Here is a 115,343-nt window from a genome sequence, read left to right as displayed (position 1 = left end):
GTTTTGCACTTTCTGGATCGTGTACCACATTCAGCTCGCGATTAAAGAGCATTGTGGAACGGTCTTTGAGATCATAATCAGACCATGGTAAATTGCTTGTGACTGGCATACTGTTATGTGCAAAATTAATCCAGGCGGTCTGCATCTGCTCTGCTAGATTATACGTATCTTCATCTATTTCTAATCCAAGATGTGCAAATAGAGGTAGATTGTTAAATGCAAATGCAATTTCAGCACCATGTGTAGCTGTTCCTAACAACGGATGACCGGGTTGACACCAATCAAATCGATACATCCATACAGGAGCATGCCCAACCTGTGCTTCTGCATATTGTAAAGCCGAACGCCAGAAGAACAAATCAGTCATCAGATCCGCATGACCTCTTACTGTTAACGGATATTGCTTCGCTAATCCGTGAGTATCTTCTCCGAGCAATGCTTGGACAATATTCACAATTTGACTTTCACTCATTAACTGAGTCGGTTGATTGAAAAATAATGTCCCTTCTTCCAAGTTAGTACCAATAATCAAAGGAATATGTTTGGCAGAGCCATCTTTGATCGCTTGTACAGGTTCAACCGGTAATGTATGTGGATGAATCGTTGGTTGGAACAACAACGCCCATGTATCATTATCCAGCGTTTGGCTAACACGATTACCTGCTTGCAATATCTCTTCTGTTGAAGCGGTATACAATTTGGATAAATCTTGTTCGCCTACACCAAGTGCTTGTACAAATCCGTCTGCAATTTGTCTGCTAACTTCAGCTGGCATTGCTTGGGAGGCTCCACTTTGCATAATAGCGCTTTGGAATAACCCTTTAGCTGCTGGCATCGCTAATAAAGACGCAATACTCATCGCGCCTGCTGATTCGCCGAACACCGTTACTCGTTCAGGATCGCCACCAAAGGCTTCAATATTATTTTTGACCCATTCTAATGCTGCAATCTGATCCAGTAAGCCTACATTAGCATGATAATCATCACCATATGATGACAAATTCAAAAATCCAAACGGCCCTAATCTATAGTTAATCGTAATCACAATCATATCTCCATTGACTGCAAGCGATGTTCCGTCATATAAAGGAATACTGCCTGCACCTGTTACAAAAGAACCACCATGAATCCAGACCATCACCGGTCGTTTTTGAGTGGATTTATCAGAAGCCCATATATTCAAATACAGACAATCTTCTGATTGTACAGGAGGTTCACTTCCAGAACCAAACATACTCGCTCCCTCGTATACTGGCTGAGGAGCAATCGGACCAAAATGCAATGCTTCTTTGACACCTTGCCATGGTTGCGGCGGTCTTGGAGCTTGAAAACGCAGTTCTCCAACAGGTGGTTCTGCAAAAGGAACCCCTTTCCAGATCACTGCTCCATGTTCACGTATACCTTGTATTTCTCCGTATTGTGTATGAATTTGTGTCGTTTCCATCTTTGTCTCATCCTCTCTAATACGCTACAACAACAATCGATCCAATGGTCATTTATACATAATGACTATCTTTAGTATAGTACACTTCTTCTATGTATATAAACATACGCCCTCTTTTTGAAGATAAGAGCGCGTATGTTTACCAAAATTACACGTATATATCTACATGATCATATCCAACTACAATGTATTCTGCTCTCGCTTCGCTAAAATAACAGCATTATCCAGACGACTGGAAGACAGTGATTCGACACGTGCTTCTGGAAAAGCAGCAGAAGCCAGACCACTGAGCACTTGACCCGGTGGCATTTCAAGAAATAAACGAGCACCCAGTTCGTAAAATAAAGTCGTTACTTCATGCCAGCGTACAGGATACGCAATATTTAATGACAAATCTTCGATAATACCGTCTGCTGTACGAATAGCTCGTCCTTTGTAATTGCCTGCATAAGGAATCTTAGGTCGAGACACTTCCATCTTGCTCAACGCTATAGCTAATTGATCAGAGACTGAAGATAACAAAGGACAATGGGAAGGCACACTGACATTGAGTCGTTTGGCAGTATGCGCACCATTACTTTTGCAAGTCGTTAACAACTGATCAATCGCTTCCCATTGACCAGCTACTGTAATCTGTGTTGGTGCATTTAGATTAGCGATATATACGGGATGTTCATCTGAATGAATAGCCAAGCGAATCTGTTCTACCTGACGCGCAGTCATTCCTGTAATAACGCCCATTCCATACCCTTGTGGATAAGCTTGCATCATCAATTGTCCACGTAAACGGGTTAAATGCAGAGCATCTTGAAATGAAAGTGAACCGGCAACCACTGCCGCAGCAAAAGCACCTGCACTATGACCTGCAACAAGATCAGGAAAAACACCTTCTGCTGCCAAAGCTCTAGACACCGCTACTCCTGCAATACATAGAGACATCTGTACATGATCTGTTGTCTGTAATGCTTCTTCACTATCCAGTTGTTGGATCGATAATTGCAGTATTTCTTCTGCTTCTGTCAGTGTCTGCTTGATAACAGAATGATCAGGTAATTCATGCAACATTCCGGGACGCTGTGAACCTTGCCCTGGAAAAAGCATCACTACACTCATCTGGCATCGCTCCTTTCTCTTATCATGTCTATGCTAGACGTGGATTCCACGGATCTTTCACCAGTACAGGCCCTTGTAGTGTACGCATCAACACACGGTCAGTAGCAGGCTTTGCCCATTCACTAAGAGCGATTGCTCCATAAGGTGTCTCGATCTGCACATCGACACGCACAGGCAGATCAAGCGTCTGTTGCCAGAATTGCTCTGCGCTAACTCGATCAATAGATTGAGAACAGCGTAGTAAAATATCCAGATCGCTAGTCATCGTTAATGTAGGATGTCCTGTAGCCAATTCAAATCCAGCACTGCCTGTCGGTCCCCAGATCATCTGGTTGTTATTCCAATATGAATACAGTTGCTTTAATGCTTGCAACGCTGGCGTACTGTTCCAGCGATCATTGTCAGATGCAGTCTGTAGATTCGAATCGAGCTGTGATGCTATCAATTGCTCTGGTGTTACTTTTTGTACAATTAGCGATGCAGGAATATTTAATGCTTGTCGTAAATGACGCTCTTGACCACGCACCCCAACAGCAATCTGTCCTTCTAATGCAGGAGCGCGCCGCACGACCACCCACGGTGTCTGCTGTAAAGACACATGCACCCATGACGGTACATCCTGTAACTCTTCTGCTTCTGTCCAGTGCGGATGCAATTGGAGCAGATCATGAGGAGCTGTAATTAATCCCATTGTTCTGCGAGTAACTGTCTTACTTTGATCGAAGAAGCTCTACCTGTAGCCGCTGTTGCACTGGTTAGACGGTTACTGAGATCGCGAGAACCTTGACGTGCATCTGTGATCGCTGTCATCAGATACTGATGGATACGTTCGATATCTTCTGATTGTGGTTGATCGGCTTTGATACCTTCAATCAATTGATCTAGCGCCCCCAATTTGGCAAAGGAACGAATATCATATGCTGCACCTGGCACTTTGGTTGCTGCTTCATTTAGTTGATCGATAGAGCGACGGGTAATACGTGCCGCAGACTGTTTGGACATAACCTGTACAGTTACTTTTTCATCATCTAACGCAAGTAATCGATTCGCTTGCATACCATGTGCTAGAAATGCTCCAGAGATCGCATTTCCTACAATTAGAGCGATCACAGGATGACCGGCCAGACGTGCACTAGCATAAGCATCTACCGCTGATCCGCATGATAAATGAATACCTAACACTTCTTCGCGGTACCCATAGGCTTGACTGGGTACATCAACTATCGCTACAATAGCACGCTTTTCTCCGTCTTGGTCTGCTTCAATAGCTTCACGAATATAACGGGCAATATTCCAACCTTCTTCTAGTCCAATCTCTCCTTGGCGAGCTCGGACAAAGCGCGCATTAGGATTTGGAACAACCGAGATATAACGTACCGATTGACCTTCTAACGAGGTATCGGCACACAATACAGAAGCAATGCCTTGTTGGTCTGATGCGGATCGACCAGACAACGCTTCGAACCATGTCCGTCCTCTAGTGATCGGTGCTTCACTACTATTGACTTGAACTTGCTCTGCTCTCGCTTGCTGTTGTTGAAGAGCCTCTTGATCTACCACACCGGATTTCCATGATTCACGAATAGACGATGGTACAATCAATGTATCAGCATCTACTGCTGCTAGTAATTCCAGATAACGATCCACTTGAGCTGTACGAGTCACTTCTTTTATCCCTTGACGGAATACCTCATGAATCGCTTGATTGATTTCTTGTACATCATCATTTACAAGTGCATCAGCGAATCCAGCACCTACCCGTTGTTCACCGCCTACCATCGACCAGATTCGGGAACGATCGGAAGCATCCATTTCTTGAATCCCTGCTTCTTGCTCAATGACTTCTGAACCATTCAATTGTAAGCGACCTTGACGGGTCATAATCAAATGACTGGATAATCCTGCCGCGCAGATCGACATCCCACCATAACAGCCAATCATACCAGAGATAACGCTAACGACCGGGGTGTATGGACGAAGTGCCATAATAGCTGCACCAATCTCGGCAATAGCGAGCAGACCATAATTTCCTTCTTGTAGTCGTACTCCACCTGTTTCCAGCAATAATACCGGACGTGTTTTGATCCCTTTTTGATGGTCAAGCAGTACTTGCTCTAATGCACCTGAGATTTTGGCTCCACAGACTTCCCCTATACCTCCACCTTGAAAAGCACCTTCTAAAGCAATCGCTACCGCAGGTTCTCCATCAATCGTTCCTCTACCTACAATGACACCATCATCACTTTGTGCCACTATTCCTTGTAACGGTAAATGAGGTGAAGTGATTCGATCAAAAGGACCGATCAATTCACGAAAGCTACCTTGGTCCAATACAGCTTGCGCCCGTTCCCGTCCAGATAATTCGATAAAGCTTGCATTAGCGATCTCTATCGGTTGAGTATTATTGTTCATCACGAAGCACCTCCATGGCTTGAGTTAACCGCAAATTAACAACACCTGGTGTAGCGCCAAAATCATTGATCTCGATCTTAACCGCATAAGAATAAAGTTTGAAAAAACGATCAAATACTGCACGCCAGATCTCTTCAAATCCATTAGCACTTGTATTGATCTGAATATAAGCTTGATTGTCTGTTGAAGGTTCGATCAATAGTTCCAAATCTCCTGAACCTGCTACACCAATATGAGCGCGCTGGGTCAACAATTGCTGAGCTGGATATTGCAGATGAATAATTTGCATTACATACGACCTCCTGTCGTTTTTGAAAAGGATTCGGTATACGACATATGTGTAATACCTGTAAGTATAGAATCAATATATAAAGTAGCTGCAAGCAGATCAGCACTACCACCGGGTGAAAAATGATGCTTCACCATCCACTGGTCGAATGCTAATAGCGCTTGCCAGCCTTTATTAGTACATGTTCCACCTTGCGCCAAAATCGCTGACGCACGCTCCTGTGTCTGCACAAGTGCCTGCTTCCCTCCACGATATAAAATGCAGGTGTCTGGCAACACAGCGATAATCGAAAGTAAACTATCTAAACGGGCAGAACATTCAGCGATCCCATGCTGACGAGCTTGTTGCAACGCTGGCAGACCGATATCGATCACATGCGGAAATCCACGCTCTGCTTCGTCTTTTGCTCCACCTGCTCCGTATTGACGCTTCACATGGGTTCCATGCGAACCACTATTAGGTGCGTAACGATCGGTATAGCGAGCGATAGTTGCTGCTATATCAGCGATTTGTGTAGCAGAGATAGTATCTAATGATGATACATCTGCTGATGAATGATCTGATTCAGCGATCCACAGTGAAGTCGCACCTGTTAACAATCCTAGTGCCCAGATAGCACCCCGATGGGTATTCACACCTTTGGTCACTTCTAACATATGTTGCTCACCTTGACGTCCGATCCAAGCCAGTTGTTCACGTAATGATTGATTAGCGCTATTACCATACGATGATTGAGCCATCTGAATAAATGTAGAGCGCAATGATTCTGCTGAATTATACATTAACTCTATATTCATATCTTGATGTGAACCATTATGATGTAGATCGACAAGCCCGGGCTTAGGTGTCAATGAAGCTTCGTCTTTCAGAGCAGTGACAGCAAGTTCACCTAACCACATTGCATAATAATCGGCTTCTGCTTTTCGCTGGCTTGGTATAGATATAGATGGGAAAATATCAAGAGTGCTCATATTACCAGCTCCGGAATTTGGATGGTGGTTCATATAGTCCATCTGACCAGTCTACAAGTTCTTCTATACTTTTAGCAGCTAACAATGAACGCTTCGCATCCGTACGACGGATATCCAAATCTTCTGGAAAAGCGATCAATCCATCCTGACGCAACTTCTCATTCAGATCGGTATCATGACGTTGTCCCAAAGGTGTGACCCCTGCGATTGCTGCCAAAGCTGTGCGACGTTCTTCGATATTTTGTGCTTTGTATAGATAAGCGATTCCTTCTTCTGTAACGACATGGGTCACATCATCTCCATAGATCATCACTGGAGCGAGCGGTAGACCTGCATCATGACCGACTTGAATTGCATCTAGAGAATCGACAAATGTCGGTTGATCTCCTGATTGAAATGTTTCGACCATTTGCACAACTAATTTACGTCCACGCACAATCGGTTCTTTATCTGTAATCATATTCAGCCAAGCTTCTGTATCATGACGGCGACCACGAGCATCACTACCCATATTCGGTGCACCACCAAAACCGCTTAACCGACCCGAGGTGACTGTCGATGAATTACCATCTGGATCGATTTGTAGACTGGCTCCAATAAACATATCTGCGGCATACTGTCCGGCTACTTGTCCCATAGCTCGATTAGATCGAATCGTACCATCATGTCCGGTGAAAAAGACATCCGGGCGAGCGGCTGTATATTTTTCCATTCCTACTTCGCCACCAAAGCAATGGACACTTTCCACCCAACCGCTTTCGATAGCTGGAATCAATGTAGGATGCGGATTAAGCACCCAATTTTTGCAAATCTTGCCCCGTAATCCAAGCGATTCTCCATACGTAGGTAATAATAGTTCAATAGCGGCTGTATTGAATCCAATCCCATGATTCAGCGATTGCACTTGATGACGTTCATAGATCCCGCGAATCGCCATCATCCCCATTAAAATATGCGTTTCTTTGATATGACGAGGATCACGAGTAAATAAAGCTTCCAATTGATACGGTTGATCGGCTTCGACAATCACATCAATCCATGAAGCTGGCACATCGACACGTGGTAATTCGTCTACAATTTCATTGACCTGTACAATTACAATCCCATCACGGAAAGCAGCGGCTTCAATAATCGTTGGCGTTTCCTCGGTATTGGCTCCTGTATAGAGATTTCCTTGACGATCCGCTTTGTCTGCGGCAACCAGTGCAATATTAGGAGTCAGATCAACAAACATTCGACCATACAATTCTAGATACGTATGAATCGAACCGATACTTAGTGTCTGATCTTCCACCATTTGTGCAATCCGCAGACTTTGAGGCCCTGCATAAGAAAAATCGAGTTTGCTCGCAATATTTTTCTCGAAAATATCTAAATGTTCAGGTCGAGATACACTGGACATAATCATATGCAGATTGTTCACTACTTGCGGATTCACATTGGATAATGCTTGAGATAAGAAGCTTGCTTGCTTCTGATTGTTACCTTCTAAAGCTACTCGATCACCGCTAACCAATAGTACTTCCAGTGCATCTACAATATGATCTGTAGGCAAAATCACACCGTTTAACATCGAGCGAACTTTTTCCATACGACGTTTTTTTTCATCACGACGGGTCGTCCAAATACGCGGTGTTCCAGTTTTCAACTTGCTGATGTGGGTTGACATGATACTCCTCCTTGATGTTTGATTAACTGAGATTGGATGGTGTTCTGAATGGAACTGCTTCACTTAAAATATTTTTGCAAAGTGGCAAAACTTCAACATATGACCCATGCTGCGGAAGAACTTCATATCGCTCAACCTGCACTGAGTAAATCGATTAAAATGCTCGAAACCGAACTCGGTGTTTCTTTATTTGACCGTACAGGACGTTATATTACACTCAACGAATATGGAAAAACATTTCTCAAACATGTGGAAAAGGCACTACAATCGCTGGAAGATGCTACCCGCGAAGTTCATGATCTGGCGACAGGTACTGTAGGCTATATTAAGCTTGCTTTTCCTGTTGGCTCACATATCGTACCGAATCTAATCACAGCTTTTCGTGAACAATATCCTGATATTCATTTTCAATTGCTTCAGCATTACGAAGAAAATGTCAAACCTGAATTCGATCTATGCATCTCTTCGTTGCCGCTAAATTATGAACATATGCAAAGTATTCCACTGGTAACAGAACAGATATTTCTAGCTGTACCCAAAGGTCATGCTCTAGCAGATCGCCCTAATATTGCTCTGTCTGAAGCCGCTCACGAACATTTTATCGGGCTTCGTCATGGACATAGCTTGCGTGAGACGACCGATGATTATTGTCATATGGCTGGCTTTAAGCCTAAGCATATTTTTGAAAGTGACGATCCTGCTACAGTGCGCGGACTGATTCGAGCTGGACAAGGTGTTGCTTTTATTCCGGCTGTCTCGTGGGAAGGATCGACAGGACCGGATATTTCGCTTATTCCTATCCATAAACCTGTCTGTCAGCGCACGATTGGTATCTCATGGCGTGGAGATCATTATTTGTCTCGTGCTGCACTCGTATTTCGTGAATTTACGATTGAATTTTTTGCCAATGCTTCTGATCCTACTACATTGTCTTGAGTAGTCGTCTGCTGTGATGTCGGTAGGGATGATTTGCGAAATAAAGCCATTATTTTTTTGCAAATCCATTCTACGATATACACGATAGTAAAGGAGAAAAAAGCAGTTATTCCAAAAGTCATCAACAGATTCAGACCTAAAGGAATCTCACTAAAATAATCTCCTATCAAAGCCACTGTAAGTTGAAGCGCAAAATAACTGGCGAGATACGCACGAAAGGCATATTTAGCGATAAATTTAAAGTGCTTTAACGATTTGGAGCCTGTGTTGATTAACGATACAGTGAATCCATACACGATAATAATCAATGTAATATTGAATAGCACCATCGACCATTTCAAATAACTGGCATCTAGTAAATTTAGCGTATCCAGTCCGAATGAAAACAATTCATGATTGACCATTATAAATAGTAATGCACCAACAGGTAATGCCCACCAGCGAATGCGTTCTACTAATGCACGCCATTGCTGATTGTACGTAGAAGCAATCACACCGAGTACTGCATAAATGCCAAACATAAACAACAATCGATCCCACTGAACCCAGCCGGGATGTTCTTGATTATGGAACGCATAAATAGAGTACCATGCAATCAACCCTGCATAGATGATTACGGTAATGATCATTACCCCAATCGTATTCTTTTTATTTTTTAGTAAAAAGAATACCAATCCTGTAAGCAATGGCAACAACAGATGAATCTGAAACATCATAATCGTATACCAGAGCTGTGGTGCGGCACCGCCGAGTAAAATACCTTTAACAACACTCCAGATCGTTGAATAATGACCTGCATTAAAAGCAATCATATAAACGGCTGTCCAGGCAAGATAAGGCCCTATAATCTCTTTCGTTTTGTGCCATACATAATGAGAATAATGGGTGTCTCTTAACTTCGCCAGATCAAACGCAATCGCAAAAATAAACATAGGTGCTGAAAATTTAACCAGATCGTATAATATGCCAATTTCTATCTTTTGGGCTGTACTATGGTAATGAAGTAACATAACATTTAACATCAATTGCCATATTACAGCACTTACCGCTAACGTCTTCATGATCTCCGGCTCAGTCGCTCCACTTACACGCACAGCAGGAGATGTGGATGACATACTCAAAATGACACCTCCAGTGACCAGCCACAATGTATTGCACATGGCTTAACGGTTCTTTTTGAATAAAATCCTTACGATGAATATGTATCATCAAGCGCTTGAAATCTCATATTCAATTCCCTTACATTTATAATAGTAGAACAGCTATACGGCTATGTATAATACAGAACGAGTTATCAGCTTATAACCTATTTGGTATAGAACAAGACGTACAAATCATGTTTCAAATCAGGAGGATATTATGATAAGACCCGCTACACCTACAGATGCACCTGTTGTTTTAGAATTAATGTATACCGCTATTGGTGATATCGCCCATGCTTTTACAGGGACAAATAACAAAGAACAATCTCTACTTGCTCTTCGTCCATTGTTTGAGCAAACCGGCAATCGAATCAGTTATGAAAATATATTTGTAGAAGAACGTGAAGATCAAGTGATTGGCTTTGTGCTTGCTTATCATGGCAGTCAGATTGCTTCTCTCGATGCGCCCCTTATCGAACGTGTTCGACAACGTGGACAAGATCCATCAGCTATTATTCCTGAAGCCCGGGAAGACGAATATTATCTCGATTCACTTGCTGTCGATGCGGCTTATCAAGGACAAGGGATCGGAACAGTATTAATCCATGCTTTTGAACAGCAAGCACAGCAATTAGGACATCACAAAGTAATGTTGATTGTTGATAAAGAAAATCCCAAAGCGAGAAAATTATATGAACGGCTAGGCTATACCGAAGATGGTCAGATCACTGTGAATGGACATGAATTTTACCGGATGATTAAGATAGTTTAGCTATTGTTTGAACATGTACTCCGATGTTTAACCATGTATTAAAGGCTAATTATGTTAAATAATTGAAATTAATAGCTTGGTTAACATGCATAGGAGGATCATCATGGAAAACAAAAAAGCTAGAGAATCTGTTATTTATCAGATTTATCCGCCTAGTTTTATGGATAGCAACAACGATGGTTGGGGAGATCTCAATGGGATTGCTTCGCGGATTACTTATCTTCATCAACTGGGCATTGATACGATCTGGCTCGGCCCTATTTACGATTCGCCGATGATCGATAATGGCTATGATATCAGAGATTATTATCAGATTGATCCCAAATATGGCACGATGGAACAATTCGAATCTCTACTTGATCAGTTACATGATATAGATATGAAGCTAATTATGGATCTGGTCATTAATCATACTTCAGACGAACATCCATGGTTTCAACAATCCAAAAGTGCGAAAGACAATCCTTATCGGGATTACTATATATGGCGACCTGCCAAAAGCGATGGCACTGAACCGAACAACTGGCGTTCTTTTCAAAGTGAATCGGCTTGGACGTATGATGAGCAGACTGACGAGTATTATCTACATCTATTTGACCGCAAACAACCTGATCTGAACTGGGAACATCCACCATTACGGCAGGAAGTCTACAAAATGATACGCTGGTGGCTAGATAAAGGGATTGATGGTTTTCGTCTGGATGCGATCAATATGATCTCCAAGCATCCTGATCTTCCTGATGCTTCAGAAGACGATCCACATCCAATCGGACAAAAATTTTATAAAAATGGTCCTCGTATTCATGAGTTTTTGCAAGAGTTACATCGAGAAGCGTTTGCTCATTATCCACATATTTTGACGATAGGAGAAGCGCCTTCATTAACGATGGAACAAGTGTTGGAATATACGTTGCCTGAACGTAAAGAGTTAAATATGGTACTGGCAATGGATATGATGCGTATTGGTAAAGACCCTCATGATCCCTGGGATTCAGCCGATTGGTCGGTATTACAGTTAAAAGAATCGGTATCCAAATGGTATGAACATGTTTTTGCCCGTGGAGAATATGGTGTGTACTTGAGTACCCATGATCATCCACGTATGATTCCTGATGTGATCGGGCATAATGAACATAATATGACAGCTGCCAAATTAGTAGGCACATTTCTCCATCTTATTCCCGGTGTACCACTAGTGTATCAAGGTGAAGAATTGGGGCTACGTAATACTACTTACGATCGAATTGAAGATTATCGGGATCAAGGAACAATTCATTATTATAACGAAGCGATACAAAAAGGTAAGTCTTCGCAAGAAGTGTTATCTGGTATTCATAAGCGCAGTCGTGATGGTTCACGTTCGCCTATGCCGTGGGATGGAAATCGTGAGAATTTTGGCTTTAGCTCATCTGCCACTACCACACCCTGGATTCCTTTTCCAGCTAAAGAGAATCTAACCCACTTGAGTGTGACTGAACAAGAAGAACAGCGCGGCTCTGTACTTTCGTATTACCGTCATCTGATTGCGATGCGTAAGCAGTTCCCGATTATGTCGCATGGTTCGTTTACGATGTTATTAAAAGATCATCCAGAAGTGTTTGCTTTTATAAGAGAATGGCAAGGACAACGATGGTTAATTTTACTGAATTTTGCTGATATAGAAGCCGAGATTGATTGGACACAGGAATATAGAGTCTTTCCTACTTCGATGGTCAAAATTCTCGGCAATTATCCTCATAATGCTCACCCTCCTCATCTGGAAGAAGAACATCATATTGATGATCTGCAATATTTGCGCCCTTATGAAGTATTAATTTATCGAATGTAATTCCGCCGCTCCAATCAACACCTATCATCGAATAAATGAATCTAATGTTCAAAAAGACCTTTTTCTTCTGCACAATCAAGCAGATTAGAAAAAGGTCTTTTTAATAAAAATCTGTAATTTTCAGCTTTTTTAAATGTATAAATAATGTTGTATTTATTTATACATTTAATGTTTTGGACATTTGATAGTCTGTAATCTGATAGCCTGCTTTTTCGTATACATGGAGCGCTTTAAGATTATGACCGAATACATGCAGTCCTATTTTGACTGCTCCTTCTTGTTTTGCGACCTGATCAAGTGCTTGCATCGTTGCTTGACCATATCCTTTGCCTTGATGTGCTTCATAGATCAAAATATCGTATAAAAAGGCTTGCTTCCCTGCTGGAGCATCACTGATATGTAACCAGATATATCCGATAATCTGCTCACTCGCTACCTCAACAATATGATAAATATAAGCTCCCGGTGTATCTTTTCCCTGAGGCAAATATTTGGCAAAACTTTCTTGGGCTAATCGCTGTGCATCGGCAGCATCCCATGTACCTGCCAATACTTTTTCAGCAGCATAATCCGCTGCCGATTGATCGCGAAAAGCTTCATATTGCTCCTGATTCATCAATACTAATTCAATCATACAATAGCCTCTTTCTTTTTGCGGTTTTTAAAAATAAGATTAATGATCAACGTAATTACAAACGAACAGGTAAGACTTCCCAACATAGCGATAGCAAAACCTGCGATATGATTCGATGAGAATGGAGCGGCAAATGCTGGAACATACGCAATCCCACGTACATTCAGTACACCAACTAACAATCCACCTAACCCAGCAGATACAATCGCTCCTCCAAATACCCATTTACTTGCAAACATAAACGGATAAGCCGCTTCTACAAATGTTCCAAAGCCAATATTAATTAGAAATCCGGGTGCGGCTACAGCGGCTGCGCCTTTATCTTGTGGAGCAATAATATTGGCAAGTGTAATCCCGGCAGACACCATCACCAAGCCTGTCATATCGACAGCTCCCAAAAAGCTGTTACCGCTTCGTTCCATTTCTAACAATACGATTGGCAAAATAGCAGCATGGTAGACTCCACCCAAAATAGCAGGCCAGATTAACAATCCAGCAATTAGACCAGCAAGTGCACTATTGGCGGCTACCAGTGTTTCTAATAAATATCGTATCCCTTCACCAGCTTGAGCGGCAAGAGGTGCGATAAAAAAGTATACCACTAACCCGGCTACAAGACCCGATACTCCACCTGCTACTATATTAACGGTTGTGGCAGGAAATCGCCATTCGACACATTTACGAAATAAATAATTGGCTAACAATCCAGCTCCGATCCCGCCAATCAATCCGCCAATAATACCACCATTCACAGACAATACCCCGGCTACAATCCCAGCTACGATCGATACTTCATCTAATTCAGCCACTTGCTTGGCGGCAACCACTGCAATAATAACAGGCAATGCCGCAATCATAATATCAAATACTTTACTCAAAGCAGTCAATCCGGGGATCTGACTTGCCGCTAGAATCAACGCCATCGCTATAAATCCCGGTAGTGATGCCAGCATAATCCCTCGAATATTAATACGTGAAAATCCTGTACCTTGCTGTATCCCTTGCCCGCTGGAAGCTTTGCCGATCACCGGACGGTACGACAGACCCCAATACTTGCTCAAAGAAGTAACAAAAGAAACTGCACGCGTACGGTTCGTTGTTCCTGTTGTACCGGACGTAGAGATCACTTTCAGTCCTTTGGTTGCGGCTGCCGCCATCGATGTTCCACCTGTACCTGTAACGGGCAGTTGAGCAGTTGCCGCCGCTTCAATCGCTAATCGGTTCGCTCCACCAGGGCTTGCACTCATCAAAATCACACCATCAACTTCACCACTAGCGATCATCGCAGCTAATCGCTCATCTTGGGCTACAGCCGCTTGATTGATTTCTTCTAACGTGCCCTCCACACTAATCACCGGACGTTGTTCTTCTTCGTTCCATATGTATAAAGAAGCAGGGGTGGATTCTTTGATATGATCCATAGATGTTTGCGCAGCAATAAATTGGATACCTGCACAATGAAGCTCTGCTGCCTCTAATTGTATCAGTAATTCTTGTAGTAACCCTTCTGGATTTTTGCCACCAAGACTATATAAATTGCCTCCGCTACTCCCTAAGATAATAATATTTTTCATACGATCCTCCCCTGTCTATGTGTTCGATTCTAATTACTATACCTTTTTAACGATTCTGTGGTAAAGCGATAACTCATTAACCCGATATACTTAACCGGAAGTAACCTATTGTAAACGAAAAAAAGATTACTGCTAATATACACAGTAATCTTTTTTCAGTAAATATCTATGTTGTTTGCTTATTCATTATTTCTACTATTATCAATGATTACAGATCATCGCTATCTTTTTTGTCGATAGGTGTGTATTTATCCAACATTTTTTGCTGGAAATCAGCGATATCTTCATAATCTTCTTCAAATTTACGAGATATGCGAATATAGATCGGCAATAGCTCGCGGTAAATGGCAACATGTTCTTTGTATGGTTTGTGCTCATACGTTGTACCGATCATTTTAGACACTTCATCTAAAGAATCGATCCGTTTAAGAGCATACAATCCAAGTACTGCCGCACCCAGACAAGAACTTTCGATACTTTCAGGAACGACTACTGTCTGATCGAAAATATCAGCCATCATCTGACGCCACAATTCAGAACGTGCAAATCCGCCTGTCGCATGAATTTTTTTCGGTACACCGATTTGCTCTTCTACTGCTAACATTACTGTATACAAATTGAACAAAACGCCTTCCAGTGCCGCGCGAATCATATGTTCTTTTTTATGATTCAATGCAAGTCCGAAGAATGAACCTCTTGCATCTGGATTCCATAATGGAGCGCGTTCCCCTGATAGATACGGATGGAATAGTAGTCCATCTGCGCCAGGATGTACTTTTTCAGCGATACGAGTCAGTACATCATACGCACTAAGTCCAAGACGCTTCGCTGTTTCTACTTCAGAAGCGGCGAATTCATCACGAATCCAGCGGAAAATAATACCACCATTATTTACAGGCCCACCGACGACCCATTTATCTTCAGTAAGTGCATAACAGAAAAAGCGTCCTTTAGGATCAGTCACCGGCTTATCCGTTACTGTACGAATCGCTCCACTGGTTCCGATCGTTACTGCTACAACACCCGGTTCTATCGCATTCACACCTAGATTCGAAAGTACTCCATCACTTGCTCCGAGTACAAATGGAGTGCTTTCGATCAGACCCATTTCAGTCGCATATGTCGCATGTAATCCATGCATCACATGTGTTGTAGGTACTAATGTAGATAGATGATCACGCGTAATACCTGCTGTTTCTAGCGCTTCTTGATCCCAATCGAGTTCCTTCAAGTTCATCAAGCCTGTCGCAGAAGCCATCGAATGGTCAGCAACATACTCCCCGAACAATTTTAGGAAAATATATTCTTTAATCGAAATGTATTTGTACGCTGCATTGGCAATTTCTTTGCGATCATGTGTAATCCACATAATTTTGGTCAATGGAGACATCGGGTGAATCGGTGTCCCTGTGCGCATATAAATCTCATGCCCTTTTTTCTCTTTTTGCAATTGACGAGAATATGCTGCACTCCGATTATCCGCCCATGTCATACACTGGGTAATCGGCTTGCCTTCTTTATCCACAACTAACATACTGTGCATCGCTGAGCTGAAAGATACAAATAGAATATCTTCCGGTGCTACACTGCTTTTGTCCATCGTTTGTCTTACAGAATCAATCACTGCACGGAACAATTGATCTGGATCTTGTTCAGCAATGGAAGGTACAGGTGTATGCAAAGGATATTCTGCTCCACCTTGTGCTACAATTTTGCCATCTTCTTCAAATAATACAGCTTTGGTACTGGTTGTTCCGATGTCTACACCGATCATATATTTTGCCGTGCTCATGATCTAACCTACTTTCGCTCTAATTTCCAGAACTTCTTTTCTTATTTAGACTACTACATTCAGTAGTAAAATTAAACCAAACGCTACTAGAGACAATAAGGTCTCCATCACTGTCCATGATTTCAGTGTCTGTGGAACCGTCATATTAAAGAATTCTTTGACCATCCAGAAACCTGCATCATTCACATGAGAAAGAATCAATGAACCTGCACCTGTTGCCAGTACAACCAGCTCAATATTCGCTCCCGGTGTCAAAGCCAGTACAGGCGCAACAATACCTGCTGCGGTTGTCATCGCTACTGTAGCTGATCCTGTCGAGACACGAATCAACGCAGCAACCAGATAAGCAAATACAATCACATTTACATGGGCTGATGTAGCCACTGCGGCGATCGCATCACCGACACCACTATCAATCAATACCTGTTTGAATGCTCCGCCACCACCGATAATCAAAATAATCGAAGCTGTTGGCGCCAGACAATCTCCTGCAAATTTGGAGACTTGTTCTTTGGTGAATCCTTGTGCAAATCCAAGAGAGAAAAAGGCAAACACAGTCGCAATAAACATCGCTACAATCTCATTACCAACAAATCGCAAAAATACACTTATACCATGAGTGCTTTGCGGATCTGCAATTTCAGCGATAGATCCTGCTAACATCAGAATAACGGGCATCAGAATCGTCAACATCGTAATACCGAATCCCGGCAACGGTTTGTCTGGACGATCTAATTTATTATTCGTTGTAAATTGCTCTGCCAATCCTTCAGGCGGATGCACGATGATTCGTTTCCCAATAAATGAACCGAATAACGGCCCAGCTACTATCGCTGTAGGAATCCCTACAATCAACGCATAAATAATCGTTTTACCAATACTAGCTCCAAAAGCATCAATAGCAATCATAGGTGCAGGATGCGGAGGCAACAGTCCATGTACAGTCGATAGACCTGCCAGCATCGGAATCCCGACACGCAATAGCGAAATATTCGTTTTGCGAATGACGGTAAATAAAATAGGAATCAGCAAAATAATACCGACTTCAAAAAAGACCGGCATCCCTACAATAATCCCTACAATCAGCATCGCCCAGGGAATATTTTTCTCCCCGAATCGATTGACCATCGTCGTGGCAATCTGTTCCGCACCACCCGATTCAGCCATCATTTTACCAAGCATGGTACCCAGACCAATAACGATCGCTATCGAACCCAGTGTCCCACCTAGACCACTTTGTACCGATTTGACCACGTCTAGTGGCTCCATCCCGATAATCAATCCCAAAAACAAGGATGCCATGAGCAGAACGACAAATGGATTCCATTTGTACTTCGCAATCATGACAATCAAAATAACAATAGCAACAAGAGCCCATACCAATAGTGTGGTTTCATGGCTCAAACCAAAAATGGAATACATTCATTTTCCTCCTTTTTCTGCTTATGTACATCTTTTCCCAAATAAACCCCTTCTATTATTACCCCAAATTAAAGATTTTTCAAACGATAATGTCATTTTAATTATTTCATGCTCATTTGTGACCGTTTACATTTTCTGAGAATACAGAAAAGAGATAGACTGAGCATACCTTTGCAGATAACACGTATACAACGCAAAAAAAGCTGTTAGCACTTCATCGTTAGATGTGTACTAACAGCTTTTTTGTATTTATGAACGAGGACGTGAAGAAGCAGATTCAGCTGTAAAAAAATGGTGTGAAAGACCGTCACTGAGCCCCCGCCAACTAGCGAGCAATGCCGAACATTTCATATGCTTTAACAGCGTACGCAAAATAAGTGTACCTGCTACAATAATGTCTGCACGATCTTTACCGAGATCAAATTGATTAACACGTTCTTCCAGACTAAGCGTTGCTAGCGCTTCTGCATAAAAGAAAATCGTATCGGGATCAATGCGATAAGGATCACTAGCTGGTTTGGATTGACGTTTTCGTTCTCGCTCCATTCTTGCCAGAGCACGAATCCCTCCACCCAGACCGATTAAAGGCAAATCAGGGTGCATTGCTGTCCAGGGATAATCTGCTAATTGCTGATTGATTTTCTGTTCCAACTGCGCTGTTGATTGTTCGCTCCAATGGTCTGTTCCACCATTTTGCATCGTCATATTCACCGCCCCGCAAGGCAATGATGTACTTTGTATTAATTGATTATTTTTGAAATATGAAATCTCTGTACTGCCGCCACCAATATCAACAATAAATCCTTCTGTGACATAAGCTGGCATCGAGCGCATCACACCCAAAAATCCAAAATAAGCTTCTTCTTCACCTGATAATATCTGAACTTTGATATCTGTATGGCTTTCCCAACATGCAATAATATCTTTGGTATTGGTTGATTGTCTGACTGCGGCTGTAGCTACAGCGCGAATCTGACCTGTATGATTGGTTGCACAAATATGCTTAAACTTCTGGAGGATAGGAATAACCGTTCGGATATCTTCCTCAATCATGCTGCCATTCTCATCCCTGCGTACACCGAGTCGAACCGTTTCTTTGGCTTTGTGTATCATACGACAGGTTCCATCTGCACCTGCTTCATAAATGATCAGACGGATTGAGTTTGAACCAATATCAATGACTCCGAGTCGATTCCGGTTTTCGCTCATCGTATATTCGCCATGAACGCGTCCGCTATTCCATTAATCGCCATTAACGAGTTCCTCCTTCTATCTATTTTAGGTGCTGGCTATTCCACATTCTTAACCTCTGTATACATATTTGACTTTGCAACCATCTTGTTCATTTGACACCAGATCTATATTGTCAAATGTTTAGTTGGTTATGATTTTATCAGGAACGGTCTCTCATTTCCATAATTACTCTGTAGAAACCCTATTTATTATCAAAAATAACAACAAATAGCCACTCTTTGTTTATAAAGAAGTAGCTATTTGGAGTCATTATATAACAGGTTCTATTTCAAATTGCGGATCCCCGCTTTTAATTAATACTTTGATCGCGTCTTGATTGGTATTTACGAAAATATAACGATCGGTATCGACATCTTTGGCTTGCCAGTCTTTCAGACGGATAATAAAGCCTACACTGGTCTCCTCAGGGGCTACAATAATTTTGGCAACCGCTCTGCCTTCTTCGATCCGTTCAAAATCCACCTGTCTGTGACCTAAAATCGGCCCCCATACCCACAGATTCCAACCTTTGTAATCTTGATTCGGACGCTCGTATTCCACTTCAATACTGCGAGGAATATAAGGTAACACTTCTACCAACCACTGTGCAGTCGCTTTGCCACAAGAAGCAGTAATCTTCGCTGTACCCGGACGAATACCACGTACCAATCCATCTTTGTTAACACGAATAATTCGTTTGTCGCTGGAATCCCAATATACTTTCGGGCGAGCAATAGGACGACTGTATTGATCTAGCACTTCCGCTTTTAACGGAATGCGTTTGCCACCATACACCTGATGTTCTCCATGTAAATGAATCATATGTGGCACCAAAGTTTCTACATGTAACAAAAGCGTACTTTTCACACTGCCACAAGAAGCACAGATTGTACTGTCTCCTTCGTGTAGAGCAATAATCTGTCCATTTTCACGAACGATAATATTTTGCTCATTGGAAGAACGGAACACTACAGCTTCTGCTTCAAAAATACGTCCCCGTTGATCGCGTGGAGTTACTTTGAGTTGTAACTTTTCACCTGGCTCCATAATACTTGGCGTATAATCCCACTCCAAGCTAGCTGCTACTGGAATATATTGATCTTCTTCATCGTACAATACCATCATAGATAGCTGTGGTACGATCACCTCTTGACCGACTACACTTGCTAATGGATGAATACCGGCTTGGTTCTCATTAACAACGATTTGCCATGGACTGACCGATGCTGGCAAAGATACGGTCTGATCATGAGTACTGGCGTTATAAATGACTATAATTCGGTTCCATTTATCACCATGCGCATATTCTCCCAGTTGAAACGCAACCACTTGCTTATCACTACGCAATACTTTTAAATGTTTTTCGACATCTTCTCGTTGATCCATACGAAAAGCAGGATGAGAGCGCCTTAACTGAATTAGACCTTGATAGTAATCAAACACCGGACGGAAACGATGTTTATTTTCCCAGCGTAATCCATTGATCACATCAGGGCTACGATAACTGTTATGATCGCCAAATTTGGTACGTAACATTTCATCACCAGCATGGATAAATGGAATCCCCTGACTGGTTAATACAATACCATTAGCTAATAAAGAACGACGAACCCAATCATTCGATAATACATGTTCAGGATCGATATATTTGTAAGGCTCTGCGGCTTGTACTGCTTCTTCTACACTGCTTCCATCGGCTAATTGACCGTTATCCATATGCAGGAATGAAAGGGCATCATCTTGCCCGTAAGTGCGTACAAGCTTGTCCCATAGATTCAAATTATCATGAGCTGTCACATAGTTGACTGTTTCACTAGGATGATCGGTAAAGTCTCCGATAGCGCCATAAATGCCTTTGACAACATCGCCTTCTACGCCAAATGATCCTGTAGCAAATCCCTGAGTATCCCCATCGCTATCGCCTTTGATCGCTTCACGGAAATTATCATTAAATACAGCAAATCCTTTACCACGTTGAGAGCCTTTCAATGTCTGTTGTGGAAGAAGCGACCAACCACCTGTCCACGGCTCTCCATAGATCAATATACAAGGGTCTACATCACGACGTAGCTCTTGTGTCAATTGAGTAACTGTATCTGTATCGATCAAGCCCATCAAGTCAAAGCGGAATCCATCCAGATGATATTCATTCGCCCAGTAACGTAGTGAGTCTTTGATATATTTGCGTACCATTGGACGCTCTGTTGCAATCTCGTTACCAACACCAGAACCATTGGTTAATTGACCTTTTTCATCAGTGCGGTAGAAATATCCAGGAACCAAACGATCAAAAGGTCCATCATCTACAGAATACGTATGGTTATATACCACATCCATGACTACACGCAGACCTTGGGCATGCAATGCTTGGATCAGACGTTTAAATTCACGAATACGTGATGTTGGATCTGTAGGATCGGTCGCATAAGCACCTTCAGGCACATTATAATGCTGTGGATCATAACCCCAATTGTATTTGATTTGAGTAGACTCAGGATCTTGTACTTTTAATTCATTGACTGTATGAAAATCAGCAATCGGCAATAAATGAACGTGAGTCACACCCAGTTCTTTAAGATGATCGATACCGATAGAATTGCCATGTTCATCTTGCAGACCTTTTTCAGTAAAAGCAAGATATTGACCTTTATGCTTCATACGCGAAGATTCATCAATAGAGAAATCACGTACATGCAATTCGTAGATCACCGCATCAGTAACACTGGACATACGAGGTTTGATATCATTTTCCCATCCTTCAGGATTGGTTGTCTGTAGATCTACAATAGCCGTACGTTGCCCGTTCGGAGACACTGCACGAGCATAAGGATCAACAGCGTATTGAACAGAACCGTCAGCAAATGTAGCACGGTACATATAATATTGACCTGCAAGATCGCCGTATTGCACACATTGCCATACGCCGCCTTCTTCTGCTTTCATTTTATGAGCTTCACCTGTTGTATGATCATGTACAAGACCATCTTCATCATACACACCCATATCTGTATATAACATTAGATCCATTTGAATTGCATCAGGTGCCCAAAGTTTGAATATACTTTGCTGAGGCGTATAGTGCAGTCCAAGATCATCTATATCGTAAAAGTAGTCAGCCGCTACGTCTAAGTTTCGAATTAAGGAATGATTCATTTTATCTAACATTATATTCACCACCATATTTTAGGTTAACAATGAGCATCAATGCTCATCTTCACTTCATACCATCAAGCTTTACTAACAAGTCTAGTATTTATTTACAAATGCTTATAATAATAGTATCGGAAATTTTGTCGAATTGTTGAAGGTTTGATGGAACTTTAGTCCTATGTCATGGGGGTTTTTGTAATATTCAAAACGTGCAATCGTTGGCACAAATATTTAATGAATATCATACCGACTATTATTATTTATCCGATTAGCGATTGTATAGTTGGAAAAGCGGAGGTTGTATTGCATATCGTGTGTTTATTATTTACCTCAATAACTTGCTTTTGAATACAAAAAAGGATAACAATTCCTAAACCCTATCTCTGCTACATATGATAATACCATGATAGCAGTCTCAACAATGCACTTGTTAAAACTGCTACTACATCGATATGTTCAACCACTTTAGCGCAGCAAACTATTATTGAGCTGTCAAAATAATCGGGCCATCTGCTGTAATCGCTATAGTATGTTCATACTGAGCAGACCATCCTCCATCGGCTGTGCGTGCTGTCCAGCCATCAGCATCAATCGTCATCCGATAAGTGCTTTCATTAATCATCGGTTCAATCGTAAATACCATACCTTCTTTTAGACGTGTACCTTTGCCCGGTTTGCCTGTATGGGTAAAGTTAGGTTCTTCATGAAGATCACGTCCGATGCCATGACCCAATAGATCACGTACCACATGGAATCCATTGCTTTCGGCATGATGTTGTAGCGGAGCCATCGCATCTCCTAGACGATTGCCTACGATAGCATGTTCTATTCCGATATAAAGACATTCTTTGGTAATACGCATTAGCTTTTCAGCTTCTGGCGAAATGTTACCGACTGCATAACACCATGCAGAATCGCCTAGCCAACCATTATATTCAGCAACGATATCGATTTTGGCAATATCGCCTTCTTGTAAAGGCGTACGATTTGGAAAGCCATGAGCGATTACATCATTAACCGATGCACAAGTCTCATATTCAAACCCATTATATCCATTGGTGAATTGTTTACCACCTAATTTGGTAATATGCTTTTTGACAAATTCATTAATTTCCATCGTTGTAATTCCCGGTTGAATCAGCTTGGCAATTTCACGATGACAATCTGCTACGATCTGACTAGCTGTTTTCATTTCTTCTATTTCTTGAGGTGATTTCAGTATGATCATTGATCGGCTTCCTTTCCACAAGCTATTTCCTTTGGGCATCTGCCCCAAATACATATTATCTCTACATAACTGATATAGTTCCTCATACATATTACCGTCAACTGTATATTTGAGCAACCTACCGAGCGGATCATATCACGATAGCAGTCAGTTGTTGTTTGCTGAAATAGACCAAAACACCTGATAATCATTAGACGCATTATCAGGTGTTAGGTTGCATCTATACAGTTAATGTTTTAACCTCTGTTACTTGGCTTCTATACGTTTGCCTACAATCGCCAAATGACGTTCTACATCATCCAAAATAGCAACACGAGGCAAGTGTCCCCAATCTTCAAATCCAAATTTACGCAACAAATTCAGACTTGGATCATTATGAGCAAAAACAAAACCAAGCAGCGTATGTATATGCATTGCTGGAGCTTGCTCAATCGCATAAGAGACTAATTTGCTACCGATGCCTTTTCCTTGATAATCGTTGTGTACATATACACTTAGCTCTACCGTACCGTTATAAGCAGGTCGTCCATAAAAAGTCTGTAAACTTGCCCAACCTGCAATCTGTCCATCTTGCCACAGCACCCACAATGGACGACGATCAGGAACATGTTCATCGAACCACGCTTGTCGGCTTTCCACTGTTACAGGTTCTGTATCCGCAGTAGCCAACCTTGCAGGAATAGAAGAATTGTAGATATCGACAATAGCAGGTAAATCTTCTTGTCTAGCTATTTCTATCGTGTAAGGTAAATGTTGATCACTCATTTAATCTGCCTCCTTGTATAAAAACAAATGTAAAGATCAGCGTGATTGACGAAAGATTACGTGATGGATTAACGAACAAATGTGTTTTTGACACGTACAGAACGCATAAAGTAGAAAATCCAAGCAACCAGCGTAGCAATACCAAAAATGCTACTAATTGTTGGTGATATACCTACCTTTGGAATCAACAACAATGTCACAACGCTTACAGCGATTTGGAATAAGCAGTATGCAATCATAACACGTGGCAAGAATTTTTTACGTTTATAAAAGAACACTAGATTAGTAATCATCCACAGAAACGAAATAATAGATAAGACAATTCCCATAATCATCACCAACATAAAGTTGTTGCCATAAACAGAAAATACACTATTAGTCATACCAGGTACTACCGCATCAAACTGCCCTGGATTATTATGCATCCAGATTAAAAATATGTAACTAGGAATAGTAAACATAAAAGCAATAAGTACATAATACATATACACTTGAAAACAAGCTAACCAGCCGCCTAATCCTTGCAAAGGTGGTTGCATATACGGCGGGTATGGTGGCATTCCTCCATATTGCTGTTGAGGTGGAGCTTGATACGGATTCTGCTGAACGTCATTAGGATTCGGCGGATATTCGTTACTCATTCGGTATCATCATCCTTTCTTTTTTTGTTCTGATTATAACAAATATCAGATGATTCTATTGTACCAGTAGATGATAGATCATGTAAGACAGATCGCATAACAGATTACAACGATTAGACCTGATACTGTCTTTGACCGAAATTACTTTCTTATTGCTCTTGTAAGCCCACCTGCTCTTGACTCCATTCCCAGAAACGAAGCGCTTCTGCATCATCCAGTGCTTTGGGCTTGAGCTTATGGATCTTTTGGCGATAATAATACAGTCCTGAATGTTGAGCTACAGAAGAATCATCTACAAGGAAAATAGCCGTTTCTGCGCCTTGCTCGGGTGTCTGGAAAAAAGGAAGATACGCTACTCCAGCTAAAATGCGCTTACCAAATCCGGTATCCCGATCTACTCCAATATTAGTCGCTACTGCTCCAGGATGCAGACAATTGATCGTTACCTGAGTATCTTTTAACTTTTCCGCCATAACACGTGTAAAAAAGATATTCGCGATTTTGGATTGAGCGTATGACTTGATGACTGTATATCCGTTGTGTAAATGAGGATCATCCCAATGAATTTTACCAATCTTATATGCCCCTGAACTAACAACAACGATTCGTCCTTGAGGAGAAGCTTTAAGTGCATCTAACAGCAAATGAGTCAGCAAAAAATGACCGAGATGATTAACCCCGATACTCATTTCAAATCCATCTTCTGTTTCTTGACGCTTCAAATTAACAACCCCTGCATTGTTAAGTAAAACATCCAACCGATCGTATTTCTGATTAAATTGTTCTGCAAATTCCCGAATATGTTGCAGTGACCCTAGATCACATTTCATCAGTGTAATCTGATCAGAACCGCTTTTTTCACGTGCTTCTTGTAATGCTTTTTGTCCACGTTCTTCATTGCGACAGCCCATAATAACTTCATAGCCACGCTTGGCTAATTCTATAGTAGAAGCAAGTCCCATGCCGGAATTGGCACCTGTAATCAATACACGTTTTGTATTCATGATGTTCCTCCTGTAAGTGATTCTTTTCTTGTTAATAAACCAGTCCATCTATTTCTACGCATCTGCTAATTAGTAATAACGTCGAATCGTGGAAATGACATACCAAAAAACTGTAACTACACCTCATTGCCTACTCTGTCTGAGCAGAATAGAACAAGACGTAAATTACAGTTTTTTTGGTATCTAGCATTTTTTGTTACCTATCATTATAGAATCGTTTTGATAAATATTTCGTTATTGCTGATCATTTACTTGTTTATGCAACAAGTGATTTACTGCTTTAATTTGGCATAAGCTTCTTCGTATTCTTTGATCAATTGATCACCACCGGCAGTACGCCAGCTTGTAATCGCTTGTTGCCAGCCAGCATCATCTAACTCACCCATAATGTATTTGGTCTGTGCATCACTAATCATCTGATCTAGCTCTTGTCCGCGCTCTGTATAGATATCAGATACGAGATTGTACGCAGGATTGGAGATAGCATATTTGCGATCATCTTTTGATAATTTTACTCCTTTGGTTCCAAGTTCGGTATCGACCAATTCAGTTACATGATAACCTTCAATATTTAGCAAATTATCACGATAAGGCTTCACATCTCGTTGATATCCATCGAAATCGATAAATTCTGTTTTGCCGTCTGCTGTTTTTTTGTAATGTTTGCCTTCGATTCCGCGCAATTGCAATGTACTTGTAGGCTCGTCCATCAGTTTATCAAGTGTACCTAATAATTCTTTGAGTTGTGCTTCGTCTTGGACGGTCGCTTTGGGGAAAGCTAGAAAACCAAAGTTACCGGGTTCACCTGCAATACGAATCCCTTCTGGCCCGACAAATGGAGAAATATCAACCACTCCATCCGGTACAGCCGCTGTTAATAATTGTTGTGTACTTTTTCCATTGGTTGCTACGCCATTTAGTTTCATACCGATTCTACCGGATGCCATCATTTTATCGGCTTCTGTAGAATCCAGTGAAGGGAAGTCAGCATTGATTAATTTTTCAGCATAAAGACGATGCATCATTTGTAACACTTCTGTATATTGTGGTGTTATAAATTCAGGCGTGAATTTCCCATTATCATCTACTCCCCAGCGATTAACGCCACCCAGACTGACTGCAATACGAGTCAGAGGAGCTTGAGAACCTTCAGTATATGTTTTGAATAATGGAAAAGCATACGTATCGTTTTTGCCATTACCGTCAGGATCTTTAGTCGCTATCGCTTTGGCGGCGTTGTACCAATCATCTATACTTTTGGGCACTCCTAATTTCAATGTATCAAACCAGTCTTTGCGGTATACGATAGCAGCCCGCCCTATATCGCGGAAATTCGGAACGCCGTACAATTTACCATCGACCGTGATATTGCTGTAATACTCAGGATCTTGAGCCGCTAGATTCGGATAGTCTTTAAGATAAGGGCCAATTTCCCAAAATTGATCTGAACGAATCGCACCCACTGTTGTTGGAATATAATTCAGACGCATAATATGAGGCAAATTGCCTGAAGCGATCATCACATTGACTTTATCGTTAAACGCAGAGCTGGGAATCCATTGAATATCCAAATCTTTGCCGATATGCTTTTCCAGTCCTGTCTCTACATCATTTCCAGTTTTGGGAATATCGCCGACTTGCATGAGTGAAATACGTACGGTTGAAGAATCCGCTGTTGCCGCTCCTGAATCGCTGTTCCCACAACCTGTTAATCCCAAAGCCAATACAGCAGTAAGTGTCCAACAAGCAGTTTGTTTAACCACAAATTTCATTATTATTTCCTCCCGATCATTATGGTATGAACATGGTTATTTGCTTTGCTTTTGTTGTTGCTGTTCTTTGTAGGAGCTTGCGTATTCTTGCATCACTTTGTCGCCGCCGGATGTTTTCCATAGTTCCACTTGTTGTTGCCAGCCGTTTTCGTCGATTTTGCCCATAATATATTTGGTTTGTGCATCGTTAATCATTTGATCGAGATCGCCACCACGTTCTTCATATGTTGGTGAGTACAACGTCAATGCTGGATTCGGAATAGCATACTGTGTAATTTCTTTTGCCATCGCTACTCCTTTTTCGCCAATTTTGGTATCTTTTTGCGCAGGCACATTATATCCTTCTACCAGTGGCAGATTATCACGATAAGGCTTTACTTCACGTTGAAAAGCAGCAAAATCGGTCATTTCTACCCGTCCATCCTCTAACTTTTTATAATGCTTTCCATCGACTCCACGCAATAACAGCGTAGACATTTCAGGGTCCATTAATTTATCCAAAAAAGACAACAGCGCTTTGAGGTCTTCTTCTGTAGGCACAGAGACTTTGGGAAATACCAGAATACCTGCATTACCGGATTGAGCAGGTACACGATAACCGTCCGGCCCTTCTAATTTGGCAAGATCGACTTCGGCATCAGGTACATTTTCTTGTAAACGTTCAAGCTGACTTTTGGCGGTCTGTGCCACAGCGATCTTCATACCGGTTAGACCAGAATCGAATTTCTTATCTGCTTCGGTAGAATCAAATACTGCAAAATCTTGATTGATCAATTGCTCATCATATAAACGCTTAAGTAGATCCATTACACCTTTATATTCAGTGGTCATAAATTCTGGGGTAAACGAACCATCATCTTCCACTTTCCACTTATTCGGTGCTCCTAGACTAACAGCCAGACGTGTTGTAAATGAATACTCGCCTTCGTTATATTTTTTGAACAACATCATGCCATACGTATCTTTTTTCCCATTTCCATCAGGGTCATTTAATGTTAACGCTTTCACATCGTTGTACCAGTCTTCTGTACTTTTCGGTACATCTAGCTTGAGCTTTTTAAACCAATCCGAACGGTAGAGCAATGTCGCACGTGCAATATCGGAAAAGCGAGGTACGCCATAGATTTTGCCATCGACTTTAACATTATCGTAAAATACATCTGCTTGTGCCGCTAAGTTGGGATAATCTTTGAGGTAAGGGCCGATTTCCCAGAACACATCGTTACGCATCGCATTGGTGACAGCAGGTGTGTAATTCACTTTTAAAATATCAGGCATATCTCCTGAAGCGATCATGACATTGATTTTGTCATCATATGCCGAGTTCGGTATCCATTGAACGTCTAATTTTTTGCCAGTGTATTTCTCGATTTGCGTTTGAATCGGGTTGCCTGCGGATGGAATATCGCCGACTTGAGAAATCGCCATCGTGATCGTATCATCGACCGATGCTCCTTGAGATCCTTTGCTTCCACATGCACTCAGTACAGTAGATGTTGCTAATACAAGGCACATTAAAACTGCTGTTTGCTTTTTCATAAATAATTATCTCCTTTCGTTGAAGGGGGTTGTGGAGGGCTGCGGGGGAGATGGTTCTTGCAGTCGCTGGTAAGACAGGGATATCTTGATTTGACCGCTGGCGGTCGATATCCCAGTCTTAAAGGCGACTTTCAGAATCCATCTCCCCCTCCGCCTAGCACAATTGGGTGGGTAGTGGCAGAAAAGATGTAAAGATATAAAGATTTTTAAGATCGTTTTAAGGGATTTGAGTTTTGAGTCTTTGAAAATTAGGGATTAGGGACTTGAGTTTTAAAGTTTTAAAGTTTTAAATATTTAAGGATTTAATGGTTTAATGATTTTGAAAAATGGTTTTTGTGTGAGTTGAGATGGTTGTTTTTGGCATGTAATGTAGGTGTTATTGGGTTTGGTAATGATTTTTTGGTGCAACACTTGTTGTAGGTCGTTAGTGTAATAGTTAGTGATGGACATGTATGGGTGTGATGTTTGGTTATTGAATTAAATGATGAGAATAAGGATTTGGTTCATTTTACTTATTTAAGTTATTTTAAATTACGTTATTAAGTTCTTATGGATTATGGATAGAATTTAGCCTTTGACTGATCCTAGAAGTGCGCCTTTGGCGAAATGTTTTTGTAGGAATGGGTAGACCATTAGTATAGGCAATGTTGAGAATACGATAACTGCCATTCGGATGGTTAGTGGCTGGATATCGGCTTCTTCGATGCTGGTGTCTCCGATTCGGCTTTGAGCTAGAATAACAATTTCGCGTAGCCACACTTGTACAGGCCATTTGTCGCTATCGTTAATGTACAGAATAGCACTAAAGAAGCTATTCCAGTGAGCTACCGAGTAGAACAATGCGAATGTTGCCATTGCTGGTAGAGATAACGGTAGCACGATACGGAAAAGGATTGAGACATCGTTACATCCATCGATTTTGGCGGCATCTTCCAGTCCGTCAGGAATTTGTTGGAAAAAGTTTTTGAGTACAATCAAGTTAAAAGCACTGATCGCACCTGGAATCATTAGCGACCATAACGTATCGGTCAAATGAAGAGAATTCACAACAAAGTACGTCGGAATCATACCTCCACTAAATAACATGGTGAATAATACACCGAGCATAATGTACTTTCTGCCTCGCAAATAAGGACGTGATAACGGATACGCCATCAATGTGGTCAGCAGTAAATTGATAAATGTGCCGAGCACTGTAATATAGATCGATACCCATAAGCTATTCAGTAGTGTAGATGTAGAGAAAATATAGCGATAGGCAGCAAGTGAGAATTCTTTCGGAAAAAGAATAAATCCTCCTTTGGCGACTTCTGCCGGACTGGTAAATGATACAGCAGTGATATAGATAAAAGGCAATACCGTTACAATCCCTAACAATAACAACAAGGTATGATTGGTATAATCAAATAGCCGATTTCCTAATGTACGATCTTGTTTCATAATGTTGTCTCCTTCCGAACGATAGATAACTTTAGAATGCATAACATCGTTTGCAAAAGATTGTTTATACCATTTGATTTTTTTCTACAAAGAATAGATAAATCAATAAATACCTTCTTCTCCACATTTTTTCGCTAACTGATTCGCTCCGACAACTAACAGCAAGCCAATCACTGATTTGAACAATCCAACAGCAGCACTATAGCTATACTGCGCTTGCGTCATTCCTTTTACATAGACATACGTATCAAAGACTTCACCCACATCCCGATTTGTGGAAGTCAACATTAAGAAAATTTGTTCGAATCCGGTATCCAAAAAAGTACCCAGACGCAAAATAAGTAAAATGATGATGGTACTGCGGATAGCTGGCAAAGTAATATGCCATAACTGTCTCCAGCGGCTTGCTCCATCCATTCGTGCAGCTTCATACAATTGAGTATCTACACCTGACAACGCCGCTAGAAAAATAATCGTTCCCCAACCGACTTCTTTCCAGATCGATTGCGAAATAATCATCGTACGGAACCAGCCCGGCTCAAGTAAAAACGCTATTTTTTGACCGGTTATCGCAAAGATCAATTCGTTTAAAATTCCGCCTTCTGTCGTAAAGATCATATAAAATACACCGACAACAACAACCCATGAGACAAAATGTGGTACATAGATTAATGTTTGTACAAAACGTTTAAATCGTTCTGTCACGACTTCATTTAACATCAACGATACAATAATAGGTAAAGGGAAAAAGAAAATAATATTGTATAACGCCAGAATCAATGTATTGCGAAATAACATCCAAAACTGCGGTTCACTGAAAAAGCGTTCAAAGTGCTTGAATCCTACCCAGTTACTTTCCCATATTCCGCGGTACGGAACATAATCTTGAAATGCCATCACAATGCCGTACATCGGTACATACTTGAATATGACAAAATAAATAATCCCGGGTAACAACATAATGTATAACCAACGATTTTTGTAAAATTCCCTCCATGACATATTCGCTTGGCTTTCTTTTGTACGTATACGTGTAGATGATTTGACTGATTTGGCTTCCATCCTTCACCCTCCTTGAAAGCGTTAACATTTGTATAGGTTTATTGTCGCTTCCAGAAGGATAACAGGCTATCATCCAATTTTAGCTTTATATGTAAAAAAAGAAGCTAATCCTTGCTGTATCAGGGTTTTAGCTTCTTTTTTTCGAGAAAGAATAACCTTTTTTCAACCTCTATATATGCTAGATTCAACTATAATATTCTTATATTAACTTCCGGCTGCGATGTTCTTCTCGATATTTACCAGGTGTAGTGCCGACGATTTTGCGGAAAATACGAATAAATGCAGTCGTGTTACTATAGCTTAATTTTTCTGCAATATCGGCAATTCGCCAATCTGTCGTTTCTAACCACTTCTTCGCCTGATTCATTCGATATTCAGCTACATAATCACTGAACTTAATCCCTGTTTCTTTTTTGAATACACGACTCAAATACACGGGATGGAAATTAAGCTGTTCTGCACACATTTCTAATGACAAATCTTGCTCATACCGCTGATGAATCATCTGGATCATCTGATCGGCGATATTCATATATTGTGATTCTGCCTGACTTTGCAAAAACTGCTGTAACGGCTCAAATAACGAGTGTGTAAACCACTGCCTGATTTCTTCTACCGTCTGCAATTCTAGCAATTTATGAAGCGATGCTTTTTTGCCTAATACACTATTTACAGTTCCACCTTTTTGTTGCACAATCTCATAGACACGAGCTGCTAATTGAGTCAGCAACACCGGATAATCGCGAAAATGAATTTCTTTTTCCATCACATGAGTAATATACTCATCAAAGTAAAGAGGTGTCTGCTCGTAATCGCCATTTTGGAGCGATTGAATCACCCGATCTTCTAACTGCTTGAGCTGAGTATACACAGCCACTTCCATAGAAGTACTATGATCGATATCTTCAAAATGGATAATTAATTTGTTCCCCAGACTCATTCGTTGCTTGAGCGCTTCTAACCCTTCTCCATACGCATCAGGAGCACCTTGATAATGTTCAAAAGGACGACTAATCCCGATACTCACCGATAACGACAAATAGTCTTGAACCTGTGTACGCACCCGTTCTGCTTGAGCATGATACCATAAGGTCGCATCTTCATTGTCTACAGGTTCTACCAGAATACTGACTTGAGATTGTTCTATCAATACAGGGCTAAATCGATGCTCTGCCGAAATCAATTCAGACACCATATTATTAATAGCAAATAGAAGCAGTTCACGATCCGTCTCTTCATAACGTGTTCCTTGCACTGTATCAATCTGTAACACCAATACCGCCATAGAATGCACAGGTTCAGGAAATCCATAGATTTGACGACGACGTTCAAATTCATTAGCTGGAATCTGTCCGCTAATCAGCTTGATGACCGATAATTCACGTAACTGCGGGATTTGCTCTCGAATCTGCTCTTCAAGCTCTTTTCCTGTTAAGCGCATCCGCTCTACTTGTTCACCAATATACGCAAATTCATCTTGTCGCTTCACAGACTTTTTGTCATATCCAGTGAATGAATTGCTTTTGCCAAATGGAAACCGTAGCTGCCTGATCGTTGTAGACGATTGCTCTGCGTTCAGTCCTGCCTGATAATCTGCTGAATCTCCTGCTCCCAACAACTGCATTAATTTGGAGACAGGGGAATACATACGCCGACTGCTAAGAAAAGCTAACAAAGCCGTTAATAACAACATCGCTACACAGACACTAATTGTCAAAATCGCTATTTTTCGTGTCTGGGACGTAATTTGTCCTATTGATACCACAGATACATACACCCATCCATTTAATGTGGACGAAGAATAAGTTACGCCTACTTCTTTGCCTTCACTTTTCCAATTAAAAAATCCTTGTCGTTCCCCTTGTTCCACATGTTTAAACACTTCATTCTGCAAGCCTGGATATTGCGTATTCTGACCACTATCTAGAAATTCTTGTTGATATTGATCAAATACATAGATTTGTCCAAGACGAGTACTGCTGGTGACCCAGTTATCAATCTCATCATTAGCAATATCTAAAACTAACAGTCCACGTGGCTCACCAGTTGAAGGCAATAATGGAATTTTGAACACCATACTGACTACTTTGGTTTTCTTTTCGGAAGAGATCGAGGTTAATTCATTTTCAGTCATCATATCTATATTTGACGTATATCCGTTATTAGCGATAGAAGTATCTGTTACCCAGAACATACTATTTCGATTGTGTCGATAAGAGCGAAGCACAGCTTGATCGTCTGCATCAGACACCTGGCTAAATGATGTTCCCGATACCACCCAATTGTGTTCAAAGTTAATTAACCGTATTTGATCCAGCGATGTAATCGTTTGCAAATTATTAAAGCCTGTTGTTAAATTTCGTATCCTTTCAAAGTCTCCTGATTGTAACGGCTGTTTCATCGTTTCAGTCACTAATGGAGAATTAACATATTGCACTGCCGATAACTGTAACGTTTTGAGCACTTGATCTACACGTAATTGAGTCTCATTTAATAACTGTGCATTCCCATCCTGTACTTTTTGTTCCACATCACCGGCTGCTAATGTATACGAAAATATTCCGATAACCAGTACAGGTAACGAGCCCAATATCACCATAATCAAAAATAAACGATATAGATATTTTGACAACAATCTCCCCTCCAGATGTAGTCATCCCTATATAGAAGTGCAGTGCACATTTCGTACAAGATGGTACTATTGAATCTATGTAAAAAAATTCTATTTCTGCTTTATTTAATCATTCTATCGTATTATGCAGATTCCTCCAACCTAAAATTATAAAACATCCATACATACCAAAAAAGACTGATCGCCTGCTAGGCTTTCAGTCTTAATCTTGTTACAATACAAATAACTAGATGATTTCTACTTATTTTGTATGTATTCACTTTTTTTAGAACTTAGTCTTGTGCATGTTCAGCATATGCTTCTGCACTTAATAGACTGGATAAAGCTTCATCCAGATTACCACTAACTTTCACTTCTACCATCCAGCCACGTCCGTAAGGATCAGAGTTCACCAGTTCAGGTTCTGTTTCTAATTCAGGATTGAAATTAGTAATTGTTCCTGTAACCGGGCTAAAAAGATCAGATACGGTTTTAACCGATTCAATCGTACCAATTACAGCTTCAGAAGCAACTTCTGCACCTGATTGTGGCAATTCAACAAACACGATATCTCCTAGCTGATGTTGAGCAAAATCAGTAATCCCGATACGAACAGTATCATCACTAATGCGTTCTACCCATTCATGTTCTGCACTGTACAGCAATTGATCTTTAATCTCACTCATTGTTCATTCCTCCGGTTCATGGTTGTAATGTCTTCATGCACACAAGCGTATAGCAAGGCAGATTATACTGTCAATACTCTTGACATTGCTTTTTGAATCAAGTATTAATATAATATACATACATTCATTGCTGTTTCAATACTTAATGTTCGGAAATACATAACATCATATGTAGCGAATGAAAGTACAGGGAGAGACTGTTCAGAATCATGACAGCGCCGAAGGAGTAAGCCAGTAATGGTGAATCTCTCAGGTAAAAGGGACCTGTACCGGACGCAGCTCTGGAGAGAATTGGCATTATTCGGTCACCGACGATATCCGAATGATTACGCCCAATCACCCAAGGGGAAACTTGTTGCTTCTGACGTATTTAGAAGTGCAAGGTAACTCTCAGGTATCAAGGACAGGGAGAAAAAGAAATAGTTCAGGTATACGACCTGCTTATTTCCTTTTCTCTCTGTCTTTTTTTGTTGAGCTTTTAAGGTGTTTTGACCTTTTGTCTATTTCGCAACATATTGATAATCTTACTTTTTCGCCACAATACTAATTTGATGAGGTGACGATGATGACAACAGAATTGAAACGTACGCCTATTTTCCCTCTTTATGCTCAATCCGGTTCACCACGTTGTATCGACTTTGGCGGTTGGGAATTGCCTGTTCAATTTACAGGAATTCAAAAAGAACATGAAGCTGTACGTGAACAAGCAGGGTTATTCGATGTTTCTCATATGGGTGAAGTGATCATTTCAGGTGAAGGTTCACTTGCTTATCTACAGCAATTATTAACTAACGATGCTTCTCGTCTGCAAGATGGTCAAGCTCAATACACACTGATGTGCTATCCAACAGGCGGTGTAGTCGATGATCTACTTGTATACCGTCTAGGCGAAGAACATTACATGCTTGTGATCAATGCTTCGAATATTGATAAAGATATCGATTGGATGAAGCAGTCTTTACCTGCTCATGTCACACTTGAAAATATTTCAGAACAAACAGCATTAATTGCTCTGCAAGGTCCTCAAGCGGTTGCTATTTTACAAGCGGCTACGCAAAGCGATCGTTATGCTGAACTAGCAGGATTTTCTTTTATCGACAAAGCTGAAATCTTTGGTGTTCATGCTCTAATTTCTCGTACAGGTTACACCGGTGAAGATGGATATGAATTGTATGTATCTGCTACAGATGCTCCGGTGATCTGGGAACAACTGCTACAAGTTGGAGAACCACTTGGCTTGATCCCTTGTGGACTTGGCGCGCGTGATACGCTTCGCTTTGAAGCTCGCCTGCCACTGTATGGTCAAGAACTGTCCGCAGATATTTCTCCGCTGGAAGCTGGACTTGGTTACTTTGTCAAATTAGACAAAGAAAACTTTACAGGTAAAGATGCTCTAGTGTCGCAAAAAGAAAAAGGATTAGCTCGTAAATTGGTTGGAGTCGAAATGATTGATCGTGGTATTCCTCGTCCTCACTATCCTGTATATCGGGATGGTCGACAAATCGGCGAAGTGACTACAGGAACTCAATCTCCTACACTCAAGCGTAACCTTGGACTTGCTTTAATTGAAGCTGATAGTGCTGCTCTAGGAACACCGATAGAACTTGAGATTCGCGGTAAAATGCTCAAAGCTGAAGTAATCAAAGCTCCTTTCTACAAACGAGCATCTGCTGTCACTAAATAAAATCACAAGGCGACTGATATGTTGCCCCAAAGGAGTCTACCTTTATGAAATCGCATCGTTATATTCCCATGACACCACAGAATGAAGCTGAAATGTTAGAGGTGGTGGGCGCTTCTTCGATAGAGGATTTATTTACAGATATTCCGGCATCCCTTCGTTATCAAGGTACAATGCCGATGTCTGAAATGCTAGATGAGTATACACTTACTCGTCATATGTCCAGTCTTGCGGGTCAAAATGCAGATACAGATCGGTATACCAGTTTTCTTGGTGCAGGTTTATATGATCACCATTTGCCTTCTGTGATCAATCATGTGATTTCTCGCTCTGAATTTTATACAGCTTATACTCCATATCAACCAGAGATCAGTCAGGGTGAATTACAAGCGATTTTTGAATTTCAATCTTATATTTGTGAATTAACAGGAATGGCTGTTGCCAATGCAAGTATGTACGATGGTGCAACTGCTCTGGCTGAAGCGGCTTCTCTTGCAGCATCTGCTACAGGACGCAAAAAGATTATTGCTCTTTCGACGATTCATCCCGAGTCCCGCGGTGTTGTACGCAGTTATGCTCGTGGCTTGAATCTGGATGTAGTGGAAGTTCCTTATGGAGATGGAGTTACCGATATTCAAGTTCTTGCTGAAGCGATCGATGAACAGACAGCTGTAGTGCTTGTTCAATCCCCTAACTTTTTTGGCGGTATTGAAGCGATTCAAGCAGCGGCTGATCTAGCGCATGCCAAAGGTGCTTTGCTAGTAGTAAGTACGAATCCAATTTCACTTGGACTACTTGAATCTCCTGGTAAGCTTGGAGCTGATATCGTTGTTGGTGATGCACAGCCACTCGGAATCTCGATGTCATTAGGTGGGCCTACTTGTGGATTCTTCGCTGTTGCTCAACCGTTAATGCGCCGTATGCCAGGACGCATTGTTGGACAGACCAAAGATATCGATGGTAAACGTGGTTTTGTATTAACATTGCAGACTCGTGAGCAACATATCCGTCGTGACAAAGCCACATCAAATATTTGTTCTAATCAAGCATTGCTTGCACTGTGTGCATCGGTGTATCTATCTGTGATGGGTAGACAAGGTATGGTAGATGTCGCTGATCTGAATTTGCAAAAAGCACATTATGCTGCGCAAACACTATCTGCGATTCCTAATGTAACATTAGCGTTCCAATCTCCTTTTTTCAATGAGTTCGTGCTTGCTTTACCAGAAGGCACTTCGGTCGCTGATATCAATACTCAATTGTTAGCAAAAGGCATGATTGGTGGTTATGATCTAAGCTTGTCTTACCCTGAATTGTCCGGTCATATCTTATTCGCAGTCACAGAGAAACGTACCAAAGCAGAGATAGATCTATTGGCAACTGAACTGGAGGCAATCCTATGACAAACGAAACTGTAGTCCATGAGACCGTTACTTCTGTACAAGGCGCTGTTGTTACTGAAAAAGCTTTGATTTTTGAATTGAGTCAACCGGGTCGAATCGGTTATTCTTTACCAGAGTGTGATGTTCCTCGGATCGACGTATCTCAATTGATTCCGCAGGAAATGCTTCGTCAAGAAGAACCTGCTTTACCTGAAGTATATGAAGTCGATGTGATTCGTCATTATACCGAATTGTCCCGTCGTAACTTTGGCATCGATAACGGATTCTATCCACTGGGTTCTTGTACGATGAAATACAATCCTAAAGTGAATGAAGATGTAGCGCGATATGCTGGATTTGCCAAAATTCATCCGTATCAACCAGAACAAAGTATTCAAGGTGCACTGGAACTGATGCATACTTTGCAAAAAGACCTTGCTGCTCTAACAGGTATGGATGCTGTGACTCTACAACCTGCTGCTGGTGCTCATGGAGAATGGACAGGTCTGATGATGATTCGTGCGTATCATGAAAAACGTGGCGAACACCGTACCAAAGTGATCGTGCCTGATTCTTCGCATGGTACGAATCCTGCGAGCGCAACAGTCGCTGGATTCCAGACGATTACGATTCCTTCGACTCCAGAAGGTTTGGTCGATCTCGATGCACTTCGTGCTGCTGTTGGATCAGATACCGCTGCTCTCATGCTGACGAACCCGAATACACTCGGTCTTTTTGAAAAGCAAATCAGTGAAGTGGCTCAGATCGTCCATGAAGCTGGTGGATTACTGTATTATGATGGTGCCAATTCTAATGCGATTATGGGAATTACTCGTCCAGGTGATATGGGCTTCGATGTGGTTCATTTGAATTTACACAAAACAATGAGTACACCGCATGGTGGCGGAGGTCCTGGTGCAGGTCCTGTCGGGGTGAAAAGCAGATTGCTTCCTTTCTTACCTGAACCTGTAGTCGAAAAATTAGAAGATGGTACATTTACTCTTCGTAGCGGTTCGCCTGATTCGATCGGTCGTGTCAAAGCATACTATGGTAACTTTGGTATTCTAGTACGTGCGTATACGTATATTCGTAGCTATGGCCCAGAAGGTCTACGTAGAGTATCTGAATGTGCTGTGCTGAATGCGAACTATATGATGCACCGTCTTAAAGATCATTATGAAATGCCTTATACAAGCGTATGTAAGCATGAATTCGTGATGTCGGGTAAAGGGCTCAAACAGTACGGTATTCGTACACTGGATGTTGCCAAACGATTACTAGATTTCGGGTACCATCCACCTACTGTCTACTTCCCGCTGAATGTGGAAGAATGTATTATGATCGAACCTACCGAGACCGAAAGTAAAGAAACACTGGATGCTTTTATCGATACGATGATTCAGATCGCTGGCGAAGCGAAAGACAATCCAGAATTGCTACTGAATGCTCCTTATGGCACAGCAGTCAGACGTTTGGATGAAACGACAGCAGCTCGTAAACCAGTGTTGAACTGTGCTTGTAACTAAATAGCAACATACCAATCATCCCACCGACTTTTTATTTTGATCAAGTCGGTGGGATGATTTTTTTATAAGATGACTGATAATTGATATACTTGCTTTTTCTGGCTTGATTAACGATCTATAAAAGTCTCTATTCATCTATTATTTGAATCTATCAACTAATCATTTATACTTTAAAGCGATCGACCATAACATTTAATTCTTTAATATTTTCAGTGAGTAATCCTATATTGTCTGTTACCTGTTGTGACATTTTGATTTGATTTTCTACACTGGCAAGTACTTCCTGTGAACCAGCTGCTGTTTCTTCTGTAGTAGTGGAAGCCGATTGAATAAAGTCGATAATATGCTCTTTGTTGATATTCAATTGGGTGGTCATATCCTTCATGCCTACAATAAGACTGTTCATTTCTTGAATTGATTGACCAATTTCTATAAAAGCACCGCTTGTATTTTCAACACTTTGTGATTGGTCATTTAAAGCATTCTGCGAAGCATCCATCACTTCTTTGGTTAGCGTAGTAGAAGAAATAATACGATTCAAAATATCTTGTATTTGAGTAGTTGCTTCTTTCGACTGATCTGATAATTTGCCAACTTCAGAAGCTACCACAGCAAATCCTTTACCATGTTCCCCTGCCCGAGCGGCCTCTATAGAAGCATTAAGTGCTAATAATCCTGTCTGTTTAGAAATCTCTTGAATAAGAACAGACATTTTAACAATACCATTCACTTCTGTAATCAAATGATTTAAATTGACAGAGACTTGATCGGACAAGCTTGCAAATGATTGCATATGATTTTGTAGATAGATCACTGCTTGTTCACCAGATTGCTGACGTTGACCAATCAATGTACTTAGTTTTTCCAGATGCTGTGCATGTTGGTCTGTATGTTCAATCACAGTAGCTATTTTACGAATAGAAATAGTTCCTTGTTCAATTTCATCGTACTGACTTGCTGTAGCTTTGGTAATCGATTGTATAGCATAATCAATCTCTTTAGAAACGGTCATGTTATCAATAGATGTATCATATACATTTTTGGTATGAACAGAGGTTGCTGCTGCTGTCTGTTGTACTTGAGCTATAATAGACTGTATTTTTTCGATAAATTGGTTAAATGAATTCGCTACTCGTCCAAATTCATCTTCACTTTTAACGACTAAACGTTGAGTGAGATCACCCTGTCCTTCGCTAATCGTAGACATCATTTTTTCTAATGTGCGTAATGTTTCAAATTGTCGATAGACAATCCAGTAAATACATATTAAAAGCAGTATCATACTTATTGTTACTACAACAAGTGTAACGTTACGGATCGTATGCAATACATTTTCAGAAGTAATTAAAACTAGAATCTGTCCATTCGATAATGTAGTTGCCAAAAGATTGGCGGCTTCGTTCTTATATGTTGTATCTTGGAGTACCCACTCTTTACTGTCTTGATTTGCTTTTACAAATGTTTGCAACGTCGTTGTGCCAATATAATCAGTATCAGTCGCATATACAGGTGATGTGTCTTTATTTAAAATTGCTGAAAACAGAAGTTCATTGCCTAATTGTTGATGGAGTTCTTTTAGATACGGTTCTATTCCTTCATCAGGATTGTTACTTGCTAGTTCTGCTCCAATTCGGATAATCTTTGCCATAGCAATACCTTGAGTATCTGTTTCATCGTGAACTTGTAGAAAAATATAATACACCATAGAACAAATAATAGTACCAACAACCAACATGATAGGTAAAATAATTTTAAATTGAACAGAGAGCGTTTTAAATTTCTTTTTCTGGTTCATTGTCATTTTCTTTTTCCCCTATCGTAATCAGTTATAAATATAGATGTAGATATAACAGTTACTTCGGAAGTTAGCGGAAATCTAATTAACTTTTTTTATTTTGTTTACAATTATTCTGTGGTATTAAAAATAATAAAAACAAAAAAAGCTGATTTCTCTATAAAGAGAAACCAGCTAAAAGTAAATGTTGGGAAAACCATTTGTTCAAACGAAAGTTATTTAGCTATGCAAAAATTACTTTGTTTGAACGGATTTGTGCTTATAATGCCAAGCACGTAACGGAAGAAAACATTAAGCGTGGATTGCTTGTACGAGTTCAACCACTTGCTCAGCTGTTTGCATATCCAAAGCTTTAGCAGCTAATTCTTGCATGTCTGCTTTAGACAATTTAGCTAATTGGCTACGTGCTGGAAGAATAGAGCTTGCGCTCATACTGAACTCATCCAGACCTAGACCCAGTAGCAATGGAATTGCTGTAGCGTCGCCAGCCATTTCACCACACATGCCTGTCCATTTACCTTCTTTGTGAGCTGCATCGATAACCATTTTAACCAAACGCAAGATAGAAGGATTGTATGGTTGATACAGGTAAGATACCCGTTCATTCATACGATCTGCTGCCATTGTGTATTGGATCAAATCGTTTGTACCGATACTGAAGAAGTCCACTTCTTTAGCAAATTGGTCAGCAAGTACTGCTGTAGAAGGAATTTCAACCATGATGCCAAGTTGGATGTTCTCAGAAACAGCAACACCTTCAGCAACCAGTTTTTCTTTTTCTTCTAACAATACTGCTTTTGCTTCGCGGAATTCCATCAATGTTGCGATCATCGGGAACATAATACGTAGGTCACCATATACACTTGCTCTAAGCAATGCACGTAGTTGAGTACGGAAAATGTCTTGACGATCTAGACAAAGACGAATTGCACGGAATCCCAGGAATGGATTCATTTCTTTTGGAAGAACAAGGTAAGGTAGTTCTTTGTCGCCACCAATATCTAGTGTACGAACAACAACTGGTTTACCCGCCATTTTTTCCAAAACCGTTTTGTACGCATTGAATTGCACATCTTCAGAAGGCAATTCATCGCGACCCATGTATAAGAATTCTGTACGGTATAGACCTACGCCTTCGCCGCCATTATCCAATACACCAGCCACATCGTTTGGCGTACCAATATTAGCAGCCAATTCAACATGTACACCATCTTTGGAAACTGTTACTTCATCACGCAATTTGCGCCATTCAGTAACTTGAGCTTCATACGCTGCGCCTTTAGCACGGTACTCAGCAAGAGTTGCTTCATCAGGGTTAACGATAACATTACCTTCAAGACCATCAACGATAACGATATCCCCATTTTGAATAACTTCCATTACTTCTTTTGTACCGACTACTGCTGGAATTTCCAACGAGCGAGCCATAATCGCGGAGTGAGAAGTACGTCCGCCAATATTTGTAGTGAAGCCTTTAACAAAATTACGATCCAATTGAGCTGTATCCGAAGGAGTCAAATCTTCTGCAATAATAACTACTTCTTCACGAATCTCAGCAGGACTTTGGAAGTTTACACCCATCAAGTGATTCAAGATACGCTTGCTTACATCTCTCATATCAGCAGCGCGTTCTTGAAGATAAGTGCTCTTCATATTTTCAAACATGGTTACGAATTGAGCAGCAACTTCATTTAGTGCGAACTCAGCATTAACCATTTCCATAGAAATTTTATCTTTTACAGGGCTGATTAATTCAGGATCGTTCAGAATCAACAAATGTGATTCGAAAATCTCTGCTTTTTTAGCGCCCATTTCTTGTAACGTACGTTCTTTGATCGCCTCAAGTTCAGTTTTGGAAATTTCCAGCGCTGACTCAAGTTTAGCCAATTCCGCATCTGTATCGCTAATCGAGCGTTTGGTAATCTCGTATTCAGGATGTTCTAGACGGAATGCTTTGGCAATGGCGATGCCCGAAGACGCCGCGATTCCCAAAATATTAGCCATTGATTTCGCCTAGCCCTTCATTCACCATAACGTCAGTCAAAGCTTTCAATGCTGCATCTTCTTCTGCACCTTGTGTAGAAAGAACGATAACGTCACCTTGCTCAAGACCTAGAGACAATACTCCAAGGATTGATTTCAAAGTTACTTTTTTACCTTTAGCTTCTGCAAAAGATTCTGTAGAAGCAAATTTGTTAGCAGCTGTTACCAATGCTGTTGCTGGGCGTGCGTGGATACCATCTTCGTCAACGATTTTGAATGTTTTTTCCATTATAAAATTCACTCGCTTTCTTCATCATAGTAGGATAGTAAAAATAAATCATAACTAACTAATAACTAGATCATCCCTTATATTGTACAGCATTATAAAGCATGATGCACGTCTCAAAACAATTATTTTCGACTTTTTTCAGCAATCGCTAACATTATTCAGCAATATCCTGCAAATTCATGGTGTTTTTAGAAAAAATAAATCATTTTCTAAGTCTTGCTTACAATGCAGCTTAATAACAAAACTATAAGCATTTTGTAAGTTAAAGACGATAAGGATAGATTATTGCTGTAGCAAACATCGTGTTGACCCTTATTGCACTTTAACTTACAAGTACGTATAGTTTGTTATTTTATATTCTTTTGAGATTCATTGCAAAAGTCGAAATGAATAACATTACTTGATTGTAACGATATTGCCTTCTCCTGTTTTCACATTACCTGTTTTGTGCAATGTTACTGTAGCACCTTCTGGTAAGTTAGAGAAAATGATCGGAGTGATGATCGATGGTGCATTAGCTTTTACATACTCCAGATCCACTTCAAGGATTGGTTGTCCAGCCATAACATCATCGCCTTCTGCAACCAATACAGTGAAACCTTGACCTTTCAATTTAACTGTATTTACGCCTACATGCACAAGAATTTCTTTACCGGCTTCAGACATAATACCGATCGCATGTTTACTAGGGAATACGTTAAATACTTTACCATTAACCGGTGAAGAGATCGTTCCGTTTGTTGGTAATACAGCGAATCCATCACCTGTCATTTTTTGTGAAAATACAGGATCTGGTACTTCACTAATATCCATCAATTCACCATCAGCAGGAGCTACGATTACTTCTTCTGCCAAAATGTTTACTTGATTCTCTGCTGTTCCTTCTGCTGGAACAGAGTCTACTGTAACTGGTGTTGGGCGTGGAGTACGTCCTGCAATAATATCTTGCATTTGTGATTTGATCGTATCAGAACGTGTTCCGAAAATCGCCTGCACATTATTACCCACTTCTAGGACACCGGAAGCGCCTAAAGATTTCAAACGATCTTTATTTACATTTTTAGGTTCTTTAACTTGAATACGTAGACGAGTAATACAAGCATCTAGACTTGAAATATTTTCTTGTCCACCAAATGCTTCAAGAATATTATGTGGCAATTCGTCTTTGCTATTACCACCACTACCTACTTCACTATCATCACCTGCCGGCGTATCTTCACGACCTGGTGTTTTCAAGTTGAATTTGCGGATTGCAAAACGGAATCCGAAGTAGTAGATAACTGCTAGTACTAGACCGACGATGATAACATCCCACCATGCAGTACGGTTAGGAATAACGCCGAACAGGATAAAGTCAATCAGACCACCTGAGAAGGTCATACCAATTTTAACGCCTAGAATTTGCATAGTCATGAAAGAAAGACCAGCGAAGATTGCATGAATACCGAACAATACTGGTGCTACGAACAAGAATGAGAATTCAAGCGGTTCAGTAATACCTGTTAAGAAAGAAGTCAATGCTGCGGAACCCATAATACCTGCAACGTATTTTTTGTGTTGTGGTTTGGATTCATGGTAGATCGCAAGTGCAGCAGCTGGAAGACCGAACATCATGAACGGGAATTTACCAGTCATAAATGTACCTGCTGTAAATGGAACACCATCACGAAGTTGCGCCATAAAGATTTTTTGGTCACCACGTACATATTGTCCTGCTTTATTTACATATTCACCAAATTCATACCAGAATGGTGAGTAGAAAATGTGATGTAGACCAAAAGGAATCAATGAACGTTCAATCACACCGAAAATAAATGCAGTTAATGTTGGGTTCGATTCAACCATACTGTGAGAAACAGTGTTCAAGAATGATTGGATTGGAGGCCATACAAGAACCATTACCAGACCCAAAATCAACGAAGTAATAGCTGTCATAATTGGTACAAAACGTTTACCTGCAAAGAATCCAAGATATGAAGGCAATTCAATACGGAAGAAACGTTTATACATCGTTGCGGCTAGAATACCGACGATAATACCGCCGAATACGCCTGTTTGTAAGGTAGGAATACCAAGTACAGAAGCTACTGAGAAGTCACCTTTACCGACCATATCAGCTGTAACGCCCATAACTGTACCCATGGTTACGTTCATGATCAGATAACCGATAATGGCTGCGAGCCCGGCTACCCCTTCTCCTCCTGCAAGACCGACGGCTACCCCGACGGCAAAGAGTAGAGATAAGTTATCAAAAACAATTTGTCCGGAGTTCATCATTACTGTTGCAGTAATTTGAACCCAGTGTGCATTTAATGCAGGAATATACTGCAAAAAGTCAGGGTTAACCAGCATGTTACCAAAACCAAGCAACAAACCTGCTGCTGGCAAGATTGCCACTGGAAGCATCAATGCTCTACCTACTTTTTGCAAAACGCCAAACAGACGTCTAAACAATACCGCCACTTCCCCTCGAATAGTATAAATAGTATATTGTTGCTTCAACAAATTAAAGCGGAAAGCCACAAAAAAAGGCACGAGTGAACAACGCATCTGATAGGATAAGGATCTCGGTACATAAGGATAGACTACCCCTGTGTGCTTACAGCCTTACATCAAATACTTTGTTAACTCATGCCTGATCGAATCAGTAACACGTTAAAAAATCCGCTATTCATTTGTTGATTACGTTCTGAATTATAGCACCCACTTTTTAAATCTGCAAGCCTTTTCAATAAAAAAGGTTAAATGAATTTTGAATCTATTCTTGCGTACTTTCCTCTTCTTCTTCACGCTTCTCGACAAACCGTTGTAAATGCATGGTCAGGTAGCTTACTTCTGCTTTATAGACCGGTCGGCGTAATCGTTTTTCCATCATCTTTGTTAGTTTCCATGATAACGAATACACTTCGGGATATTCCATTTTGAGCATTTCTTCTAAGCGATGAGTAGCGGCTACTTTCTCACCTCTACGGATACGTTCGATTGCAAATCGCAAATGAGTAAGCAACCGCGAGTAATCCAGCGTATCTCCTGTAATCGAAATTTTGAGACTATCTTCGATAACTTTAACCATATCAGCAATCAGACGAGAATCGGCTTTGATCGCTGTGATATGTTGATCGGTTAGTGCACTATAAATATGCAGTGCTACAAAACCAATCTCATCTTCTTCTAAAGCTACACCTAGCTTATCATGAATTATTTCTAACGCATGAGCAGCTAATTTATATTCTAACGGATACATTTCTCGCGTCTCATATAGAAAAGGATTCTGAATCGTCATCCCTTGCTCAGCACGCTTAATTGCAAATGCAATATGATCGGTTAAAGCAATATGAATATGTTCATTCAGTGGAGTCTTACTTTCAGAATTAATATAATAAATAATTTCGTTAATGACTTCGATAATACGCTCGTCGATCTGAACCGCGAGTTGCTTGTATTGTTCCTGTTCTTGCTCATTGGTTAAAATAAACATCTTCTCGACAACATCCAAAGGAATCACATCACGCGCTTTACGGTTAAAGCCGATTCCTTTACCGATCACCACAACTTCTTCATACTGAGGATGATCAGCAATAATAACGTTATTATTCAGCACTTTAGCCACAAGTAGGCTGCTCACATTTGCACCCCTTTTACGATCACCTTCATCCCGTAAAGTTACCAAAAATTCACCATCTAGTCAATACAATCTACTCGTTAGTTATGTATACAAACAAGACGACAAATCCTTGATGAATAAGGATTTGTCGTCTCTGCATCATTGAAAGCAAGTTTGCTTTATAGCATGATTGTTACATATAAATCTTCCATTATCGTTCTTGTTCACTGGAAATTCCGATTCCTGTGGATGTTGTTGCACGATCTTGATCGTGTGAGCTTTGGGTTGGAAGTGCCAATATAGCTTCAGGACGGGCTGTCTGTTGGGTATGGTTATTTGCATTTACGCCAGCCGTAGTGTTAGAAGTACTAGGTTGAGCTTGCTGAGATTTGCCACCTGCAAATCCTTTAATTAATTCTTCTATATCGAGTCCCGATACACTTTTCAGCATTTCTGGAGCGGTCGCCATCAGTTCTGTCACATAGTTACTAACTCTTGTTGCTCCGCCGCCTTCGCCTTTACCTGTATCAACAACTGTTAATTTATCAATCGCACTGATTGGTTCTGCAATTTTACCTGCTAATTCAGGTAGCATTTTGGCAACTAGATCAAGTATAGCGGCTTGTCCATAATTTTCGAATGCTTCTGCTAATTTCTGCTTCGCTTCGGCTTCGGCGAGACCGCGTAGACGAATCACTTCAGCTTCAGCTGTACCTTTAGCACGTTCAGCATCGGCTTCCGCTTGTCCGGCTAGACGTTGTTGTTCCGCAGACGCTTTGGCTTCTGTTTCTATCGAATATTGATGAGCTTCTGCTTGACGCATTTTACGAGCTTTTTCCGCTTCGGCTGCTTGTTCCACCGAGAAACGATCGGCTTCAGCTTTTTTCTTCACTTCTGCATCATAGTATTTCTCACGTACTGTAATTTCTCGTTCTTGTAGATCTATTTCACGCTCTTTACGAACCAATTCGATCTTCATTTGCTCTTCCATCATAATTTGTTTGGCTTTGGCTTCTTGAATATGATAGGCCTGATCGGCTTCGGCTCTTGCAGTATCTTGATCTTTTTTAAATGAAGCTACTTTTAATTCTTTTTCTTTGGAAGCTTCAGCTATATTGGTATCTCTAAGCAATTCTGCTTTTTGCCCGGCTTCTTCTGCCAGTGCTTTCTGCACCCTAGAATCTCGAACAGCTTCGGCTTCAGCGATTTCTGCATCTCTTTTCACTGCGGCGATTCGAGGTTTACCAAGCGACTCCAGATATCCATGCTTATCGCGTATATCTTTAATTGTAAAGGAGACGATTTGTAGACCCATCTTTTTTAGATCACGAGCAGCGACACTTTGTACTTCTTGCGCAAATCGATCACGATTCCGATACACTTCTTCTACGGTCATCGAACCCATAATCGAACGCAGATGTCCTTCTAATACTTCTTGGGCTTCAGCTTGTAACGCTTGAATGGGCTTACCCATAAATTGTTCTGCTGCTGTAGCCACATCTTCTACAGAACTACCGATTTTGATAATAGCTACTCCATCGGCAAGTACAGGAACGCCTTGCTCAGTATAGACTTCAGGCGTTGTTACATCCAGTTTGTGCGATAACAACGATAGAAATTCAGACTTTTGGAACACAGGTAAAATAAATGCACCACCACCGCGTACAATCTTAATTTTGCGCCCTGCTCCATCATCTGAGATATTACGGCTTCCCAGAAAAGAACCGGTGACCACCATTGCTTCGTCTGTACTTACTGTTTTGTACCTTGCCCAGAATGTAATACCAAGTACGATCAATACTACAATCACAATCGCAGGTACAACAATCATTTCGTTCAAAAATGCCATAATCCTCGCCCCTTTTGGTTTGATATAGGCTTGCTTTGCCAAAAAGCTGTTATACTGCTCTCACACTATTATTCCTTATAATGAATCTTCTAAAAGCGATATACCTAATGTTCCTTCTTTTTCTTCTACGATCACTACCCGCATACCGGCGGCAATAGCACAACGATCGAAACTGTATGCAATATGTAACGTGTTGCCACCTGTAAGCTTAATCATGACCTCACCGTATCCCACTTGAGGAATCGGGATAGTCACTTCTCCTATACGACCAATCATTTCTTGAATCGAATAACTTGTCGATACTTCACTATGTTCCATTGGTTTGACATAGACAAAAAATACAAACATTCCTCCGACAACAGCAATCAAAAGTGCAAGCAGTATAACAGCGAAAGGAGCGAAAGAACTGTAACGTATTAACATGATTCCTGCTCCACCGAACAACGTAACAGCCGCCGCTAAAATAACAGGCTTAAACAGGTCAAATCCAGGCAGATCTATACCGCCTAACACATCACCAAGCAAGTCACCGAATAACAGACTGAACAATGCGTACAAAGCACCGGTGATCAAGCAAATCCAAAATAGCGTTTCCATTTCTGTTCGCTCCTTTCTTTGATTTGACGGAAAAAGGCGATATTCAGCCCTTTTCCACCATTTTTTGGCGTTATACCTATATTTACGTATTGTTGGTAAGGAAAGTTTCAATTTTTTGCGATATAGACAAAAAAAGCTGTTTATTCCTTATCATGACTGACAGGAATAAACAGCTCGAACATGTATGATTGTATTAATAAACGAAGAAATTATAGAGACATGCTATAGATTTTACGCACATCTTCTGCTTCTAGCTTGTTAAAGTTACCAAATGCGCCAAATTTCATCGCTTTGTCTACCATTACATCGATTTGGCTATCATCGATTTCATAATCTGCTAGACGGCTAGGTGCATCGATTGAAGTCCAGAAGTCGCGCAATGCTTGGATACCTTCATTTGCTACTTCTTCATCGCTTTTACCTGTTGGATCTACATTGAATACATTCACTGCTAATTTAGCAAAACGAGCAGGATTCACTTGCAAGTTGTGTTGCATCCAGTTCGGGAACAAGATCGCTAGTCCACCACCATGAGGGATATCATAGACAGCAGATACAGCATGCTCAATATTATGAGTCGCCCAGTCTCCGTTGTAACCCATATTCACTACACCATTCAATGCCATTGTACCTGCGTACATAATTGTTGAACGTAATTCAAAGTTTTGTAGGTCATTGATCAATTTAGGGCCAGCATCAATAACTCCACGTAGAATCGATTCACAGAATCCATCTTGAATATCTGTATTTTTTTCAGCATGGAAATAGTGTTCCAGTACATGAGACATCATATCTACGATACCATAGACTGTTTGATCTTTTGGTAAAGAATATGTGTTTTCTGGATCAAGAATAGAGAATGCTGGGAATGAATACGCACTACCCCAACCTAATTTTTCTTGTGTTTCTGTATTTGTAATTACAGAACCGCTGTTCATTTCTGAACCTGTTGCTGCCATTGTTAATACAGTACCTAGTGGCAATGCATCTGTAGGAGTTGCTTTGCGTTGTGCAAAATCCCACATGTCGCCATCATATTTTGCACCTACAGCAATTGCTTTGGCACAATCCAGTACGCTACCGCCACCAACAGCAAGAATTAGATCAATATTGTTGGATTTGCACAAGTCTACACCTTTGTGTACTGTGCTCAAACGTGGATTCGGTTCTACACCAGCAAGTTCAGTTACATTAGCTCCTGCTTCGTTCAAATAACCGATCACTTTGTCATATAGACCTGCACGTTTGATACTACCGCCACCATATACAAGCAATACGTTTTTACCGTAGTTACCTACTTCTCTTTTCAACTTTTCCAGTTGACCTTTACCAAAAATAAGACGGGTTGGATTATAAAATTCAAATGAATTCATTCAAAATGCCTCCTTGGGATATAACGATTAGTAGATAAAGTTATCCTTCTCTACATATATAAAAACACATCTAACACCTAAACTGTAGGATCACTGTTGTAATAAGTTATAAGTAAGTTACCGTTCCTCAGCCCTTTACAATTATATACCTTATACACATAAAAACAAAGTTTTCCGATCAAACTGCTTTTAACATCAATTTGAAACAATTATATTTATCGAAACCATAAAAAAATCTACTACCTCTTATCATTACCCAGAGATAGTAGATTGACTAGCATATAATTTAACTTTTTAGCACATAATTCATGCGAGTAATAAAACGACGGAACGCTTTGCGTCCTTCATCATTGCGTTTGTATACACCTGCATGCTCTAAAATCTCAGCAAATTTCGTACCGACTTCATCTTGAATCGTTAAAGTCGCTTGATCGTGATCCAGCTCTGTACCATATGCTTCTACCAGATGTTCAATCCATAACAAATGTATGGCTAATGGATGGTCAGGTTGTTGTCTGATCATTTCCAATAAAGCGATATCTCCTGTCAAAATAGAAGCAATCTGATCCAATTCTTCTTTCAATCGACCTGGTAAAATCGCTAAACCCATCACTTCAATCAATCCGATATTCTCCCGCTTCAAATGGTGCATCTCAGGATGAGGATGGAAAATACCATCTGGATATTGTTCATTGGTGCGGTTATTACGCAGTACAAGATCAATCTCATATTGTCCATCACGACGACGAACAATCGGAGTGACTGTATTGTGACGAACCTGTTCTCCATTTTGGATCGTTGATGCTAGAATATCCACTTCAGCGTCACTATATTGTTTCCACGCTTCATAGATATCATTAGCTGAATTCAACAATAAAGAAGAATTGTTCGCACGTAGACGCACTACAGACATCGGCCAGTTGACCAATTCTAAAGTAATATCATCATGAACAGTATGACCATACACTTCTTCTACTGTTGCTTGTTCGATCGGGAATGTATGTCGTCCACCCTGAAAATGATCATGTGTTAGAATCGAACCGCCTACGATCGGCAAATCTGCATTAGAGCCGAGGAAATAATGCGGGAATTCATCGACAAAATCGAGCAAACGACGGAATGTATCTTTTGTTAACTTCATCGGTACATGATCATGATGCAGTACGATACAATGTTCGTTGTAATACACATAAGGTGAATACTGGAACAACCATGATTCTCCATTCAATTGTAGCGGAATCACGCGTAAATTTTGTCTGGCTGGATGATTGATACGTCCGGCATAACCTACATTTTCGCGACACAACTGACATTTTGGATATGATGGTGGAGGCATTAATTTCGCCAAAGCAATTTCGGCTGACGTTTTCTCAGGCTTAGATAGATTGATCGTCATTTCCATTTCACCGTAGGAAGTTGGTTGTTTCCAATATACATTTTTGGAGACACGATCCATCCGAATATAGTTAGAATTGATCGACAATTGATAAAATTCACTTGTTGCCGATTCAATGCCTTCACGATCTAATGTATCGAAAAAATCACCTGTTACTTCAGATGGACGAGCCATCAATAGTCCCATAATTTCTGCGTCCATCAGATCACGGTACGTATCTGTATTTTCAGCTAGTAAGCCGATACTATACGCATAATCGATCAACGTATCTAACATGACTTGAGGTTCTGCTGCTGCTTGTCCTTGAGCGACCATATGAATAGCAGGTACATCTGGATTATAAGGCTCATCGAAATGGAATTGTTTTAACAATAGATTCCGTCCGTAATCGATATCTGCTCCTTTAATCAATCCTTTATCAAATGCGAACTTAATCAGTTCATCTATCGCAAGTAATGCACTGTTTTGTTCTGTTGTACGTTCTACTGGATTACTCATGATCACCATATCCTTGTGGATGAGATTCGTGCCATTGCCATGCACCACTGATAATATCTTCTAATTGATTATAAGAAGGTTTCCAACCTAGTACAGAGCGTGCTTTTTCTGAAGAAGCTACTAATACTGCTGGATCACCACTACGACGTGCTTCAAATTTCACAGGAATATCGCGTCCAGTCACTTTGACTGCTGTCTCAATCACTTGTTTAACCGAGAATCCCTGACCATTACCTAGATTGAATATATTGCTTGCACCATCATTGTTCAAATACTCTACCGATTTGATATGAGCATCTGCTAGATCACTTACATGGATATAATCACGTACACATGTGCCATCTTCTGTTGGATAATCTTCACCGAATACCGAGATAAATTCGCGTTGACCTAGCGCTGTCTGTAGTACCAAAGGAACCAAATGAGATTCTGGACGATGATCTTCTCCAATTTTGCCACTGATATGTGCACCTGCGGCATTGAAGTAACGCAATGCTACATAACGAATACCATGTACTTTATCGAACCAATTCATCATGCGTTCCATCATTAACTTGGTTTCACCGTACACGTTAGCTGGTTCTGTACGATCGCTTTCTTCAATAGGTACTTTTTCCGGTTCGCCATACGTTGCCGCTGTTGAAGAAAATACGATTTTTTTCACGCCTGCTTGTTGCATCGCATCCAGTAGACACATGGCTCCGTAGACATTGTTATCATAATATTTGAAAGGATTCTGCATACTTTCGCCTACCAATGAGCTAGCTGCAAAGTGAATGACTGCTGTAATTTCATTTTCTGCAAAAATACGTGCTAGCAATTCTTTATCACGTAGATCACCTTCATACAATGTACCACCTAACAGTGCTTCACGGTGCCCTGTTAATAAATTATCAATTACCACTACTTCTTCTCCACGCTCTAATAAATCTGCTACCGTATGTGATCCGATATAACCGGCTCCACCTGTTACTAATATTGCCATTTCATTCGCCTCCTAATAGTAGTATATCCGCTGATGTCTAGTGTAACGCTCTTTTGTGAAGAGCATATAAACAACAGATTTGCACAATACATCGATTTGAGAAAAGCTGATACTGATCTATATGTAGATCATAATGAGCAGTATCGATGTGACCTTATGTCTTTAATGACTAATTATGATTATACTGAATAAATATACATTTTGCGCGGTTATATCCAATAAAAGATACTCTTTTCGCCTTTATTTGCTTTAAATAATATGTTTTTGAATCTTTGGCTTGAACTAAGTATACTATATGAATATCATAAGATGTAATGAATAGATGTGTGATCTATATGGACAAATGTGACTTCGGCTGTGGAATAGTAAAAAGGAGTGCTTTGTAATGGCAACCGCCAAAACGTATCAAGTTTCACCTAATCCTATTTTTCATGATCAAGGAGCTTTATATGTATTGTTTGCTGGCGAAAGTCAGACTGCTCCTGATCATCGACTGGGTCCCAAAATATATGATTATTATTTGCTTCACTATATCGAAAGTGGTCATGGACAATTTATTACTGAAGAACGAACGTATCATCTTTCTAAAGGCGATCTATTTTTGATTCATCCGGGTCAACTGGTTAGTTATATTTCAGATCAAGAGCAACCGTGGCATTATCGCTGGCTTGCTTTTGCCGGACAACATGCGACTCCTTTAGTAGAACAGGTAGGATTCACTCTACATGCTCCGATTGCTCGTTCTGGTGATCAAGAACGAATCGGTGCTTATTTGGAACAATTGCTTGTATCATTTGCCAGTCAAAAAGAAAGCTCTGATCTGGCTGCACTGGGATATCTTCATCTTATTTTGGCAGAGGTCAGTGACTTGATGATGCAACAGTCTGTACTTCCTGGCACGCAATCAATGACCCGTCGTATCGTTAAGCAAATGATTCATTATATGTCCAGTCAATATGCTCATCCTGTATCGATTGAAGATATGTGCAATAGTCTCGGTTATAATCGGGCGTATATGTCTCGCATTTTCAAAAAAGAAACAGGCATGACACCTGTAACCTATCTGCTCAAATTACGAATCGATAAAGCTCGCCAATTATTGCGAGAACGTCCAGAGTTATCTACCCAACAGATTGCGGCATCGGTAGGTTTGACAGATGCTCTTTATTTTTCCAAACAGTTTAAACGATTTTATCAAGTGTCCCCTACTGGATATCGAGCTTCTGTTCATCAATACAAACATCAATAACCTAGATAGACGTAGATATGCTCGTGATAGTGATCATAGATATACAGAGACTATCATAACCGGGAGGAGACCATAAGATATGAATAAAAAAGAACAAGTACTGACTGATTTTCGAGACTTATTTAGTAAACTGGTCTGGCTAAATAAGCTTAAAATGGAAAGTACTCTTCATGATTATAAGCCTTCTGAAGTACACTGTATCGAATATATTGGTAACCATGCCGATGCAAATGTCACTAAGATGGCAGAATCTATGTATATGACCAGAGGAGCCATCAGTAAAATCACTAAAAAGCTAATCGACAAACAACTGATCGAAAGCTATCAGAAACCAGATAATAAAAAAGAAATTTATTTCAAACTTACAGCGCAAGGAAGTCAAATCAAACAAGCGCATGATCAATTACATCAAGAATTTGAAGAACGAGATCAAGTCGTATTTGAACAAGTCACCGATGAACAATTTGATCATATGCTTCAATTTATACAACGATACAGTGACCATTTAGATGATGAAATTAAAAAGCTAGATTATAGTCAAAAGTCTGAATAAACAGATACAGTATCAAAATATAAGATCTATCCGAGACAACAACTCTTCTATGAAGAGCAAGTTGTCTTTTTTCTATTTTTATTTTTGTTGACAAGGAAACAAAATAATAATATTATAAATTTGTTTCCTAGGAATCAATATAAAATCATAAGGAGAGATGACTATTGGCTACATCTCATCATGCACAACCTATCGAACCATCTGTAAATAAACATGCTTTACGCTTTGGACTGATTTCTGTATTTCTGTGCGGGCTTGGATTCAGTATTATAACGCCTGTCGTGCCTTTTTTAGTTCAACCGTATGTCCATTCTTCAGCAGAACAAGCGATTATGGTGACACTGTTGATGTCTGTATATGCTCTTTGTGTGTTTCTGGCTGCGCCTGTACTTGGAGCGTTAAGTGATAAATACGGTCGTCGCCCTATTCTGTTATTATGTCTTTTCGGTTCAGCTATCGGATATTTGATTTTTGGTATTGGTGGAGCGTTATGGGTACTGTTTGTAGGGCGAATTATCGAAGGGATCACAGGAGGAAGTATCAGTACGATCTTTGCTTATTTTGCAGACATTATACCTTCACAACAACGAACCAAATATTTTGGATGGTTAGGTGCGATTGTAGGTGTAGCGACTATCATCGGCCCCACATTAGGTGGATTACTCGCTAAATTTGATTATGCATTCCCTTTATACTTTGGAGCTGTTATCACGTTGTTAAATATGTTGTATGGATTCTTTTTTATGCCAGAAAGTCTTGCACAGCAACATCGACAACCAGAGATCACGCTACAAAAGTTAAATCCTTTTTCTCAACTTGCTAGTCTGCTTTCGACGAAATACTTGAGTCGATTATTGATATCTGCTTTTTTACTCTGGATTCCAAATGGATCTTTGCAAGCAATTTTCTCTCAATTGACGATAGATACATTTCAGTGGAAACCGGTATTGATCGGACTGATGTTTTCGATACTTGGTATTCAAGATATTATTTCTCAAGGTCTGATTATGCCCCAACTGTTGAAAAAATACACTGATCAACAAATCGTTACATTTGGTATGATCGCCGAAATTATTGGTTATGGACTGATTGCATTATCAATTGGATTCACATATTATCCTCTTTTTATCGCAGGGCTGTTTGTATTTGGCTGTGGTGATTCTATCTTCGGACCTGCATTTAACGGAATGCTTTCCAAATCTGTCGATGCAAGTGAACAAGGGAGAATTCAAGGAGGAAGTCAATCGATCCAAGCTTTGGCTAGAATGATCGGTCCACTTATTGGAGGTCAATTGTATATTTTACTCGGTCATGCTGCTCCTGCTTGGTTAGGAATTATACTGATTGTATTAGCTATCATGGTTCTGCATAAAGGAGTAAAGACTGTACAGCAAAAAGGCTTTGGAACGTAACTACGTTCTAAAGCCTTTTTAACTTAAAAATGAAAAATAATTATATTATTCTGTTATTCAAACTTCCACTCTACCTTACTTATTTTCGTCTGCTTGCAAAATCGAATCAATACGATCCAATTCAGCTTGAGTAAAATCAAGATTGTTTAGTGCAGCTACATTTTCTTCAATCTGAGAAACACGACTTGCACCGATAAGAGCAGACGTTAATTTGCCTCCACGTAATGCCCATGCTAATGCTAATTGAGCTAGACTTTGCCCACGCTCTGAAGCCACTTCATTGAGAGCTTGTGCTTTGCGAATACTTTCCGGTGTAATCGAATCTTCACTTAAAAAGACAGACGAACCGGCTGCTCGTGAATCTTCAGGTACACCGTTCAGATATTTGCTCGTTAACAATCCTTGTGCTAGCGGACAGAACGCAATACTTCCTGTACCTGTTTCTTCCAACACATCTTGCAAACCATCTTCGATCCAACGATTAACCATAGAATAATTAGGCTGATGAATAGTCAATGGTGTACCTAATTGTTTTAAAATAGAAGCCGCTTCTCGTGTCTGTTCTGCGGAATAACTAGAGATTCCTGCATACAAAGCTTTACCCGAACGTACAGCATAATCTAATGCCATCATCGTTTCTTCTAAAGGAGTCTCTGGATCAAAACGATGAGAGTAGAAAATATCAACATAATCTAGTTTCATCCGTTTAAGACTTTGATCTAGACTGGATAATAAGTTTTTGCGAGAACCCCATTCTCCATAAGGGCCTGGCCACATATAATAACCGGCTTTAGTCGAAATAATCATCTCATCCCGATAAGCCGCAAGGTCTTGCTTCAATACTTGTCCAAATGTTTCTTCTGCCGAACCAGCAGGAGGGCCGTAGTTATTCGCTAGATCAAAATGCGTAATTCCTATATCAAAAGAACGCGTGATCATTTCACGACTGTTCTCATAGACGTTAATTCCGCCAAAATTATGCCACAATCCTAACGAAATCGCTGGTAATTTTAATCCCGAACGACCGCTACGATTGTATTTCATCTCTTCATAACGCTTTTCTGAAGCTACATAGACCACAATAACCCCTACCCTTCTTCAAGCAAAATAGATATATTCACATCTTCCAAATCATAGCGTAAGCGTTACCATTATGCAAATAAATTCATTTCGCTAAACTTATATTAGAGGCGATGTTGTACTTGCTCCATTACACTGCCCATTGGATCGGTAATCAACAAATCAGCATGACGATCATGACCTGTCGGTGAAGCATTCAGTAATACTGTATGTTGACCGCGGAAATAAGAAACCAATCCTGCTGCTGGATACACAGTTAGTGAAGTACCCCCAATTAACAATAAATCCGCTTGAGATAATACCGCCACTGTCTGCTCTAATACAGCTTGATCTAATGATTCTCCGTATAATACAACATCCGGTCTGATTACTCCTTGATCAATAGGACAACGCGGCACTCCTGATTGAGCCAAAACATCTTCTAATGTATATTGTCGCTTACATGTTGTGCAGTAATTACGATGAATAGAACCATGCAATTCCAACACTTTTTGATTACCTGCCATCTGGTGCAGACCGTCTATATTTTGCGTAATAATAGATAATAATTTGCCTTGCTTTTCTAACAAAGCTAATACATGATGTACCGGATTAGGCTTGGCTTGTGGATGGATTAATTTACTACGATAAAATTCAAAAAATAACTCTGTTTCTTTTTCAAAAAAAGAACGGCTTAACATTTCTTCAGGCGAATATCCTCTTTTGCCATTTTCACTATACAATCCTTGTGCCGAGCGAAAATCAGGGATACCACTTTCTGTCGATGTACCTGCTCCACCGAAAAAGACAATTTTCTTTGATTGTTGTATCCATTCTGTTAATTGTTCTATGTTATCCATTATTGTATGCTCCTCTCTATTTCCTTTTATCTATTTGTTGTCATGATTTATTACTTGATTATACTAAGCTGATCATAATGCATAATAATGATATGAGCATCTGGCAGTTCTGTATACGCTGATTGTTCAGAGGAACTGATACCGATACAACAAGGTACACACGCATTCTGCCCCATCTGCATATCTGCATTACTATCGCCGATCATTACTGTCTGAGTCGGTGAAATACCCAAACGTTCACATGCTGTATAGACCAGATCAGGTGCTGGCTTGCTTTGTTGTACTTGATCACTGCCGATAATATGTTCAAAATAATTTTCCAACCCACTCCAACGAAGATGCTTTACCGCTTCAGAAGTCCAATCTGCGGTAATCACTGCAAGTGGAAGCTGTACTGCGCGACATTGTTCTAGAAATGGAAGCAGTCCGGGCAATGGTTGCACCGGACGTTCCTTTTCAATATGTTCTATAGCGATATCACTGAATCGACGAATCTGAGCTATCGCTTGATCCCATGGTGTACCTGTAGCATATAACTGCCATGCTAGTATCGCGGTAGATTCTTCGACAGAAGCCATCGCGAGCGGGCCACAACGGTCATAATCGATCAGATGACCTTCCTGATTATAGCGAGTACCAAATACATGCTCTCGATCTCCTGTAAAAGTATGACCACTTGCTTGCAAATGATTCTCGATCTGGGTCAACATACGTTCAGCCCATGATCCCCATAACTGCATAAAATCAAGCAATGTGCCATCTTTATCAAATAAAAGAGCATCGCAATCCACTTGTTGTGTTCCAATTTGCAAACGTACCATTGGCATTTACCCCTTTAGCTACAGGTATCTAGAACGTTTTATCGAAATTATTACTTTTTGGTGGCAGATTTTGAAGTGGTCGGAATTTCTTTCATCCAGCCAAGAATAGTATTTACCGTCTGCTTACGTTGCTCGTCTGCATCAATTTGAGCAGGAAGATCATCTTTTTGCTCTCCATAGCTACCGAATTGAGCATGATTACCACCTTCAATACTATAATAAACCGTTTGTTGCGGTAAAAAAGCACGTGCCGCTTCATACGTATCTTTTTTGAGTAATCCATCGTTAGAAGCAGTAATTGATAGTACAGGAATATCTGTTTTTTGCAGATTTCCTTTTTGCTCTGGATAAGAAGCTAGGAAAAATACACCGGCTATATGATCCAGATGCGCTGCTGCATAACGAGCTGCAAAAACGCCACCCAATGAATGACCACCAATAACAAATTTTTCATCAGGATGGCGATCAATCACAGCTTGCGCTGCATCGGTTTTGAAAAAAGCAAAATTAAACGGCAATTTCATAATGTATACCGTATGCCCACTTTTAGCTAGATCATGAGCGAACACACTATACGCTTCTGGCTTGACTCTTGCACCCGGATAAAAAATAATGCTATTTCCTTTAGGTTTGGCATTGCTAAATGATATCCATTCTTCTGTATCTTGCACTGCAATCTTGTCAGTTCCAGAGACTAAAGCTTGCTCAGCCTGACTTGTTGGCGTATACGGGGTAAATACATACCATGCCGCCGCTCCTGCTGCAAGAATAAGCACAATAAGAATAACGAGTAGAATTTTACCGATCTTTCCAGCTCGACTGCGCTTACGTGTACTACCATAACTTCCAAATTGATTACGATTCTTTCTAAACATAAATCTGTGAGTCCCCTTCCACATTCATCCTAGCGCTATATAAAGCAACAGCCCGTTTCCTTCGCAGGACAACAGGCTGCTTCTTATGTGATTATATCATGTTAGGGAATCATTGTTTATTTTTAAATAGTCTATCATTTATGCACACGTCTGCATTTCTTATCAAGACTAAACCTTTATTGCTGCTTAGCCTGATAGAAAGCTTCCATGTATTGTTCTGCTTTTTGGCGTACCAGACTGTAATCACCTGTTTTGAGTGCTTCTGTCGTTAGATCTGAACCGATCCCTACAGCGACAGCTCCTGCTTTGACCCATTCTCCTAGATTAGCTAAGGATACACCACCGGTAGGCATAATATTCGCTTGAGGCATCGGTCCTTTTAACGTTTTGATAATAGATGGATCATACAGGTTGCCCGGGAATAATTTGACGATATCGACACCAAGTTCAAGCGCATGTTGGATACCTTCAAGCGTAGTCACCCCTGGTAATACAGGCACACGATATAAGTTGCAGATTTTGACCGTTTCAGGATTCAATGAAGGCCCAACAACAAATTCTGCTCCTGCCATAATTGCAGCGCGTGCTGTCTGTGGTTCTAATACTGTTCCTGCTCCGATAATCGCAAAGTTTTCTGATGCATCTGCTTTCCAGCTATACATGCGACTTAATTTTTCGATGGCTTTTAATGCGCCAGGCACTGTCATTGTAATCTCAATAATTTTGATTCCACCAGCAATCGCTTGTTCTGCCATGGTAAAAACTTGATCTGCTGAATCTCCACGTAGCACAGCTACAACGCCGTTATCGACTATTTTTTGAATTAGTTGTAATTTTTTCATCGGTATATGCTCCTTTAGTTTGTAAGTTTAGCGTTCAATATGAACTTTGTTGTTCAGCTTCGCTTCTACCTGCTCATGAGTCGGTAATGCTTCCCAATCGCCTACAGCTTGGATCACCATAGAACCATTTAGATTACCGAGACGTACAGCTTCAGTCACTTCATACCCGCGTAACAATCCAACGATAAATCCAGCGCAGAATCCATCTCCTGCTCCTACAGTATCTAATACACGTTCTGCTTTGAAATACGGCACTTCTAACTTCTGCCCTTGATCCAACACATAGGTCAAATTAGGTCCGCCTTTGACAATACAGACTGCTGATAATGCATTCAGACGTTCAAAAATCTGTGTTTCATCTTCAGTTTCATACAATAAACTTAGTTCATCCAAACCTGGTAAAAAATAATCACATTGCTCGGCTAAACGCAATAATACAGGACGCGCTTGTTCGATACTCCATAATTTGAGACGCAAATTGGGATCGAAACAGACTTTGACACCTGCATGTCTAGCAATCTCTATCGCTTTCTCTACAGTTGCCAGCCCGGATTCACTAATAGCTGCTGTGATTCCTGTAACATGTAATATTTTAGCTTGACTGATATACTCTGCGTCCAGATCATCTGGAGTCATCCGACTTGCTGCTGAATGTTTGCGATAATAATGAACCGAAGCATGACCGGATACATTTTCTCGTAACATCAACCCTGTCTGTTCTCCTTCTGCTAGCATTGAGCGAGACACATCTACGCCTTCACCACGAATTGCTTTTTGGATCATACGCCCTAACGGATCAGCGCCAAGACGACCGAACCAACCGACTGTATGCCCTAAGCGAGCAATACCAATCGCTAGATTACTTTCAGCACCGCCAAATGATTTGTGTAGATTGGCAGCGTACTCCAGACCACGAGAGTCATCCGCAGTCATCAACCCCATAGACTCACCGAAAGTGACCACTTCCGGGTAAGTATGCTGATTGTTCATTGTTAAGCCTCCTGAGTGCATCGAATATCATGCGTAATATGTAGCTGGTCATATTTACCATTGTCGCAACCGCTTTCTTTGTTGTCAATGACATAGCTTCATCATATATACACAATTTTAACGATAGATACCGTTTTCAATTGTGAATTAAATCACAATATTAAAAAGTTTTTTGTTTTATTTTTAAAGTAACTTATAAATACTACTGAACACACTCTATGTAAGATCACTATGGCGACTGGATAGATCATATATATTTAGGAGGAACAACAGATGAATTCGTCAATAAGAACCCATACCTCTACATTAAATACTATAGGAGAAACGTATTTTTTAAATATACGATTTTTGTTAATTGTATGTGTAGTGGCAGGCAATTTATTAGAGCCACTTATTCAGCAGTCTGTCTGGGCACATACTATCTTTTTATGGATTTTCTCATTTCATATGCCTTTGTTTGTATTGGTAACCGGTTATTTTGCTCGCTTCAATCTACAGGGACCTGCAGGTAGCAAAGTATTACGTCATATTGCTCTTCAATATATATTATTTCAAAGTATCTATTCTCTACTCGATTATACTATTTTTCGTGTTCCTCATATTACTCATTCTTTTTTTGCTCCTTATTTGTTGCTATGGTTTTTGGCAGGTCATATCGTATGGCGTTTGTTGCTCATTTCGCTACGCACTTTTACATTCAAGCAACAACTTATCATCTCTCTAGCACTTGGATTAGGTGTAGGATTACTTCCTGTAGACGGTGTGTGGCTTGCTTTATCACGAACGTTGATTTATTTTCCTTTCTTTATTGTAGGCTATCATATGAATGTAGATAAAATGATGAGTTTCTTCTATAGTTACCGACACTGGATAGCCGTTTTTTCTTTTGCTTTATTAAGCCTAGTGTTTTATATGAATCTTCCGCTTTCGCTTGGATGGTTTTATGGAAATCAGACTTTTGTGCAATTAGGTGTAAATGCAGGTAATGGACTTTTCTATCGGATGTGTATGTACATTCTTCAATGTATCGCTTCGATTGGTTTTCTAGCTATTGTGCCTCTGTATGCGCATTATATAACTGAATTAGGCAGACGAACATTATATGTGTTTTTGTTACATGGTCTTTTAGTCAGAGCTATCGAAACGACAGGAATCTTGCATCATCTGAATACACCTGTAGAAATCATAATCCTTTTGATCTTTGCTGTGCTGGTGGCTGTAGTATTAGCTCAACCGCAGGTCAAATACTGGACTTCAAAATTGGTGGAACCTTCTATTCCTCAACCGTTCTACTCTATGATTCATTATGTTCAAAGACATACTTTATTTCAAAAATAATAACGGTCTATAACAGGGAAAATAAGGATGATTTTCTAACGTAATCTTATATTTTTTTCCAACTCATTCCTAATTTTTCGTTTCACTATAAATGAGACGGGTAAGTAACGGATAAGTATACATGGCGTTCCATGCTTACACTTATATGAATAAGGAGTGATTTGGTGATGGCACAGAATAACAACAACGGCAAAATGAGCCGTGAAGAAGCAGGTCGTATGGGTGGCCAGGCAACCTCCAAAAAACATAACAAACAATTTTATCAACAGATCGGCAAAAAAGGCGGAGAAGCTACTTCTGAGTCTCATGACAAAGAATTTTATCAAGAAATTGGTAAAAAAGGTGGCGAAGCTACTTCCGAATCTCACGACAAAGACTTTTATAGAGAAATAGGTAAAAAAGGCGGCAGTCGTTAATACCATAAAAAGCAGACTTTTCCATTAATGGTGGAATGTCTGCTTTTTTTTCGCATTTCTTTTGCATTTTATTTTGTTTTACTACAGATTTAATATATATTCGCTAGAAAAAAGCTAACACATATGATAGACTCTATAGAAAACTTCCGCGTAATTCGTATCTGTATACTACATTATGCAAGACTTTTTTAGCTTTTACCTTTGGCGTTACAACGCGCTAAAGCTTAAAAGCTTACTATTATATATTTGGGGGGAAATCGACACCATGGTAGTCAACAAGGGCAAAAAAATGCGTTCCGATATGATCAAAAAAGGGTTCGATCGTGCACCACATCGTAGCTTACTTCGTGCCGCTGGCGTTAAAGAAGAAGATTTTGGTAAACCGTTTATCGCGGTATGTAACTCTTATATTGATATCGTACCCGGTCATGTACATTTGCAAGAGTTCGGTAAAATCGTTAAAGAAGCGATCCGTGAAGCAGGCGGCGTTCCGTTTGAATTTAACACCATCGGCGTAGATGATGGTATCGCAATGGGACACATTGGTATGCGTTATTCATTACCAAGTCGTGAAATTATTGCTGATTCACTTGAAACTGTTGTTGCAGCTCACTGGTTTGATGGCATGGTTTGTATTCCAAACTGTGACAAAATAACACCAGGTATGATGATGGGTGCTCTTCGCGTAAACATCCCTACGATGTTTGTTAGCGGTGGACCGATGAAAGCTGGTAAAGACAAAAATGGTCGCTCGATTTCCCTAACATCTGTATTTGAAGGTGTAGGTGCTTATCAAGCTGGTAAGATTGATGATGCAAGTCTACTTGAATTAGAACAATTTGGTTGTCCAACTTGTGGATCTTGTTCAGGAATGTTCACAGCGAACTCGATGAACTGTCTAGCAGAAGCAATGGGTATTGCTTTGCCAGGTAACGGAACTATCCTTGCAGTCTCTGAAGATCGTCGTGATTTTGTTCGTAAATCAGCTACACAATTAATGGAATTGATCAAATTAGACCTTAAACCTCGTGATATCGTAACAAAAGAAGCTTTGGATAATGCTTTTGCTTTGGATATGGCGATGGGTGGTTCTACAAATACAGTTCTTCATACATTGGCACTTGCTCAAGAAGCAGGTATCGATTATCCGATCGAACGTATCAATGAAGTCGCTAACCGCGTACCTCACTTAGCAAAATTAGCTCCAGCTTCTGACTGGCATATCGAAGATGTGCACTTGGCAGGTGGCGTAAGTGCTGTATTGAATGAATTGCTTAAAAAACCAGGCGCTCTACATCCAGATTGTATTACAGTTACAGGTAAAACAATTCGTGAAAATGTAGAAGGTCAAGAAATTCAAAATACAGAAGTTATCCACAAAATTGATAATCCTCACTCTGAGCGTGGCGGTCTAGCCGTATTGTTCGGTAATCTGGCTCCTCAAGGTGCAATTATCAAAGTTGGAGCAGTTGATGCTTCTGTTGGTGGATACCATAAAGGCCCTGCTATCTGCTTCGATTCACAAGATGATGCTCTATACGGTATTGCTAACGGTCATGTTAAAGAAGGTCATGTCGTTGTTATCCGTTATGAAGGTCCTAAAGGTGGCCCTGGTATGCCGGAGATGCTTGCTCCTACTTCTCAAATCGTAGGTATGGGTCTTGGTGCCAAAGTCGGTCTAATCACCGATGGACGCTTCTCAGGAGCTTCTCGTGGTATCAGTATCGGTCATATTTCTCCAGAAGCAGCTGAAGGCGGTCCTATCGCTTTTGTTAATGACGGAGATATTATTGAACTGGATCTGAACGAACGCAAAATCGAACTTCATATCAGTGAAGAAGAATTTGCGGAACGTCGTAAAGGTTGGGTTGAATTTGAACCTAAAGTAAAAACAGGATATCTAGCTCGTTATTCCAAACTTGTAACGAATGCAAGTATGGGCGGAGTTATGAAAATATAGTCTTCTCTCCTTTCTATTATTCAATAGAAAATGATGCACCACTCAAAAGGAACTGTCCTCAGGGGCAGTTCCTTTTTCTGTTGACGTAGATGAAGTCCACTTATAAAATGCTTGTATACTCTGTTAGAAAAGGAGATTTAGTCTGCTTATGCTTCCTTTATACAAAAAATATTGGCGTACTGCTTTTGATATCGGGATTGTCATTTTGACGGTATATCTAGTGTTATTGCTTGCTAGCAAGCTTTATCATATTGCAGCGCCTATCTTTTTATCTTTTATTATTTTTGCTTTAATCGAACCTTTTGCTATGTTTTTAAATCGTCGTGGATTGCCCAAAATGGTCTGTTCAGCAATAGCCGTTCTCACCTTTGTATTATTTCTACTCGGTGCTTTATTTGGAGCAGGATTAATCTTTATTTCTCAATCTGCTCAGATTGCTGATAACTTACCTGAATACGCTAGAATTGTGCAAGGTCATTTTACAAGGCTGACTACACTAATGCATCAAGAGTTAAATACATTACCAGATAATGTTACACAACGGATCAATGAATATTTTGCTATCTTTACAGGGAATCTAGCGATCTGGGGCAAAGCGGCTTTTAATTATGTATTAGGCTGGCTTAGTTCATTTTCTACCTTTATCGCTAACTTTGCTGTAGGTATTATTTTAGCTTTCTTTTTAAGTGCTGAAATTAATCTCTGGCGACGTGTCGCTACCGAACGCACACCGAATACGCTCAAAAAAGCTTATTTCTTTTTGAAAGAACATGTTTTCTATGCGATTGGAGCTTATCTCAAAGCACAATTGATAATGGTGATGATCACTTTTGTATTGGTGTACATAGGATTGCTGATTTTAGGAGTGAATAATGCTTTTTCAATCTCGTTACTCAGTGCAGCATTTGATATTTTGCCCTTACTCGGTATTCCGGTCATTTTTATTCCATGGATTGTGTATCTTTTTGTAGTTGGTGAGACAGGGCTTGCTATCGGATTGATCGTTTTACTGGTCGTGGTGATGTTAACTCGTCAATTGCTTGAACCCAAAATCACAGGTAATTCGATTGGCATTTCCTCTGCTTACTTGATGTTGTCTGCAATGATTATTTCATTATCAATTTTTGGTGTGGTTGGATTGGTGTTATCGCCTATTTTAATTATTTTGTTAAAAGAATTATGGTTACAAGGATATCTACAACGCTGGATTCGACTTCCAAAAGAAGAATTTGAACCGATTACCGAAGATGTCCCTCCTCCACCTGTACAATAGCTATTCATTCAGCAGGCTTGGTGAGTGTAAATGGTGATAACGATATGGTATAGGTATAGATAGCAAAAAGCCGAAAAACCTTTATATACAAAGGTCTTTCGGCTTTTGTTATACATGCTGTAGATAAAATAATGACGTGATAGATACATCTGTACTCACATAAGCGAGTGTATCTATATTACGTTCTTTTGTCTGACTCGTTATTTAATGGTGTATCATTTTCCGCTGTTTGTGATTGGTCGATATCAACAGGTGTAGACGAATCAGATTCTTCGGCTTGTGCAGTCTGTTCTTCAACAACATCCTCTGGAGAATCTGAAGATACCTCAGAAGAATGAGTCTCTTCTTCATCTACTGTAAAGCGAGAAATGGTTTCTTTCAGATCAAGCGATACATTTTCCAATTGACCGGATAGTTGAACAAGCTGCCCACTAACATTGTGTTGTTCATTGCTCAGTGAAGCTACTTCTTGTGAAGTGGCAGAAGACTGTTCTGCTACCGCACTCACATTACTCATCGCTTCAGACATCGTATTCTGTACTTGACTCAGATCATTGATCGAAGCTGTTACAGAGTTTAACTTCGTTACAAAAGCAGACATCTGACCTTGTACTGATTCGAAAATAGTTGTTGTGTCTTTAACGGCTTCAGTTTGTTGCTTGAATAACGGATACGCGTTATTCAGAACTTTAATCGTTTCTTCCATTTCTTGCTGAATATTAGTTGTGATTTTACCAACCATAAGAATAGATTCGCGCGATTGTTCTGCTAGTTTTCGTACTTCATCAGCAACCACCATAAATCCTTTACCAGCGGCTCCAGCACGAGCGGCTTCAATCGTTGCATTGAGTGATAAAATATTGGTTTGTTTCGTAATATTCTGCATGACATCAAGCACTTGTTGTACAGATGAAGTACTTTGTTGCAATGAGTCAATACGAGCACCTAACGAACGAATCATATCTTCTGTCGTTTGTGTACGGGTTAGCAATTTCTCCATATGCTGTACACCTGTCTCACTTGCTTGTTCTACATCATGCGCAGAAGCACCCATTTCATTGTTAGCACTGATCACTTTATTCATTTGACCCATAATGCCATCAGCAAGTTCTGTACCCCGTTCTGCTTCTAAAGCAAGGCTACCTGCACCATTTGCAATTTCTTCTGTCGCTACTGCTATTTCTTTGGCTGATGTAGCAGTCTGCTTAGACGCATTACTCAATATTGTTGCAGTACCCAGTACTTCTTGAGCAGATTGATTGGTCTGTTTTACAAGGTTCGTAATATTTTCCATCATTTCATTAAAAGCGGCACCTAATTGTCCAATCTCATCTTCAGACTTATGAGTCGTACGCACATTCAATTTACCTTGTGCACCTTTGCGCATCAATTGTTGTAGATTTTGTAATGGCTTCGCAATAATACGAATAATAAAGATACCGATCAATATAGCAAATACAGCGTCAATCACTGCAAAAATTAATGTCATATTCAAAATAGGTTTGGCACTAGACACCAGTTCATTAATCGGTACAGTTCCTACCAATTTCCAATCTGAATTTTGAAGTGTACTATAAGCGATTAGAATAGGTGATTGGCCATCGCTATTTTCAACTCGACCGCTTTTCTCTGTCAATTGAGGTAAAAAGCTATAGTTGGATGGCTTGGAAATGTCTGCACTATTCGTCGATGCAATCACTGTATTCGTAGCACCACCAATAAGATCAACACGACCACCTGTACCCATATTCACATTAGCAATCTGATCTTCAATCAGCTTACTGTTCGCACTAATCACGAATACAAATGAATCGGAAGAATTCGTCGTACGTACAGCTCGTGCAAATAAAAAGTTTTTAACAGTGCCTTGCATCTCCATCGTAGGAACCCATTGCATTACACCATTGCCACTTTCTAATTCTTTGTACCATGCTGTATTACGCACATCCTCAGCTGCTGGAATTTGTACACCGGCTCCAACTACATTTACATTTTTGTTCATAGGTACGATATAGATCGAATCAATCGCATCTAATGAATTTAACTGATTTTGTAAATTACTTGTAATCGCATTAACAGCTTGGAATTTATCAAAATCATCTATACCGGGTTTGGATAAGTTGATTAACTCTTCTTGCATATTAGGATCAAAAAAGATTTGAGTCGATGAATTAACCAATTGTCCCAAAATAACATCTAATTTTTCACCTGTTTGAATAATCGTTTGTTCATTACCAACTGCTGCATTTTCTTTAATAATGCTTTTGGCAGTTAAATACGAGAATGTGCCTAATGATACAACAAGCAACATAATGGCGATAAAAAAGATAAGGAATAATTTAATCCCTACCGATTTAGCTGGATGTAAGCCACGCCAGCGCTGAGCAGGTACAGATGGATCATTGGATGGATTGTCTTTGTTTGTGGAAAAGGTTAGTCTTTTGGGAATTTGCGCCCACTTCGGAAATGCACGCGCCGTTTTGACGGTAGGAGAGGGAAAAGAAGAATCGGTTGTATCCGTTTTCTTTTGTTGTGTAAACCATTTTTTCTGAGCTGTTTCTTTCGCCTTTTTCGATAAACCTGTACGTTCACGTTTGAGTTGCTTTTTTTGCTCTTTTTCAAGCTTCTTGGTGTCTGGAAGTGTTATTTTGCTTTTTGTTTTGCCTTTTTTCTGCAATAACCCCATAATCTTCACCGCCGTTTTAGATTTCGTGTGCATACAGGTTTTTTTATGTAATTCGACTGGTTTATCCCTGTTTCACCTTAATAAACGAAACAAAAAATAAGCATCGAAAATGCTCTTGATTCCATTATCGGTTATAAAACAGGAAATTTGAACCCCTTTTCGCAAAAAAATAAGGTCTATTATACTATGACGTATAATAGACCTTATTACATAATATGATTGTAAACTATCTAGCTTATGATACAGAATCATGAACTATGATTAGACAGTTACTGTTGCTTTTACAGCTTGTTTGGCTTGTTTAGTGTTATTTTTGCGCATCATATCAAAATAACGAACAGGATGATCTACTTTCATTTTCACTTTTTGTAAAGGGTGACGGGCAGCATCTAATTCATTGCCTGCCTCATCCCATAATTGACCGACTGTTTGTTTGAAGAACATTTGATTCGGTCCAAAAAATTCAATTTGTTGTCCTGGTTTGAAATGATTACGTTGTTGCACAGTAGCGATCCCTGTAGCTTCATCATACTCCAATACCAATCCTGCAAAATCATAAGGAACTGCTTTTTCTTCTGCTTCGTAAATATGATCTTCATGATCAGGTGTATCATAGAAAAATCCAGTATTTAGCGGGCGATTAGCTGCTTTGTTAATATCTTCAAGCCATTCTGGCTTTAATACATAGTTCTCGGGATCAGCCATATAAGAGTCGATCGCTTGACGATACGCATTAACCACAGTCGCTACATAGTGAATAGATTTCATACGACCTTCGATTTTGAAGCTATCTACGCCGACTTCAATCAGACTAGGAATATGCTCTAACATACACAAATCTTTAGAACCCATGGAGAACGCAGAATCTTGTTCTTCGTATAAAGGCTTTTGATTCACGCCCAGACTAAACTGTTGCAACATCTGTTGGTCTGCTGCATCTTCTTCGGATACCCATTCTTGTTCTGAACGAGCATCTTCAAAAAGATCATATTTCCAACGACAGGACTGACAGCATCCCCCGCGATTAGAATCACGATCTGTAAAATGGTTCGATAATACACAACGTCCAGAGAAAGAAGAACACATTGCTCCATGAATAAACGCTTCGATTTCAACATCAACATGTTTTTTGATCTCCGCGATCTCCGCAAAGCTTGTTTCCCGTCCCAATACCACTCGTGGCAATCCTTCTTCTTTCCAGAATTTCACCGCTTGCCAGTTCAATGTGGATTGCTGAGTACTCAAATGCACTTCCAGACCCGGTGCACAACGAAGAGCGGTTTCAATAATCGCAGGATCGGCTACAATCACTGCAGAGATACCGACTTCTTCTAATTTACATAAATATTCTTCCAGACCTGCTATATCTTCATCATGAGCATAAATATTTGTAGCTACAAATACTTTAGCACCATAAAGATTAGCAAACTCTACTCCTTCGCGCATTTCTTCAAAGCTGAAGTTATCTGCATTTGAACGAAGACCGTATTTTTGTCCACCAATATAGACTGCATCTGCCCCATAATGAATAGCAAATTTCAGTTTTTCCAAATTACCAGCCGGTGCTAACAATTCAGGTTTGGCAAGACGATGACGTTTACCATAATACTTTGGTTTTTCCGTTGTTGACATGGAAAGCCCCCCTTTTTCAATCATTCCATTCTTACCTTTATCAAAATACTTGTTCTTTATAAAAGAATCCAAATGACAATTCACGTTCAGGATCTTGCATACGGCGAATCTCATCCATCCATGATTCATCAAATTCATACTGTTCTGGATCTTGAGCATACTGATCAATCGCTTGACGGAACATCCGGACTGCTGTTTCGTTATACGCGGTTGATTTGAGAATGCCTTCGATTTTAAAACTTTGAACGCCAGCTTCCATTAACAAATGCAAATCTTCCAGAATACATACATCTTCTGAACTCATGATATGCGTTCCATTGTTATCTTCATAGATAGGAAATTTCTCATCACGACGCTCAGCTTCGATCAAAAACAGTCCACGTTGCAGACCCAAATCATCACCATCAACCGGTCGACCTTGATGCTGCATATAACTACCTACTAGACGTCTTTTGGAATGATAAATATTGGTCATACCATGTACTTGTACTTGAGCTTCTACTTCTAGTGTATCAATCATGCCTGTAATCTCATCCATATTGAGCTCACGTGCTAGCACAGCACGTGTAGCGCCTTTACGACCCCAGTAGTTCGCTGTAGTCGCATTGGTAGAAGTCATCTCTGCATTCCAGTGCAAAGCGATCTCAGGCGCATACTCACGGGCTAGACCTACTATCGCCGGATCACCAAATTCGATCCCGTCGACTTGTAACTTTGCCATCTGCTTCATATAATCCGGTAAACCTTCTAATAAGTCATTTGTCATTAAATTATTAACCGCTACATAAATACGCTTGCCATGTTCATGCGCATAATCTACTGCTTGTGCAATATCTTCTACTTTGAACTCCCCAGACAACCGCATACCATAACGTTCTTCACCGATCAAAAAAGCATCGGCTCCCGCTTCTGCTAAACGATACAATTCTTCGAGTGAAGATGCTGTAACTAACAGTTCAGGTTTTTTGTTCATCTTGAAGCCACCTCCCACACAGCCTTATTTGGCTGTATTCTTGCTTGTTTCTATATTTTTGAGATGTTCTTGATACGTTTTGGCGAATAAATGACCGCCTGTACCGTCTTTTTTCGTAACATAATACAGATATTCTGAAGCTTCAGGTGCCAGTGCTGCTTTGATCGCATCCAGACCTGGATTAGCGATTGGCCCCGGTGGTAAACCTTCATGTAAGTACGTGTTGTAAGGACTATCTATTTTAAGATCTGAGTATAACAGTCGATCTTTTTGCTTGCCTAGGGCATATTGCACAGTTGCATCAATTTGAAGCTTCATCTTTTGTTTGAGACGATTATCGATGACACCTGCGACCTGCGCTCTTTCTGCTGGAACTACAACTTCACGCTCCACTAGAGAAGCTTCTGTCAACAGTTGGTGAACCGTGAGATTACGTTCTTTTAGTTGAGCATCCAGATTATCAATTGAGCGTAGCTTGGTGCGAGTCGCTAACAACATATTAGCAATAATATCGGATTCTGTACTTTCAATCGGTAGATCATACGTTGCCGGGAACAAATAACCTTCTAGTGGATGCAGAATACCATCACCTGTTGGCACTTTAAGTTCTTGAGCGAGTTTTAAAGAAGAAGGATCATCTACTAATTTCATAAAAGCATCGCGATCTACATATCCAGCCTCACTTAATTTATCGGCAATCTGAGTTACTGTATACCCTTCAGGAATCGTAAATTTCATCGTTTTGGGCACAACAACTTCTGCATTATCTAACTTTGAAATAATCTGATCATACGTTAAACCTGGCGTGAATTCATAATCACCTGCTTTGAATTCACTGCCTTCGCTTTTCATTTTCAAATACACTTTAAAAGCGAACGCATTTTTGATTAATCCATTTTGAGCTAATTCATCAGCTACTGTAGCTGTGCTTGTACCTTGCTTTAACGTATATGGTACTACTTGATCCGATGCTGCTGTAGGTTTCATAGCATTCCACCCATAGCCAATACCGGCTGCAATCACAATCAGAACAATCAATATAATCCATATCCCTGTCCTACCTCGTCTGCGCAATGAATATAACAGCTCCTTTTACAGCCAAAAAGAGCGGAAAGATCCCGCTCTTTTTGGAAGATAATTGTGCATATTGTACTGCATCCGTGATTAATCTTCAAACGGTAATGTCAGTTCGTCATATAGCTCGGCTACATCTTCCCATTCATCATCATCATCAATAGTCACAAGTTCAGGTTGTCCATCCGCAGCATCGATAATTTTTAAAATCTCGACTTCGTCTTCAGGAATACCATTATCTTTTTGCAAGACTGCATAAGTCCCTGTGTCTATCTGAAATTCACTGACAATACGATAAACAGTCACTTCGTTCTGTTCATCCGTTAGTTCAATCAACAGACCATAAGCTTCCAGCAATCTTGACGTAAACTTGACGTTACTCGCAGAAAGATCAGTCATAGGTTTATTCACCATCCAATTCAGCAACTAAAGTATTGAATGTTTCTTCAACGATCTGCCATTCCTCTTCATTTTCGATAATGAAAAGTTTGAGATCTTCGCCTTCTTCTTCATATCGAAACGCATATACTTCGTCAGTATCGTCCTCTGTGGATTCCATAGGCACGACCATCATATATTTGGCGTCCGAACCATCAACCTCGAATTTCATGATGACTTCAAACTCTTCCTCATTACCTTCATCATCAGGAATATAAATAATTTCTGGTTCTTCCTCAAGCAAATTTTGATCTTTAGCCATATTTACCACCCTCACCTTTTACTTTTGGCATCCAAGTAATTTTGTAAAATCAAGCTTGCAGCCATTTTATCAACCACTTGCTTGCGTTTCTTGCGACTTACATCTGCTTCAATAAGCGTACGCTCGGCTGAGACAGTGGTAAGCCTTTCATCCCATAGGTGAACAGGTAGCTGCACAGATTCTTTGAGACTTTCAGCGAATTCCATACTTAGTTGACCACGGGGACCGACGCTTCCGTTCATATTCTTAGGTAATCCAACCACGATCTCTGTCACTTCAAGCTCACGTATAAGCTCGACGATACGCGCATCCACATCTTTGGTACGCTTGCGATCAATGACTTCTACCCCTTGAGCGGTCCAGCCAAAAGCGTCGCTGATTGCAACGCCAATTTTTCGATCCCCATAATCTAACCCTAATATTCTCATTTCTTTACGCTCCGTCTCTACCGATGACTGGCCAGGTAGGATCGGACCAGTTCTTCTATTAATTCATCCCGCTCTTTTTTACCGATCAAACTTCTAGCATTTTTATGCCGGGGAATGTAAGCGGGGTCCCCTGAGATTAAATATCCAACCATTTGATTGATCGGGTTGTATTCCTTCTCAACCAGTGCATCGTATACAGTGAGAAGTATTTCCTGAGAAGAGGTTTCGTGCTCGTCACCCTTCACATTAAATTTAACTGTTTTATCCATGGAGTCCACTCGCTGACACCTCGCTTTTTGGAAAAAGTGTATACTTGTACACTTCCTCAAAATGGAATCCCTTGCTATTCATGCTGATTCTTTTTCATCATAACACAACAAGGGATATACAAGGAATATTTACGTTAAAACAATTCAAAAAGTTACAAAATTGTTTCAACTTTTTGAATCTAACACGCTATTCCTTATTTTTTTATACCCATTATCTGTTCCTAATATCATTAAATCGAAGCGACATGTTGCTTCGCTGCTGCAAGAGCTTCTGTTAATTTGGAAGCATCTTTACCACCAGCTTGCGCCATATCAGGACGACCACCACCACCGCCACCACAGATAGCAGCGACTTCTTTCACCAATTTACCTGCATGTAGTCCGCGTTCAATACCAGACTTCGGAACAACAACAACAAAGTTTACTTTGTCGTCTTGAGCTGCACCTAGAACAAGCACGGCTTCAGGCAACTTGCCTTTTAATTCATCTGCTAGACCACGCAAAGCATCCATACTTGGAACATTAACAGAGACAGCTAACAGTTGAGTAGAACCTACAGTTTCGACTTGATCTGTTAATTGACCTGCTTCAATCAAGCTTAATTTGCTTTGCAGTGATTCATTCTCACGACCTAGATCGCGTAGTTGTTGGTTAAGTGATTCGATACGTTTAGGAACATCATGTACGTTTGATTTCAATTGTACCGCAGCTTGCTTCAAAATATCCAATTGGCTATCTAAGAACATGTATGCTAGACGTCCAGTAACGGCTTCGATACGGCGTACACCCGAACCAATACCACTTTCAGATACCAATTTGAACAATCCGATACGTGCTGTATTGTCAACATGACAACCACCACATAATTCAATACTGTAATCACCGATTTGGACTACACGTACAATATCACCATATTTTTCACCAAATAGTGCCATAGCGCCCATTGCTTTCGCTTCGTCGATTCCTTTGTACTCGATCTCTACATCTAGACCTTTCCAGATTTCCTGATTCACACGACGCTCGATATCTGCAAGTTCTTCCGGTGTAATACTACCGAAGTGAGAAAAGTCAAAACGCAAACGCTCTGCTTCAACCAGTGAACCTGCTTGATTAACATGTGTACCTAATACATCTTTAAGCGCTTGATGCAATAAGTGAGTCGCTGTATGGTTTTTGATAATATCGTTACGGTTTGGTGCATCTACTTCTGCTGTTACGACATCACCGATATGAAGTTCACCCGAACTTACAGTAACGATATGCACAAATTGTCCGCGTGGAGCTTTGAACAATCCTTCGACAGAAGCTTCAACCGTATCATTGCTCAAACGACCTACGTCACTGATCTGACCGCCACTTTCTGCATAGAAAGGAGTTACATCCAGAATCACCTGACATTGTTGCCCTTCGCCTACACGATCTACCGATGCTTCTTCTTGAATCAAAGCGACTACAGTAGCTTGTACTGTTAATTGCTCATAACCGATAAATTCACTTTTGCCTTCAAAATCAGACAATACACCGCCTTGAACTTTCATACTGCCGCTATCTTGACGAGCAGCACGAGCGCGATCACGTTGCTCTTGCATAGCTGCATCAAAGCCTTCACGGTCTACAGTTAGTCCATTTTCTGCTGCATAATCTTCTGTTAAGTCAAACGGGAAACCATACGTATCATATAATTTGAACGCTTCTGCACCACTGATTGCTGTTTGTCCATTTTGCTTCGCTTGTGTACTCAGATCAGCCAAAATATTCAAACCATCGGATAAAGTCTCATGGAAACGCTCTTCTTCTGTACGAATAATTTTCTCGATAAATTCACGTTTGGATACCACTTCTGGATAGTAGACACCCATAATCTCGCCTACGATACCTGTTAAGCTGAATAAGAACGGTTTATCCAGACCGATCACTTTACCGTAACGTACAGCACGACGTAGCAAACGACGAATAACATAACCGCGTCCTTCATTGGAAGGCAATACACCGTCAGCCGCTGCAAAAGCAACAGTACGAATATGGTCAGCAATAACTTTCAATGCTACATCAGTTTCTTCGTTTTGTTTGTAAGTTACGCCTGCAATTTGAGCAGCTTGTTGAATAATCGGTTGGAACAAGTCAGTGTCAAAGTTAGAATCCACTTCTTGCAAAATCGAAGCAAAACGTTCTAAACCTGCACCTGTATCTATATTTTTGTTCGGTAGCGGTGTGTAGCTACCATCTTTGTTATGATTAAATTGAGAAAATACCAGGTTCCATACTTCTAAGAAACGTTCGTTTTCTCCACCTGGATACATTTCTGGATCATTTGGATCAAGAGCACCGTAAGCATCTCCACGATCATAGAAGATCTCACTACAAGGTCCACAAGGGCCTTCGCCGATATCCCAGAAGTTTTCTTCCAGACGAATAATACGTTCAGCCGGTAGACCGATTTTCTCGTTCCACAATTTGAAAGCTTCTTCATCTTCTGGATAGACTGTAACTGATAAACGTTCTGGATCAAATCCGATCCATTCTTTTCCTGTCAAAAATTCCCACGCCCAAGTGATCGCTTCTTCTTTGAAATAATCACCGATCGAGAAGTTTCCTAACATTTCAAAAAAGGTATGGTGACGACGTGTTTTACCTACGTTTTCAATATCGTTGGTACGAATACATTTTTGTGAATTAGTGATACGTGGATTTTCAGGTTTTTCGCGTCCATCAAAATACGCTTTCAGTGGAGCCATACCCGCATTAATCCATAATAGAGATGGGTCATTATGAGGTACCAGTGGAGCACTTGGCTCTACGTTGTGTCCTTTGCTTTCAAAAAAAGCGAGCCATTTGGAACGAATTTCACTTGCTTTCATAAGTAATGAGCCTCCTCAGAATAGTTAAACATCTATTTCTTGTTGATCCAGTGTGATCTATCCAACCTGTATCTACTGACAAGTCGGTAAAAAAAAAGCGCCCTGCGCAAAATCAGGGGCGGTGTTCTGGTGTGTATCTAACATTAGTCCCTGCAACCGCTCTTTTATTGTGTATAGGTTTTGTGAATCAAGTGACAAACAACCGCTTAATACGTCCAATAATATCTATGTAGGGTTCGGTCATCACTTCAATTACCTGTGTAACAAAAGATGTATGCCTGGATCTCCTCTATTTCGGGTCATGGATCGTCCATATTCCGAAATTTCACGGTTCTTTAACAACTATATCAGTATATCTAGCGCCCATACGTCTGTCAATCGCATCGGTCATGCTTAAAAGCCCCGACTTCTATCGCCACCTCTACAGATGTGCAATACAAGACGGGGTTTTTAAAATAGCGCTGATACACGTAGTATGTATAAGATAAGAATTGTACCGCGCTGTCAAAACAGCCGATATTCGCCACTCTATACATCGTTCATGTTTATAAAAAGGCTCAAGCTTGTGTATACATAGCTACTGGTTCTTCGACAAACAAATCATCTAATGAACTTAGTGTGCCGTCTTCTTCGACTTGATATACAGACATTTTGCCACCATTTACTGTTAGCTCGATAAAACAACCCCAGCAATAAAATTGATGGGAACCAATTTTACCAATATCTTTTGAATTACAATTTGGACATTTCATTCAGCGCTCACCCTATCCGTCTCCAAGTTTAATGACATTCCTCTAGTCGTTCATTACTTTCGATCGGCACCATAATCGCGCTTTCACCAAAAGCAACTTGTCCGCTTACCGGAAGCCACTTTCTTCCACCTATCATATCCGAGATAAAGCCATCACTGATTTCAATCCCGGTAATGCTTTTACCCAACTCGTGGTCAAAATAAACATCAGAGACATACCCTAACATTGCTCCATCACTGGTCAGAAGTGGCATATCTTTAATTTTGTTTTGACCGATCAAAAATGTATGTTTAATATCGTCAGCCGCGATCTGGCGGACTGCCTGTTGATTACGGATCATAATAGCGTCTTCTCCATAGGACACAATATCTTCCCACAGTATGGTACGCACTTGTAATGAGAAAAAGCTTTTACCTTCCAGTTCAAAACCTTGAACAGACCAGTCTTCGCTTAATATAAAGTCGTGAATTTTACCAAGTTGCTTGCCATCTTCAATATCAAATACAGCAAGTCCAATCATTCCCTGCATCTTCATAACGCTCAGGACCTCCTCATCGCATAGATTGCGCAGGAAGAAAATCATTTCTTTCTTGCCCGGCTGTTGGCGTCATATGATCATCTTCCCTCCCTTATTATTCACCACACAGGGGAGCCCTAATTTCTACTACGTATGCGCTTTAAAATAGTTGCAATTTTTTGTGTTACATATGCTATTTCTTCCCTAGTATTACCCATCCCAAAGCTAAAGCGAATCGCGGAATTCAATAGATTTTCAGGAATTTTCATTGCTTGAAGAACATGTGACAATTCTAACGAACCTGAAGTGCATGCAGACCCACTTGCAGCTGCGATATGTTCCATATCCAAATTCATTAACATCGTTTCACTTTTCACACCGGGAAAGCTAATATTCAGAATATGAGGCAAGGATTGATCGATAGGTGTATTGACTGCATACCCTTCTGATCCTATTTCTTGTTCTAGACATTCCAGCATATACGTACGCAACGAATGAAGATGCTCTATACGCTCTGGTAATCCTTCTACTGCTAGTTCTACCGCTTGACCAAAACCGGCAATACCCGCTAAATTTTCAGTACCTGCACGACGTTTGCGTTCTTGCAGTCCTCCATAAAGAACAGGTTCTACTTTGACACCATGACGAATATAAAGAGCACCGATCCCTTGAGGACCATTGATTTTGTGAGAGGAAAAGCTAATCAAATCAACAGGCAATTCATGACAGTTCAAATCAATAGCACCTAATGCTTGCACAGCATCGGTATGAAAAATAATGTCTTTAGAACGTGCCAGCTGTCCTATTGCTGCAATCGGCTGAATCGTACCGACTTCATTGTTGCCAAACATAATACTAATCAATATCGTTTCTGGACGGATCGCCGCTTCTACGTCTTCAATATGAACCAATCCATGTTGATCGACAGGCAGATAAGTCACTTCATATCCACGACTTTCCAGAGCTTCACACGCATGAAGTACCGCATGATGTTCAATTTGTGAAGTGATAATATGATTGCCTTTATGACGTAATGATTCAGCAATACCGAATAAAGCCAAATTATCACTCTCAGTTCCTCCTGCTGTAAAAACAAGCTCATCAGGGCGGCATCCTAACCGTTTAGCCATTTGATCTCTTGCTCCACTGACTACTTTTTTCGCAGAGCGACCAAAAGCATGCACACTTGAAGCATTACCGTGAGTATCTGTCATTACTTTTAACATCTGTTCAGCGACTTGTGGATGAATCGGTGTAGAAGCCGCATGATCTAAATAAATAGCTTTCATCATGTATTCACCTTTCTGTATAAGAAAATAAAATATACATACAAAGACAACAAAAAACGGAAGGGAGCAGCAATATACCTGCGGGTTCCCCTCCGTCTTGTGGTCTACATCGAATTTAGATATAAAACATATAATTGTCTTCTTGACCTTGCTCACGATACGTGATCAAGTCTTTGAGCGTCGTTGAATCAATCACTTGTGCGATTGCGTCACGAATCTGCATCCATAAATGACGCTTCGCTGCTACATCTTCATCGGTAAAATCAACCACTGAGATTGGACCTTCAAGTACGCGGATCACTTCACCTGCTGTGATCGTTTCCGGTTCACGAGACAAAATATAACCGCCATACGCACCACGGATACTTTTTACTAATCCGGCATTACGAAGTGGAGCGATCAATTGCTCCAAATAATGTTCAGAAAGTTGATTTTTTTCAGCGATACTTTTGAGTGATGTCGGGCCTTCACCAAAACGGGAAGACAATTCCATCATAATCGTTAGACCGTAACGTCCTTTAGTTGATATCTTCATATAGGGCACCTCACTTAAATTTGGCAAAAACAATGATAAATCGTTGATTTATTGAACAACCTCAATTATTATTAATAGTTGCACGTATCGTAAAATTCCGATAATTCACTGTATTCCGATCATTCTTGTTACCTATCGTAACATATATACAGGCTTTATGGGAAATTATTCGTGCCTTTTACAACGTTATGTTACAAGAAAATGGTACAATGAATTATTGCTGTCGGTTAGATATACCTTTTACAGATGAATTCTTATTATTGTGCACTTCCTATTAATCATTTCGCAAATAATAGAATCATCTCATCTTATATAAAGTGGTGAGTACAAATGGAAAAAGCAAAAGCAGACACTCGTGTCGTTGTCGGTATGTCCGGCGGAGTCGATTCCTCAGTAACGGCGTTGCTACTCAAGCAACAAGGTTATGATGTAATCGGAATTTTTATGAAAAACTGGGATGATACCGATGAGTTCGGTCATTGCACAGCAGAAGAAGATTCAGAAGATGTACGCCGGGTCTGTGAACAGATCGGGATTCCTTACTATACCGTCAATTTTGAAAAAGAATATTTTGATAAAGTGTTCACGTATTTCTTAGATGAATACAAACGTGGACGTACACCGAATCCAGACGTGATGTGTAACCGTGAGATCAAGTTTGGTGAATTTTTAAATAAAGCGATGGATCTAGGTGCTGATTATGTAGCTACAGGTCATTATGCACGTGTCGTTGAAAAAGACGGCGTGTTCCAATTACTACGTGGTATCGATAATGGCAAAGATCAAACGTATTTCTTAAATGCATTGAATCAAAAGCAATTATCCAAAACGATGTTCCCGATCGGTCATTTACCAAAACCAGAAGTTCGCCGTATTGCAGAAGAAGCGGGTCTATATACAGCGAAGAAAAAAGATAGCACAGGCGTATGCTTTATCGGTGAACGTAATTTCCGCGAATTTTTAAGTGGATATTTGCCTGCCAAATCTGGCAAAATGGTTGATATTGCAACAGGTGAAGTAAAAGGTGATCATGATGGATTGATGTATTACACGCTTGGACAACGTCAAGGATTGGGTATTGGCGGTTCAGGAAATGGTAATCCATGGTTTGTTGCTGACAAAGATTTGGAACAAAATATTCTGTATGTTGTACAAGGTGATCAACATCCAAGTCTATACTCTACTGGTCTTGTCGCATCTGTAATGAACTGGATTGATGGTTCAGAGCATGCACCGGGTACTACACTGCATTGTGTAGCCAAATTCCGTTATCGCCAACCGGATCAAGGAGTTACATTAACATGGCAAGCAGACGGTAATGTCCATGTACAGTTCGATGAGCCACAAAAAGCTATCACTCCAGGACAAGCTGTTGTTTTTTATGATGGTGAACTTTGTCTTGGTGGCGGTACGATTGATGTCGTGGAAAAAGTAGCTTACGAAGCAGTAGTATAATCGCTCATTATAGTATCGGCTCAAACTACTAGTAGTATTTTATGTAATAGTACAGGTTCAAGAGTACAGTACTCGATAGATATGATCATAAATAAGTATTACAAAAAAGAGTTACTGATGATTGTCATCGGTAACTCTTTTTTGATTGGGTATTTTAGATTTTCGAGATGATTAGAAATACGTATTTCCAACCCATAATCCAAGCCATGCACAGCCGATACCTAATATATATGAAGCACCGATATAACTCCAAAACAGACGATACTTTCGCTTGAGATGTAATTCAATATTTTCTAATTTGAATGTTGAGAAAGTAGTATAACTACCCATAAAACCAGTTCCAATTAACAATTGAAAGTGACTATTCAACCCTGAAGCGAATAATAATCCTAGCAAAAAAGAACCGCTAACATTAATACATAATGTCGCTAAAGGAAATTGCATCGGCCACTTCGTTTTCATCCAATTGGATAACAATAAGCGAGCCAGAACGCCAAATACAGCTCCTACCGATACCAACAGCATATTAATGAGCATGACGGTTCCTCCTTTTGTTCAGCCACTGTTCACTAACATAGAATCCGAAGCGTGAAGATAACAATCCACCTATAAGACTAGCGCCAATATAAAGTACTGCTGTGCCATACCAGTGTTTTTCGATCAGTTGGATACTTTCCAGACTGAATGTTGAAAAGGTAGTAAATGAACCTACAAATCCTGTACCAAGCGCTGTAATAATCGTTTTGGAGATATAAGGAAGTTCCGCTAAGTACTTCATCACGATAGCTAATAGAAAACATCCAACAATATTAATAATCAATGTCGCTAGCGGAAAGCCAGAGCTGACAATCCACACTCCTGTTAGATAACGACATAATGCTCCTAACACGCCAAATAGAGCTACCCAGACATAATACATATTCATAATCCCCTTCCCTGTCCATAAAAATAACTCCTACTCGAACAACACACAGTAATCCTGTGATTGCACAAGTAGGAGTCATTAGCTGAAACCAGCAGTCAATGGCGAACTCCATCGCCGATTTAATTGATTTCAATATAACGTATGCCTATTGGTTTGTAAAGATTGGCATATTACAACCCTCTACGGCGCTCTTGATTCAGCTTGATTTTCGATTCATTACCTTGCTCTGTCGCTTGATAAAATACTTTACGAGACAGCCCTTTTGGCAGATATTCTTGTTTAACAAAATGATTCGGGAAGTTATGAGGATACTTGTATCCTTCATGCCCTAACTGAGCAGCCCCTTTGTAATGAGTATCTCGTAAATGCAGTGGAACTTCAGCAGACTTGATCTCATCTATCGCTGACATCGCGCTGGAGATCGCTGTATAGACTGCATTAGACTTCGGACTTTCTACAGCAAACAAAATCGCTTGTGCAATATTTAGCTTCGCTTCAGGCCAACCGTTCGTACGATAAGCATCCAGCGCCCCTAACGACTGAATCATCGCTTGTGGATTAGCCAGACCGATATCTTCACTACTAGCGGCAATTAAGCGTCGTAGAAATGTCATCGGGTCCATCCCTAACTTTTCAACTGCATACAAGAACCAGAATAAAGCGGCATCACTGGAACCCCGTATACTTTTGTGAAAAGCAGACAACACATCATATTGAGTCGATTCATCTGCTCGGACAATCGGACGACGAATCGATTCTTCTGCCACCTCCAAAGTCACATGAATATTGCCTTCTGCGTCTGGAGGAGTAGTCACAGCGGCAAGCTCTAATGCATTAAGAGCACGCCGAATATCTCCATTTGCCATCGAAGCAATATGTTGTAGTGCTTCTTCATCCACCTGTAATTGCATAAATCCAAGTCCACGTTCAGCATCGCTTAATGCACGTTTCATCGCAATCATGGAATGCTCTTGATTCAGTGGTTCTAATTGAAACAAAGTCGATCGGCTCATTAATGCGCCATTCACATAGTGAAAAGGATTCTCGGTAGTTGCTCCAATAAAAATAATCGTTCCTTTTTCTACTGCTGGTAATAGAGCATCCTGACGAGAACTATTAAAACGATGTACCTCATCTAAAAAAAGAATCGTTTTCGTTCCATATAGCGACTTATTGGTCTGTGCACGCTCGATCACTTCACGAACTTCTTTAACCGTCGCTTCAACTGCATTCAATCGTACAAATTCAGCTTGCGTATGCTTGGAAATAATATGAGCTAATGTGGTCTTACCACAACCCGGTGGCCCATATAGCAAAATAGACGATACTTGATCGGCTTCAATCGCACGACGTAACAATTTACCTTGACCTACAATCTGTTCTTGCCCTATATATTCATCGAGTGACTGTGGACGCATCCGGTCAGCAAGTACACCCATACTATTCGATCCAGCATCCTGACCACCATCATAAGAAAATAAGTCCATACGTTCACATCCTATCTATAATCCATCATTTGTACTGTCACATTTATAGTGACTGTAATCACCTATATCATGATCATTCCGGTATATATTAAAAGCAGATCCACATCGATCATATTATTGCTTTATTTTATTAACCCAAAGGAGACCTATATTATGCAAACTATTTCATTAGATACAGTCATACCTCAACAAGACAAAAAAATAACTTCGATCTACAATACCGAAGCCCGTCAAATCGTTCATCTGCAATTAAGTGCAGCGCAAGAAATTCCTACTCATAAAAGCCCTAAACAAGTATTCATTATTGTCAAAAGTGGAAAGGTTGTATTTACCGTATCCGATCAAGAAATCACACTATCTCCTAATGAAGTGTTAGTGATGGAACCGGATGAATACCATTCACTTAAAGCACTTGAAGATACATCGATTTTAGTTATCAAATCTTAAATCATACTAAAACCCGTCTCTTTATTTTAACATTATTTTGCACAAAAAGCAGAAAAGAGAGTTCTTCTACAGATCAACTGTACAGAGAACTCTCTTTTTCTGTATTCTTTTTATTCTGTATCGCTCGTAATATACTCAGGGATCTGCTGTCCGTGCATAATCCATAATTCATGCAATGCACGCGTACAACCAACATATAATAACTTGGCATCCCATGCATCATTACGATAATGGTCGGTATCCACATCACTGACAATAACAGCATCAAATTCTAACCCTTTGGATAAATATACAGGTAAAATCGAATGCCCACCTTGATAAGCGGCTTTACCTCCATCAATTAAATGAATCTCTATCCCTTGCTCGGTTAGTTGTTGATGTAATTCAATAGCTTCATGTAATGTTCGTGTCAAAATGGCTGTAGTCCGGTAATCTTTAGTCTGCAATTGTTGCCAGTTCGTGCGGATTGTCTCCAGACGTGTATCTGTTGAACAAGGAATCATCCGCACAGGATCGCCACTACGGAATACAGGCACAGCTGTAATTCCATTTTGTACACCTTTTTCCAAAATGATATTTGCAAATTCGATAATTTCCATCGTCGAACGATAACTTCGAGTCAGCGGGAAATAATCAGTCTGTTCTGGAATAAATAAATCACTGATCTCTTCCCATTGATGTACTCCGCGATAAGCATGAATCCCTTGCGATAGATCACCTAATATCGTAAATGAACTACCACGTACATAAAGATCAAGCAAAGCGACATGAAAAGGAGAAAAATCTTGTGCTTCATCCATAACCACATGGTCAAATCGGTGTTCTGCTTCCATCTCATGAAGTAACGTATGGATATAGACTAGAGCAGGCAGATCATCTTCACGAATACGATCTTTTTTTAATTCAGTAGATACCTGTTTTAGCACGTCTGCCGGGATTTGTTCCCAGATCGGTTGAAGTGCTTCAGCATGATTACCACTTTTGATCGCTTTAAATAACTGTTTATATAATGATAATGGCTCGTATTTAGGCCATTTATTTAAGTATGCTTTTTCTCGTTGAGCTGCTTTTTTCTTGCGTTCTTTGCGAATTGCTTCTGAAGGTGCTACTTTAAGCTGCATTTCTATCCAGCGATGAACACGTGCCATTACCCGTTCTTTGCGCTTCGCTAATGGATAATGTTTGTATTCGTTATTGAACCATTCCAGTATCTCTTGCTGTGACAAAACAGCATCATCCCACGGATTGAAATCAAGCTCAGGTACAGCCGTCTGTTCCAATACGTTCACATACTCACGAATCAACTGCATAAAAGCAAGTGATCCTTTGTAACGTGAAGGAGTGTGATCTGTAACAGCCGGACGATCTGTATTTTCAAACCAGTATTCATACGTCTCTGATTGAGGTACCAGACGAATATCACTTTCCAGAATCTGTTGTGCCCAATCACTAAATGTACTCTGCTGAATATCGCCTACACCCAGTTCTGGTAACACTTCCGAAATATAATCTAAAAACATATGGTTGGGTGCAAAAATAATCATTTTATCGGCGGATACTTGCTCTTGATATTGATACAGTAAAAAAGCTAATCGGTGCAAAGCAACCGTTGTTTTTCCACTACCTGCGACGCCTTGAATCACCAGTGCTGTATTTTTAGCAGCACGGATAATCCGATCTTGCTCGGCTTGAATCGTAGATACAATATCGCGTAGTTTGTTATCTTTGTTTTCGCCCAGACGGTACACTAGAAATTCATCGGTGACTGCGGGTTCTGTACTTTCACGATCATACGTATCTGCTAGACGTTCTAACATGCGTTGATGAATAACAATATTACGCTTAAGATAGACCAATCCTTGAATCAATCCTTCTGGTGCTTCATACACTGCTGCTTCTTCTCCGCCTGTAAATGAGTAAAACAAACTTGCTACAGGTGCTCGCCAATCAATTACTAACGGCTGATCCTCTACCTCAGACTTGCCAACACCGATCTTACCAATATACAGAGGTTGGCGTGTTCCTTCTTCTCCTTCTGCAAAATCCAGACGACCAAAATATGGTGCTTGTGCGCTTTTCGAAAGAGATTGACGTTGCTGTTCACGACCGGATTCCAAAATCTGTTCGGTAAAATCATGCCCCGTATAGACAGGAATCTGGCTTAAACGCTCTAGTTGTTCATCAATCTCAACAACTGTTTGTTGCAACTTGTCTTGCTCTTCTTGATAGGCACTTTGAAAGTTGTCCTCCAATTTCAGTTACCTCCTAAGAAATCTACTTATGATCTCTTTGTTAAACACGCAAAAAAACAAAACGCAGACGTAACAGTAAAAGGTACACTTCTCATGATCACTTTTTGCAAAGCGAATATGATGTCATGTGTACTATTTTCAGGTCAGTCTGCGCTTATGTTTATAGTTTTGCCATTAACAAAGGATTTTTAATATACCACAAGCATTTTGAAAAAACTAGTTCTTTTTTGAAGGACATCATTGAAATATAGTGGTTGAGTATGGGGAGTATTGGGCATCATCCGCTTCAGAAAAGGCTTTGTTCTTGCCGTCGCTGGTGAAATGAAATCCCTTGATTAGACTGCATAGCAGTCGGGATTCCACTTCAAAGGCGACTTTCAGAACAATGCCATTTCTTACGCTATGTTGGTACTTGGATTCTTTAAAAAAAGAGTTAGATTGCTTCAATAAAGGATTATTAAATAAACAGTTTTAATACTTATGATTGAACAAATACTTTAGACAATTAAGACTGAAATGTATATGTACAGTATGACTGAAGTAGTTTTTTGATTCCATTTGAATGATAAGGCATGAGTGTATTGGCTGTTTGCAAATCGACCCATTTCAGTTCTGATATTTCTTCTGGATGTTTAATTTCACATGCTCCGTATAAAATATTTGCTTTAAAGGTTATAAATAAAGCGTGCTGGTCTTTTTCCTGAAAGAAAGCTTCATTTATTGCTAACACATGTTCAACTATAATCGTTAGTCCTGTCTCCTCTTGCACTTCTCGGACAACAGCTTGTTCTAATGTTTCACCGATTTCTACAGCACCGCCAGGAAGTCACCAATCCGATCCTTTATTATTTACCATCAATAGTTGCTCTTGATCTTTATCATAAATAAGAGCATAGACTACATCTACTCTTTGCATGTTATTTTCCTCACTCACTCTCTTTCTTTCAGATGCAAGAATTTAAAATCTTACTTTTTTATATCAGTTACCAATGGCTAATGCCGATCATTCTTAAAAAGAACTACAAGAAAAGAGCATGTATCTTTTAAAAGATAACATGCTCTTTATTGGGAAAAGCCATTTAGAAATTCGTATTAAAGTTCGATACCGTTTTTTTCGAGCAGTTCACGAACAGTGACACTGACCATAATTAGTCCTGCTACAGGAGGAACGAAAGCGTTACTTGCTGGTGGTTGTTTGGCTTTGCGAATCTCCGGTGCATTTTCAGGTACAATTTTATCGGTAATATCTTGACGTGGTTTCATCGGTTTTTCGGTAGAAAAGACTACTTTCACGCCTTTTTTGATTCCTTCTTGACGCAATTTGGTACGGACAATGCGTGCAATCGGGTCCATTTTAGTTTGTGAAATATCTGCGACCTGAAATTGACTAGGGTCCATCTTATTAGCAGCACCCATGCTCGAAATCACCGGAATATTGCGTTCCAAGCATTGTTTAATCAAATGGATTTTGTAAATGATGGTATCAGACGCATCAATCACATAATCAAGATCATATTTAAATAATTCTTCATACGTTTCTTCGGTATAAAACATGTTAAGTGCTATTGCTTCACATTCTGGATTGATCAATTTCACACGATCAACCATAAGATCAGCTTTCTTTTGTCCAACAGTAGTCGTTAGCGCATGAATTTGACGATTGATATTAGTGATATCGACTGTATCTTTATCGATCAAAATAATGCGTCCAACCCCTGTACGTGCTAGAGCTTCGACAGCGATTGAACCGACTCCACCGATCCCAAGAACGGCAACGGTACTGTTTTTCATCACTTCCATACCTTCTGAACCGAAAGCAAGTTCTGTACGTGAGAATTGATTTAACATCGATGTTCACTCCTTTCTTTATAAATGAGAAACTGCAACTATAATCATCATTTGTTACAAACGAGTTTAGTTGTTTTCTTGTTTTTTATCGTCGCCTGGTTTTTTAGCAAGCTTGATATGCAATTGTTGTAATTGAGAAACGTCAACTTGAGACGGTGCATCCATCAATAAGTCAGTTGCATTGGCTGTTTTCGGGAATGCGATCGTTTCACGCAAGTTTGTACGTCCTGCAAGCAACATCACTAGACGGTCAAATCCGAAAGCAATACCGCCGTGTGGAGGTGTTCCGTATTCAAATGCATCCATCAAGTAACCGAATTTATCACGAGATTCTTCTTCTGGAAGACCCAACGCTGCGAACATTTTTTCTTGTACATCACGTTTGTAGATACGCATCGAACCGCCGCCTACTTCGTAACCATTCAATACGATATCGTAAGCTTGAGCACGAATTTGACCTGGATCGGTATCGAATAAATGTACATCTTCTTCACGAGGGCGTGTGAACGGATGGTGTTCTGCTACATAACGTTTTGCATCTTCATCGTAACCAAGTAATGGGAAGTCTACAACCCATACAAATTTGAATGCTTTATCATCGATTAGACCTAGATCGCGTCCAATTTTCAGACGTAAAGCGCCCAATACATCTGCAACTACTTTTTTGGTGTCAGCTGAGAATAACAATAAGTCGCCATCTTCTGCGCCTACAGCTGTTTTGATTTGCTCTAATTCTTGCTCATTGAAGAACTTAACGATAGGTCCTTTAAGCTCGCCTTCTTTGACTTGAATCCAAGCTAGACCTTTAGCGCCATAACGTGCTGCATACGGCTCTAAGCTATCGATTTCTTTACGAGTCCATGTCCCACAGCCTTTAGCGTTTAAGCATTTCACTTCTCCACCTTTTTCAATCACAGAAGCAAATACTTTAACACCACTAGCTGCTACAATATCACTTACATTGACCAATTCTAAGCCAAAGCGAAGATCTGGTTTATCTGAACCGTATTTGTCCATTGCATCTGCATGTGTAATGCGTTGGAATGGTGTAGGAATATCTACATTCACGGTTTCTTTAAATAATTTCACCATTAATTGTTCCATCATATCAAGCAAGTTGTCTTGAGTTAAGAACGAAGTCTCGATATCAACCTGTGTAAATTCAGGCTGACGGTCTGAACGCAAATCTTCATCACGGAAACAACGCGCGATCTGGTAGTAACGTTCAAGTCCACTCACCATCAATAATTGTTTGAAAATCTGTGGTGATTGTGGCAATGCGAAAAATTCGCCTGCATGAACACGACTTGGTACAAGATAATCACGTGCACCTTCTGGTGAACTCTTCGTCAAAATTGGTGTTTCTACATCAATAAACCCTTCGCCATCCAAGAAGTCACGGAAAACTTTAGCTGCTTTGGAACGCAACATCAATGTTTTTTGCATTTCAGGGCGACGCAAGTCCAAGTAACGATATTTCAAACGAACTGATTCGTCCACTTCAATACCATCTTCGATAAAGAATGGAGGCGTTTTGGCTGCATTCAATACTTCGATTTCGGTAATACGTACTTCAATTTCACCTGTAGGCAAGTTTTTGTTAATTGTCTCATCATCACGTAGTACCACTTCACCTTTAACCGCTAATACATATTCGCTACGAACACGATCTGCGATTTGTAAAGCATCGCCAGAGTATGCAGGGTTGAATACAACTTGTACAATCCCTGTACGGTCACGTAGATCGATAAATAGTACGCCACCTAAGTCACGACGAGTTTGTACCCAGCCGTTCAACGTAATCGTTTCGCCAATGTTGGCAGTTGTTAATTGTCCACAGTTATGAGTCCTTAACATAAGTTATTCATTCTCCTTTAAATTGAGTTGATCGTTTTTCGCTATTGCAGCGATACAGTGTTGCTTAGTCAGATATAGCTATTTATTTCAAGTGATCTGCTAACTCGTCCATTTTGACAGTTTGCTGTTCACCAGTATCCATACGTTTCAATGCAATTTCACCACGTAACAATTCATCATCACCCAAGATCGCTGTATAGCGGGCTTTGAAGCGATCGGCTGATTTCATTTGAGCTTTCATTTTACGTCCTAGATAATCGCGTTCTGCGGAGAAACCTAGTTTACGTAATTTGAATAATTGTTTGACCACTTCAACTTCTGCCGCTTCCCCTAAGGCAAGCAAATATACATCAAGTGGTTGAACACCTGGAACTTCTACTTCTTGATCTTCCAGTAACAATTGCAGACGTTCCATTCCGATACCAAAGCCGATACCCGGTTGATCCGGTCCGCCGACTTCTGATACTAATTTGGTATAACGTCCACCGCCACCAACCGTATCAATAGCACCGATTCCTTGCGCTTTGTATTCAAAAGCAGTGTGTGCGTAGTAATCTAAGCCACGTACAAGACGAGGGTTGATCGTATACTCTACATCCATAATTTCCAAATACTCTTTGACTTTAGCAAAATAAACAGTACTTTCTTCATCCAGACTATCTAAAATCGAAGGTGCATCTACAAATTTGTCATGATCGATTTTGCAATCTAATACACGCATCGGGTTACGTTCCATCCGAGTCTGACAATCTTTACACAATGTGTCGCGCATCGGGCGCAAGAATCCAAGTAATGTCTCGTTATAGTTGGCACGTGTCTCTGCTGTACCTACAGAATTCACTTCAACCGTAACCCCTTTTAATCCTAATTCTCTAAAAAATTCTAATCCCAAAGCAATCACTTCTGCATCAATCGCTGGATCAACAGAACCAAAAGCTTCGATACCGAACTGGTGAAATTGACGATAACGCCCTGCTTGTGGACGCTCATAACGGAACATAGGGCCCATATAATATAATTTGCTGACATCAGGCTCGCCATACAATTTATTTTCAGCATAAGCACGTACAACGCCAGCTGTCCCTTCAGGACGTAGCGTCATACTTCTGCCACCTTTATCTTCAAACGTATACATTTCTTTTTGTACCACATCGGTTGTTTCCCCTACACCACGTTGGAACAATTCTGTAGATTCGAATAATGGAGTACGGATCTCACGATAGTTATATCGTCTACATAGATCGCGTGCTTGTTGTTCGATATACTGCCATTTTTCTACTTTACCTGGTAAAAAATCTTGCGTACCTGTTGGTTTTTGAAAAGCCATGACTGATTCCTCCTTGATTCAAGTGATTCCTTATCCTGTTCATAAATGACACAAAAAAATCCCACGCCTCTGTTTATTATAAACAGGGACGAGGGATTGGATTATTCCATTCACCCGTGGTACCACCCACATTTCGAATACAATCTTCTATCTCAAACGATAACTGTCTGATCTAGAGTACAACCATTGCACTCGCTTCATTAGCGGTTAACGCCCGCTGACTACGCATGAGGTTACTTGGATTCCAAAAGGATTAGTTATACTGCAAATATGAATTTACAGCTCCTATCTCACTTTTCTATCTTTCACATCATGTTCTCGGGGAGGTCTTTTCACAAAGGAATACAGGGAATTCTTCCAGCCACGGAATTCCTCTCTTTATCGATCATCGATACTGTATCGGTCTAAGCTACTTTTCCCGTCTACAAATTCGTATATTTAAAGATTACTTTAATCAACATAATCTTATATTCAATCGTTCCAACTTTCATCTACTATGACATTTGCAAAGCTCATAGTCAGAATCATGTTATATTTAACGATTGTAATGAACCACTGCACTAAAGTCAACACTTTCACTTAATAAAAATATACTGTGCAAGTACAGTATATCGCTATAGACAAAAAAATAACCTACAGCAACGGGCTGTAGGCCAACATAGTATGTTAAAAAGGGGGTCATAGGTACATTATAGATGGTGATTGTTAAGAGAAGATGTTTCCTATATTACAGTTTCATTACAATAGGTAAACTTTTATCATAAAAATCAATAAAAAAGGTGTTACAAATGGAGAAACTCCACCTGTAACACCGATTATTTCATCTATTTGTTACTAAAATAACAATTAATCTAACACTTCTACAAATGCATTATTTGTACGTAATGCTTGTACCACGTGCTCTACATCGGCTTCCATCACAGAAGCAGATAATACATATTTAAGATCATCATAGTCTTTTTCTGTCGCATTGCTTGCACTGTATGCTGCATCATTGTCACTGTCGCTACGAGGAGAATCTTCACCCTCAAGACGATCTTCACGATTTTCAATGATAGCCGTTGGAGCAACAATACCGCCTGGACCTGCTCCAGATGGAGCTCCTGCTGTACCTACAGCACCGCCTGTATTTGTAGCAATCGGAACGAGTGGTACTAATACTTTACCACTTTGACTAATTTGGTGTGGCAATCGTCCCACCTCAAGTTGTTTTACATTGAACGTTTGCAGAGCTGTTCTAGCACCCTCTGCTTGATCTTCTGTTTGAAAATAAGCTTGAATATGTTTAGTCATTGTCATTACCTCCTTGCTGTATTTTAAATACGTATTACAGACATACTATTTAAGAAAAAGAAATCTTTTCGTGGTGCGTTACACTTACAATGCTTTTAATATTTCACGTACAAACGCAGGCTCGTCTTTTGGCGTACGAGAAGTGATAAAATTACCATCTACAATCGCTTCACCATCTTCAAACGTTGCTCCTGCATTGACCATATCGTCTTTTAACGGAGGGAATGAAGTGATCGTACGTCCTTTAAGCAAATTAGCACTTGCCAGAATTTGTGGACCGTGGCAAATCGCTGCGATTGGTTTTTTCGCTGTATTTACTTCAGTAACAAATTTCAAAATGTCTTGATCCAAACGCAAGCCTTCCGGTGAAGAACCACCAGGGATTACAACTGCATCATAATCCGCAGCATTAACTTCACTGATTGCTTTTTCGATCGTGTATTCCTCTTTACCGTTTTTACCTTTCACCGTTTCTCCTTTTTGGAGACCGATGATATCTGCATCATGACCTGCTTTTTTTAGCTCGTCATAAGGTACCTGCATTTCGGAATCTTCAAATTGGTCTGCTAATAAGAACGCTACTTTACTCATGGGAATTGTTCTCCTTTCGTGTTGCTATCTAGTTAATCAATACAGTATAGTACTGTAATTGTTCTCGCTTTCTTATTACCCTGTTCTCCTGTTCTTCTACCACAATCAGCTCTTGAATTGATAAATAAATAACAAAAAGGACAATCTTTTGTCTCAAAGATTGCCCTTTTGATCTTGTTAATATTATATTTTTGATCACGATCATCTACATGTCAACGTATTAATTTTTAGCACCAGGGCTATCAATAATCAATGTTACCGGTCCCCAATTGGTCAGAGATACATCCATATCTGCGCCAAATATTCCTGTTTCTACACCTACGCCTAGACTGCGTAAAGCCTCGTTAAACGCTTCATAGATAGGCGTAGCGACTTCAGGACGTGCAGCATCACTGAACCCCGGGCGCTTTCCTTTGCGGCAATCTCCATATAACGTAAACTGGGATACCGATAATACTTCACCACCGATATCCTGTAGACCTAGATTCATTTTACCTTGCTCATCTTCAAAAATACGAATGCCTGCTACTTTGCCTGCAAGATACTTCGCATCTTCGATCGTATCCGTATGAGTAACACCGACCAATACCATTAATCCTTTACCAATCTGCCCAACAATTTCTTCATTTACAGTGACAGAAGCATGTTTGCAACGTTGAACCACTACTCTCATAAATTCAAATCCTGCCTTTCTATGTAGAAAAGAAGCTAAACATTCCAGTAAAGGAGATTAGCTTCTTTTCAATTTGTATCATCATGTGTTGGTTTTACTGCATAATCCGATGAACGGTATATACATCTTGGATTCGTTTGATTTTATCAACAACCGATTGCAAATGATCGGTATTGCGAATCAGAATCGTCATATGAATCATTGCCATTTTATTTTTGTCTGAACGTCCAGACACAGCTGAAATATTGGTTTTATTTTCAGCTACTGTCTGCAACACTTCATTTAGCAATCCACGGCGATCATGACCGGTAATTTCAATATCAACACTGTAGTTCGATTCGACTGCATTTTCCCAGCCGACTTCGATAATACGTGCTGCTTCACTGTTATCACTGACATCAGGCACATTCGTACAATCGCTACGGTGAATCGAGACACCCCGTCCGCGTGTAACATAACCGACAATATCATCACCTGGAACTGGATTACAACATCGAGCAAAACGAACTAATAGATTATCAATACCTTTAACGCTCACGCCATTGGTTGGACGTGGACGTTTTTCTTCCGGTGCTGTTTTGACTTCTTTAACCTGTTCACTCAATTCAATAATTGCAGATTCTTCTTGTTCTTTACGCAATTTTTCAGTTAAACGTGTACAGACTTGAGCTGCTGTAATGCCGCCAAATCCTATAGCAGATAACATATCTTCGCTATCATGAAAAGCAAACTTTTTACCGACTTCGACTAATTTATCATCGGTTAACCAGACAGAAGGCTCCAGATTCAGGCGTTTGATTTCACGTTCTAATGCATCGCGACCTTTTTCTACATTCTCTTCACGTTTTTCTTTTTTGAACCATTGCTTAATTTTGCTACGTGCATGAGAAGACTGTGCAATTTTGAGCCAATCCTGACTTGGACCATATGAATGTTTAGAAGTCAAAATTTCAATAATATCGCCTGTTTTCAAACGGTGATCGAGCGGTACAATACGACCGTTGACTTTAGCACCAATCGTTCGATTCCCCACTTCGGTATGAATACGGTAAGCAAAATCTAGCGGTACTGAACCGATTGGTAATTCAATGACCTCGCCTTTTGGTGTAAATACAAACACTAGATCAGAGAAAAAGTCCATTTTAAGGGATTCTACAAATTCAGAAGCATCTTTCGCTTCATGCTGTAATTCGAGAATTTCTTTGAAAAAAGGAACTTTATTTTCGATCGTACCTGTTGTGCCTTCTTTGTATGCCCAGTGAGCCGCAATACCAAATTCAGCGGTGCGGTGCATATCCCATGTACGAATCTGTACTTCTGTAGGTTCACCATTTGGCCCTACAACCGTAGTATGCAAAGACTGATACATATTTGTTTTAGGCATCGCGATATAGTCTTTAAATCGACCTGGCATCGGCTTCCATAAGGTATGAATAATACCAAGTGTTGCATAACAATCTTTAATATTATCTACGATAATACGGATCGCCAGCAGATCATAGATTTCATTAAACTGTTTATTTTTGATCGTCATTTTTTGATACACACTATAGATATGTTTCGGTCTACCGGAAAGGTCAGCTTCTACACCCATCTCTGATAGCTTTTCATTAATACGACCGATAACATTATCGATATATTGTTCACGTTCAGCACGTTTTTTGTGCATCAAATTAGCAATACGATAGTATTGTTGTGGATTCAAGTAACGAAGTGCAATATCTTCCATTTCCCATTTAATCGCCGAAATACCCAGACGATGAGCAACAGGACAGAAAATTTCAAGCGTTTCGTACGCAATCCGGCGTTGGCTTTCTTCGGATTGGTATTTGAGCGTACGCATATTATGCAGACGGTCAGCTAGCTTGATTACAATTACGCGGATATCTTGCGCCATTGCGATAAACATTTTACGGTAATTCTCATTTTGCTGTTCTTCTTTGGAGCGGAATTTAATTCGTTCTAGCTTGGTTAGACCATCAACCAGCATGGCACAATTATCGCCAAACCGGGTACGAATTTCATCAAGGGATACGGTGGTATCTTCAACAACATCATGCAGAAGTGCGGCGATAATGGAGATCGTATCCATTTCCATGCCAACAACAATATCTGCAACCGCCAAAGGATGCAAAATATAAGGTTCTCCTGACTTCCGCACCTGGCCGTGATGGGCTTGATCAGCAAACTCATAGGCTTCCCGTATGCGGTGAAGATCCTTTTCTTTAATGTAGGCGGACGCCTTTTCAAGTAATCGCTCTATGCCCATAGAATCGTTGTCGTATCCTTTCTATTTATAAATAAACATTGTGAGTTCCTTTAAAAAAACAAAGAATGTCACCTGTTTTCACATCTTTTTTAAAATTTTCAGTAGTTGTCAAAAATACATATCAAAATGGAACCTGCCCATATCTGTGTGGCATCAGGTTCCGAAAAGGGGATTTCCTATAATTATGCCTCTTGCACGTATCCGCGTCAACCATTCTGGATGAATGGTTTATGAAGATTATCAAGCTTTTCTGAAAAACGTTATTGAAAAAAACATCCAAACTCATTAAGCTATTAAAGATATGCGTTCTGGTTGTGAGTCAGACAGTTGTTTCATGATTGAAGTAGTGCCATTTGATACAGAGGAGTGAATAGCGTGCAGCGTGAAATTCAAGTGAATGAGAAACTGCCTTTATTTCAGGGATTGCTGTTAAGCTTACAGCATCTTTTTGCTATGTTCGGAAGTACTGTTCTTGTTCCTAATCTATTCCATGTTGATCCAGGTATGATTTTATTGATGAATGGTATAGGAACCCTGCTTTACATTTGGATCTGTCGGGGCAAAATTCCGGCTTATCTCGGTTCTAGTTTTGCTTTTATCGCTCCAGTTACCCTTGTTTTGACCAAATACGGATTTGATGAGAATGGATATTCTCTAGCTTTAGGTGCTTTTATTATAACAGGAGTTATCTTTGCACTGGTCGCTCTTATTGTAAAATATGCAGGTACACGCTGGTTAGATATTGTATTCCCACCAGCAGCGATGGGCGCTATTGTGGCTCTAATCGGACTTGAACTGATTCCAGTTGCTGCACAAATGGCTGGATTTATAGCTCCTTCAGGTACAGATGCTAGTACATGGGCTCCTGATATGAAAGTCATTACGTTATCGCTGATTACACTGGGAGTTACCCTTCTAGGTGCAGTAACGTTTCGTGGATTTCCCAAAATCATACATATTCTAATTGGTATTTCTGTTGGTTATGGACTCGCTTTTCCGATGGGATTAGTCGATACCACCAAAATTCATGAAGCAAGCTTTATCCAATTACCACAGGTTGTGACACCTTCATTTAACTGGTCTGTTATTTTGACTATTATTCCAGTGGCATTAGTTGTTATTGTAGAACATGTAGGTCACTTGCTAGTCACCAGTAATATCGTTGGCAAAAATTTATCCAAAGATCCAGGGCTACATCGTTCCTTATTAGGTAATGGTATTTCTACGATCTTATCCGGGTTTGTCGGTTCTACACCGAATACTACTTATGGTGAAAATATCGGTGTTATGGCGTTGACGAAAGTGTACTCTATTTATGTGATTGCAGGTGCAGCGTTATTTGCTATCGTATTATCATTCTCAGGCACATTTACAGGAGCAATCTCTGCTATTCCTCAACCGGTTATGGGCGGTGTTTCTCTACTGCTATTTGGAGTTATTGCTGCGTCTGGTCTACGTATTCTAGTCGAGCAAAAAGTCGATTATTCCAAAGCGCAAAACATGCTACTTACTACTATGGTACTGATCACAGGTCTAAGTGGGGCGACTTTAAAATTTGGCTCTGTAGAGTTAAAAGGTATGGCACTTGCTACGATTGTAGGTATTGTACTGAGTTTGTTTTTCCGTTTGTTACATGTAACCGGATTATCGAATGATAAAGACGATCCATCTTTGCCAGCCAAAAATCCAGATTGATAGATTAATATATTCATCTTCACTACTTTAAAATAAAAAGACTACCTTTAGCGTACAAAGTAATTGTACAAAGGTAGTCTTTTTTATTGAATGTTATGCCTTGTTTCTTTTTAGAAATAGCGTTGTATTTTCTGTTCGAGATATCAAGGTCATGATGACCATCCCAAGCAAGTCATTTTCTTATAATACGAGTCATATACCATACTCAATATATGGTTGCTGAATAACGCTCACATCTGTTCGCTCGACGTGTTATAGGAAAATAATTTGCTTATTTTTTGAGTCTGAAAATACGAGCTATTCCATTGTGAATCCATTTCGATTCTTTAGTCATCAAAGGACCCAAAATTGCTAAAATTAATACATAGATTGCAGCAAACGGTTGTAAAATCGCAGCCAGTCCACCAGCAGCACCCAGATTCGCTACAATAATCGAAAATTCACCACGTGACATAATCGTTAGCCCTACATTGGATGAAGATTTAGGTGACAAGTTAGCTGTTTTGCCTGCTAACATTCCTGCCGAGTAGTTACCAATCATCGTCAAAATCACAGCGCCGATCGCTAACCAGACAGCATTTCCACCTAATGACAATGGATCAATTGTTAATCCAAAGCTAAAGAAGAACAATGCGCCAAAGAAATCACGGAAAGGTAAAATAATTTTTTCGATCCGATGCATATGCGAAGTTTCGGCAAGAACAAGCCCTACTAACAAAGCACCGATTGCTTCTGCGACATGAATCGTCTCGGAAAATCCAGCAATTAAAAATAATGCAGCAAATACAGTACACATAAAAATTTCATTCGACGGGATATTGAGTAGCTTATTCAATAACGGTACAGCTTTGCGTCCGACGACTAGAATAAGTAACATATATCCAAGTGCTAGAGCAGCAGATAGAAGAATACCACCAATAGAAGTTGCTCCACTTAACAATAGACCGGAGAGTACAGACAGATACACTGCTAAAAATACATCTTCAAACATAATAATGCCGAGTATCATTTCTGTTTCTGGATTAGCAGTCCGTTTGAGATCAACTAACACTTTCGCTACAATCGCGCTAGAAGAGATTGTTGTAATCCCTGCAATCACCAATGTTTCTTTGATGCCGAATCCAGTAGCAAAACCGAACAGCAATCCAAGTGTAAAGTTAATTCCAATATAAATCGTTCCGCCAATCGCTATTGATTTACCAGCTTTGACCAACCGACCTACCGAGAATTCGAGTCCCAGATAGAACAGCAGGAAAATAACGCCGATCTTTCCCATAAATTCAATCAATTCCGAACTTTGAATAAATCGAAAATCCAAAATGCCGAATACCGGTGCATGAGGTCCTACAGCCATTCCTGCTAAAATATAAAAAGGAACTACCGAGAACTTCAATTTGGATGCGAGTAATCCTGCTAGCGCTACTAACAGAACAGCAATCCCAATCTCAAAAACAATATAGTCCATATTATCCAGACCCCCTCTCAAGCAATTGCTTAAGAATCTGAATACCGCTACGCTCACCAGCTACTACAAGTGTATATCCTTCTTGCAGTACATATTCTGGCCCTGGACTGATCTTCTGCTTACGACTGGATTCAATACTTGCAATAACGACAGTGCCTGTATTTTCCCGAATCGCTAAGTCGCCAATCGTTTTCCCCAGACAATCCATATTTCTTTTCAATTTGTACCATTCGATACTTAATTGAGATAACGATAATTCAGCTTGTTCCAGTCCACTAGGTCGATAACTCATCCCACCAATAATACTAGCAATTTGACGAGCTTCTACATCTCCAAGTGTAACGACCAACTCATACTCTTCCGGGCTGTCCGGTGGATTGTGAAAAATCTCTCGCTTCCCATCTTCATGGACAATAATCGAAATTTTCTCACTTTCTTCTGTTTCTACTGAAAATTTCCTGCCAATACCGGGTAAGTCCGTCTCACGAATGTTAGCCATACTTCCCCCTCCTTTATCTTTAAAATAGCATGACTATTTGATACAGAAATAACTGTACATACAGTATGCTTCTACAATGTTATACGGGCTTCTATTCAATAGGTTTCATAAAAAAACTCATTTTTGACCAATTTAGCTCAAAAAACGCCAAAAAACCCGATTTACCAATAATAGTTATTGGCAATCGGGCGATATTACAACACTTTTTATATATGATTCTTTTTATTTCCCGGGAAATGCTCTGTTTTAGAATGGATATTGTGTCAATGTGAACACATCAACGTCTGGCAATTTTTCACGACCATTTAAATCTTGCAACTCGATCATAAATGCTGTACCAACTACATTACCACCCAATTGACGAATCAAATTGATGGATGTAGCAATAGTTCCACCTGTAGCAAGTAGATCATCAGCAATCAGAACGTTTTGTCCTTCTGTGATCGCATCAGCATGCATTGCCAGGCTATCTTGACCATATTCAAGTGCATAATCAGCTTGAATCGTTTTGTAAGGAAGTTTGCCAGCTTTACGAATAGGTACAAAAGCTACACCTAATGCATAAGCAAGTGGCGCACCTACTACAAAACCGCGTGCTTCTGGACCAGCAATCACATCAATTTGTAAATGCTCAACCATTTTTTTCAATTCATTGATAGACTGTTGGTAGACAGGTCCATTTTGCATCAAAGTGGTGATATCTTTAAAACTGATTCCTTCTTGCGGGAAATCAGGAATCACGCGAATATACTCTTTAAAATCCAAAAAAATCTCCTCCTCAAAATAAAAACCTGTATAACCCTATACTTTTTTTGTTATGACGCGCCTTGCATGCGGGAAATCATCCATGATGTTAACTGCGGCAGATCACTTTCACATAACATATATTCCATTTCAGCCAGCTCGCTAAGTTCCTGATACCGCTTCGAACTATCCAGAGGACGTTTGGAAGGAGAAGTATTAACCGTAACCTTTCCTTGCTCTCGGATAATAAATTCCAGTTCCTCGAATACTTCCAGCATAAGCTGTACCATTCTTATTGAACTGGATGTTTTTTGACTCAGGTAAGGAATAAGCTCATCTTCATGAACAAATTGCTGATTGCTTTTGACAAGCCATCCATAGATCAATTTAAATTGATCTCGATCAGGTTTTTGCAGAAGTTCCTGCTGTTGCCGCTTATCATGGAGAAGAATGATATTTTCAAGAGAAGTGAACTGGGCAAAAATCATATCCAATTGCCCTGTATGCGCTGGTAAAGACAATACACATAACGTGCGTACAGCTTCTGCACCATATTGCATAGAAATAGTATTGCCAGCGATAATGCCAGCCTTTCTATCATAACCCCAAAGGGATACATCACACAATTGGCTTTTTAATAAATCTTCATCTTCTTCACTTAATATCGCCCATTGTCCTTGTTCCATCGCCATATAACGTCCAAATTGTTGACGAACTTTGGTCAATTCACTATCGATCGCTTTGCAATCACGACGATCCCAGATTTGTAAGCCCGGTACAGCGATATCCTGAATCATCAATTGAGGTTTGCGATTACCCCGCCATTCATTGATACTCGTTTCGGCAAGCAGATCGATATGATCTCCTTCAGCAAGTAAACCCGCAAGTTCTCCTTTACCAAAAGCGACACCTTCTATCATCGTATCCCCTTGCTCGACAACTAATCGCAGATGTGTACCTGTTTTACCAATCGTTTTGGCTTGAATCACTTTAACACCGCGCAATACAATCCGGGGTAATGGATTAGACATCCCAAATGGAGCCAATTGATCTAATTCTTCAATCGCAGATAAAGATAACTCGCTTAACTCACATTCACAATCCGCTTGTGTCTGTGGAACCAACTCTTTTTCCGTTAAGATCGTAGCTGCTCGCTCATTCAAAGCGTGACGAAAAGCATCCAATTGATCACGATGAAGTGTCATTCCTGCCGCCGCCGGATGTCCTCCAAAATGATCCATTAAATCGGCACAGTTCAGTAGCGCTTGATAAATATCGTATCCGTCAATCGAACGAGCAGAACCTTTACACAGACCTGTTACGGGATCAATTCCCAATACAATCGTAGGACGATAATAACGGTCTAACAATTTAGAAGCCACAATCCCAACTACACCTGGATTCCAACCTTCTCCTGCGACTACAATCACATCTGGAATCTCTTTGGTCTGTCCCTCATACCCTTTTGCAACCATCTGATGTGCTTCTTGAGTGATCGTATTTACAAGCTCCTGACGAGATTTGTTTAATTGATCCAGCTCATGAGAAATATAATCAGCTTGCTCTGCATCTGTTGTAGTCAACAATTCTACAGCACGCATCGCATGTTCCATTCGTCCACTTGCATTGATACGTGGAGCCATTGCAAATGCAATATGTGTAGCCGATACTTGTTCATGTTCAATACCAGCTACATTCATCAAAGCGGTAATCCCTACAAATGAACTGTTTTTCATTTTTTCTACACCTGCACGTACCATCATGCGGTTCTCACCTTCAAGTGGCATCAGATCGGCTACCGTACCGATAGCGACGATTTCTAACCATTGCTCAGGCATAGAACCTAATAAAGCATGAGCAAGCTTAAAAGCAACCCCAACACCTGCTAACCCTTTAAAAGGATATGGGCAATAAGGTAGCTTCGGATTCACTAACGCATACGCTTGTGGCAACACAGCAGGTGGTTCGTGATGATCGGTAACAATAACATCTATACCATATTGCGCTGCATGAGCAATTTGTTCTACTGCACTAATACCTGTATCTACCGTAATAATTAAAGTTACGCCTTGTGCATGAGCTTGATCGATCGCATGTTGATGCAGTCCATATCCTTCTTTGGAACGATGAGGAATATACGTATCAAAGTCAGCCTGTAAATGACGCAACAAATAGATCATAAGGGTCGTACTGGATACACCATCTGCATCATAATCCCCATAGATCCATATTTTTTCCTTTTGTTCTAAAGCTTGACGTATTCGTGCGACCGCTTCTGTCATCCCTGCTAGCAAATACGGATCATGAATATCATCACGACTTCCATGAAGAAAATGCAGTGCTTGTTGTTCCTCTGTATAGCCTCTACTGGTTAAAAGAGTAGACATTAATGAAGATATGCCCAACTTGTTCGCTAGAGACTGTGAAATCGTCTGATCAGGACGACGAATATTCCAATGATATTGTGAATGAATCATATGGTTCCTCCTTATTGAAGCATACCGTTTCCAGATGTATCTCTGCTTTGTGTCAGTTCATAATTCGATTTATACGGATATCCACCGTTATAAGGCACTACCTGTACCTGTACACTACTGACATGAGCAAAACGACTTAACAATAAATTTTTGGCATACTCTGAAATTTCTGCCGCTTCTCGAACCGTAATTTGTGGATTCACACTGATTTTAAGATCGATTTTGACACTGTCTCCTACTTCTTGTGCTTTTAATTCTTCTACAGTGATAACACCCTGTACACGTTGTACGGTATCCATAAAATCTACAGCATCCTGTTGATCTAATTCTTGTACCAGTGATCCATAAATAGAATGCTTCGCAATTCGATATCCTTGACGCCATACAATACCAGCCACCAGAATAGCTGAAATCGGTTCGATATAATACAGTTGATCGATATTCAATTCCAAAGCTGCAATTGTACTTAACATCCCGGCAAGCACCAGAATAGAAGAGTACAACGAATAACGGTGATTATCTACATCATCTGCCAGACGAGCATTTTTTTGCTTTTTCGCATAACGATAACGATAACGGAATACAGCTTCATTGATAGCAATAGATAAAAATACAGGAATAATCGCATACGGCTTAGGATCAGGAGTCTCTACAGACATCATATCTCGTATAGCTGAAATACCAATTTCTAATCCACCTAACAACAAAAGCACAGTTATCATCAAGTTAGCAAATGGAGCACCTGTTTTGGCATGAGGTTGATTTTGCGCTAATTTGTTATGTTGACGTGTGTGCTGTTTTGCAGTCCCATTGGGATTGGATAAACGTTCGACAAGACTACTTGCCGCTGTAGAAGCTGTATATAATGCATCTCCCATCAATGCTTTATTGTTAGCAATATAACCGGTAACTCCTTTGACAATCGCCAATCCGAGTCCCGTAACAACCGATGTCCAAAACACCTTTTCTCCTTGATGGATATCTTGGTTTTTCACGATTTCCCCTCCTAAAACAACATAAAGCCGCGTCTGTAACAGGACGCGGCTTCAACATGTTGGACTTGCAATGTTACGCCGTCGTTTTAGACGGAGTTTTCGCTTTTGGTTTTTGTCTGTTTTTAAGCAACAACCACAATGGGCTAGCAATAAAGACAGAAGAGTAAGCACCAAATACAAGACCAAGAATCATTGCTAATGAGAACATACGAATCGACTCACTGCCGAATATGAACAAACATACGCAAGCGATAAATACAGTTAATACTGTATTGAGTGAACGAGTCATGGTTTGAGAAATACTGTTGTTGACGATGGTTTTAACATCACCAGTTTTCTTCTGTTTAGAGAAGCGTAGATTTTCCCTGATACGGTCAAAGATAACGACAGTATCATTCAGCGAGTAACCGATAATAGTCAGGATCGCTGTAATAAAGGTAAGATCGACTTCCAAACGGAAAATAGAGAAAATCGCAATTACGATAAATGCATCATGAAGCATTGCGACAACCGCAGCGACAGCAAAGCGCCATTCAAAACGAATCGTAATGTAGATAATAATACCCAAACTTGCAGCTAATACTGCCCATAGAGCATTACGCTCTAATTCTTGTGCAATCGCTGGATCTACAGTGTTGACTTCAAAAGAAGCTCCACTATCCAATTGTTTGGTAAATGCTTGTTTGAACTGATTTTCTTGAGTATCACTTAATACTTTTTCGAAACGGACATTCATTCGTCCATCACCGATTGTAATACTAGGATCATCACTCAATTTTAAAGCTTCAATAACTGGTTTGGCTTGAGCTTCTGTAATGGGCTTTGTTAATGTGACATCCACATTAGAACCTGAACGGAAATCAACGCCATAATTTAATTTGAAGATCGCTAGACTCAAAATACCAAGTACGATCAAAATGATCGAGAACGTATAGAAATACTTACTGATTTTGACAAAATCATAATTCCACTTAAAGCGCACTGCGTTCACTCTCCTTTACACCGAACGACTTCGCTTTGGTAATAATCTTTCCTTTGAGAAGCAAAGATAGCAAGAAGCGAGAGAAGAACACATTCGTCAAGATACTTACTATGATATTAAGAATCAATACTAATGCAAAACCTTTTACTGCCCCTGTACCTAATGCGAACATTACAGCACCAGCAATAATCGTTGTGATATTAGCATCCATAATTGTTCCGAATGAATTACGTCCACCTGCTTTGAATGCAGACAATAAGCTCTTACCACTACGAAGTTCATCTTTGATCCGTTCGTAGGTAATAATATTCGCATCTACACCCATACCAACCCCGAGAATAAATGCTGCAATACCTGGCAAGGTTAATGTAAAGTCGCCTGCAATAAATATCATAACCAACAGCCATGTATGAACAATAATACAGAAACCTGCGATTAGACCAGGCACACGATAGACAAGAGCCATAAATAACAGGATCAAGATCGAACCAATAACACCTGCAAGCAATGTATCTTTCAATGATTGTTGACCCAATGTTGCGCCAACACTTTGTGAATACACTTCTGTCAATTTAAGTGGCAAAGCACCCAAGTTGATCTGGTCTTTCAATTGTTGTGCTTCTTCTTGTGTATACGTACCTGTAATAACAGCTGTTCCGTCTGAAAGTTCACCTTGTACTCTAGGAGCAGAAAGCAATTGATCATTTAGGAAAATAGCTAAATTTTGACCTGTCAAACGTTTAGTGATCTCAGCAAATTTGCTTGCATCTTTCAACTTAATCGCAATTTGTGGCTCATTCAGTTGAGTGTACGAAATAGATGCTCCATTTTCTGTGAAATCATTACCTGTCAATTCTACTTTACAATATACTTTAAGCGGATCTTGTGCTGCTGGATCCTGCTCTGCTGCGCCATTGTATGTATCTCCAGGGGCAGTTGTAGCTTCTCCAGTCGTTGGATCAACATTAATTTCTTGTGTTGCTCCTGCCGATTGAGTCGATACTTCATTGCTGTCTTTGGAAGTCGATTTACTCGTAGCATCAGATTTTTTAGTGCTACTTGTAGATTTGCTTGTTGCTTCATCTTTTTTCGCAGAAGAATCTGTTGTACAGCCATCTGCGCTACGGAATGTTAATTCCGCTGGTTCTTTCATCGTTTGGCGAACGGTTGCTTCGTCCGTAACTCCAGCAATTTTCAGACGAATACGATCTGTACCCTCTGTTGTAATTTCTGGTTCACTGGTTCCCAAAGCATTTGCACGTTGTTCCAAACTTTTTGCTGTTTGCAATAATGATTCCCTGGTGACTTGTTCCCCCTGCGTGGTTGGCGTAGCCTGATACAAAATCTCGAAACCGCCTTTAAGATCCAGTCCTAAACGAACATCCTTAAATAACGGTGTCGTTGCGCCAATAACGCCAGCAACGACGAGCATAACGACTACGAAGCTGATGATTCTTTTCATCCCGTATGTGGTTCCCCTTTCATTCTCAATATTCCTATTATAGCGATGGCACAAATTACAGTCAATTTACCACTGGTCTGCAAAATAAACAAGCTGATGTCGATAAAGTACCGACTCCAGCTTATCATTGGTTCATGCTGTTATTCAACAGTTTATGATTGATCCAACGGTGCCTGGTTCCAAGTATCTGGTGCGCTTTTATAAGATGACATTGTTACATAATTCATAAACTGATTTACCCTCATCGACAAAATGTCACTAACCAACTCATGAAGTTTGGGCATCCCCTGCTTATCATATTTGTGGCCGAGGCAATCCCATATCTCATCTGAAGTCACATTTTCGTAGCCAAGCAGACGAAATTCTTCTGCTTTACTTTCGCATAATGTCTCAATTACTTCAGTAAGCTCGGCATTGGTCAATTCTTCCATCGCCATTGGAGCACCTTTCCTTCCCACACTTGATTACCCTGTCTATTTTTTTATTTGTCCATGCTCAACATTAAGTAATTCTGCATTGAATTGGAATCTCCTGCTACATTCACAAGATAATAAAATAAAGATAAGCAGAAGCTATTGCCAAAGAAATAAGTGTTAATGGTAATCCTACTTTCAAAAATTCCATATAACTAAAATGATGTTTTTCACGATGAGCTATAGCAGCGACCAATAGATTGGAAGAAGCACCGATTAATGTCCCATTTCCACCAATACAAGCACCTAGGGATAAAGCCCACCAGAGAGGGTTAAGCACAGCAGGCGCATCTGCATTCATTTGCACTCCTGCTTCTTGAATTAAAGGAATCATCGTCGCAACCCATGGAATATTATCAATCGCCGCAGATACCAGACCTGTTATCCACAATATAATAATCGCTGCAAATCCCAGATTGCCATTCGTTAATTCTAATAATTGTGTAGCTCCCAGACTAATCCATCCTGTATCGACTAGACCGCCTACCAATATAAATAGCCCGATAAAAAACAAAATGGTTTCCCATTCGATCTCACGCCAGATTTCGCCAGTACGCCACTGGGATCGAGTACTGACTAACAGCATCAATACAGCGCCGCTTAAAGCAATCACAGGAGTCTCAATGCCTATCCAGTTCTGACTTACAAACGCAAGCAACGTCACTATAAATATAATCAATATCGCTATCGCACGACGAGGGTTCTGAATATAAGAACGCGCTTCTTCCTCCAAATGTTGCAGTGGAGCCTTGAGTGAGTGTTGCCGGAATGATTTGCGATAAAACAGCAATAACAGACCTACATTCACAACTAATAATATAAGTACAATAGGTCCAAGTACTTTCAGAAATAAATTAAAAGTCAACTGAGGATTAGCCGATCCGATCCAAATATTCACCGGATGCCCAATCAATGTCGCAGCACCACCCAGATTACTCACCAAAATCTCAGCAATCAAAAAAGGAACAGGATTCAGCTCTAATTTACGAGTGATCACAAATGTGACCGGTACGATCAATAATACCATCGTGACACTATCTAACAGTGCTGAACCAATAGCAGTCAAACAGGTCAGCAAAAGCATAACCCGTACAGGCCCGCCTTTCGTCCATTTCAGACTATAGATCGCTGCATACGGTATCAAGCCACTTCGATTCATCACAGCCGCAATGAGCATCATACCGATCCAGAGAAAGATCGTATTCCACTGGATATGCATCATATAAGCATCTTGCCAATGCACAATACCAATCACAAGAAAAATCAGAGCTCCTGCTAACGCAACTAACGCTCTACTGATTCGATCGGTCATCCACACTGCATATATGATCAAAAAGATCACAATCGCTGCCACAGGCTGCCATGAACTCATCAACGCTGTCGGTTGCATATTGCACCTCCTTATTCATACTTTATGTTTATCCTATCTACTTCAATATATCATCTTCAAGCAAAAAACGGACCTGTTAATCAGGCCCGCTTCGATGTAAACATTATTATTAAGGATCAATACACGTAATTATTTAGTCAAAACAGGTGCTTTTTCGCCTGTTGCATGACTGATTGAAGCACGATCAAATGTTAATTTAGTAACATCGTTTACGCGCAAAACAACGATATCGTCTGTGATTTCAGCAATCGTACCGTGCAATCCACCGATCGTTACCACTTTATCACCTTTAGACAATGTATTTAACATCATTTTACGTTGCTTTTGTTTCTTTTGTTGCGGACGAATCAGTAAGAAGTAAAAAATAACGAACATAAATACAAATGGAAGGATTGCTCCCCAGATACCGCCTGTTCCACCTGCAGCTGCTGCTGTTTCAAACATGTTATTTCCCCCTTTTTCTTATCAACCATTAATCGAAAAACAATATCATATCGTTTTCGATGGATGTCATGTACATACCGTTTTTTTAGAACCCTTTATCATTATCATGTAGTCCATATTGCGTGAAGAACTCTTCTTTAAAGTCCAGAAGACGATCATCCATAATCGCTTGACGTACATTTTTCATCAGATTCAATAAGAAATGCAGATTATGATAAGTGGTCAATCGTAGACCAAATGTCTCGTCTGCTTTGATGAGGTGACGCAGATAGGCACGGGAATAATTCCGACACGTATAACAATCACAGTTCGGATCAAGTGGTCCAAAATCACGTGCATATTTTGCATTACGTACCACTACGCGTCCTTCACTAGTCATGGTTGTACCATTGCGTGCAATCCTTGTAGGCAACACACAATCGAACATATCTACTCCACGAATCGATCCTTCGATCAAAGCATCAGGCGAACCGACACCCATAAGATAACGTGGCTTATTGTGCGGAAGAAACGGTATAGTGAAATCCAAAGCTTGATACATCAAGTCTTTAGGCTCACCTACACTCAGTCCACCAATAGCATACCCCGGGAAATCCATCGAAGTCAAATCAAGTGCACTTTGTTTACGTAGATCTTCATGCATCCCACCTTGAACGATTGCAAACAGCCCTTGATCATGTGGACGACCATGACTTTCAAGGCAACGTTCTGCCCAGCGAGTCGTACGTTCAAGTGACTTTTTCACATATTCATATTCAGCAGGATATGGAGGACATTCATCAAATGCCATCATAATATCCGAACCTAATGAATTTTGAATATCCATTGCAATTTCAGGGGATAAGAACAACTTATCTCCATTCAAATGCGATTTAAAATGAACACCTTCTTCACTAATTTTACGCATATCGCTCAGACTAAATACTTGGAATCCACCGCTGTCTGTCAAAATTGGGCGATCCCAGTTCATAAATTTGTGTAACCCACCAGCATCACGAATCAAATCATGCCCTGGACGAAGAAACAAATGATACGTATTACTCAAAATAATATGCGCATCCATCTGTTTTAATTCTTCTGGACTCATCGTTTTGACTGTTGCTTGTGTACCTACAGGCATAAAAGCAGGTGTTTCAATAACTCCATGCGGAGTATGAACACGTCCAAGACGTGCTCCTGATTGCTTACAAGTTTTGATATGTTCGTACGTAATAGGTCCAGCCATAGTATTGGTTCTCATCCTTCTGCTTATAAAATAGGATAGTCAGTCTTATCACTAAGTTAGCTTATCCTGTTAACGTCACTATAGATATAGCTTACAACAACGTTCATCAACAGTTAATTATACGGGAGCATCCCTATGAAATACAATCATTTTCTAATAAATAAACATCGCATCGCCGAAGCTGAAAAAGCGATACTCCTCAGCTACTGCCTGCTGATAAGCATCCATAATATGCTCTCGTCCAGCTAATGCACTGACCAACATGACCAGGGTAGATTTAGGCAAATGGAAATTCGTAACCATTGCATCAACCAGACCAAATTCATGCCCTGGATAAATAAAAATCTGCGTCCAACCACTAGAAGCTTCGATCAATTGCCCTTTTGCTTCACGAGCTACGGTTTCCAATGTACGTGCAGAAGTTGTCCCTACAGCAATAATACGGCCACCGCGCGCTTTCGTTTCATTTAACAATTGAGCCGTCTCAGCAGACAATGAGTAAAACTCTTCATGCATCACATGTTCTTCAACCGTTTCGACAGACATAGGACGGAATGTACCTAATCCAACATGCAAAGTCACAAAGCCTACCTGTACACCTTTGGCTGCAATTTGATCTAACAATTCTTTTGTAAAATGAAGCCCGGCTGTTGGTGCAGCTGCGGAACCTTCATGTTTTGCATATACCGTCTGATAACGTTCACGATCATCCAGCTTTTCTTTAATATATGGAGGAAGCGGCATTTCTCCTAGACGATCTAGAATTTCTTGAAAAATACCTTCATATCGGAAAGACAATACACGCATCCCCATATCCGATTCTTCTTCTATTACGGCTTCCAGCTCACCGCCAAAATCAATAACAGCGCCTTTTTTCAGCTTTTTACCTGGTTTTACTAGTGCTTCCCAACGATCACCTTCCAGTTGAGTTAATAACAATACTTCTGCTTTAGCGCCTGTATCACGTTTGATCCCAAATAGACGAGCTGGAATTACACGTGTATCATTCAAAATCAATGTATCGCCTTCATGTAAATAATCTAAAATTTCACCAAAATGCTGATGTCTGACTTCACCTGTTTGTTTGTTTAAAGTAAGCAAGCGTGAAGCTGTTCGATCTTGCAATGGAACTTGAGCAATCAAATGCTCTGGTAATTCAAAATCATATACATCTACTTTCATGGTTCTACTTACCCCTTCGTAATTTGCACATTGTTATAATAATGTTGCAAGATTTGTTTATAATTTGATCCTTTGTCAGCCATACCTTTAGCGCCCCATTGGGACATACCTAATCCATGACCATTCCCGTTACCTGTAAATAAAAATCCACCTGCTTCAGTCACTCTAGCTACACCATCACCATTTAAAATCACCGTTGAGCTTGAACCTGTTCCCTGTCCTGAAGCTCCTAAAATAACAGTTCTGGCAGCTGGCATTTCATTTTGATCATTATTTGAACCTACAACTACATAATTTGCTGTATTTACCACATCAAACAATGTACTTGGTAGACTATTGAGTGCAGAACGGAACACATCTGGATACTTCACTTTCACAACAGCACCATTTACTTTGATTTCAGTAACACGTCCAGAAGGGCCACGCTGAGAAACCTGAATAGAAGTGATAGTAGATGGTAAGCTTGCGGTTGTTTTACCTTTTAACGTTGCCAGTATTTGCGCCGAAGTAAAAGGGCCACGTATCCACTGATAGCTATTGGACTCAGGTAATAATTCTAACACAACAGCTTGATCACCTGGATTCATTTGACCTACCATAGATACATTACTTTGTACCACTGGTAAAGGGCGCACATTTGTATTTTTAGCAGTAACTGTCATATAGTCTAGTCCAGCCGATGTTTTCTTGCCTGATAATTTTACATTATCTTCACGTACATAACCAGACTTTCCGTTATCTAATAATACATGATACCAATTTTTAAGCGCCGCTTGTGAAGCCGCATCTTCTTTTGATACCACACTCACAAATACATCTCCACCGCCGTTCCATACTTCAGAAGGATCAGCTGAAGCCCCGCCACTATTGGCAGAAAATATTGCCTCAATCACTTTATTATTTTTTGTAACGATTTCACCTGCTGTAGCATCAACAGCCGCAATGATTCGTTTATCTTCTGCACTCACACCGTTATACGCTTGACTCAGTGTAGTATCGACCACATCTGCTATTTTAAATTTAGAACCTTGCTCTTGAAATCTAGCATAACTACGTGCAGCTACTGCTTGAGCTTTCAAAGCTTCTGCCGGCCATGAAGCAGATACTTCGCCACCGACTACCGAATACAGATACTCTTCCATAGGCAAAACATTAATCCATGCCAGTTGACCGTTGTAATTACTTATTTCAAAATCACCACGATATGTTCGAGCAGAACGTTCAGTCACTTGAGTCCCTGAATCGTTTCCTTGTAACATCATTTTGACATCTGTTCCACTAACCATATAATGATCAATCGGTGAGGGGCTAGTAATACTTGAAGTCACATTTGTACGTTTAATAAGCGCCGCTTGTGTACTACTTACAGTAGTGAGCGTGATATCAGGTAATGCTGTTGCTGCAACTGATTTAATACTTGCCAAAGAAGCCGCATCTGCTTCTTCCCCTACCCATACATTGTAAGCGAGAGCTCCGCCACTTTTAGTGATAGCGACAAATCCATCCAATCCAGCTGCACTGACAGCAGCAAGACCAGCATTCGCTTGTGCTTCAGTTGCATAACTTCCAGCAGACAAATGGAAGCCACCTTTTACCGCAGGTGTCTGACCATTCAAAATAGACCTTACTGTAGAAGCTACACGAGAAGCACCAGTCGTAGCCGCTGCTTTAGAAGAATACATCCCTGTATACAATTGATATACGGTGCCACCATTTTTGGAAGCTGAGAATACGATAGGTTTGTCACTTGTCGATTGTAATAATTTGATCCCTGCCGCCGCTGTAGCAAAATCAGCCGTTTCCAATACTTTCACCCGATAGCCATCAATACCGAAGCTTGCTTGATTGCCAATAGATAACCAAGAATCAACTACTCCATTATTCGATTGACCTACACTAAGACTCCCTGCTGATTTCACATTAACTACAGGGACTATCGAAGAATATGTATTCCCCACATCTAAAAATAGCCCTACACGCACTTTTTCATTATCAACAGATGGTGTTGCTGCATAAGAAGATTGAGGCAATGTTCCTGCTAAAAGTATCACTACAGGCAAAAGCCATAATGTTTGCTTCCATTTTTTCAACGTTGTATTTACATTTGTAGTCACATTCATTCACTTGTTCCTTTCTTGAGTCCATACTTATACATCGACACTCTTATCCATTATACGCATAAGTAGTCCAAATGACTTGGTTTGCACCGAAATTCTCTCAAAATCCTTGCGATTAATCATACTCCAGTCTTCTTAATTCAAAATGTTTTAATATTCAATTCCTCTATTTCCTAGTCCTGTCTTTGTCCGTCTATACTTGTTGTAAATTATATCTATATTACTACACTACATATTTAAAATTGCTCTATTTAACTTACAACACTCAACACTCAACACTCAACACTCAACACTCAACACTCAACACTCAACACTCAACAC

The 115,343-nt window shown here is 40.2% G+C and carries 92 protein-coding genes, 2 pseudogenes and 2 riboswitches (1 of these 96 running past the window's edge); of the genes and pseudogenes, 16 read left to right on the top strand and 78 right to left on the bottom strand.

Features of this window, described 5'->3' with window-relative positions:
• The 7 genes from QCD85_RS12080 to mdcA all read right to left on the bottom strand — a co-directional run.
• Positions 1 to 1,444: the 5' portion of a carboxylesterase/lipase family protein gene (locus QCD85_RS12080; RefSeq protein WP_301262756.1), read on the bottom strand. It extends 26 nt beyond the left edge of the window; the window shows 1,444 of its 1,470 coding nt (coding positions 1-1,444); the start codon lies at positions 1,442 to 1,444; its stop codon lies beyond the left edge, outside the window.
• 180 nt (positions 1,445 to 1,624) lie between these two features.
• On the bottom strand, positions 1,625 to 2,557 hold the full coding sequence (gene mdcH / locus QCD85_RS12075; protein ID WP_301262755.1) for a malonate decarboxylase subunit epsilon: 933 nt from the start codon (positions 2,555 to 2,557) through the stop codon (positions 1,625 to 1,627).
• A 28-nt stretch (positions 2,558 to 2,585) separates the two neighbouring features.
• Positions 2,586 to 3,248: a malonate decarboxylase holo-ACP synthase gene (locus QCD85_RS12070; protein ID WP_301262754.1), complete on the bottom strand. Its 663-nt coding sequence runs from the start codon at positions 3,246 to 3,248 to the stop codon at positions 2,586 to 2,588.
• Positions 3,239 to 4,969 (bottom strand): biotin-independent malonate decarboxylase subunit beta, encoded by a 1,731-nt coding sequence (locus QCD85_RS12065; protein ID WP_301262753.1) that lies wholly within the window; start codon positions 4,967 to 4,969, stop codon positions 3,239 to 3,241. The genes QCD85_RS12070 and QCD85_RS12065 overlap by 10 nt, the downstream gene beginning before the upstream one ends.
• On the bottom strand, positions 4,959 to 5,258 hold the full coding sequence (locus QCD85_RS12060; RefSeq protein ID WP_301262752.1) for a malonate decarboxylase subunit delta: 300 nt from the start codon (positions 5,256 to 5,258) through the stop codon (positions 4,959 to 4,961). Before QCD85_RS12060 ends, QCD85_RS12065 begins: the two co-directional genes overlap by 11 nt.
• Positions 5,258 to 6,229 (bottom strand): triphosphoribosyl-dephospho-CoA synthase, encoded by a 972-nt coding sequence (locus tag QCD85_RS12055; RefSeq protein ID WP_301262751.1) that lies wholly within the window; start codon positions 6,227 to 6,229, stop codon positions 5,258 to 5,260. The genes QCD85_RS12060 and QCD85_RS12055 overlap by 1 nt, the downstream gene beginning before the upstream one ends.
• A gap of 1 nt (position 6,230) precedes the next feature.
• The gene (mdcA, locus tag QCD85_RS12050; protein WP_301262750.1) at positions 6,231 to 7,898 is read right to left on the bottom strand and encodes a malonate decarboxylase subunit alpha; all 1,668 of its coding nucleotides are present in this window, start codon (positions 7,896 to 7,898) and stop codon (positions 6,231 to 6,233) included.
• Between the two features lie 48 nt (positions 7,899 to 7,946).
• Here mdcA and QCD85_RS12045 point away from each other — a divergent pair, with 48 nt between their 5' ends.
• Positions 7,947 to 8,834, top strand: a complete 888-nt coding sequence (locus QCD85_RS12045) for a LysR family transcriptional regulator (RefSeq protein ID WP_301262749.1) — start codon at positions 7,947 to 7,949, stop codon at positions 8,832 to 8,834.
• On the opposite strand, the gene QCD85_RS12040 is transcribed toward QCD85_RS12045, so the two are convergent.
• A complete protein-coding gene (locus QCD85_RS12040) occupies positions 8,750 to 9,949 on the bottom strand; it encodes an acyltransferase family protein (RefSeq protein ID WP_301262869.1) in 1,200 nt (399 codons plus the stop codon). The two genes, QCD85_RS12045 and QCD85_RS12040, sit on opposite strands and share 85 nt — an antisense overlap.
• A gap of 244 nt (positions 9,950 to 10,193) precedes the next feature.
• On the opposite strand from QCD85_RS12040, the gene QCD85_RS12035 reads away from it, so the two are divergent.
• Both QCD85_RS12035 and QCD85_RS12030 read left to right on the top strand, forming a co-directional pair.
• Positions 10,194 to 10,748, top strand: coding sequence for a GNAT family N-acetyltransferase (locus QCD85_RS12035; RefSeq protein WP_301262748.1), 555 nt, complete (start codon positions 10,194 to 10,196; stop codon positions 10,746 to 10,748).
• A 103-nt stretch (positions 10,749 to 10,851) separates the two neighbouring features.
• Complete coding sequence (locus QCD85_RS12030; RefSeq protein ID WP_301262747.1) at positions 10,852 to 12,576, top strand: glycoside hydrolase family 13 protein; 1,725 nt, start codon at positions 10,852 to 10,854, stop codon at positions 12,574 to 12,576.
• Positions 12,577 to 12,733: 157 nt separating this feature from the next.
• On the opposite strand, the gene QCD85_RS12025 is transcribed toward QCD85_RS12030, so the two are convergent.
• The 16 genes from QCD85_RS12025 to gcvH all read right to left on the bottom strand — a co-directional run bounded on the left by QCD85_RS12025 (position 12,734) and on the right by gcvH (position 35,129).
• A complete protein-coding gene (locus QCD85_RS12025) occupies positions 12,734 to 13,210 on the bottom strand; it encodes a GNAT family N-acetyltransferase (RefSeq protein ID WP_301262746.1) in 477 nt (158 codons plus the stop codon).
• Entirely contained in the window at positions 13,207 to 14,784 is a 1,578-nt protein-coding gene (locus QCD85_RS12020) for a PTS sugar transporter (protein WP_274172090.1), read from the bottom strand. The genes QCD85_RS12025 and QCD85_RS12020 overlap by 4 nt, the downstream gene beginning before the upstream one ends.
• Before the next feature lie 208 nt (positions 14,785 to 14,992).
• Positions 14,993 to 16,576: a gluconokinase gene (gene gntK / locus QCD85_RS12015; RefSeq protein WP_301262745.1), complete on the bottom strand. Its 1,584-nt coding sequence runs from the start codon at positions 16,574 to 16,576 to the stop codon at positions 14,993 to 14,995.
• Positions 16,577 to 16,621: 45 nt separating this feature from the next.
• Positions 16,622 to 17,998 carry a GntP family permease gene (locus tag QCD85_RS12010; protein ID WP_273613300.1) on the bottom strand — a complete coding sequence of 459 codons (1,377 nt, stop codon included), beginning with the start codon at positions 17,996 to 17,998 and terminating at the stop codon, positions 16,622 to 16,624.
• Positions 17,999 to 18,247: 249 nt separating this feature from the next.
• The gene (locus QCD85_RS12005) at positions 18,248 to 19,207 is read right to left on the bottom strand and encodes a Ppx/GppA phosphatase family protein (RefSeq protein ID WP_273613301.1); all 960 of its coding nucleotides are present in this window, start codon (positions 19,205 to 19,207) and stop codon (positions 18,248 to 18,250) included.
• A 294-nt stretch (positions 19,208 to 19,501) separates the two neighbouring features.
• Positions 19,502 to 22,396, bottom strand: a complete 2,895-nt coding sequence (gene pulA / locus QCD85_RS12000; protein WP_301262744.1) for a type I pullulanase — start codon at positions 22,394 to 22,396, stop codon at positions 19,502 to 19,504.
• Between the two features lie 466 nt (positions 22,397 to 22,862).
• Positions 22,863 to 23,609: a type I methionyl aminopeptidase gene (gene map / locus QCD85_RS11995; RefSeq protein ID WP_273613303.1), complete on the bottom strand. Its 747-nt coding sequence runs from the start codon at positions 23,607 to 23,609 to the stop codon at positions 22,863 to 22,865.
• A 246-nt stretch (positions 23,610 to 23,855) separates the two neighbouring features.
• The gene (locus tag QCD85_RS11990) at positions 23,856 to 24,374 is read right to left on the bottom strand and encodes a GNAT family N-acetyltransferase (RefSeq protein ID WP_273613304.1); all 519 of its coding nucleotides are present in this window, start codon (positions 24,372 to 24,374) and stop codon (positions 23,856 to 23,858) included.
• Positions 24,375 to 24,442: 68 nt separating this feature from the next.
• Positions 24,443 to 25,015 carry a DUF2569 family protein gene (locus QCD85_RS11985; RefSeq protein ID WP_273613305.1) on the bottom strand — a complete coding sequence of 191 codons (573 nt, stop codon included), beginning with the start codon at positions 25,013 to 25,015 and terminating at the stop codon, positions 24,443 to 24,445.
• A gap of 149 nt (positions 25,016 to 25,164) precedes the next feature.
• Complete coding sequence (locus QCD85_RS11980) at positions 25,165 to 26,019, bottom strand: SDR family oxidoreductase (RefSeq protein WP_301262743.1); 855 nt, start codon at positions 26,017 to 26,019, stop codon at positions 25,165 to 25,167.
• 272 nt (positions 26,020 to 26,291) lie between these two features.
• Positions 26,292 to 27,791 carry an extracellular solute-binding protein gene (locus QCD85_RS11975; RefSeq protein WP_301262742.1) on the bottom strand — a complete coding sequence of 500 codons (1,500 nt, stop codon included), beginning with the start codon at positions 27,789 to 27,791 and terminating at the stop codon, positions 26,292 to 26,294.
• Positions 27,792 to 27,827: 36 nt separating this feature from the next.
• Positions 27,828 to 29,330 (bottom strand): extracellular solute-binding protein, encoded by a 1,503-nt coding sequence (locus tag QCD85_RS11970; RefSeq protein ID WP_301262741.1) that lies wholly within the window; start codon positions 29,328 to 29,330, stop codon positions 27,828 to 27,830.
• A 567-nt stretch (positions 29,331 to 29,897) separates the two neighbouring features.
• Positions 29,898 to 30,770: a carbohydrate ABC transporter permease gene (locus QCD85_RS11965; RefSeq protein ID WP_273613309.1), complete on the bottom strand. Its 873-nt coding sequence runs from the start codon at positions 30,768 to 30,770 to the stop codon at positions 29,898 to 29,900.
• Between the two features lie 102 nt (positions 30,771 to 30,872).
• On the bottom strand, positions 30,873 to 31,772 hold the full coding sequence (locus tag QCD85_RS11960) for an ABC transporter permease (protein ID WP_274172881.1): 900 nt from the start codon (positions 31,770 to 31,772) through the stop codon (positions 30,873 to 30,875).
• Between the two features lie 259 nt (positions 31,773 to 32,031).
• Entirely contained in the window at positions 32,032 to 34,464 is a 2,433-nt protein-coding gene (locus QCD85_RS11955; protein WP_301262740.1) for a helix-turn-helix domain-containing protein, read from the bottom strand.
• Positions 34,465 to 34,736: 272 nt separating this feature from the next.
• Positions 34,737 to 35,129 carry a glycine cleavage system protein GcvH gene (gene gcvH / locus QCD85_RS11950; protein WP_273613311.1) on the bottom strand — a complete coding sequence of 131 codons (393 nt, stop codon included), beginning with the start codon at positions 35,127 to 35,129 and terminating at the stop codon, positions 34,737 to 34,739.
• Positions 35,130 to 35,307: 178 nt separating this feature from the next.
• Positions 35,308 to 35,405, top strand: a riboswitch (glycine riboswitch).
• A 289-nt stretch (positions 35,406 to 35,694) separates the two neighbouring features.
• Here gcvH and gcvT point away from each other — a divergent pair.
• The 3 genes from gcvT to gcvPB are packed head-to-tail and all read left to right on the top strand — an operon-like array spanning position 35,695 to position 39,718.
• On the top strand, positions 35,695 to 36,813 hold the full coding sequence (gene gcvT / locus QCD85_RS11945) for a glycine cleavage system aminomethyltransferase GcvT (protein WP_301262739.1): 1,119 nt from the start codon (positions 35,695 to 35,697) through the stop codon (positions 36,811 to 36,813).
• Positions 36,814 to 36,857: 44 nt separating this feature from the next.
• Positions 36,858 to 38,213, top strand: coding sequence for an aminomethyl-transferring glycine dehydrogenase subunit GcvPA (gcvPA, locus tag QCD85_RS11940; RefSeq protein ID WP_274172083.1), 1,356 nt, complete (start codon positions 36,858 to 36,860; stop codon positions 38,211 to 38,213).
• Positions 38,210 to 39,718, top strand: a complete 1,509-nt coding sequence (gene gcvPB, locus QCD85_RS11935; protein ID WP_301262738.1) for an aminomethyl-transferring glycine dehydrogenase subunit GcvPB — start codon at positions 38,210 to 38,212, stop codon at positions 39,716 to 39,718. The genes gcvPA and gcvPB overlap by 4 nt, the downstream gene beginning before the upstream one ends.
• Positions 39,719 to 39,881: 163 nt before the next feature.
• On the opposite strand, the gene QCD85_RS11930 is transcribed toward gcvPB, so the two are convergent.
• From QCD85_RS11930 to galE, 10 genes are all read right to left on the bottom strand, one after another.
• Positions 39,882 to 41,519: a methyl-accepting chemotaxis protein gene (locus QCD85_RS11930; RefSeq protein ID WP_301262737.1), complete on the bottom strand. Its 1,638-nt coding sequence runs from the start codon at positions 41,517 to 41,519 to the stop codon at positions 39,882 to 39,884.
• Between the two features lie 285 nt (positions 41,520 to 41,804).
• Complete coding sequence (gene ptsP, locus QCD85_RS11925) at positions 41,805 to 43,517, bottom strand: phosphoenolpyruvate--protein phosphotransferase (protein ID WP_274172081.1); 1,713 nt, start codon at positions 43,515 to 43,517, stop codon at positions 41,805 to 41,807.
• A complete protein-coding gene (locus QCD85_RS11920) occupies positions 43,510 to 43,785 on the bottom strand; it encodes an HPr family phosphocarrier protein (protein ID WP_069329214.1) in 276 nt (91 codons plus the stop codon). Before QCD85_RS11920 ends, ptsP begins: the two co-directional genes overlap by 8 nt.
• Positions 43,786 to 44,181: 396 nt before the next feature.
• Entirely contained in the window at positions 44,182 to 46,239 is a 2,058-nt protein-coding gene (gene ptsG, locus QCD85_RS11915) for a glucose-specific PTS transporter subunit IIBC (RefSeq protein WP_273613316.1), read from the bottom strand.
• Positions 46,240 to 46,543: 304 nt separating this feature from the next.
• On the bottom strand, positions 46,544 to 47,410 hold the full coding sequence (gene glcT / locus QCD85_RS11910) for a glucose PTS transporter transcription antiterminator GlcT (RefSeq protein WP_273613317.1): 867 nt from the start codon (positions 47,408 to 47,410) through the stop codon (positions 46,544 to 46,546).
• A 190-nt stretch (positions 47,411 to 47,600) separates the two neighbouring features.
• Positions 47,601 to 49,238: a flotillin family protein gene (locus QCD85_RS11905; RefSeq protein ID WP_301262736.1), complete on the bottom strand. Its 1,638-nt coding sequence runs from the start codon at positions 49,236 to 49,238 to the stop codon at positions 47,601 to 47,603.
• A 75-nt stretch (positions 49,239 to 49,313) separates the two neighbouring features.
• Positions 49,314 to 49,835: a protease gene (locus QCD85_RS11900; RefSeq protein ID WP_274172079.1), complete on the bottom strand. Its 522-nt coding sequence runs from the start codon at positions 49,833 to 49,835 to the stop codon at positions 49,314 to 49,316.
• Between the two features lie 209 nt (positions 49,836 to 50,044).
• A complete protein-coding gene (locus QCD85_RS11895; protein WP_301262735.1) occupies positions 50,045 to 51,208 on the bottom strand; it encodes an iron-containing alcohol dehydrogenase in 1,164 nt (387 codons plus the stop codon).
• 286 nt (positions 51,209 to 51,494) lie between these two features.
• Positions 51,495 to 53,102, bottom strand: a complete 1,608-nt coding sequence (locus QCD85_RS11890) for a UDP-glucose--hexose-1-phosphate uridylyltransferase (protein ID WP_301262734.1) — start codon at positions 53,100 to 53,102, stop codon at positions 51,495 to 51,497.
• Positions 53,095 to 54,087: a UDP-glucose 4-epimerase GalE gene (galE, locus tag QCD85_RS11885; protein ID WP_301262733.1), complete on the bottom strand. Its 993-nt coding sequence runs from the start codon at positions 54,085 to 54,087 to the stop codon at positions 53,095 to 53,097. The genes QCD85_RS11890 and galE overlap by 8 nt, the downstream gene beginning before the upstream one ends.
• A gap of 385 nt (positions 54,088 to 54,472) precedes the next feature.
• On the opposite strand from galE, the gene QCD85_RS11880 reads away from it, so the two are divergent.
• The 3 genes from QCD85_RS11880 (at position 54,473) to QCD85_RS11870 (ending at position 57,301) form a co-directional block, all read left to right on the top strand.
• Entirely contained in the window at positions 54,473 to 55,336 is an 864-nt protein-coding gene (locus QCD85_RS11880; protein WP_274172076.1) for an AraC family transcriptional regulator, read from the top strand.
• A gap of 79 nt (positions 55,337 to 55,415) precedes the next feature.
• On the top strand, positions 55,416 to 55,889 hold the full coding sequence (locus QCD85_RS11875; RefSeq protein ID WP_301262732.1) for a MarR family transcriptional regulator: 474 nt from the start codon (positions 55,416 to 55,418) through the stop codon (positions 55,887 to 55,889).
• Between the two features lie 164 nt (positions 55,890 to 56,053).
• Entirely contained in the window at positions 56,054 to 57,301 is a 1,248-nt protein-coding gene (locus QCD85_RS11870; protein ID WP_301262731.1) for an MFS transporter, read from the top strand.
• Positions 57,302 to 57,376: 75 nt separating this feature from the next.
• On the opposite strand, the gene mgrA is transcribed toward QCD85_RS11870, so the two are convergent.
• The 6 genes from mgrA to QCD85_RS11840 all read right to left on the bottom strand — a co-directional run bounded on the left by mgrA (position 57,377) and on the right by QCD85_RS11840 (position 62,748).
• Positions 57,377 to 58,381 carry an L-glyceraldehyde 3-phosphate reductase gene (mgrA, locus tag QCD85_RS11865; protein ID WP_273613326.1) on the bottom strand — a complete coding sequence of 335 codons (1,005 nt, stop codon included), beginning with the start codon at positions 58,379 to 58,381 and terminating at the stop codon, positions 57,377 to 57,379.
• 104 nt (positions 58,382 to 58,485) lie between these two features.
• The gene (locus QCD85_RS11860; protein ID WP_301262730.1) at positions 58,486 to 59,220 is read right to left on the bottom strand and encodes an NAD-dependent protein deacylase; all 735 of its coding nucleotides are present in this window, start codon (positions 59,218 to 59,220) and stop codon (positions 58,486 to 58,488) included.
• Between the two features lie 50 nt (positions 59,221 to 59,270).
• Positions 59,271 to 60,041, bottom strand: coding sequence for an HAD family hydrolase (locus QCD85_RS11855; protein ID WP_301262729.1), 771 nt, complete (start codon positions 60,039 to 60,041; stop codon positions 59,271 to 59,273).
• A gap of 50 nt (positions 60,042 to 60,091) precedes the next feature.
• A complete protein-coding gene (locus QCD85_RS11850; RefSeq protein WP_273613329.1) occupies positions 60,092 to 60,916 on the bottom strand; it encodes an alpha/beta fold hydrolase in 825 nt (274 codons plus the stop codon).
• A 176-nt stretch (positions 60,917 to 61,092) separates the two neighbouring features.
• Positions 61,093 to 61,758, bottom strand: coding sequence for a bifunctional 2-keto-4-hydroxyglutarate aldolase/2-keto-3-deoxy-6-phosphogluconate aldolase (locus QCD85_RS11845; protein WP_273613330.1), 666 nt, complete (start codon positions 61,756 to 61,758; stop codon positions 61,093 to 61,095).
• Positions 61,759 to 61,785: 27 nt separating this feature from the next.
• Complete coding sequence (locus tag QCD85_RS11840; protein WP_301262728.1) at positions 61,786 to 62,748, bottom strand: sugar kinase; 963 nt, start codon at positions 62,746 to 62,748, stop codon at positions 61,786 to 61,788.
• Between the two features lie 273 nt (positions 62,749 to 63,021).
• Between QCD85_RS11840 and QCD85_RS11835 the strand changes: the two genes are divergently transcribed.
• The 4 genes and pseudogenes from QCD85_RS11835 to QCD85_RS11820 all read left to right on the top strand — a co-directional run bounded on the left by QCD85_RS11835 (position 63,022) and on the right by QCD85_RS11820 (position 67,735).
• Entirely contained in the window at positions 63,022 to 64,086 is a 1,065-nt protein-coding gene (locus QCD85_RS11835) for an acyltransferase family protein (RefSeq protein WP_301262727.1), read from the top strand.
• A gap of 167 nt (positions 64,087 to 64,253) precedes the next feature.
• A pseudogene (locus tag QCD85_RS11830) lies at positions 64,254 to 64,493 on the top strand (KGG domain-containing protein); the annotation flags it as partial.
• 298 nt (positions 64,494 to 64,791) lie between these two features.
• Positions 64,792 to 66,462 carry a dihydroxy-acid dehydratase gene (gene ilvD / locus QCD85_RS11825; protein WP_204824905.1) on the top strand — a complete coding sequence of 557 codons (1,671 nt, stop codon included), beginning with the start codon at positions 64,792 to 64,794 and terminating at the stop codon, positions 66,460 to 66,462.
• 148 nt (positions 66,463 to 66,610) lie between these two features.
• Entirely contained in the window at positions 66,611 to 67,735 is a 1,125-nt protein-coding gene (locus tag QCD85_RS11820) for an AI-2E family transporter (RefSeq protein ID WP_274172067.1), read from the top strand.
• 178 nt (positions 67,736 to 67,913) lie between these two features.
• Here the strand turns inward: QCD85_RS11820 and QCD85_RS11815 are convergent, their stop codons facing one another.
• The 13 genes from QCD85_RS11815 to cymR form a co-directional block, all read right to left on the bottom strand.
• Positions 67,914 to 70,421, bottom strand: coding sequence for a methyl-accepting chemotaxis protein (locus tag QCD85_RS11815; protein ID WP_301262726.1), 2,508 nt, complete (start codon positions 70,419 to 70,421; stop codon positions 67,914 to 67,916).
• A gap of 261 nt (positions 70,422 to 70,682) precedes the next feature.
• A complete protein-coding gene (locus tag QCD85_RS11810) occupies positions 70,683 to 72,053 on the bottom strand; it encodes a peptidase U32 family protein (protein WP_301262725.1) in 1,371 nt (456 codons plus the stop codon).
• Between the two features lie 40 nt (positions 72,054 to 72,093).
• Entirely contained in the window at positions 72,094 to 73,026 is a 933-nt protein-coding gene (locus QCD85_RS11805; protein ID WP_301262724.1) for a peptidase U32 family protein, read from the bottom strand.
• A gap of 24 nt (positions 73,027 to 73,050) precedes the next feature.
• Positions 73,051 to 74,100 (bottom strand): endolytic transglycosylase MltG, encoded by a 1,050-nt coding sequence (gene mltG / locus QCD85_RS11800; RefSeq protein WP_301262723.1) that lies wholly within the window; start codon positions 74,098 to 74,100, stop codon positions 73,051 to 73,053.
• Between the two features lie 90 nt (positions 74,101 to 74,190).
• On the bottom strand, positions 74,191 to 74,499 hold the full coding sequence (locus QCD85_RS11795) for a DUF1292 domain-containing protein (protein WP_204822994.1): 309 nt from the start codon (positions 74,497 to 74,499) through the stop codon (positions 74,191 to 74,193).
• Positions 74,500 to 74,503: 4 nt separating this feature from the next.
• On the bottom strand, positions 74,504 to 74,800 hold the full coding sequence (locus QCD85_RS11790) for a DUF1292 domain-containing protein (protein WP_204822993.1): 297 nt from the start codon (positions 74,798 to 74,800) through the stop codon (positions 74,504 to 74,506).
• A gap of 11 nt (positions 74,801 to 74,811) precedes the next feature.
• The gene (gene ruvX / locus QCD85_RS11785) at positions 74,812 to 75,228 is read right to left on the bottom strand and encodes a Holliday junction resolvase RuvX (RefSeq protein WP_204822992.1); all 417 of its coding nucleotides are present in this window, start codon (positions 75,226 to 75,228) and stop codon (positions 74,812 to 74,814) included.
• Positions 75,229 to 75,245: 17 nt separating this feature from the next.
• The gene (locus QCD85_RS11780) at positions 75,246 to 75,506 is read right to left on the bottom strand and encodes an IreB family regulatory phosphoprotein (RefSeq protein WP_069329188.1); all 261 of its coding nucleotides are present in this window, start codon (positions 75,504 to 75,506) and stop codon (positions 75,246 to 75,248) included.
• A 221-nt stretch (positions 75,507 to 75,727) separates the two neighbouring features.
• Positions 75,728 to 78,355, bottom strand: a complete 2,628-nt coding sequence (alaS, locus tag QCD85_RS11775; protein WP_274172063.1) for an alanine--tRNA ligase — start codon at positions 78,353 to 78,355, stop codon at positions 75,728 to 75,730.
• Between the two features lie 557 nt (positions 78,356 to 78,912).
• On the bottom strand, positions 78,913 to 79,107 hold the full coding sequence (locus QCD85_RS11770; RefSeq protein ID WP_273613339.1) for a hypothetical protein: 195 nt from the start codon (positions 79,105 to 79,107) through the stop codon (positions 78,913 to 78,915).
• A gap of 28 nt (positions 79,108 to 79,135) precedes the next feature.
• Entirely contained in the window at positions 79,136 to 79,642 is a 507-nt protein-coding gene (locus QCD85_RS11765) for a PRC-barrel domain-containing protein (RefSeq protein ID WP_273613340.1), read from the bottom strand.
• 119 nt (positions 79,643 to 79,761) lie between these two features.
• Positions 79,762 to 80,913 (bottom strand): cysteine desulfurase family protein, encoded by a 1,152-nt coding sequence (locus QCD85_RS11760; protein ID WP_301262722.1) that lies wholly within the window; start codon positions 80,911 to 80,913, stop codon positions 79,762 to 79,764.
• Between the two features lie 115 nt (positions 80,914 to 81,028).
• Positions 81,029 to 81,448 (bottom strand): cysteine metabolism transcriptional regulator CymR, encoded by a 420-nt coding sequence (cymR, locus tag QCD85_RS11755; RefSeq protein ID WP_069329183.1) that lies wholly within the window; start codon positions 81,446 to 81,448, stop codon positions 81,029 to 81,031.
• 330 nt (positions 81,449 to 81,778) lie between these two features.
• Between cymR and mnmA the strand changes: the two genes are divergently transcribed.
• A complete protein-coding gene (gene mnmA / locus QCD85_RS11750) occupies positions 81,779 to 82,903 on the top strand; it encodes a tRNA 2-thiouridine(34) synthase MnmA (protein WP_273613342.1) in 1,125 nt (374 codons plus the stop codon).
• Positions 82,904 to 83,074: 171 nt separating this feature from the next.
• Here the strand turns inward: mnmA and crcB (QCD85_RS11745) are convergent, their stop codons facing one another.
• From crcB (QCD85_RS11745) to QCD85_RS11735, 3 genes are all read right to left on the bottom strand, one after another.
• A complete protein-coding gene (gene crcB / locus QCD85_RS11745) occupies positions 83,075 to 83,440 on the bottom strand; it encodes a fluoride efflux transporter CrcB (protein ID WP_301262721.1) in 366 nt (121 codons plus the stop codon).
• A complete protein-coding gene (gene crcB / locus QCD85_RS11740) occupies positions 83,430 to 83,822 on the bottom strand; it encodes a fluoride efflux transporter CrcB (RefSeq protein WP_301262720.1) in 393 nt (130 codons plus the stop codon). The genes crcB (QCD85_RS11745) and crcB (QCD85_RS11740) overlap by 11 nt, the downstream gene beginning before the upstream one ends.
• A gap of 68 nt (positions 83,823 to 83,890) precedes the next feature.
• Positions 83,891 to 83,953: riboswitch (Fluoride riboswitch) on the bottom strand.
• Between the two features lie 45 nt (positions 83,954 to 83,998).
• Complete coding sequence (locus tag QCD85_RS11735) at positions 83,999 to 85,315, bottom strand: replication-associated recombination protein A (protein ID WP_301262719.1); 1,317 nt, start codon at positions 85,313 to 85,315, stop codon at positions 83,999 to 84,001.
• A 153-nt stretch (positions 85,316 to 85,468) separates the two neighbouring features.
• On the opposite strand from QCD85_RS11735, the gene QCD85_RS11730 reads away from it, so the two are divergent.
• The gene (locus QCD85_RS11730) at positions 85,469 to 85,762 is read left to right on the top strand and encodes a cupin domain-containing protein (RefSeq protein WP_301262718.1); all 294 of its coding nucleotides are present in this window, start codon (positions 85,469 to 85,471) and stop codon (positions 85,760 to 85,762) included.
• 110 nt (positions 85,763 to 85,872) lie between these two features.
• Here the strand turns inward: QCD85_RS11730 and QCD85_RS11725 are convergent, their stop codons facing one another.
• From QCD85_RS11725 to QCD85_RS11685, 9 genes and pseudogenes are all read right to left on the bottom strand, one after another.
• Positions 85,873 to 88,014 (bottom strand): HelD family protein, encoded by a 2,142-nt coding sequence (locus tag QCD85_RS11725; RefSeq protein ID WP_301262717.1) that lies wholly within the window; start codon positions 88,012 to 88,014, stop codon positions 85,873 to 85,875.
• 505 nt (positions 88,015 to 88,519) lie between these two features.
• Positions 88,520 to 88,930: pseudogene (locus QCD85_RS11720) on the bottom strand (NUDIX hydrolase).
• Positions 88,931 to 89,106: 176 nt separating this feature from the next.
• Positions 89,107 to 89,862, bottom strand: coding sequence for a tRNA threonylcarbamoyladenosine dehydratase (locus QCD85_RS11715; RefSeq protein WP_273613347.1), 756 nt, complete (start codon positions 89,860 to 89,862; stop codon positions 89,107 to 89,109).
• Positions 89,863 to 89,928: 66 nt separating this feature from the next.
• On the bottom strand, positions 89,929 to 91,719 hold the full coding sequence (gene aspS, locus QCD85_RS11710; protein WP_301262716.1) for an aspartate--tRNA ligase: 1,791 nt from the start codon (positions 91,717 to 91,719) through the stop codon (positions 89,929 to 89,931).
• An 82-nt stretch (positions 91,720 to 91,801) separates the two neighbouring features.
• Positions 91,802 to 93,046, bottom strand: a complete 1,245-nt coding sequence (gene hisS, locus QCD85_RS11705; RefSeq protein ID WP_273613349.1) for a histidine--tRNA ligase — start codon at positions 93,044 to 93,046, stop codon at positions 91,802 to 91,804.
• 846 nt (positions 93,047 to 93,892) lie between these two features.
• On the bottom strand, positions 93,893 to 94,339 hold the full coding sequence (locus tag QCD85_RS11700; RefSeq protein ID WP_273613350.1) for a hypothetical protein: 447 nt from the start codon (positions 94,337 to 94,339) through the stop codon (positions 93,893 to 93,895).
• A gap of 84 nt (positions 94,340 to 94,423) precedes the next feature.
• Positions 94,424 to 94,930, bottom strand: coding sequence for a type 1 glutamine amidotransferase domain-containing protein (locus tag QCD85_RS11695; protein ID WP_273613351.1), 507 nt, complete (start codon positions 94,928 to 94,930; stop codon positions 94,424 to 94,426).
• A 220-nt stretch (positions 94,931 to 95,150) separates the two neighbouring features.
• Entirely contained in the window at positions 95,151 to 95,603 is a 453-nt protein-coding gene (gene dtd / locus QCD85_RS11690) for a D-aminoacyl-tRNA deacylase (RefSeq protein WP_301262715.1), read from the bottom strand.
• Positions 95,604 to 95,697: 94 nt separating this feature from the next.
• Positions 95,698 to 97,872 (bottom strand): RelA/SpoT family protein, encoded by a 2,175-nt coding sequence (locus QCD85_RS11685; RefSeq protein WP_273613353.1) that lies wholly within the window; start codon positions 97,870 to 97,872, stop codon positions 95,698 to 95,700.
• Positions 97,873 to 98,247: 375 nt separating this feature from the next.
• Here QCD85_RS11685 and uraA point away from each other — a divergent pair, with 375 nt between their 5' ends.
• Positions 98,248 to 99,567: a uracil permease gene (gene uraA, locus QCD85_RS11680; protein ID WP_301262714.1), complete on the top strand. Its 1,320-nt coding sequence runs from the start codon at positions 98,248 to 98,250 to the stop codon at positions 99,565 to 99,567.
• Between the two features lie 271 nt (positions 99,568 to 99,838).
• Here the strand turns inward: uraA and QCD85_RS11675 are convergent, their stop codons facing one another.
• The 13 genes from QCD85_RS11675 to QCD85_RS11615 all read right to left on the bottom strand — a co-directional run bounded on the left by QCD85_RS11675 (position 99,839) and on the right by QCD85_RS11615 (position 115,025).
• Positions 99,839 to 101,032, bottom strand: a complete 1,194-nt coding sequence (locus tag QCD85_RS11675; RefSeq protein WP_301262713.1) for a cation:proton antiporter — start codon at positions 101,030 to 101,032, stop codon at positions 99,839 to 99,841.
• 1 nt (position 101,033) lies between these two features.
• On the bottom strand, positions 101,034 to 101,531 hold the full coding sequence (locus QCD85_RS11670; protein ID WP_273613356.1) for a cation:proton antiporter regulatory subunit: 498 nt from the start codon (positions 101,529 to 101,531) through the stop codon (positions 101,034 to 101,036).
• A 246-nt stretch (positions 101,532 to 101,777) separates the two neighbouring features.
• Positions 101,778 to 102,296 carry an adenine phosphoribosyltransferase gene (locus QCD85_RS11665; RefSeq protein WP_204822972.1) on the bottom strand — a complete coding sequence of 173 codons (519 nt, stop codon included), beginning with the start codon at positions 102,294 to 102,296 and terminating at the stop codon, positions 101,778 to 101,780.
• A gap of 50 nt (positions 102,297 to 102,346) precedes the next feature.
• Complete coding sequence (gene recJ / locus QCD85_RS11660; RefSeq protein ID WP_301262712.1) at positions 102,347 to 104,752, bottom strand: single-stranded-DNA-specific exonuclease RecJ; 2,406 nt, start codon at positions 104,750 to 104,752, stop codon at positions 102,347 to 102,349.
• Positions 104,753 to 104,763: 11 nt separating this feature from the next.
• On the bottom strand, positions 104,764 to 105,747 hold the full coding sequence (locus tag QCD85_RS11655; RefSeq protein ID WP_301262711.1) for a cation diffusion facilitator family transporter: 984 nt from the start codon (positions 105,745 to 105,747) through the stop codon (positions 104,764 to 104,766).
• A gap of 73 nt (positions 105,748 to 105,820) precedes the next feature.
• Positions 105,821 to 106,729 (bottom strand): protein translocase subunit SecF, encoded by a 909-nt coding sequence (gene secF / locus QCD85_RS11650; RefSeq protein ID WP_273613359.1) that lies wholly within the window; start codon positions 106,727 to 106,729, stop codon positions 105,821 to 105,823.
• Entirely contained in the window at positions 106,719 to 108,191 is a 1,473-nt protein-coding gene (gene secD / locus QCD85_RS11645) for a protein translocase subunit SecD (protein ID WP_273613360.1), read from the bottom strand. The genes secF and secD overlap by 11 nt, the downstream gene beginning before the upstream one ends.
• A gap of 152 nt (positions 108,192 to 108,343) precedes the next feature.
• Entirely contained in the window at positions 108,344 to 108,628 is a 285-nt protein-coding gene (locus tag QCD85_RS11640; RefSeq protein ID WP_204822967.1) for a post-transcriptional regulator, read from the bottom strand.
• 103 nt (positions 108,629 to 108,731) lie between these two features.
• The gene (locus QCD85_RS11635; protein WP_301262710.1) at positions 108,732 to 110,054 is read right to left on the bottom strand and encodes an ArsB/NhaD family transporter; all 1,323 of its coding nucleotides are present in this window, start codon (positions 110,052 to 110,054) and stop codon (positions 108,732 to 108,734) included.
• A gap of 129 nt (positions 110,055 to 110,183) precedes the next feature.
• Positions 110,184 to 110,498 carry a preprotein translocase subunit YajC gene (gene yajC / locus QCD85_RS11630; RefSeq protein ID WP_204822965.1) on the bottom strand — a complete coding sequence of 105 codons (315 nt, stop codon included), beginning with the start codon at positions 110,496 to 110,498 and terminating at the stop codon, positions 110,184 to 110,186.
• 85 nt (positions 110,499 to 110,583) lie between these two features.
• A complete protein-coding gene (gene tgt / locus QCD85_RS11625) occupies positions 110,584 to 111,723 on the bottom strand; it encodes a tRNA guanosine(34) transglycosylase Tgt (protein WP_204822964.1) in 1,140 nt (379 codons plus the stop codon).
• Between the two features lie 153 nt (positions 111,724 to 111,876).
• Complete coding sequence (gene queA, locus QCD85_RS11620) at positions 111,877 to 112,905, bottom strand: tRNA preQ1(34) S-adenosylmethionine ribosyltransferase-isomerase QueA (RefSeq protein WP_301262709.1); 1,029 nt, start codon at positions 112,903 to 112,905, stop codon at positions 111,877 to 111,879.
• Positions 112,906 to 112,913: 8 nt separating this feature from the next.
• Positions 112,914 to 115,025, bottom strand: a complete 2,112-nt coding sequence (locus QCD85_RS11615; RefSeq protein WP_301262708.1) for a SpoIID/LytB domain-containing protein — start codon at positions 115,023 to 115,025, stop codon at positions 112,914 to 112,916.
• Between the last annotated feature and the right edge of the window lie 318 nt (positions 115,026 to 115,343).

Origin of the sequence: Paenibacillus sp. PsM32 (assembly GCF_030433815.1) — a bacterium.
Taxonomy (GTDB): domain Bacteria; phylum Bacillota; class Bacilli; order Paenibacillales; family Paenibacillaceae; genus Saccharibacillus; species Saccharibacillus kyungheensis.
The sequence above is the reverse complement of the archived record's forward strand: the minus strand, read 5'-3'. Positions and strand labels throughout refer to the sequence as shown.

Bases quoted from the DNA above. Each gene is read 5' to 3' on its own strand.
- QCD85_RS11880 (WP_274172076.1), top strand. From the start codon at position 54,473: ATGGCAACCGCCAAAACGTATCAAGTTTCACCTAATCCTATTTTTCAT.
- QCD85_RS12020 (WP_274172090.1), bottom strand. From the start codon at position 14,784: ATGAAAAATATTATTATCTTAGGGAGTAGCGGAGGCAATTTATATAGT.
- QCD85_RS11810 (WP_301262725.1), bottom strand. From the start codon at position 72,053: ATGTCAACAACGGAAAAACCAAAGTATTATGGTAAACGTCATCGTCTT.
- QCD85_RS11875 (WP_301262732.1), top strand. From the start codon at position 55,416: ATGAATAAAAAAGAACAAGTACTGACTGATTTTCGAGACTTATTTAGT.
- QCD85_RS11685 (WP_273613353.1), bottom strand. From the start codon at position 97,872: ATGGGCATAGAGCGATTACTTGAAAAGGCGTCCGCCTACATTAAAGAA.
- gntK (WP_301262745.1), bottom strand. From the start codon at position 16,576: ATGAGCACGGCAAAATATATGATCGGTGTAGACATCGGAACAACCAGT.
- secD (WP_273613360.1), bottom strand. From the start codon at position 108,191: ATGAAAAGAATCATCAGCTTCGTAGTCGTTATGCTCGTCGTTGCTGGC.
- QCD85_RS12065 (WP_301262753.1), bottom strand. From the start codon at position 4,969: ATGAACAATAATACTCAACCGATAGAGATCGCTAATGCAAGCTTTATC.
- QCD85_RS11615 (WP_301262708.1), bottom strand. From the start codon at position 115,025: ATGAATGTGACTACAAATGTAAATACAACGTTGAAAAAATGGAAGCAA.
- QCD85_RS11895 (WP_301262735.1), bottom strand. From the start codon at position 51,208: ATGAATTCATTTGAATTTTATAATCCAACCCGTCTTATTTTTGGTAAA.
- QCD85_RS12005 (WP_273613301.1), bottom strand. From the start codon at position 19,207: ATGAGCGAAAACCGGAATCGACTCGGAGTCATTGATATTGGTTCAAAC.
- aspS (WP_301262716.1), bottom strand. From the start codon at position 91,719: ATGTTAAGGACTCATAACTGTGGACAATTAACAACTGCCAACATTGGC.
- QCD85_RS11840 (WP_301262728.1), bottom strand. From the start codon at position 62,748: ATGAACAATCAGCATACTTACCCGGAAGTGGTCACTTTCGGTGAGTCT.
- mnmA (WP_273613342.1), top strand. From the start codon at position 81,779: ATGGAAAAAGCAAAAGCAGACACTCGTGTCGTTGTCGGTATGTCCGGC.
- gcvPA (WP_274172083.1), top strand. From the start codon at position 36,858: ATGAAATCGCATCGTTATATTCCCATGACACCACAGAATGAAGCTGAA.
- QCD85_RS11715 (WP_273613347.1), bottom strand. From the start codon at position 89,862: ATGTTAAATCAATTCTCACGTACAGAACTTGCTTTCGGTTCAGAAGGT.
- QCD85_RS11850 (WP_273613329.1), bottom strand. From the start codon at position 60,916: ATGTTTAGAAAGAATCGTAATCAATTTGGAAGTTATGGTAGTACACGT.
- QCD85_RS11920 (WP_069329214.1), bottom strand. From the start codon at position 43,785: ATGGAAAAAACATTCAAAATCGTTGACGAAGATGGTATCCACGCACGC.
- yajC (WP_204822965.1), bottom strand. From the start codon at position 110,498: ATGTTTGAAACAGCAGCAGCTGCAGGTGGAACAGGCGGTATCTGGGGA.
- galE (WP_301262733.1), bottom strand. From the start codon at position 54,087: ATGGCAATATTAGTAACAGGTGGAGCCGGTTATATCGGATCACATACG.
- ruvX (WP_204822992.1), bottom strand. From the start codon at position 75,228: ATGAGAATATTAGGGTTAGATTATGGGGATCGAAAAATTGGCGTTGCA.
- QCD85_RS11700 (WP_273613350.1), bottom strand. From the start codon at position 94,339: ATGACTAAACATATTCAAGCTTATTTTCAAACAGAAGATCAAGCAGAG.
- QCD85_RS11795 (WP_204822994.1), bottom strand. From the start codon at position 74,499: ATGACTGATCTTTCTGCGAGTAACGTCAAGTTTACGTCAAGATTGCTG.
- QCD85_RS12030 (WP_301262747.1), top strand. From the start codon at position 10,852: ATGGAAAACAAAAAAGCTAGAGAATCTGTTATTTATCAGATTTATCCG.
- QCD85_RS11930 (WP_301262737.1), bottom strand. From the start codon at position 41,519: ATGACAATGAACCAGAAAAAGAAATTTAAAACGCTCTCTGTTCAATTT.
- QCD85_RS11905 (WP_301262736.1), bottom strand. From the start codon at position 49,238: ATGGCATTTTTGAACGAAATGATTGTTGTACCTGCGATTGTGATTGTA.
- dtd (WP_301262715.1), bottom strand. From the start codon at position 95,603: ATGAGAGTAGTGGTTCAACGTTGCAAACATGCTTCTGTCACTGTAAAT.
- QCD85_RS12040 (WP_301262869.1), bottom strand. From the start codon at position 9,949: ATGTCATCCACATCTCCTGCTGTGCGTGTAAGTGGAGCGACTGAGCCG.
- QCD85_RS11805 (WP_301262724.1), bottom strand. From the start codon at position 73,026: ATGAACAAAAAACCTGAACTGTTAGTTACAGCATCTTCACTCGAAGAA.
- ptsP (WP_274172081.1), bottom strand. From the start codon at position 43,517: ATGGCTAATATTTTGGGAATCGCGGCGTCTTCGGGCATCGCCATTGCC.
- queA (WP_301262709.1), bottom strand. From the start codon at position 112,905: ATGAAAGTAGATGTATATGATTTTGAATTACCAGAGCATTTGATTGCT.
- QCD85_RS11965 (WP_273613309.1), bottom strand. From the start codon at position 30,770: ATGAAACAAGATCGTACATTAGGAAATCGGCTATTTGATTATACCAAT.
- QCD85_RS12045 (WP_301262749.1), top strand. From the start codon at position 7,947: ATGGAACTGCTTCACTTAAAATATTTTTGCAAAGTGGCAAAACTTCAA.
- QCD85_RS12060 (WP_301262752.1), bottom strand. From the start codon at position 5,258: ATGCAAATTATTCATCTGCAATATCCAGCTCAGCAATTGTTGACCCAG.
- QCD85_RS11890 (WP_301262734.1), bottom strand. From the start codon at position 53,102: ATGAGTAATCCAGTAGAACGTACAACAGAACAAAACAGTGCATTACTT.
- gcvT (WP_301262739.1), top strand. From the start codon at position 35,695: ATGACAACAGAATTGAAACGTACGCCTATTTTCCCTCTTTATGCTCAA.
- QCD85_RS11670 (WP_273613356.1), bottom strand. From the start codon at position 101,531: ATGGCTAACATTCGTGAGACGGACTTACCCGGTATTGGCAGGAAATTT.
- QCD85_RS11855 (WP_301262729.1), bottom strand. From the start codon at position 60,041: ATGGTACGTTTGCAAATTGGAACACAACAAGTGGATTGCGATGCTCTT.
- QCD85_RS11975 (WP_301262742.1), bottom strand. From the start codon at position 27,791: ATGAAATTTGTGGTTAAACAAACTGCTTGTTGGACACTTACTGCTGTA.
- QCD85_RS12025 (WP_301262746.1), bottom strand. From the start codon at position 13,210: ATGATTGAATTAGTATTGATGAATCAGGAGCAATATGAAGCTTTTCGC.
- QCD85_RS11730 (WP_301262718.1), top strand. From the start codon at position 85,469: ATGCAAACTATTTCATTAGATACAGTCATACCTCAACAAGACAAAAAA.
- map (WP_273613303.1), bottom strand. From the start codon at position 23,609: ATGATCATACTGAAATCACCTCAAGAAATAGAAGAAATGAAAACAGCT.
- QCD85_RS11835 (WP_301262727.1), top strand. From the start codon at position 63,022: ATGAATTCGTCAATAAGAACCCATACCTCTACATTAAATACTATAGGA.
- QCD85_RS11770 (WP_273613339.1), bottom strand. From the start codon at position 79,107: ATGAAATGTCCAAATTGTAATTCAAAAGATATTGGTAAAATTGGTTCC.
- QCD85_RS11970 (WP_301262741.1), bottom strand. From the start codon at position 29,330: ATGAAAAAGCAAACAGCAGTTTTAATGTGCCTTGTATTAGCAACATCT.
- tgt (WP_204822964.1), bottom strand. From the start codon at position 111,723: ATGGCTGGACCTATTACGTACGAACATATCAAAACTTGTAAGCAATCA.
- mdcH (WP_301262755.1), bottom strand. From the start codon at position 2,557: ATGAGTGTAGTGATGCTTTTTCCAGGGCAAGGTTCACAGCGTCCCGGA.
- QCD85_RS11845 (WP_273613330.1), bottom strand. From the start codon at position 61,758: ATGAAAAAATTACAACTAATTCAAAAAATAGTCGATAACGGCGTTGTA.
- cymR (WP_069329183.1), bottom strand. From the start codon at position 81,448: ATGAAGATATCAACTAAAGGACGTTACGGTCTAACGATTATGATGGAA.
- crcB (WP_301262721.1), bottom strand. From the start codon at position 83,440: ATGCTCATTAATATGCTGTTGGTATCGGTAGGAGCTGTATTTGGCGTT.
- QCD85_RS12070 (WP_301262754.1), bottom strand. From the start codon at position 3,248: ATGGGATTAATTACAGCTCCTCATGATCTGCTCCAATTGCATCCGCAC.
- QCD85_RS11765 (WP_273613340.1), bottom strand. From the start codon at position 79,642: ATGAAGATGCAGGGAATGATTGGACTTGCTGTATTTGATATTGAAGAT.
- ilvD (WP_204824905.1), top strand. From the start codon at position 64,792: ATGCGTTCCGATATGATCAAAAAAGGGTTCGATCGTGCACCACATCGT.
- pulA (WP_301262744.1), bottom strand. From the start codon at position 22,396: ATGTTAGATAAAATGAATCATTCCTTAATTCGAAACTTAGACGTAGCG.
- QCD85_RS11635 (WP_301262710.1), bottom strand. From the start codon at position 110,054: ATGCAACCGACAGCGTTGATGAGTTCATGGCAGCCTGTGGCAGCGATT.
- QCD85_RS12035 (WP_301262748.1), top strand. From the start codon at position 10,194: ATGATAAGACCCGCTACACCTACAGATGCACCTGTTGTTTTAGAATTA.
- QCD85_RS12010 (WP_273613300.1), bottom strand. From the start codon at position 17,998: ATGTATTCCATTTTTGGTTTGAGCCATGAAACCACACTATTGGTATGG.
- mdcA (WP_301262750.1), bottom strand. From the start codon at position 7,898: ATGTCAACCCACATCAGCAAGTTGAAAACTGGAACACCGCGTATTTGG.
- QCD85_RS11640 (WP_204822967.1), bottom strand. From the start codon at position 108,628: ATGGCGATGGAAGAATTGACCAATGCCGAGCTTACTGAAGTAATTGAG.
- QCD85_RS12055 (WP_301262751.1), bottom strand. From the start codon at position 6,229: ATGAGCACTCTTGATATTTTCCCATCTATATCTATACCAAGCCAGCGA.
- QCD85_RS11760 (WP_301262722.1), bottom strand. From the start codon at position 80,913: ATGAAAGCTATTTATTTAGATCATGCGGCTTCTACACCGATTCATCCA.
- recJ (WP_301262712.1), bottom strand. From the start codon at position 104,752: ATGATTCATTCACAATATCATTGGAATATTCGTCGTCCTGATCAGACG.
- QCD85_RS11900 (WP_274172079.1), bottom strand. From the start codon at position 49,835: ATGGAAACGCTATTTTGGATTTGCTTGATCACCGGTGCTTTGTACGCA.
- gcvPB (WP_301262738.1), top strand. From the start codon at position 38,210: ATGACAAACGAAACTGTAGTCCATGAGACCGTTACTTCTGTACAAGGC.
- QCD85_RS11985 (WP_273613305.1), bottom strand. From the start codon at position 25,015: ATGAGTAACGAATATCCGCCGAATCCTAATGACGTTCAGCAGAATCCG.
- QCD85_RS11790 (WP_204822993.1), bottom strand. From the start codon at position 74,800: ATGGCTAAAGATCAAAATTTGCTTGAGGAAGAACCAGAAATTATTTAT.
- hisS (WP_273613349.1), bottom strand. From the start codon at position 93,046: ATGGCTTTTCAAAAACCAACAGGTACGCAAGATTTTTTACCAGGTAAA.
- QCD85_RS11675 (WP_301262713.1), bottom strand. From the start codon at position 101,032: ATGGACTATATTGTTTTTGAGATTGGGATTGCTGTTCTGTTAGTAGCG.
- alaS (WP_274172063.1), bottom strand. From the start codon at position 78,355: ATGAAAGCAAGTGAAATTCGTTCCAAATGGCTCGCTTTTTTTGAAAGC.
- QCD85_RS11990 (WP_273613304.1), bottom strand. From the start codon at position 24,374: ATGAGTGATCAACATTTACCTTACACGATAGAAATAGCTAGACAAGAA.
- QCD85_RS11980 (WP_301262743.1), bottom strand. From the start codon at position 26,019: ATGAATACAAAACGTGTATTGATTACAGGTGCCAATTCCGGCATGGGA.
- QCD85_RS11735 (WP_301262719.1), bottom strand. From the start codon at position 85,315: ATGGACTTATTTTCTTATGATGGTGGTCAGGATGCTGGATCGAATAGT.
- QCD85_RS11695 (WP_273613351.1), bottom strand. From the start codon at position 94,930: ATGAGTAAAGTAGCGTTCTTATTAGCAGACCAATTTGAAGATTCCGAA.
- QCD85_RS11815 (WP_301262726.1), bottom strand. From the start codon at position 70,421: ATGGGGTTATTGCAGAAAAAAGGCAAAACAAAAAGCAAAATAACACTT.
- QCD85_RS11860 (WP_301262730.1), bottom strand. From the start codon at position 59,220: ATGGATAACATAGAACAATTAACAGAATGGATACAACAATCAAAGAAA.
- gcvH (WP_273613311.1), bottom strand. From the start codon at position 35,129: ATGAGTGAGATTAAAGATCAATTGCTGTACAGTGCAGAACATGAATGG.
- QCD85_RS11820 (WP_274172067.1), top strand. From the start codon at position 66,611: ATGCTTCCTTTATACAAAAAATATTGGCGTACTGCTTTTGATATCGGG.
- QCD85_RS11960 (WP_274172881.1), bottom strand. From the start codon at position 31,772: ATGTCATGGAGGGAATTTTACAAAAATCGTTGGTTATACATTATGTTG.
- crcB (WP_301262720.1), bottom strand. From the start codon at position 83,822: ATGTATTATGTCTGGGTAGCTCTATTTGGCGTGTTAGGAGCATTATGT.